Source organism: Methylobacterium sp. W2 (genome assembly GCF_020662345.1).
Classification (GTDB): Bacteria; Pseudomonadota; Alphaproteobacteria; order Rhizobiales; family Beijerinckiaceae; genus Methylobacterium.
In genome coordinates, this window is the sequence record NZ_VMOA01000017.1 from 1 (window position 1) to 107,765 (window position 107,765).

General features: G+C 68.1%; 108 protein-coding genes. 60 read left to right on the forward strand and 48 right to left on the reverse strand.

From position 1 onward, the window contains the following. Positions 1 to 224 precede the first annotated feature (224 nt). From FPV16_RS11505 to FPV16_RS11525, 5 genes are all read right to left on the reverse strand, one after another. The gene (locus FPV16_RS11505; protein ID WP_027173711.1) at positions 225 to 509 is read right to left on the reverse strand and encodes an exodeoxyribonuclease VII small subunit; all 285 of its coding nucleotides are present in this window, start codon (positions 507 to 509) and stop codon (positions 225 to 227) included. A gap of 161 nt (positions 510 to 670) precedes the next feature. Next, positions 671 to 1,183 carry a tyrosine phosphatase family protein gene (locus FPV16_RS11510; RefSeq protein WP_227438328.1) on the reverse strand — a complete coding sequence of 171 codons (513 nt, stop codon included), beginning with the start codon at positions 1,181 to 1,183 and terminating at the stop codon, positions 671 to 673. Then, positions 1,183 to 1,746, reverse strand: a complete 564-nt coding sequence (locus FPV16_RS11515; RefSeq protein WP_227438412.1) for an HD family hydrolase — start codon at positions 1,744 to 1,746, stop codon at positions 1,183 to 1,185. The genes FPV16_RS11510 and FPV16_RS11515 overlap by 1 nt, the downstream gene beginning before the upstream one ends. Positions 1,747 to 1,775: 29 nt before the next feature. After that, complete coding sequence (locus FPV16_RS11520; RefSeq protein WP_227438329.1) at positions 1,776 to 2,396, reverse strand: DNA-3-methyladenine glycosylase I; 621 nt, start codon at positions 2,394 to 2,396, stop codon at positions 1,776 to 1,778. A gap of 319 nt (positions 2,397 to 2,715) precedes the next feature. Beyond that, positions 2,716 to 3,567 carry a YgfZ/GcvT domain-containing protein gene (locus FPV16_RS11525; RefSeq protein ID WP_227438330.1) on the reverse strand — a complete coding sequence of 284 codons (852 nt, stop codon included), beginning with the start codon at positions 3,565 to 3,567 and terminating at the stop codon, positions 2,716 to 2,718. A gap of 154 nt (positions 3,568 to 3,721) precedes the next feature. On the opposite strand from FPV16_RS11525, the gene FPV16_RS11530 reads away from it, so the two are divergent. Next, positions 3,722 to 5,056: a dihydroorotase gene (locus FPV16_RS11530; protein WP_227438331.1), complete on the forward strand. Its 1,335-nt coding sequence runs from the start codon at positions 3,722 to 3,724 to the stop codon at positions 5,054 to 5,056. A gap of 120 nt (positions 5,057 to 5,176) precedes the next feature. Here the strand turns inward: FPV16_RS11530 and FPV16_RS11535 are convergent, their stop codons facing one another. The 6 genes from FPV16_RS11535 to FPV16_RS11560 all read right to left on the reverse strand — a co-directional run bounded on the left by FPV16_RS11535 (position 5,177) and on the right by FPV16_RS11560 (position 9,939). Beyond that, positions 5,177 to 5,431, reverse strand: a complete 255-nt coding sequence (locus tag FPV16_RS11535; RefSeq protein ID WP_019903771.1) for a hypothetical protein — start codon at positions 5,429 to 5,431, stop codon at positions 5,177 to 5,179. Between the two features lie 167 nt (positions 5,432 to 5,598). Beyond that, positions 5,599 to 6,009 carry a TIGR02301 family protein gene (locus FPV16_RS11540; RefSeq protein ID WP_227438413.1) on the reverse strand — a complete coding sequence of 137 codons (411 nt, stop codon included), beginning with the start codon at positions 6,007 to 6,009 and terminating at the stop codon, positions 5,599 to 5,601. 137 nt (positions 6,010 to 6,146) lie between these two features. Further along, entirely contained in the window at positions 6,147 to 6,632 is a 486-nt protein-coding gene (locus FPV16_RS11545) for an NUDIX hydrolase (RefSeq protein WP_227438332.1), read from the reverse strand. A 19-nt stretch (positions 6,633 to 6,651) separates the two neighbouring features. After that, a complete protein-coding gene (locus FPV16_RS11550) occupies positions 6,652 to 7,875 on the reverse strand; it encodes a hypothetical protein (RefSeq protein WP_227438333.1) in 1,224 nt (407 codons plus the stop codon). After that, entirely contained in the window at positions 7,868 to 8,590 is a 723-nt protein-coding gene (locus tag FPV16_RS11555) for an SDR family NAD(P)-dependent oxidoreductase (RefSeq protein ID WP_056149277.1), read from the reverse strand. Before FPV16_RS11555 ends, FPV16_RS11550 begins: the two co-directional genes overlap by 8 nt. Before the next feature lie 431 nt (positions 8,591 to 9,021). After that, entirely contained in the window at positions 9,022 to 9,939 is a 918-nt protein-coding gene (locus tag FPV16_RS11560) for a LysR family transcriptional regulator (protein WP_227438334.1), read from the reverse strand. Between the two features lie 96 nt (positions 9,940 to 10,035). On the opposite strand from FPV16_RS11560, the gene FPV16_RS11565 reads away from it, so the two are divergent. Next, the gene (locus FPV16_RS11565; RefSeq protein WP_227438335.1) at positions 10,036 to 11,157 is read left to right on the forward strand and encodes an aldo/keto reductase; all 1,122 of its coding nucleotides are present in this window, start codon (positions 10,036 to 10,038) and stop codon (positions 11,155 to 11,157) included. A 100-nt stretch (positions 11,158 to 11,257) separates the two neighbouring features. On the opposite strand, the gene pdxH is transcribed toward FPV16_RS11565, so the two are convergent. Further along, a complete protein-coding gene (gene pdxH / locus FPV16_RS11570) occupies positions 11,258 to 11,923 on the reverse strand; it encodes a pyridoxamine 5'-phosphate oxidase (protein ID WP_413629270.1) in 666 nt (221 codons plus the stop codon). Between the two features lie 90 nt (positions 11,924 to 12,013). On the opposite strand from pdxH, the gene FPV16_RS11575 reads away from it, so the two are divergent. The 4 genes from FPV16_RS11575 (at position 12,014) to FPV16_RS11590 (ending at position 15,717) form a co-directional block, all read left to right on the forward strand. Continuing rightward, complete coding sequence (locus tag FPV16_RS11575) at positions 12,014 to 12,541, forward strand: RT0821/Lpp0805 family surface protein (protein ID WP_227438336.1); 528 nt, start codon at positions 12,014 to 12,016, stop codon at positions 12,539 to 12,541. Between the two features lie 181 nt (positions 12,542 to 12,722). Continuing rightward, positions 12,723 to 13,670, forward strand: a complete 948-nt coding sequence (locus FPV16_RS11580) for a DnaJ C-terminal domain-containing protein (protein ID WP_227438337.1) — start codon at positions 12,723 to 12,725, stop codon at positions 13,668 to 13,670. Positions 13,671 to 13,784: 114 nt separating this feature from the next. Then, the gene (fabI, locus tag FPV16_RS11585; protein ID WP_018043432.1) at positions 13,785 to 14,630 is read left to right on the forward strand and encodes an enoyl-ACP reductase FabI; all 846 of its coding nucleotides are present in this window, start codon (positions 13,785 to 13,787) and stop codon (positions 14,628 to 14,630) included. A 46-nt stretch (positions 14,631 to 14,676) separates the two neighbouring features. Further along, positions 14,677 to 15,717: a hypothetical protein gene (locus tag FPV16_RS11590; RefSeq protein ID WP_227438338.1), complete on the forward strand. Its 1,041-nt coding sequence runs from the start codon at positions 14,677 to 14,679 to the stop codon at positions 15,715 to 15,717. 23 nt (positions 15,718 to 15,740) lie between these two features. On the opposite strand, the gene FPV16_RS11595 is transcribed toward FPV16_RS11590, so the two are convergent. Both FPV16_RS11595 and FPV16_RS11600 read right to left on the reverse strand, forming a co-directional pair. Continuing rightward, a complete protein-coding gene (locus FPV16_RS11595; RefSeq protein ID WP_227438415.1) occupies positions 15,741 to 16,895 on the reverse strand; it encodes an AAA family ATPase in 1,155 nt (384 codons plus the stop codon). Positions 16,896 to 16,967: 72 nt separating this feature from the next. Beyond that, the gene (locus FPV16_RS11600; RefSeq protein ID WP_227438339.1) at positions 16,968 to 17,666 is read right to left on the reverse strand and encodes an MOSC domain-containing protein; all 699 of its coding nucleotides are present in this window, start codon (positions 17,664 to 17,666) and stop codon (positions 16,968 to 16,970) included. Between the two features lie 137 nt (positions 17,667 to 17,803). Between FPV16_RS11600 and FPV16_RS11605 the strand changes: the two genes are divergently transcribed. Beyond that, positions 17,804 to 18,334 carry a helix-turn-helix domain-containing protein gene (locus FPV16_RS11605; RefSeq protein ID WP_227438340.1) on the forward strand — a complete coding sequence of 177 codons (531 nt, stop codon included), beginning with the start codon at positions 17,804 to 17,806 and terminating at the stop codon, positions 18,332 to 18,334. Positions 18,335 to 18,358: 24 nt separating this feature from the next. Here FPV16_RS11605 and FPV16_RS11610 read toward each other — a convergent pair whose 3' ends face one another. After that, positions 18,359 to 19,348 (reverse strand): polyphosphate kinase 2 family protein, encoded by a 990-nt coding sequence (locus tag FPV16_RS11610; RefSeq protein WP_227438341.1) that lies wholly within the window; start codon positions 19,346 to 19,348, stop codon positions 18,359 to 18,361. A 182-nt stretch (positions 19,349 to 19,530) separates the two neighbouring features. Between FPV16_RS11610 and FPV16_RS11615 the strand changes: the two genes are divergently transcribed. The 4 genes from FPV16_RS11615 to FPV16_RS11630 all read left to right on the forward strand — a co-directional run bounded on the left by FPV16_RS11615 (position 19,531) and on the right by FPV16_RS11630 (position 25,103). After that, entirely contained in the window at positions 19,531 to 20,115 is a 585-nt protein-coding gene (locus FPV16_RS11615) for a histidine phosphatase family protein (RefSeq protein ID WP_227438342.1), read from the forward strand. 256 nt (positions 20,116 to 20,371) lie between these two features. Continuing rightward, the gene (locus FPV16_RS11620) at positions 20,372 to 24,481 is read left to right on the forward strand and encodes a Pls/PosA family non-ribosomal peptide synthetase (protein WP_227438343.1); all 4,110 of its coding nucleotides are present in this window, start codon (positions 20,372 to 20,374) and stop codon (positions 24,479 to 24,481) included. Between the two features lie 77 nt (positions 24,482 to 24,558). After that, positions 24,559 to 24,780: an antitoxin MazE-like protein gene (locus FPV16_RS11625; RefSeq protein WP_227438344.1), complete on the forward strand. Its 222-nt coding sequence runs from the start codon at positions 24,559 to 24,561 to the stop codon at positions 24,778 to 24,780. Next, positions 24,777 to 25,103 carry a type II toxin-antitoxin system PemK/MazF family toxin gene (locus FPV16_RS11630; RefSeq protein WP_227438345.1) on the forward strand — a complete coding sequence of 109 codons (327 nt, stop codon included), beginning with the start codon at positions 24,777 to 24,779 and terminating at the stop codon, positions 25,101 to 25,103. The genes FPV16_RS11625 and FPV16_RS11630 overlap by 4 nt, the downstream gene beginning before the upstream one ends. A 51-nt stretch (positions 25,104 to 25,154) precedes the next feature. Here the strand turns inward: FPV16_RS11630 and FPV16_RS11635 are convergent, their stop codons facing one another. After that, positions 25,155 to 25,811, reverse strand: coding sequence for an alpha/beta hydrolase (locus FPV16_RS11635; protein WP_018043440.1), 657 nt, complete (start codon positions 25,809 to 25,811; stop codon positions 25,155 to 25,157). Positions 25,812 to 26,077: 266 nt separating this feature from the next. Here FPV16_RS11635 and FPV16_RS11640 point away from each other — a divergent pair, with 266 nt between their 5' ends. The 8 genes from FPV16_RS11640 (at position 26,078) to FPV16_RS11675 (ending at position 33,553) form a co-directional block, all read left to right on the forward strand. Then, positions 26,078 to 27,238 carry a cysteine desulfurase family protein gene (locus FPV16_RS11640; RefSeq protein WP_227438346.1) on the forward strand — a complete coding sequence of 387 codons (1,161 nt, stop codon included), beginning with the start codon at positions 26,078 to 26,080 and terminating at the stop codon, positions 27,236 to 27,238. A 74-nt stretch (positions 27,239 to 27,312) separates the two neighbouring features. After that, entirely contained in the window at positions 27,313 to 28,782 is a 1,470-nt protein-coding gene (sufB, locus tag FPV16_RS11645) for a Fe-S cluster assembly protein SufB (protein ID WP_227438347.1), read from the forward strand. A gap of 9 nt (positions 28,783 to 28,791) precedes the next feature. After that, positions 28,792 to 29,082, forward strand: coding sequence for a CCDC90 family protein (locus tag FPV16_RS11650; RefSeq protein WP_227438348.1), 291 nt, complete (start codon positions 28,792 to 28,794; stop codon positions 29,080 to 29,082). A 56-nt stretch (positions 29,083 to 29,138) separates the two neighbouring features. Further along, positions 29,139 to 29,891 (forward strand): Fe-S cluster assembly ATPase SufC, encoded by a 753-nt coding sequence (gene sufC, locus FPV16_RS11655; protein WP_027173688.1) that lies wholly within the window; start codon positions 29,139 to 29,141, stop codon positions 29,889 to 29,891. A 1-nt stretch (position 29,892) separates the two neighbouring features. Continuing rightward, a complete protein-coding gene (sufD, locus tag FPV16_RS11660; RefSeq protein WP_227438349.1) occupies positions 29,893 to 31,215 on the forward strand; it encodes a Fe-S cluster assembly protein SufD in 1,323 nt (440 codons plus the stop codon). A gap of 172 nt (positions 31,216 to 31,387) precedes the next feature. Then, positions 31,388 to 31,915: a hypothetical protein gene (locus tag FPV16_RS11665; protein WP_227438350.1), complete on the forward strand. Its 528-nt coding sequence runs from the start codon at positions 31,388 to 31,390 to the stop codon at positions 31,913 to 31,915. A gap of 7 nt (positions 31,916 to 31,922) precedes the next feature. Further along, on the forward strand, positions 31,923 to 33,161 hold the full coding sequence (locus tag FPV16_RS11670; RefSeq protein ID WP_227438351.1) for a cysteine desulfurase: 1,239 nt from the start codon (positions 31,923 to 31,925) through the stop codon (positions 33,159 to 33,161). Between the two features lie 11 nt (positions 33,162 to 33,172). Then, complete coding sequence (locus FPV16_RS11675; RefSeq protein WP_227438352.1) at positions 33,173 to 33,553, forward strand: SUF system Fe-S cluster assembly protein; 381 nt, start codon at positions 33,173 to 33,175, stop codon at positions 33,551 to 33,553. A 6-nt stretch (positions 33,554 to 33,559) separates the two neighbouring features. Here FPV16_RS11675 and FPV16_RS11680 read toward each other — a convergent pair whose 3' ends face one another. Further along, positions 33,560 to 34,153: a Uma2 family endonuclease gene (locus FPV16_RS11680; protein ID WP_227438353.1), complete on the reverse strand. Its 594-nt coding sequence runs from the start codon at positions 34,151 to 34,153 to the stop codon at positions 33,560 to 33,562. 158 nt (positions 34,154 to 34,311) lie between these two features. Here FPV16_RS11680 and FPV16_RS11685 point away from each other — a divergent pair, with 158 nt between their 5' ends. Then, a complete protein-coding gene (locus FPV16_RS11685; protein ID WP_018043450.1) occupies positions 34,312 to 34,689 on the forward strand; it encodes a HesB/IscA family protein in 378 nt (125 codons plus the stop codon). Positions 34,690 to 34,721: 32 nt separating this feature from the next. Here the strand turns inward: FPV16_RS11685 and FPV16_RS11690 are convergent, their stop codons facing one another. Next, on the reverse strand, positions 34,722 to 35,789 hold the full coding sequence (locus FPV16_RS11690) for a GGDEF domain-containing protein (RefSeq protein ID WP_227438354.1): 1,068 nt from the start codon (positions 35,787 to 35,789) through the stop codon (positions 34,722 to 34,724). A gap of 108 nt (positions 35,790 to 35,897) precedes the next feature. Further along, positions 35,898 to 37,493, reverse strand: coding sequence for a DEAD/DEAH box helicase (locus FPV16_RS11695; RefSeq protein WP_227438355.1), 1,596 nt, complete (start codon positions 37,491 to 37,493; stop codon positions 35,898 to 35,900). 307 nt (positions 37,494 to 37,800) lie between these two features. Here FPV16_RS11695 and FPV16_RS11700 point away from each other — a divergent pair, with 307 nt between their 5' ends. The 6 genes from FPV16_RS11700 (at position 37,801) to bchE (ending at position 43,438) form a co-directional block, all read left to right on the forward strand. Continuing rightward, entirely contained in the window at positions 37,801 to 39,303 is a 1,503-nt protein-coding gene (locus tag FPV16_RS11700; protein WP_227438356.1) for an NCS1 family nucleobase:cation symporter-1, read from the forward strand. Between the two features lie 17 nt (positions 39,304 to 39,320). Then, the gene (locus FPV16_RS11705) at positions 39,321 to 40,049 is read left to right on the forward strand and encodes an aspartate/glutamate racemase family protein (protein WP_227438357.1); all 729 of its coding nucleotides are present in this window, start codon (positions 39,321 to 39,323) and stop codon (positions 40,047 to 40,049) included. 99 nt (positions 40,050 to 40,148) lie between these two features. Further along, positions 40,149 to 40,760, forward strand: a complete 612-nt coding sequence (locus tag FPV16_RS11710) for a hypothetical protein (protein ID WP_227438358.1) — start codon at positions 40,149 to 40,151, stop codon at positions 40,758 to 40,760. Beyond that, complete coding sequence (locus FPV16_RS11715) at positions 40,753 to 41,121, forward strand: transcriptional regulator (protein WP_227438359.1); 369 nt, start codon at positions 40,753 to 40,755, stop codon at positions 41,119 to 41,121. The genes FPV16_RS11710 and FPV16_RS11715 overlap by 8 nt, the downstream gene beginning before the upstream one ends. A gap of 38 nt (positions 41,122 to 41,159) precedes the next feature. Continuing rightward, on the forward strand, positions 41,160 to 41,870 hold the full coding sequence (locus FPV16_RS11720; RefSeq protein WP_227438360.1) for a di-trans,poly-cis-decaprenylcistransferase: 711 nt from the start codon (positions 41,160 to 41,162) through the stop codon (positions 41,868 to 41,870). Between the two features lie 29 nt (positions 41,871 to 41,899). Beyond that, positions 41,900 to 43,438: a magnesium-protoporphyrin IX monomethyl ester anaerobic oxidative cyclase gene (gene bchE, locus FPV16_RS11725; RefSeq protein WP_227438361.1), complete on the forward strand. Its 1,539-nt coding sequence runs from the start codon at positions 41,900 to 41,902 to the stop codon at positions 43,436 to 43,438. Between the two features lie 9 nt (positions 43,439 to 43,447). Here bchE and FPV16_RS11730 read toward each other — a convergent pair whose 3' ends face one another. After that, positions 43,448 to 43,645, reverse strand: coding sequence for a hypothetical protein (locus FPV16_RS11730; RefSeq protein WP_227438362.1), 198 nt, complete (start codon positions 43,643 to 43,645; stop codon positions 43,448 to 43,450). Positions 43,646 to 43,777: 132 nt separating this feature from the next. On the opposite strand from FPV16_RS11730, the gene FPV16_RS11735 reads away from it, so the two are divergent. After that, positions 43,778 to 45,766: a PhoX family protein gene (locus FPV16_RS11735; RefSeq protein WP_227438363.1), complete on the forward strand. Its 1,989-nt coding sequence runs from the start codon at positions 43,778 to 43,780 to the stop codon at positions 45,764 to 45,766. Positions 45,767 to 46,225: 459 nt separating this feature from the next. Continuing rightward, positions 46,226 to 48,316: a DNA topoisomerase IV subunit B gene (gene parE / locus FPV16_RS11740; RefSeq protein WP_227438364.1), complete on the forward strand. Its 2,091-nt coding sequence runs from the start codon at positions 46,226 to 46,228 to the stop codon at positions 48,314 to 48,316. A gap of 309 nt (positions 48,317 to 48,625) precedes the next feature. Here the strand turns inward: parE and FPV16_RS11745 are convergent, their stop codons facing one another. The 5 genes from FPV16_RS11745 to FPV16_RS11765 form a co-directional block, all read right to left on the reverse strand. Further along, positions 48,626 to 49,453: an outer membrane protein gene (locus FPV16_RS11745; RefSeq protein WP_227438365.1), complete on the reverse strand. Its 828-nt coding sequence runs from the start codon at positions 49,451 to 49,453 to the stop codon at positions 48,626 to 48,628. Between the two features lie 777 nt (positions 49,454 to 50,230). After that, positions 50,231 to 51,031: a formylmethanofuran dehydrogenase subunit C gene (locus FPV16_RS11750; protein ID WP_227438366.1), complete on the reverse strand. Its 801-nt coding sequence runs from the start codon at positions 51,029 to 51,031 to the stop codon at positions 50,231 to 50,233. Further along, positions 51,028 to 51,984: a formylmethanofuran--tetrahydromethanopterin N-formyltransferase gene (fhcD, locus tag FPV16_RS11755; protein WP_056256764.1), complete on the reverse strand. Its 957-nt coding sequence runs from the start codon at positions 51,982 to 51,984 to the stop codon at positions 51,028 to 51,030. Before fhcD ends, FPV16_RS11750 begins: the two co-directional genes overlap by 4 nt. A gap of 51 nt (positions 51,985 to 52,035) precedes the next feature. Next, on the reverse strand, positions 52,036 to 53,679 hold the full coding sequence (locus FPV16_RS11760) for a formylmethanofuran dehydrogenase subunit A (protein ID WP_227438367.1): 1,644 nt from the start codon (positions 53,677 to 53,679) through the stop codon (positions 52,036 to 52,038). Further along, entirely contained in the window at positions 53,673 to 54,752 is a 1,080-nt protein-coding gene (locus FPV16_RS11765; protein ID WP_227438368.1) for a formyltransferase, read from the reverse strand. Before FPV16_RS11765 ends, FPV16_RS11760 begins: the two co-directional genes overlap by 7 nt. Positions 54,753 to 55,116: 364 nt before the next feature. On the opposite strand from FPV16_RS11765, the gene FPV16_RS11770 reads away from it, so the two are divergent. The 7 genes from FPV16_RS11770 (at position 55,117) to fae (ending at position 62,145) form a co-directional block, all read left to right on the forward strand. After that, positions 55,117 to 56,100, forward strand: a complete 984-nt coding sequence (locus FPV16_RS11770; protein ID WP_413629278.1) for a beta-ribofuranosylaminobenzene 5'-phosphate synthase family protein — start codon at positions 55,117 to 55,119, stop codon at positions 56,098 to 56,100. Between the two features lie 112 nt (positions 56,101 to 56,212). Beyond that, positions 56,213 to 57,106, forward strand: coding sequence for an NAD(P)-dependent methylenetetrahydromethanopterin dehydrogenase (locus FPV16_RS11775; protein WP_227438370.1), 894 nt, complete (start codon positions 56,213 to 56,215; stop codon positions 57,104 to 57,106). 194 nt (positions 57,107 to 57,300) lie between these two features. Continuing rightward, a complete protein-coding gene (locus FPV16_RS11780; protein WP_227438371.1) occupies positions 57,301 to 58,470 on the forward strand; it encodes an ATP-grasp domain-containing protein in 1,170 nt (389 codons plus the stop codon). Beyond that, positions 58,467 to 59,453 (forward strand): methenyltetrahydromethanopterin cyclohydrolase, encoded by a 987-nt coding sequence (gene mch / locus FPV16_RS11785; protein WP_227438372.1) that lies wholly within the window; start codon positions 58,467 to 58,469, stop codon positions 59,451 to 59,453. The genes FPV16_RS11780 and mch overlap by 4 nt, the downstream gene beginning before the upstream one ends. 163 nt (positions 59,454 to 59,616) lie before the next feature. Continuing rightward, positions 59,617 to 60,531, forward strand: coding sequence for an ATP-grasp domain-containing protein (locus tag FPV16_RS11790; protein ID WP_227438373.1), 915 nt, complete (start codon positions 59,617 to 59,619; stop codon positions 60,529 to 60,531). Then, positions 60,528 to 61,364: a triphosphoribosyl-dephospho-CoA synthase gene (locus FPV16_RS11795; RefSeq protein ID WP_227438374.1), complete on the forward strand. Its 837-nt coding sequence runs from the start codon at positions 60,528 to 60,530 to the stop codon at positions 61,362 to 61,364. The genes FPV16_RS11790 and FPV16_RS11795 overlap by 4 nt, the downstream gene beginning before the upstream one ends. 268 nt (positions 61,365 to 61,632) lie before the next feature. Further along, on the forward strand, positions 61,633 to 62,145 hold the full coding sequence (fae, locus tag FPV16_RS11800; RefSeq protein ID WP_027173662.1) for a formaldehyde-activating enzyme: 513 nt from the start codon (positions 61,633 to 61,635) through the stop codon (positions 62,143 to 62,145). Positions 62,146 to 62,284: 139 nt separating this feature from the next. Here the strand turns inward: fae and FPV16_RS11805 are convergent, their stop codons facing one another. Next, complete coding sequence (locus FPV16_RS11805) at positions 62,285 to 62,968, reverse strand: HisA/HisF-related TIM barrel protein (protein WP_227438375.1); 684 nt, start codon at positions 62,966 to 62,968, stop codon at positions 62,285 to 62,287. A 27-nt stretch (positions 62,969 to 62,995) separates the two neighbouring features. Here FPV16_RS11805 and FPV16_RS11810 point away from each other — a divergent pair, with 27 nt between their 5' ends. Together FPV16_RS11810 and FPV16_RS11815 are read left to right on the forward strand one after the other, a co-directional pair. After that, a complete protein-coding gene (locus FPV16_RS11810; RefSeq protein WP_227438376.1) occupies positions 62,996 to 64,057 on the forward strand; it encodes a hydantoinase/oxoprolinase family protein in 1,062 nt (353 codons plus the stop codon). A 20-nt stretch (positions 64,058 to 64,077) separates the two neighbouring features. Continuing rightward, complete coding sequence (locus FPV16_RS11815; RefSeq protein ID WP_227438377.1) at positions 64,078 to 64,278, forward strand: hypothetical protein; 201 nt, start codon at positions 64,078 to 64,080, stop codon at positions 64,276 to 64,278. Between the two features lie 13 nt (positions 64,279 to 64,291). On the opposite strand, the gene ruvX is transcribed toward FPV16_RS11815, so the two are convergent. Together ruvX and FPV16_RS11825 are read right to left on the reverse strand one after the other, a co-directional pair. Beyond that, positions 64,292 to 64,792, reverse strand: a complete 501-nt coding sequence (gene ruvX, locus FPV16_RS11820; protein WP_227438378.1) for a Holliday junction resolvase RuvX — start codon at positions 64,790 to 64,792, stop codon at positions 64,292 to 64,294. Continuing rightward, positions 64,789 to 65,328, reverse strand: a complete 540-nt coding sequence (locus FPV16_RS11825; RefSeq protein WP_227438379.1) for an SMI1/KNR4 family protein — start codon at positions 65,326 to 65,328, stop codon at positions 64,789 to 64,791. Before FPV16_RS11825 ends, ruvX begins: the two co-directional genes overlap by 4 nt. Positions 65,329 to 65,436: 108 nt before the next feature. Between FPV16_RS11825 and FPV16_RS11830 the strand changes: the two genes are divergently transcribed. The 6 genes from FPV16_RS11830 (at position 65,437) to FPV16_RS11855 (ending at position 70,077) form a co-directional block, all read left to right on the forward strand. Continuing rightward, positions 65,437 to 65,667 (forward strand): hypothetical protein, encoded by a 231-nt coding sequence (locus FPV16_RS11830; RefSeq protein ID WP_227438380.1) that lies wholly within the window; start codon positions 65,437 to 65,439, stop codon positions 65,665 to 65,667. Between the two features lie 104 nt (positions 65,668 to 65,771). Next, positions 65,772 to 66,059 (forward strand): Asp-tRNA(Asn)/Glu-tRNA(Gln) amidotransferase subunit GatC, encoded by a 288-nt coding sequence (gatC, locus tag FPV16_RS11835; protein ID WP_018043480.1) that lies wholly within the window; start codon positions 65,772 to 65,774, stop codon positions 66,057 to 66,059. A 92-nt stretch (positions 66,060 to 66,151) separates the two neighbouring features. Next, positions 66,152 to 67,633 carry an Asp-tRNA(Asn)/Glu-tRNA(Gln) amidotransferase subunit GatA gene (gene gatA / locus FPV16_RS11840; protein WP_227438381.1) on the forward strand — a complete coding sequence of 494 codons (1,482 nt, stop codon included), beginning with the start codon at positions 66,152 to 66,154 and terminating at the stop codon, positions 67,631 to 67,633. Between the two features lie 10 nt (positions 67,634 to 67,643). Beyond that, positions 67,644 to 67,943 carry a hypothetical protein gene (locus FPV16_RS11845; RefSeq protein WP_027173654.1) on the forward strand — a complete coding sequence of 100 codons (300 nt, stop codon included), beginning with the start codon at positions 67,644 to 67,646 and terminating at the stop codon, positions 67,941 to 67,943. A 68-nt stretch (positions 67,944 to 68,011) separates the two neighbouring features. Beyond that, a complete protein-coding gene (gatB, locus tag FPV16_RS11850) occupies positions 68,012 to 69,484 on the forward strand; it encodes an Asp-tRNA(Asn)/Glu-tRNA(Gln) amidotransferase subunit GatB (protein WP_227438382.1) in 1,473 nt (490 codons plus the stop codon). Between the two features lie 194 nt (positions 69,485 to 69,678). After that, positions 69,679 to 70,077: an ABC transporter ATP-binding protein gene (locus FPV16_RS11855; RefSeq protein ID WP_227438383.1), complete on the forward strand. Its 399-nt coding sequence runs from the start codon at positions 69,679 to 69,681 to the stop codon at positions 70,075 to 70,077. 504 nt (positions 70,078 to 70,581) lie between these two features. On the opposite strand, the gene FPV16_RS11860 is transcribed toward FPV16_RS11855, so the two are convergent. The 6 genes from FPV16_RS11860 to FPV16_RS11885 form a co-directional block, all read right to left on the reverse strand. Continuing rightward, positions 70,582 to 71,193: a hypothetical protein gene (locus FPV16_RS11860; protein WP_227438384.1), complete on the reverse strand. Its 612-nt coding sequence runs from the start codon at positions 71,191 to 71,193 to the stop codon at positions 70,582 to 70,584. 197 nt (positions 71,194 to 71,390) lie between these two features. Continuing rightward, the gene (locus FPV16_RS11865) at positions 71,391 to 72,413 is read right to left on the reverse strand and encodes an HlyD family secretion protein (protein WP_227438385.1); all 1,023 of its coding nucleotides are present in this window, start codon (positions 72,411 to 72,413) and stop codon (positions 71,391 to 71,393) included. A gap of 35 nt (positions 72,414 to 72,448) precedes the next feature. Then, positions 72,449 to 72,643 (reverse strand): DUF1656 domain-containing protein, encoded by a 195-nt coding sequence (locus tag FPV16_RS11870; RefSeq protein WP_227438386.1) that lies wholly within the window; start codon positions 72,641 to 72,643, stop codon positions 72,449 to 72,451. Between the two features lie 12 nt (positions 72,644 to 72,655). Next, complete coding sequence (locus FPV16_RS11875) at positions 72,656 to 74,695, reverse strand: FUSC family protein (RefSeq protein WP_227438416.1); 2,040 nt, start codon at positions 74,693 to 74,695, stop codon at positions 72,656 to 72,658. A 70-nt stretch (positions 74,696 to 74,765) separates the two neighbouring features. After that, positions 74,766 to 75,182, reverse strand: coding sequence for a DUF4345 domain-containing protein (locus tag FPV16_RS11880; protein ID WP_227438387.1), 417 nt, complete (start codon positions 75,180 to 75,182; stop codon positions 74,766 to 74,768). Positions 75,183 to 75,248: 66 nt separating this feature from the next. Continuing rightward, entirely contained in the window at positions 75,249 to 75,518 is a 270-nt protein-coding gene (locus tag FPV16_RS11885; RefSeq protein ID WP_227438388.1) for a hypothetical protein, read from the reverse strand. Positions 75,519 to 75,729: 211 nt separating this feature from the next. Between FPV16_RS11885 and FPV16_RS11890 the strand changes: the two genes are divergently transcribed. Continuing rightward, entirely contained in the window at positions 75,730 to 76,365 is a 636-nt protein-coding gene (locus FPV16_RS11890) for a glutathione S-transferase N-terminal domain-containing protein (protein ID WP_227438389.1), read from the forward strand. Between the two features lie 4 nt (positions 76,366 to 76,369). On the opposite strand, the gene FPV16_RS11895 is transcribed toward FPV16_RS11890, so the two are convergent. Next, positions 76,370 to 76,909, reverse strand: coding sequence for a DUF2147 domain-containing protein (locus FPV16_RS11895; protein ID WP_227438390.1), 540 nt, complete (start codon positions 76,907 to 76,909; stop codon positions 76,370 to 76,372). Between the two features lie 268 nt (positions 76,910 to 77,177). On the opposite strand from FPV16_RS11895, the gene ndk reads away from it, so the two are divergent. Both ndk and FPV16_RS11905 read left to right on the forward strand, forming a co-directional pair. Continuing rightward, entirely contained in the window at positions 77,178 to 77,600 is a 423-nt protein-coding gene (gene ndk / locus FPV16_RS11900; RefSeq protein ID WP_018043493.1) for a nucleoside-diphosphate kinase, read from the forward strand. Positions 77,601 to 77,804: 204 nt separating this feature from the next. Then, entirely contained in the window at positions 77,805 to 78,182 is a 378-nt protein-coding gene (locus FPV16_RS11905; RefSeq protein WP_227438391.1) for a hypothetical protein, read from the forward strand. 52 nt (positions 78,183 to 78,234) lie between these two features. Here the strand turns inward: FPV16_RS11905 and FPV16_RS26285 are convergent, their stop codons facing one another. The 4 genes from FPV16_RS26285 to purM all read right to left on the reverse strand — a co-directional run bounded on the left by FPV16_RS26285 (position 78,235) and on the right by purM (position 80,757). Beyond that, the gene (locus FPV16_RS26285) at positions 78,235 to 78,645 is read right to left on the reverse strand and encodes a transcriptional regulator (RefSeq protein WP_319802235.1); all 411 of its coding nucleotides are present in this window, start codon (positions 78,643 to 78,645) and stop codon (positions 78,235 to 78,237) included. A gap of 2 nt (positions 78,646 to 78,647) precedes the next feature. After that, entirely contained in the window at positions 78,648 to 78,935 is a 288-nt protein-coding gene (locus tag FPV16_RS11915; protein WP_227438392.1) for a type II toxin-antitoxin system HigB family toxin, read from the reverse strand. 71 nt (positions 78,936 to 79,006) lie between these two features. Then, a complete protein-coding gene (gene purN, locus FPV16_RS11920) occupies positions 79,007 to 79,678 on the reverse strand; it encodes a phosphoribosylglycinamide formyltransferase (RefSeq protein ID WP_227438393.1) in 672 nt (223 codons plus the stop codon). Next, entirely contained in the window at positions 79,675 to 80,757 is a 1,083-nt protein-coding gene (gene purM / locus FPV16_RS11925; protein WP_227438394.1) for a phosphoribosylformylglycinamidine cyclo-ligase, read from the reverse strand. Before purM ends, purN begins: the two co-directional genes overlap by 4 nt. 245 nt (positions 80,758 to 81,002) lie before the next feature. On the opposite strand from purM, the gene FPV16_RS11930 reads away from it, so the two are divergent. The 5 genes from FPV16_RS11930 (at position 81,003) to FPV16_RS11950 (ending at position 87,404) form a co-directional block, all read left to right on the forward strand. Beyond that, the gene (locus tag FPV16_RS11930) at positions 81,003 to 82,094 is read left to right on the forward strand and encodes an AI-2E family transporter (protein ID WP_227438417.1); all 1,092 of its coding nucleotides are present in this window, start codon (positions 81,003 to 81,005) and stop codon (positions 82,092 to 82,094) included. Positions 82,095 to 82,102: 8 nt separating this feature from the next. Continuing rightward, positions 82,103 to 82,825, forward strand: coding sequence for a DnaA ATPase domain-containing protein (locus FPV16_RS11935; protein ID WP_227438395.1), 723 nt, complete (start codon positions 82,103 to 82,105; stop codon positions 82,823 to 82,825). Between the two features lie 97 nt (positions 82,826 to 82,922). Next, a complete protein-coding gene (locus FPV16_RS11940; RefSeq protein WP_413629275.1) occupies positions 82,923 to 85,460 on the forward strand; it encodes an RNA degradosome polyphosphate kinase in 2,538 nt (845 codons plus the stop codon). 26 nt (positions 85,461 to 85,486) lie between these two features. Further along, positions 85,487 to 87,037, forward strand: coding sequence for an exopolyphosphatase (gene ppx / locus FPV16_RS11945; protein ID WP_227438396.1), 1,551 nt, complete (start codon positions 85,487 to 85,489; stop codon positions 87,035 to 87,037). A 49-nt stretch (positions 87,038 to 87,086) separates the two neighbouring features. Then, on the forward strand, positions 87,087 to 87,404 hold the full coding sequence (locus tag FPV16_RS11950) for a DUF1648 domain-containing protein (RefSeq protein ID WP_227438397.1): 318 nt from the start codon (positions 87,087 to 87,089) through the stop codon (positions 87,402 to 87,404). A gap of 16 nt (positions 87,405 to 87,420) precedes the next feature. Here FPV16_RS11950 and FPV16_RS11955 read toward each other — a convergent pair whose 3' ends face one another. Then, the gene (locus FPV16_RS11955) at positions 87,421 to 88,863 is read right to left on the reverse strand and encodes an acetamidase/formamidase family protein (RefSeq protein ID WP_227438398.1); all 1,443 of its coding nucleotides are present in this window, start codon (positions 88,861 to 88,863) and stop codon (positions 87,421 to 87,423) included. Between the two features lie 342 nt (positions 88,864 to 89,205). Between FPV16_RS11955 and FPV16_RS11960 the strand changes: the two genes are divergently transcribed. Continuing rightward, positions 89,206 to 90,120 (forward strand): PhnA-like protein, encoded by a 915-nt coding sequence (locus tag FPV16_RS11960; protein WP_413629277.1) that lies wholly within the window; start codon positions 89,206 to 89,208, stop codon positions 90,118 to 90,120. Positions 90,121 to 90,222: 102 nt separating this feature from the next. Here FPV16_RS11960 and FPV16_RS11965 read toward each other — a convergent pair whose 3' ends face one another. After that, positions 90,223 to 92,556: an NADP-dependent malic enzyme gene (locus FPV16_RS11965; protein WP_319802236.1), complete on the reverse strand. Its 2,334-nt coding sequence runs from the start codon at positions 92,554 to 92,556 to the stop codon at positions 90,223 to 90,225. Positions 92,557 to 92,640: 84 nt separating this feature from the next. Between FPV16_RS11965 and FPV16_RS11970 the strand changes: the two genes are divergently transcribed. Together FPV16_RS11970 and FPV16_RS11975 are read left to right on the forward strand one after the other, a co-directional pair. Next, positions 92,641 to 93,264 carry a CatB-related O-acetyltransferase gene (locus tag FPV16_RS11970; protein ID WP_319802237.1) on the forward strand — a complete coding sequence of 208 codons (624 nt, stop codon included), beginning with the start codon at positions 92,641 to 92,643 and terminating at the stop codon, positions 93,262 to 93,264. Between the two features lie 76 nt (positions 93,265 to 93,340). After that, positions 93,341 to 93,592, forward strand: coding sequence for a DUF3297 family protein (locus FPV16_RS11975; RefSeq protein WP_027173633.1), 252 nt, complete (start codon positions 93,341 to 93,343; stop codon positions 93,590 to 93,592). Between the two features lie 6 nt (positions 93,593 to 93,598). Here FPV16_RS11975 and FPV16_RS11980 read toward each other — a convergent pair whose 3' ends face one another. From FPV16_RS11980 to aspS, 5 genes are all read right to left on the reverse strand, one after another. Further along, positions 93,599 to 94,294 (reverse strand): hypothetical protein, encoded by a 696-nt coding sequence (locus FPV16_RS11980; RefSeq protein WP_227438400.1) that lies wholly within the window; start codon positions 94,292 to 94,294, stop codon positions 93,599 to 93,601. Continuing rightward, the gene (locus FPV16_RS11985) at positions 94,291 to 95,145 is read right to left on the reverse strand and encodes a hypothetical protein (RefSeq protein ID WP_227438401.1); all 855 of its coding nucleotides are present in this window, start codon (positions 95,143 to 95,145) and stop codon (positions 94,291 to 94,293) included. Before FPV16_RS11985 ends, FPV16_RS11980 begins: the two co-directional genes overlap by 4 nt. A gap of 367 nt (positions 95,146 to 95,512) precedes the next feature. After that, positions 95,513 to 95,809 carry a hypothetical protein gene (locus FPV16_RS11990; RefSeq protein ID WP_227438402.1) on the reverse strand — a complete coding sequence of 99 codons (297 nt, stop codon included), beginning with the start codon at positions 95,807 to 95,809 and terminating at the stop codon, positions 95,513 to 95,515. Continuing rightward, on the reverse strand, positions 95,806 to 96,675 hold the full coding sequence (locus tag FPV16_RS11995) for a glycosyltransferase (protein WP_227438403.1): 870 nt from the start codon (positions 96,673 to 96,675) through the stop codon (positions 95,806 to 95,808). The genes FPV16_RS11990 and FPV16_RS11995 overlap by 4 nt, the downstream gene beginning before the upstream one ends. Before the next feature lie 78 nt (positions 96,676 to 96,753). After that, entirely contained in the window at positions 96,754 to 98,568 is a 1,815-nt protein-coding gene (gene aspS, locus FPV16_RS12000; RefSeq protein ID WP_227438404.1) for an aspartate--tRNA ligase, read from the reverse strand. A 176-nt stretch (positions 98,569 to 98,744) separates the two neighbouring features. On the opposite strand from aspS, the gene FPV16_RS12005 reads away from it, so the two are divergent. Beyond that, on the forward strand, positions 98,745 to 99,164 hold the full coding sequence (locus FPV16_RS12005) for a hypothetical protein (protein ID WP_264483815.1): 420 nt from the start codon (positions 98,745 to 98,747) through the stop codon (positions 99,162 to 99,164). A gap of 106 nt (positions 99,165 to 99,270) precedes the next feature. Continuing rightward, positions 99,271 to 100,422 (forward strand): ribonuclease D, encoded by a 1,152-nt coding sequence (rnd, locus tag FPV16_RS12010; RefSeq protein WP_227438406.1) that lies wholly within the window; start codon positions 99,271 to 99,273, stop codon positions 100,420 to 100,422. 64 nt (positions 100,423 to 100,486) lie between these two features. On the opposite strand, the gene FPV16_RS12015 is transcribed toward rnd, so the two are convergent. Next, a complete protein-coding gene (locus FPV16_RS12015; RefSeq protein ID WP_227438407.1) occupies positions 100,487 to 102,328 on the reverse strand; it encodes a hypothetical protein in 1,842 nt (613 codons plus the stop codon). Positions 102,329 to 102,459: 131 nt separating this feature from the next. Then, positions 102,460 to 102,786 carry a HesB/IscA family protein gene (locus tag FPV16_RS12020; RefSeq protein WP_018043514.1) on the reverse strand — a complete coding sequence of 109 codons (327 nt, stop codon included), beginning with the start codon at positions 102,784 to 102,786 and terminating at the stop codon, positions 102,460 to 102,462. 98 nt (positions 102,787 to 102,884) lie between these two features. Between FPV16_RS12020 and FPV16_RS12025 the strand changes: the two genes are divergently transcribed. The 4 genes from FPV16_RS12025 to FPV16_RS12040 form a co-directional block, all read left to right on the forward strand. Next, entirely contained in the window at positions 102,885 to 104,153 is a 1,269-nt protein-coding gene (locus tag FPV16_RS12025) for a deoxyguanosinetriphosphate triphosphohydrolase (protein WP_227438408.1), read from the forward strand. A 23-nt stretch (positions 104,154 to 104,176) separates the two neighbouring features. Beyond that, positions 104,177 to 104,764: a GDSL-type esterase/lipase family protein gene (locus tag FPV16_RS12030; protein ID WP_227438409.1), complete on the forward strand. Its 588-nt coding sequence runs from the start codon at positions 104,177 to 104,179 to the stop codon at positions 104,762 to 104,764. Positions 104,765 to 104,899: 135 nt separating this feature from the next. Continuing rightward, the gene (argS, locus tag FPV16_RS12035) at positions 104,900 to 106,645 is read left to right on the forward strand and encodes an arginine--tRNA ligase (RefSeq protein WP_227438410.1); all 1,746 of its coding nucleotides are present in this window, start codon (positions 104,900 to 104,902) and stop codon (positions 106,643 to 106,645) included. 30 nt (positions 106,646 to 106,675) lie between these two features. Next, positions 106,676 to 107,765 (forward strand): SPOR domain-containing protein (locus tag FPV16_RS12040; protein ID WP_227438411.1); only part of this gene is annotated, 1,090 nt, incomplete at its 3' end.

The window sequence follows — 107,765 nt, forward strand, 5'->3', positions numbered from 1 at the left end:
ACCGACACCGCGTCGATCATCTCCTGACGCACCGCGTCCGCCACAGCCTGAAGCTGGCTCTCGGGAAGCGCGCGCAGAGCCGACGTCTCGTCAAGCCCGTCGAGGATCGAGGTTTCTATCCGTGACACCGAATCAACCTCACGCCCGGAGGGAAGACATGCGCGCAACCTGTTGCGGCAGATGAATAACTTTTAGAAGACCACAGATCATCACGACCTCGTGGCCTAGCCGACATCGAGGGGAGCGACGCCCGCCGCGCGCCCATCGGGCCCCAGCGTGATCGTCTGGATCCGTGCCTCGGCCTTGCGCAGCAGGCCTTCGCAATGCCGCTTCAAGATCTCGCCGCGCTCGTAGATCGCCACCGATTCGTCGAGGGGCACGTCCCCCTTCTCCAGGCGCCGCACGATCTCTTCGAGCTGCTCGAGGGCCTTCTCGAACGGCAGGTCGAGTCCCTCGTCGGACGCCTTCGAATCGGTTGTCGCCGCCACGGCGGATCGCGCTGTGGTCATCCCAGGGTACCCCTCATTGTGCCGGTCTAAGCCTGTGCCTGCCTGCCCGACAAGCCCAGGGGGGCGTTGGCTGCTCCATCGGCGAGCACTTCGTCAAGGGTGGCGTCGTTTCGGCCACACTCAATTCATCATAATGCCAAGCTGGACCGGGGCCTCGGCTATCAACCCAGCGTAAGCGCGAAGGGATTCCCCTCGAACGCGTCGGCGCCACGCCCGAGTTCGGCGATGGCGGCGGACATCCGTCCCCCGCGTCCCAACAGGCGGTCTGCGATCTCCACGAACAGGGCATTGGGCGTCGCCGACGGCGATGCGGCGCGCAAGGCGCGGGCGATCCCGGCTTCGTCCCGCTCGGGATCGAGGGCGCAGGCGGCAATATAGGCCGCCGCCGTGGAGCGGCTGATCCCGGCATAGCAATGGATCAGGAGCGGCCGGTCCCGGTCCCAGACGGCCGCGAAATCGAGGATGCGGAGCACATGATCCTCGCCCGGAAGGACATGCCCGTCGAGGGGAGCGACGATGTCGCTGACTTCGACCACGCAATGGCGCCCGTCGGCGATGCTGTCGGGGCGGGCGATAGCGGTGCCGACCTTCATCAGCGTCATCAGGTGGCTCGCACCGGTGCGCTCGAGGGTCCGGGACAATTGCGACAGGGGGCAGACGTGAATATCCGACATCAGGAAGCGCTCGTAAGAACCTGAAAACGAGAGAGGAACCTCGATTGAGCCTCGGCGGTCGGCCAGGGCTCGATCAGCCCCAGTGTCGCCGGGGCCGCCGGGTGGAGAGGCCCGAAGACCGCACTGGCCTCGTCCTCCGAAAAGCCGGCGAGGCACGTGGCTTCGAGATGCGCCGCCACCGCGTCGGCACGCTTGACCAGGCGAGCCTCGTCCTCGTCGGGCTCCGGCAGGCCGAAGCGCTGTCGGATCGCCGCCATCAGGCGCAGTTCCACGCTTTTGTAGGACGGCCCGATCGCGGCTTTGAAGGGCGAGATGATGTCGCCGATCACGTATTCCGGCGCATCGTGCAGCAGGAGTTCGAGGCGCTGCATCCGGGTCCGGCCGGGGGCCAGATCCGTGCCGAGAGCCTCCACCAGGAGCGCGTGCTGGGCCACGGAGAAGACGTGCGGCCCGGCGGTCTGGCCGTTCCATCGGGCGACGCGGGCGAGACCGTGGGCGATGTCGGCGATCTCGACGTCGTGCGGCGAGGGATCGAGGAGATCGAGACGCCGGCCCGACAACATCCGCTGCCAGGCGCGGGGGGCGGCGGCGCTCACCGGCCCGTGCCCATGGCGGCGCAGGGGGCATGCCGATGACACCCGGCGAGGTGGTCGTTCACCATGCCCACCGCCTGCATGAAGGCATGGACGATGGTGGGGCCGCAGAAGCTGAACCCTTCCGTCTTGAGGGCGCGCGAGATGGCCCGCGAGACCTCCGTCTCGGTGGCGATGCCGGCCCGGTCCGTCGCCCGGCCCTGGATCGGCCGGCCCTCGACGAAGTCCCACAGGAAGCGCGAGAAGCCAGGGCCGCGCTCCTCGATGGCGAGGAAGGCGCGGGCGCCCGCGATGGTCCCGACGATCTTGGCGCGGTTCCGGATGATGCCGGTATCCTGCATCAGCCGCTCGACATCGGCCTGCGTGAACCGTGCGATGGCCTCCGGGTCGAACCCGGCGAACGCCCGGCGGAAGCCCTCGCGCCGCCGCAGGATGGTGATCCAGGACAGGCCAGCTTGGAACCCATCGAGGATCAGTTTTTCGTACAAGGCCCGGCCGTCACGCTCGGGCACGCCCCATTCGGTGTCGTGATAGGCGACGTAGACCGGGTCGAGCCCGGCCCACCAGCAGCGCGGGCAGCCGTCGGGATGATGGATCAGGCCTGTGGAATCGTCGGACATGGGATCGAGAATAATCGGAACGGATCAAGAACACCAGATGGGCCGAGAACGCCGGGAGGCCGGGTCGTCGCCAGGAGCGATCAGGCGCGCATCCCCTCTCCCCGCACGCGGGGAGAGGGCCGCGACGACACCGTCGTCGGCGCGGCAAGGCGGCAGCCGACGGTGAGGGGGCTCGTGCGAAGGCGTCTCGTCCGAAACCGCCCCCTCACCGTCGCTCCGGCTTCGCCTCCACTCACCGAAGGCACGAGGAGGTGCCTTCGGTCCTCTCCCCGCGAGCGGGCAGAGGCGGGCGCTCCCCGAGCGTCCGGGTCACCCCCGATCACCCGGCCGGCGCCACCTCCGGGAAGGCGAAGGTGGCGAAGGAAGGCTTCTCGACGCCGAGGATCGTCGCTCCGGTCCGGACCGGCTCGCCGGCGGCGACCGCATCGGCGAGGCGGTCGAGGCGGAGCATGGCGAGACCGCGCGCGCCCGACACGCTGCCGACCGTGCCGAGCCCGCGCGGTCCGGCGGTCACCTCCGCGCCGGAGATCACGGCCTCGCCGTCGCGGGCGATCACCGGGACGATGCGGGTGCGCGCAGTGCCGCGATGCTGCATGCGCGACACCACTTCCTGACCGACGTAGCAGCCCTTCCTGAAATCGACGCCGGCGAGCTGGTCCATCAGCGCCTCGTGCGGGAAGGCATCGCCATAGGCGAAGTCGCGTCCGCCCTCGGGGATGCCGAGGGCGATGCGGTGGGCGTGGTAATCCGCCTCCGTGGCATCGGCCGAGAACGCCCCCTCGGCGAAGACGAGGCGCTCGCCCAACGCCGGGAGGCGCCCGTCGCGCAGGCGTTCGGTCTCGGCGGCGGCCTCCGCCCCGTCCCAGGCGGCGGCGAGCCCCAGGGTCGGGTCGACGGCGATCGTCACCTTGGCGCGCAGGCGGTAGAGCGTGAGGCGCTTGGCCAGAGCCGGGGCCTGCTCGGCCGGGCAATCCAGGCGGTAGCCCTCGCCGGAGCGCCAGATCAGGAAATCGAACAGGATCTTGCCCTGCGGGGTCAGCAGGGCACCGAGCCGCGCCTCCCCCGGTTCGAGGGTCTCGATATTGCAGGTCACCACGCCCTGGAGAAAACTCGCGGCCTCCTCGCCCGCGATGACGATGACGGCGCGGTCCGGCAACAGGGCGATCGGCATGGTAACTCCTCGAAGGTCATCCTGCAAAGCCCCTCCGGCGCGCATCGTGGCGATGCGCCGGCGGGCCTGTCGGCAGGGCACGGCGTTGCACGCCGCGCGAGGCTGACATAAGCCGCCGCCACCCGCGTCTCAACGCCGTTCAGGAGCGACCCCGATGGACCAGCCCTTCGACCTCATCCTCACCGGCGGCAGGATCGTCAATCACGACGGCGAGCACAGCGCCGATCTGGGCATCCGGAACGGGCGCATCGCCGCCATCGGCGATCTCTCCCGGGCCGAGGGCGAGCGCCAGGATTGCACCGGTCTGCACCTGCTGCCGGGGGTCATCGACACCCAGGTCCATTTCCGCGAGCCGGGCCTCGACCACAAGGAAGACCTTGAATCCGGCTCCCGCGCGGCGGTGATGGGCGGCGTGACCGCCGTGTTCGAGATGCCCAACACCAACCCGCTGACCACCAGCGCCGAGACCCTGGCCGACAAGGTGGCGCGCGGGCACCACCGCATGCATTGCGATTTCGCCTTCTGGGTCGGCGGCACCCACGAGAACGCCCATGAGGTCGCCACCCTCGAGCGCCTGCCGGGAGCGGCGGGGATCAAGGTGTTCGTCGGCTCCTCCACCGGCGCGCTCCTGGTCGAGGACGATGCCGGCGTCACCGAGATCCTGAAGCGCACCCGGCGCCGGGCCGCCTTCCATGCCGAGGACGAGCCCATGCTGCGCGAGCGCAAGGGCCTGCGGGTTCCGGGCGATCCGTCCTCGCACCCGGTCTGGCGCTCGCCCGAGGCCGCGCTGAAGGCGACGCAACGCCTCGTGCGGATCGCGCAGGAGACGGGTGCCCGCATCCACATCCTGCATATCTCCACGGCGGAGGAGATGGTGTATCTCGCCGATCACAAGGACGTGGCCAGCGTCGAGGTGACGCCGCACCACCTCACCCTCGACGGGACCGAGGCCTATGCCCGCCTCGGCACCCTGGTGCAGATGAACCCGCCGGTGCGCGACGCCGCCCATCGCGACGGGATCTGGCACGGACTGACGCAGGGCGTCGCCGACATCCTCGGCTCAGACCACGCGCCGCACCTGCTGGAGGAGAAGGCCAAGCCCTATCCGGATTCCCCCTCCGGCATGACCGGCGTGCAGACGCTGGTGCCGATCATGCTCGATCATGTGGCCAACGGACGGCTGTCGCTGGCCCGCTTCGTCGACATGACCAGCGCCGGGCCCAAGCGCCTGTTCGGCATCAGCCGCAAGGGCCGGCTCTCGGTGGGCTACGACGCCGACGTGACCGTGGTGGACCTGACGCGCCGCGAGACCATCCGCAACGCATGGATCGCGTCGAAATGCGGCTGGACCCCCTATGACGGCGTCACCGTCACCGGCTGGCCGGTGGGCACCATCGTGCGCGGCAACCGCGTGATGTGGCAGGGCGACCTCGTCGGCCCGTCCTGCGGTGAGGCGGTGGTGTTCGACGAGGCGCTGCCCCCGGGTTGAGGCTCCGCCCGCCGGGGCGATCACGGCCCCGAAACGCATCGAGCCGCCCGGTCCTGTCCGGGCGGCTCGATCGATCATACGCTCATCGTCGACGGGTCGGGTGCGGCGCGGTCCTACGCCTCAATGCTGGGGGGCGGTGGTGAAGGCGCCCCCGCGGATGCGGTCGGGAAAGCCCTCGGCGTAGCGCGCGGTGGCGTCCTCGCCATAGGTCATCACCAGTTCCTGGAAGGCGGCGAACAGGGCGGCCTGGGCCATGCAATCGCCGTCGAGCCCGTCGAGACAGCCTTCCGCGAACGCTTCCGACACGTAGCCGAGGGCGGCACGCTTGTCGTCGAGATCGGCCTCGAAGGGGGCGGGGGCGGTGTCGATCTGCATGGCGATAACATCGGTTGCGCCGAAGAATGGCTCGGCGGATGACCGAAACATATGCCGAGGCCCGCGCCTCGGGAAGCCAAGAATTGCGAAGCGGTTAACGCCGACGGTCGAATACGACGAATTTCCTTCAGCCTTGTGCCCTGTCTCCCGAAAGACACATCGCCGCCTCAGCCCCCGAAACGGCTGGCCAGGGCATGGGACAGCCGCTCTCCCTCCGCGACATAGCGGGACGCGGCCTCCGTCGCCGACGGCGTGCAGGCCCGGTAGGTGAGGGAGTATCCGCGATAGCCGCGGTTATACGCCCCGGCGAGACGGTCCCGCCGCCCCGGCGTCACCCCCTCGGCCTCCATCAACGCCTTCATCCGGGTCGGCCATTCGGCGGCGTCCGGCGCCGCGCACAGGCTGCGCAGGAAGGAGAGGGAGCCGATGATCTCGGACAGCCGCATCAGGTCCCGGTCATAGGGAGCGGGCGGTGGCTCGGCGGGGGCAGGGGGCTCCTTGTCCTTCTCCGGGGCCTTCTGCGCCGGCCGCGCCGGGTTGGCGCGCTGCTGAGCCGACGCGAGATCGGGCATGCCCATCGCAAGGGCGGCGAGCAGCAGCACGGGCGACAGGCGATATCTCACCCTCGACACAGCCACGCTCCGTCCTCCACCGCCGCGAACCTCATCCGTCAGGTTTACACCGTTCCCCGGCCGGGGCGAGGCGCGCGTGGGTCTCATCGGGATCCCGTATCGCCACTCAGGCCCGCGACCTGCGCGAAGGCCTCCTCCACCGTGGCCTGCAATCCCGGCGTGGTGGCGAGATCGGCGAGGTCCTCCGGACGCGCCCAGCGCACGTCCAGGGCCTCGGGGCCGGGGGCCGGCTCGCCGGAGGTCCAGAGGGCGGCGTGGGGATGGACGACGTAATGATGGCGCACGCGGCCATCCTCGGCGCGCAGGATGATCTCCGTCGGGGTCAGGGAGCGGACGACCACGGCGGAAACCCCGACCTCCTCGCCGAGCTCGCGCAGGGCCGCCTGCGCCAGGGTCTCGCCGGCCTCCACCAGCCCGCCGGGGAGCGTCCAGACCCCGCGCAGGGGCTCGTTGGCCCTGGCGGCCAGCAGCACCCGCCCGTCGCGGATGACGGCGATGGACGCGCCGAGGAAGGGGCGCGCCGGGAAGAGCCGGACGTCGGAGCCGTCCTCGCTCGCTGCTTCGCTCATGGAAATCGACGTTTCTCGGTTACGGAGAGATGAGCGCCACCCGCCCGTCGGCGAGGCCGACGAGAAGGCGCGTGCGAGGGCCGTGGCCGATGGCGGCGACGCCGAAGGCGGCAAGGCCGGGCAAGGGGATGCGCGTCACCTCGCGGATGCCGTCCTTCAGGGACAGGATGGCCAGTGCGCTCCGGTCCGCCACCGGCACGGCGAGTTCCGACACGCCGTCCCCGTCGGCATCGAGGACGGCCGACAGGTCGGCCCCGCCCTCGCCCGGGGACAGGGTGGTGTAGCCGGTGGCCTCGCCGACCAGTCGCAGGGTTCCCGTCTCGTAGGCCCAGAGCTGGAGGATGCCGGCCCCGTCAGGCGCCGCGACCGCGACGATCCGGGGCTGTCCGGCTTTCGAGACATCGCCGATCGCCGCGAGTGTCAGCGACTGCCCACCCGGTCCCGCCGCCTGGACCGGGCTCCGGGCGAGAATGGCCCATGCCTTGTCCGGCTCCGCCGAGGATTTCGTGGGCTCCGCCGAGGGCTTGCCTAACTCTGCCGAGGGCTTGTCCAACTCTGCCGAGGGCTTGCCTAACAACTCTGCCGAGGGCTTGCCGACCACGACCAGGGCCGATCCGCCCTCCTGCGCCGTCACCGCGACGATGACCGGCCGGCCGTCGATGAGGATCGCGATGGGGCGGCGCAGGGCGAAGGCGGCGCCGGGACCGGCGGAGACGGCGGTGGTCACGATGGGGACGGGCTTCGGATCGGCGCTCATCCCCACCGGCTGGCGTTCGCGGAGGGTGAGCGTCCCGGCGCGCTCGAACTCGCTGGCATTGGGGCGGATGGGGTCGGACAGGTGGGCGCTGAGCGGCCCGAGGGTCGCACGCCGGGTACCGGGAACGGCGCCGCGCGGAGTCTCGGAGACCGCGAGCCCGTCGATGGCCTCGACGCCGAGGAGGGTGGTGGCGACCTTGCCGTCGGCGAGGGTCAGGGCGGCGCCGCCCTCGTCGCCCCACAGGACGGCCAGGGGCTCATCCTCCACCACCTCGCCCTTCAATCCCTTGGGACGGGCGAGCGGAAGCAGGCCGGAGGTCGCCACCGCCAGGGACACCTCGCTGCCGGGACCGCGCATGGCGCGCGCCCTGAACGGCAGGTCGAGGATCGTCACGACCGGATCGGCCCGGACGGGCTGCGCGCCGAGAAGCGAGGCGACGAGGACGGAGACCGCGAGGAGCGCCGAGAGCGCACCTCGTTCAGACATGCTGGCCGCCGTTGATGTGGAGCTCGGCGCCGTTCACGTAGGAGGAGGCCTCGGTGCAGAGGAAGTAGATCGCCTTGGCCACCTCGTCGGGCGTGCCGAGGCGCCGCTGCGGGATACCGGCCACGATCTTGTCGGTGCCGGGCGAGAGGATCGCCGTATCGATCTCGCCCGGCGAGATCGCATTCACCCGCACCCCGAGGGGGCCGAAATCGCTGGCCATCTCGCGGGTGAGGCCGGCGAGCGCGGCCTTCGACGTGCCGTAGGCCGCGCCCGCGAAAGGATGCACGCGGGAGCCCGCGATCGAGGTGACGTTGACGATGGAGCCCTTGGCGCGGGTGAGTTCCTCGCACAGGCCGCGCGCCAGGAGCAGGGGCGCGAAGACGTTGACCTGGAACACCTTGCGCCAATCGCCGAATTCCGTGGCGATGGCGCCGAGGCGCTCGCCGTTGGAGCCCTTGGGCGAGATGCCGGCATTGTTGACCAGCGCATGGAGCAGGCCGCCCTCGTCGGCGAGACGGCCGGCGACTTCCGCCACGCCGCGCATCGTATCCTCCGGGTCCGAGAGATCGACCTGAAGGTGGTCCTCCGGACCCATCTCCCAGGGGCAGTTCTCGGGAAAGGCATGGCGGGAACAGGTGATCACCCGCCACCCGGCCGCGGAGAAGCGCTTGACCGTGGCGTGGCCGATTCCGCGGCTTGCGCCCGTCAGCAGCATGACGCGGCGGCGTTCATTGCTCGATATGGCCAAGGCCGTTCCTTCAGGGTCCGGGGGCGGTGGACAGCCCAGGTCTAAGCCGCGCCGGCCGGGAAATCCAGGGTCGATCCCGCGTCGCAGCAAGGCCGGATCTGCGATCGTCGAGAGGGGTCCCGCGATAAGAATGACCGGACGCGCATGCCGGGGCTCGCTGCCCTCACCATGCCGATCGCCGTCGCTCATCTCGCGGACCGTCACCCGTCGTCGATCGAGGACAAAGACGTCGGGGTCGTGGCTCAGTTCGAGATTTCAGCCCGATCGAGTGCCTGATCCCCACCCAGCTCGTCGTTCCACCCATCTTCTCAGGCGCCGGAAAGCAGTCGGATGGCTCTACGGGGCGAACCGACACCAAACCGGTCGTAGAAGTATCGCCCGCGTCAGATCGAAACGGGTCAGGCCTCGACCCAACGCACGGCGTCGATCAGGGCACGAAGCGCCGGTGTCGCCTGGTGACTCGGATGGTAGAGGTGGTAGCCTGGAAAGGGCGTGCACCAGTCCGTGAGAACCTGTACGAGGTCGCCCGCCGCGATGTCGTTGGCCACATCGTCCTCGAGCATGTAGCCGAGTCCAGCACCGGCCCGCACGGCCGCCCCCGCGAGGACCCCATCGTTGACGGTGAGCTGGCCGCCTACGCGCATCCGCACTTCCTGGCTCATTTGCTGGCCCATGTCCCGGCCCTTGTGCGTGAACTCCCACGGCAGCAATCCACCCCCGCCGACCAGCCGGTAGTTGACGCAATTGTGCGCCTCCAGGTCGGCCGGTGTCTCTGGCCGCGGATGGCGCGCGAAGTAGGCGGGAGTGCCGACCACGACCGTGCGCAGGTCCGGCCCCAGGCGCACTGCTACCATGTCACGCTCCACCGTCTCGCCGAAGCGGATGCCGGCGTCGAACCGTGCCGCGACGATGTCAGTCAGGCGATCGTCGATGACGACCTCGACCGAGACGGCTGGATGATCGAGGAGGAAGCGCGGCAAGGCCGGGTCGAGCACCCGCCGCGCGGCCGATGAGAAGGTCGTCAGTCGTAGGGCACCGGACGGCGCCCCGCGCCAGTCGGCGAGCGCCGCAAGCCCGCACTCTATTTCCGCCAGCGCCGGAGCCAGTGAACGCACGAGCCGCTCGCCCGCCGGCGTCGGAGCGACGCTGCGCGTCGTGCGCGCAAGCAGCCGAACCCCGAGCCGTTCCTCCAGCCCCCGTACGGCGTGGCTCAGCGCCGAAGGCGACAAGCCGAGTTCAGCCGCCGCACGCGTGAAGCTGCAGGTGCGCGCGACCGCAGCGAAGGCCGCGAGATCATCGAGTGTGCCCCGTCGCATTCCTGAGCTCCGCTCATAAACCCCTTCCGATGATTCAGGCTAATCCCCTGCGGACGGCGCCGCTATCCTGTCTGGTATCAGCAAGGATATGCAACAATGGATCTCACGCATTACAGCACGCTCGGGCGCTCCGGCCTTGCGGTCAGTCCGCTCGCGCTCGGCACCATGACCTTCGGCACGGCGCGCTGGGGGCTGGACGAGACCGGCAGCAGCGCCGTGTTCGACGCCTATCTGGATCGTGGCGGCAACTTCGTGGACACGGCCGACGTGTACGCGGGTGGCGAGGGCGAGGCGATGCTCGGGCGCTTCATCAGCGAGCGTGGCCTGCGCGACCGGATCGTCCTCTCGACCAAGTCGGGGTTCGCCACGGGCAAGGGGCCGCACGCGGGCGGCAACGGTGCCAAGCACGTCCACGCGGCGCTCGAAGGCTCGCTGCGCCGCCTGCGGACCGACTACGTCGATCTCTACTGGGTGCACGTGTGGGACGGGATCACGCCGGCCGAGGAGATGCTGGAGACCATGGCCGGTCTCGTGCGGGCTGGGAAGATTCGCTATTGGGGCATGTCAAACACCCCTGCTTGGTACGTCGCCAAGGTCGCGACGCTGGCGGCAATGCGTGGCCTGCCAGGGCCGATCGCGCTGCAATACTTCTATGCGCTCGTACACCGCGAGTTGGAGGACGAGCACATCCCGCTCGCCACCGAGTTCGGCTTAGGCCTGGTGCCGTGGTCGCCGCTTGCCTACGGGCTGCTGAGCGGCAAGTACGACCGCGAGACGGTGGAGGCGGCGGGTCCGCGTGCGGGCGGCCTGCCGAAGGATGCGGCGCAGTCGGGCGAGACGCGTCCCGCCGACGACAAGCGGCTCGACGGGGCCAATCCGTTCGGCGACAGCCTGTTCACACCGCGCAACTGGGACATCGTCGAAGGGTTGCGCCGGGTCGCGGAGGCTATCGACCAACCGCCCGCGCGCGTCGCGCTCGCTTGGGTCGTGGGTCGACCGGGCGTAGCCTCGACCCTGATGGGCGTCAGCCGGGCGGCGCAAGTCACCGACAACATCGCTTCGCTTGACCTCGTGCTCTCCCCTGAGCATCGCGCTGCGCTCGATGCGGTCAGCGCACCGGCGGAGCCGCGTCTGATCTATGGTCTGTCGCGACCGCCGTTGCGGCAAGCCGTCGTGTTCGGCGGCGCGCAGGTTCGGACAGCGGGCGAAATGCCCTGAGGAAGGCCATGGCCCGCTCACTCGGTCCGGGGCCTCCATAGCCGCCAATGCCCCGCCCGGCGGAGGTCCACCTCCTGCCCGGGGGGACCGGCCCATCCCGTCACGGATAGAGTCTCGCCCCGCTCCAGCCGCCGCCATCCCGCGTGAAGCGGACGCGGTCGTGGAGCCGGAACGGCCCGTCCTGCCAGAACTCGATCGAGACCGGGGCGATGCGGAACCCCGTCCAGTTCTCCGGGCGCGGCACCGGCTGGTCCTCGTAGCGGGCCGACAGGGCGGCGACCTCCGCTTCCAGGGTGGCGCGGTCGGCCAGCGGCCGCGACTGGCGGCTGGCATGGGCACCGATCCGGCTCTCGCGGCGGCGGCTCGCGAAATAGGCATCCGCCTCCTCGATCGACACGTGGCTCACGGGTCCGCGCGCGCGGACCTGCCGGCGCAGGCTCTTCCAATGCAGGACGAGGGCGGCCTGGGGGTTCTGCGCCAGTTCCTCGCCCTTGGCGGACTCGACATTGGTGTAGAAGACAAAACCGCGCTCATCGGCGCCCTTCAGCAGCACCATGCGCACGTCGGGCAGGCCGTCGGAGCCGGCCGTGGCCAGCGCCATGGCGTTGGGATCCTCGGGCTCCGCGCGCTCGGCCTCGCCCATCCAGGCGGAAAACAAACCCCAGGGATCTGTGGACAGCGTGAAGTCTCCACCGGTCCCGAGGGGGGAGGCGGCGGGTGAGACACTGCCGGACGGGGCCGGCTCATCGATCCTTAACCGATCCAAGGCGTAATCCTGTGAGTGAGATCCGGGTCGGGGGCACCGACGTGGGACACGATTTGTCGTCGTTCGAGTCACGTCGTGAGAACAGGTGTAATGCGTCGGAGCGAGAGTAAAGCCCAACCCGCCTTCACCCGTGCCGTCGTCGCACCCCGTCTCGCCCGCGCCCGGTGCGCGGCGGTGCTGACGTCGGGCGGCGTGGCCCTGGCCCTGTCGCTCGCCGGCTGCGGGATTCCGATCCTCACCTTCCAGAGCGAAGGCAAGGCGGAACCGGACGTGACGGTCCCGGAGCCTTTGGTCACGGGCAGCATCGACAAGCGCCCCAAGAGCTTCGGCAACGAGATGTCCGACGAGGATTGGCGCCGGGCGCACGCGGCCCTGGCGGTGGCCCTCGACCCGCAGGGCAACGGCCGTCCGGTGAAATGGGACAACCCGGATTCGACGCTACGCGGATCGATCAGCCCGACGGGCCTGCCCTATGTCGCCAACGACCTGATCTGCCGGGACTTCCTCGCCTCGGTCATCGCGCCATCGCGCAGTCGTTTCGTGCGCGGCACCGGCTGCAAGCCTTCGGGGGGCGAATGGGAATTGACCCGTATCCGCATGGCCAAAGCGAAGGCCTGACGCCAAGATCGTGCTGCCTGTGGGATCGTCCGGCGGAGCGGCGGGTTGACGCGTGGATCGAACCGTCGAATCCTGGCGGACGACCGTTGCAGAGAAGCAACAGCCATTCCACATAGCGGAAGACTTCGACAGGGGCGGGCATGAGTCCGTCCCCGTGCGGCACCGAGACCGATAACAGACGATGCGCAATCCCTACGACGTGCTGGGTGTGGCCAAAGGCGCCAGCGAGGCCGACATCAAGAAGGCCTATCGCAAGCTCGCCAAGGCCTACCACCCCGACACCAACAAGAACGACGCCAAGGCCAAGGACCGTTTCTCGGAGGCCAACAGCGCCTATGAGATCCTTGGCGATGCGGGCAAGCGCGCCCAGTTCGACCGTGGCGAGATCGATGCCGACGGCAAGCCCCGCGCGCCGTCCGGTTTCGATGGGTTCGGCGGCTTCGGCGGCGGTCCGGGCGGCGCTCGCTCGGCGGGCTTCGACTTCGAGGGCGCGGCGCGCAACCGGGCGGGTGGCGGCGGGATCGGCGAGGACATCTTCTCGCACCTGTTCGGCGACACGTTCCGGGGGGGTGCCGGCGCCGGTGCCGGTCCGGGCGCCAGGGGGCCGATGAAGGGCGAGGATCTCGCGGCCGAACTCTCCGTGACCCTCGAGCAGGTAGCGAGCGAAGAAAAGCTGCGGATCTCGCTCGGCTCCCGCGATGTGGACGTGGTGATCCCCAAGGGCGTGGTGGACGGGCAGACCATCCGCCTGCGCGGCCTGGGGAATCCCGGCGGCCCGCGCTCCTCGCCGGGCGACGCCCTCCTGACCATCCGCATCCTGCCGCATCCACGCTTCACCCTGGACGGGGCGGACCTGCGCACCCCCGTGGACCTTCCCCTCGAGGATGCCATCCTCGGCGGGCCGATCCGGGTGCCGACGCTCACCGGCCCGGTGGAGATGCGCGTTCCGGCCATGACGAGTTCGGGCCGGACCTTCCGCCTCAAGGGCAAGGGCCTGCCGAAGAAGGACGGCACCCGCGGCGACCTGTTCGCCACCACGGCGATTTCCCTGCCCGCCAGCGAGGACGAGGCCCTGCTGGCTTATGCCAACGGGCGCCGGGCGGCGCGCGCCGCCTCTGGACAGGCATAGGCGCGGACTTCCGTCCCCGGCACACCTCCGCTAAGGATGCCTCGGCGCGAGCGCTTCCCCCCAGGTCCGGACGGGTCCGCTCCGGCGCGCGACGGCCTCTGGCTCAGGTGACTCATGGCGGATACGAACCCGGTACACGATCACGTCGGCGGCTTGCTCGCCGGGAAATGCGGTCTGGTGCTCGGTGTCGCCAACAACCGGTCCATCGCCTGGGGCATCGCCAAGAGCGCCCATGCCCACGGCGCCAAGCTCGCCTTCAGCTACCAGGGTGACGCCCTGAAGAAGCGGGTCGAGCCCCTGGCGCGCGAGCTCGACGCCCATGTGGTGGGCCATTGCGACGTCACCGACGGCGCCTCCATCGATGCCGTCTTCGCGGAGGCCGGCCGGGTGTTCCCGCAGGGGATCGACTTCGTCGTCCATTGCATCGCCTTCTCCGACAAGGACGAGCTCACCGGGCGCTACGTCGAGACCTCGGAGGCGAACTTCACCAAGTCGCTGATGATCTCGTGCTACTCGTTCACGGCGGTGGCCCAGCGCGCCGAGAAGCTGATGCCCAATGGCGGCTCGCTCCTCACCCTCACCTATTACGGCGCCGAGAAATGGATGCCGCATTACAACGTCATGGGCGTCGCCAAGGCCGCGCTGGAAGCCTCAGTGCGCTACCTCGCCGCCGATCTCGGCCCCTCGAAGATCCGCGTCAACGCGATCTCGGCCGGCCCGATCAAGACGCTGGCCGCCTCCGGCATCGGCGATTTCCGCTACATCCTCAAGTGGAACGAGTACAACGCGCCCCTGCGGCGCACGGTGACGATCGAGGAGGTCGGCGAGACCGCCTCCTACCTCATCTCGGACATGTCGCGCGGCATGACCGGCGAGATCCTCCACGTGGATGCCGGCTACCACGTGGTCGGCATGAAGAACCCGGACGCGCCGGATCTGAGGCTCGACAGCAAGGAGTGAGGCGGGCCGCGTGCGGGAGCGCTCCGCGCCGGCGGGCCCCGTCCCCATGAAGACCCGCCCCGCCTTCGATGACGCGGCCTCCGCCGGGATCATCACCGCCGAACAGGCACGCGCGCTGTCCGCCTTCTATGCCGCGCAGTCGGGGCGGGGCGCGGCTTTCGATCTCACCCACGTGCTCTGGTATGCCGGCGCCCTGGTGGTCATCGGCGCCATGGGCCTGTTCTCGACCCTCGCCTTCGGGATGATGGGCGGACCGGCCCTGACCGCCACCGCCCTGATCTACGCGGCGGCCTTCGTCGCCGCCGGGCGGCACCTTCGCATCGCGCACGACCTGCCGGTCCCCGGCGGTCTGCTCATCGCCTGCGCCGTGGCCATGACGCCGCTCGCCGTCTACGGCCTGCAGGAGAGCTGGGGCTGGGGCGAGCAAGGCCGGCCGGGCGCCTATCGCGACGTCTTCACCTGGATCAAGGGCGGCTGGGTGCCCATGGAAGCGGCGACCCTCCTGGCCTCGGCCATCGCCCTGCGCGCCACGCGCTTCGGCTTCATCACCCTGATCGCGGCGGTGGCCCTGTGGTTCCTGTCCATGGATATCGGCGTCTGGGCCACGGGCCCGGATCTCGACTGGGAGACCCGCCGGACGATCTCGCTCTGGTTCGGCCTCGGCCTCATCGCCTTCGCCTGGGCGGTGGATCTGCGCCAGAGGCGGACGGATTACGCGTTCTGGCTCCATCTCGCCGGCCTCCTCACCTTCTGGGGCGCCCTGACGTGGCAATCCTCCGACAGCGAGATGGCGAAAGCGCTCTATGCCCTGATCAACGTCGCGCTCATCGGCCTCGGCATCTTCCTGTCTCGGCGGATCTACGCGGTGTTCGGCGCCATCGGCGTAGCACTCTATCTCGGCGATCTGGCGAACCGGGTCTTCAGAGACTCGCTGCTCTTCCCCTTCGCCCTGTCGCTCATCGGTCTCGGCCTGATCGGCCTCGGCATCCTCTACCAGCGCCATGCCGACGGGATCGGCGGGGCGATGATGCGGTCGCTGCCGGGATCTCTCCGGCGCTGGCGGCCCGACCACGCCGACAGGGCATGAGCGCCCCGGCTTGAGAGCCCCCGTCAAGCGTCGTCGGCCTCCGCGAACTCTCCCGACAGCTTGAGCCCGTCGATCCAGGTCGCCCCGTCCCGCTTGACCACCCGGCGGGGCGATACGCCGCCGTGATCCGCAATCGCGTCGGCCAACCGCTCCGAATGGGTCACCAGCCAGACCTGGCTTCGTCGCGAAGCCTTGACGATCATCCGCGCCAGGGGATCGAGCAGGTCCGGGTGGAGGCTCGTCTCCGGCTCGTTGAGGGCGATGAAGGGCGGAAGCCGGTAGGCGAGGAGGGCTCCGGCGAGGGCGAGATAGCGCAGTGTCCCGTCCGACAGTTCGGCGGCCTCGAACACGCGCTTGGGATAGTCGGGAAAGATCATCCCGAAGCTCGCCTCGCGGCCGGGCGACGGGATGACGAGGCGCGCGCCGGGAAAGGCATCGGCCACCGCCGCGTCGAGATCGACGGTGTCCTGGCGGATGTGCCGGAGGGTGGCGAACACGGCGGCGAGATCCGATCCGTCCGACGACAGGGTCGGGGTGGTGACGGCCAGGCAGGGCCGGCGGAGAGCCGAGGCCGCGTCGGTGCGGAAATCGTGATGGAAGCGCCAATCCAGCAGCGCGCGCCGGACGAGATGCAGTTCCGGAAACGCCACCGCGTCCTGAAGTGCCGCGAGGGCGGTTTCGGTGGCGAGCAGGCTCATGCCGAAGGCGCGCTTGCGGCCGTCGTCGCCGCGCACGAACCCGGAAGGCCCGTCGCGCTCGAGCATGATCGCCGGCCGCCGGCCCGACAGGACGGTGAGCCGTTCCTGCTTGATCTGCGGCTCAAGCAGGAAGGCGGCCCCACTGGGGCCCAGCTCAGACCGGGGGACCAGGCCGACCTCGATCTCGTATCCGTAGGCGACGGAAGCGGCCTCGCCGCCGAGTTCGACCGACCATCCCACCCGCACCGGCCCCTTGCCGCTGCGTGGTCCGGCCCAGATCACCGAGTCCATCCCGCCTTCCGCCGCGAGATCACGCACCAGCGTGCCGGCGGCGGCCGCCTGCAGGCGTTCGAGCGCCCGGTAGAGGTTGGTCTTGCCGACGCCGTTGCCGCCGATGAATACGGAGAGAGCATCCACCGGGAAGCCGATACGCCTGAGGGAGCGATACCCGGTGGAGGAGATGTTACGGACGGTGAGCATGGGGCCGCCTTCGCCGAAGATGCGGAGCCAGTCGAAACGCATGCGGCCATCGCGAGCAAGCGCTCAGGACGGTCAGGCGGGGCTCGCGTCCCCCTGCAGCCGGGGTTTCCAATCCTCCACCTGCCCCTTCTCGAGGCGTCGTGCGGCCAGGGTTCGCCAGGACGTCGACAGGGACGGCAGGGCGGCGATCTCCGCCAGCGCCGCCCGATCGAGCCGGTCGACATAGAAGACCCGCAGCAGCCGCGACAGCGGCCAGTCCGGGTGCGCCCGTTCCACCAGCGCGAGATCGTCTCCCGCCCCGACCGTGCCGGTCTCGATGATGCGGTAATACCAGCCGGTCCGCCCGGTCTTCTGTACGCGCACGGCCATGTCGGACACGCCGAACCGGGCGTTCAACTTCCAGCACGGCTGACGGGCCTGGCTCACCTGGAGCAGGGCGGTACCGGCGCGCCAGAGATCACCGACGCAGATGTCGGCCTCGGTGAGGCCGCAGGTCGAGAGGTTCTCGCCGAAAGCACCCGGCCGCTCCACCAGTGCCGGCGCTCCGGGAAGGTCGGCTCGCCAGGCCGGAGCGTGATCGAGCGGATAATGATGGACGGCCTTCTCCGGCCCGCCATGGTGACGACGGTCCGCCTGCTCGTCGCCGTCCAGCCCCTCGAACCCGATCCGCACAGGGCCGGACGAGGCCGACTTATCGATGCCGCTGGGCTTGCCGGTCGGCCCGAGGGGCGCGACCCGCCCCATCAATACGGCATCGATCGTCACACGCATGGTCGGCCCCCACCGTCTTCACCAACGACAAACCATCAGACAACTTGTTGTCTGATGGTTTATCGTTGTCCCGTGGTCTTCGATTTGTCAACGGCGCATCGCGTTGCCGACCCGGTGAAAGCCGGTCATGTGGGGGCATGTCCGTCGCACAACGCATCCGGGCGCTTCGACGCCGCAGCCATCTCACCCTCGATGCCCTCGCCGCCCGCGTCGGGGTCCATAAGGGCCACCTGTCGCGCATCGAGCGCGGCCAGAAGACTCCCTCGCTGGCCACGCTGGAAGCCATCGCGACGGGGCTCGGGGCGAGCATGTCCGAACTGTTCGGGGAGAAGGCCGCCGCCGCCGACGTGATCGTCGCGCGCGCGGGCGCCAGGGTCACGACCCGTGACGCCGATTATGCGGTCCACGCTCTGCTGCCGGCCGAGGCGGGACGGGCCGCCGCCCTGTACATGGTCGAACCGGGTGCGACGTTCCTCACCGAGGATCGTCCTACCCATGCCGGCCAGGAGATCGCCTATGTCCTGGCGGGGGAGGTCGAACTCGTCGTCGCGGACCGCAGCGTCGTCCTCGGCGTCGGCGATTGCGCCACCTACGATGGCGGCCTGCCACATCGACTGCGCCGCCTCGGCGGCGGGCCGGCATCGGTGCTCGTCATCATCACCGGATGACACGGCGCAGCGGCGTCGTCCCCCTCAATCCGGCACCGTCAGCTTGGCGATGCCCGGCTGAGCGTCCGGATAGCGCGGGTCCATCGCCTCCAGGGTGTTGGCGATGGTGCGGGCGACGAGGAGGTTGCGGTACCATTTGCGGTTGGCCGGCACCACGTGCCAGGGCGCGTGCGAGGTGGAGCAGCGGCTCAGGGCATCGGTGAAGGCGCCCTGATAGGCATCCCAGGACTGGCGCTCGACGAGATCGGCCGCATCGAACTTCCAGTGCTTCTCGGGATCGGCGATCCGCGCCTCCAGGCGCTCCTTCTGCTCGTCCTTCGAGATGTGCAGGAAGAACTTCAGCACGGTGACGCCCGACAGGGTCAGCATCCGTTCGAAATCGTTGATCAGGTCGTAGCGCGGCCGCCACACCCCCTCCGGCTCCAGAGATTTCACCCGCACCACCAGCACGTCCTCGTAATGGCTGCGGTTGAACACGCCGATCATGCCGCGCCCCGGCACTTTGGCGTGGTAGCGCCAGAGGAAGTCGTGGTCGCGCTCCTCCGCACTCGGGACCTTGAACGACCAGACCCGGCACCCCTGCGGGTTCACCCCCTCGAAGACCGAGCGGATGGTGCCGTCCTTGCCGCCGGTATCGATGGCCTGAAGCACCACGAGGAGGCTGCGCCGATGCTCGGCATAGAGCCGCTCCTGCAGTGCCTGGATGCGGCCATGCTCCACGAGGAGCGCCTGTTTGGACGCCTCCTTGTCGAGCCCGCCGTCTGAACCGGCGTCGATCGCGGCCAGATCCAACGCCTCGCCCGGCTGCACGGTGACGATGCCCGGCGCAGCACAGGAGGCGAGGGCGGCCGTGTCGACCGGGCTGTCGCGTTTGGCATGGCGCATCGCCGAACGGGCCCAGGCGGCGGAGGAGGGCGGCTTGTCCGAGTCCGGGCGTGAGACGACTGGTTTGGGCTTGCGCGTCCTCACGTCGTTCGATTGGCCCGAATGCCGCTTGCCGCGCTTCTTCGCCATGATCACATTTCGCCTTATACGATATTCAATCGATGCCGCGGGCACCGCACCAGCGCACCGCCTCTCCGGGAAAGCGGTGTGCCGATGCCTGTAACGCCTGGAGCCACCTTGAGCGCGACAACGATCCGCGGCCTTGGCCGTTCCGGAAAAGCGCGGCGCCCCGCCATGAACGGCCGGCGCGCATGACGGTGTATTTCATCCGGCACGGCCAGACCGACTGGAACGCGGAGGGCCGCCTCCAGGGCCAGCGCGACGTGCCCCTCAATGCCACGGGGCTGGGCCAGGCCGAAAGCGTCGCCGAACGGCTGAAGGCCGTGGCGGGGGCCAGCCTCACCGAGGCCGCGTTCGTCGCGAGCCCGCTCACGCGCACGCGCCAGACGATGGAAGTGCTCCGGGCCAGCCTCGATCTCGCGCCCCAGGCCTATGCCGTCGACGCGCGCCTGATGGAGATCAATTTCGGCACCTGGGAAGGCTCGACCTGGGCCGAGATCCGCCGGCGCGACAGCCGTAGCGCCCTGGCGCGCGACCGCGACCGCTGGGGCTACCGTCCGCCCGGCGAGCATGGCGAGAGCTACGCCATGCTGGTGGACCGGGTCAGGCCGGCGATGGCGGACCTGCAGCGGCCGGCGGTCATCGTCGCCCATGGCGGGGTCGCCCGCGCCATCCTGGTGATCCTCGGCTATGCCAGCATCCGCGAGGCCCCCCGGATGGGCATCCGCCAGGGCAGCGTCCTCGTCCTCGACCAGTCCCGCTGGCGCTGGGCCTGAGGCGCTTTCTCCGCGAAGACCAGTTCTAGGCGGCTCGGCAAACGTGCTAAGCGGGCTCGCCTTGGCAAGCCTGCGCTTCCCTTCGCTTGGGGTTTGGAGTGTCGCAGGGTTTCGGACGCGAAACCGGTGACCACTTTCGCGAAACCTGCTTAGACGGCGCGACCATAGCGGGGCGCCGCGATTTCGGCACGATCCGGGCGCCTAACCCGGCCAAAAGGACGGTCTCGCAGCGGCGGGGCCGGCAGCGGAGCATCGGATGAGCAGTCTCGCCGAGACGACCCGGCCTCGGGCGGAGTCGCGTGTGGACAAGGCCGAACAGGACGAGACCGTGTTCGGCGCCGCAGCGCCAGAGCGGAAGGCCGTGCTGCGCGGAGAGAGCCGGCCGGACCTCATCCGGGACGAGGTTCTGGGAGAGATCTTCTCCGACAGCGCTCGCCTGCGCCCCGACCATCCGGCCATCATCGACGGTGCGAGCCGGGACGCGGCGGGCCGTCATCCGAAATTCTCCTATGCGGAGGTCGAGGCCCGCGCGCTCGCCATCGCCCGTGGCCTCGTCCATCGCGGCATCGGCCCCGCCGACGTCGTCGGCCTCTGGATGGCGCGCGGCCCCGACCTCCTGATCGCCCAGATCGGCATCACGATGTCGGGAGCGGCGTGGCTTCCCTTCGACGCCGAGGCTCCCGCCGACCGCGTGGCGGTGTGCCTCGACGATGCGCAAGCCAAGCTCCTCCTGGTCTCGCCCGCCCTCGCGCCCCAGGCGCCGACGGGAACCCCGGCCCTGACGACGGAGGCGCTTCTCGCCGAGGTGCCGGCGGATGCGCCGCGCCCCGATCCGCGCGGCGCCGGCCTCACGTCTGCGCATCCGGCCTATCTGATCTACACCTCGGGCTCCACGGGATTGCCCAAGGGCATCGTCATCAGCCACGCCAACATCTGCCACTTCCTGCGCTCGGGGAACGCCCTCTACGGCATGCGGCCCGACGACGTGGTGTTCCAGGGGGCCTCGGTGGCGTTCGATCTCTCCATGGAGGAGATCTGGGTTCCCTACCTCGTCGGAGCGACGCTGTTCGTGGCGAGCCCGGCGATGATGGGCGATGTCGAAGCGCTGCCCGACATCCTGACGCAGAACCGCGTCACCGTCCTCGACACGGTGCCGACGCTGCTCGCCATGCTGTCTCAGACCCTGCCGAGCGTCCGCCTCGTGCTCCTGGGCGGCGAGGCCCTGCCGGAGCCCCTGGTGGCCCGCTGGGCCACGGCCTCGCGACAGTTGTTCAACACCTACGGGCCGACCGAGGCCACGGTGGTGGCCACCGCCGCCGAGATGCGGCCGGGCGAGCCCGTCACGATCGGCGGGCCGATCCCGAACTATTCCGTCTACGTCGCCAGCGAGGGCCTGGAGCTGCTCGGGCCCGGTCAGCAGGGGGAGCTCCTCATCGGCGGCCCGGGCGTCGCCAAGGGCTATCTCCAGCGCCCGGAACTGAGCGCGGAAAAGTTCGTCGCCAACCCGTTCGCCTCCGACGGGACCGACCCGGTTCTCTACCGCTCGGGCGACGCGGTCTCCCTCGATGCGCAGGGGCGGATCGTTTTCCACGGGCGCATCGACGATCAGGTCAAGATCCGTGGCTTCCGGGTGGAACTCGGCGAGATCGAATCCCGCATCCAGGCGCAATCCGGCATCAACCAGGCGGCGGTGGTCCTGCGCCAGGACGACGGCGTCGACCGGCTCGTCGCCTTCCTGATCCCGGAGCGGGGAACGGAGTTCGACAAGGCCGCCCTGCGCCATACCCTCGCCGAGCAGATGCCGCCCTACATGGTGCCGGGGCATTTCGAGGTGGTGGAGGTGCTGCCCCGCCTGACCTCCGGCAAGGTCGACCGCAAGGCCCTGCGCATCGCGACCCTCACGGTCGCCGACCTGTCGGGCGAGCAGGAACTGCCCGACAACGAGACCGAGGCGGCGATGCTGGCCGCGGCGAAGCAGGTGTTCGGCAACCAGCCGATTCCGTTCGAGGCCGACTTCTTCACCGATCTCGGCGGCCACTCGTTGCTGGCCGCCCGTTTCGTCGGCGCAGTCCGCGAGGCTCCCGCCCTCGCGGCCATTACCCTGCAGGACGTCTACGGACGGCGAACCCTGCGGGCGATGGCGCACGAACTCATCGCGCGTACCGGTGGAATCGGCACGCAGATGGCGGTGCGCGACCTCGGATTCGCGGCCCCGCCGCTCCTGCGCCGGATCCTATGCGGCGCGGCCCAGGCGGCGGCCCTGCCGTTCGTGATCGCGCTCGCCACCTCGCAATGGCTCGGCATCTTCGTCACCTACCTGCTGCTCACCGGAGGTTCGCTCGGCTTCTTCGGCGAGCTCGCAGTGCTGCTCCTCGTCTATATCGGCATCAACGCCGTCACCGCCTGCATCGCGATCACCGCCAAATGGTTGATCCTCGGGCGCACCAAGCCCGGCCGCTACCCGCTCTGGGGCGTGTACTACTACCGCTGGTGGCTGACGCAGCGGCTGACACCACTGGTCCACGTGAAATGGCTCCAGGGCTCGCCCGCCATCGCCATCTACCTGCGCCTGCTGGGCGCGAAGATCGGCGAGGACGCGCTCATTTCCGACATCGAGGTCGGCGCACCCGACCTCCTCAGCATCGGGGCGGGAGCCTCGCTCGGCGGCCGTCTCGTCATCGCCAATGCCGAGGTTGTGGGCAACGAACTCGTCATCGGCTCCGTCAGCATCGGCGCGGACGTCGCCATCGGCACCTCCTGCGTCATCGGCCCCGAGACCACGATCGGCGATTTCGCCGAGATCGCGGATCTGACCACCATCCCCACCGGCACGGTGGTGGAACGCGCCGAGCAATGGGACGGCTCGCCCGGACGCAAGGTCGGCATGGCCGACCCCGCCGACCTGCCCGAGGCCGCCCAGGCCTCGCCCCGCCGGCGCGCGGGGTTCCTCGCCGTCTACGCCTTCCTGCTCGCGGCGATCCCGGCCGTCGGCCTGCTGCCGATCTTCCCGGCCTTCTACATCTTCGACCAGCTCAGCGATTCGCTCAGCGACATCACCGACATCGACTACCACTGGTACCTGCCGCTGCTGACCTGGCCCACCGCCATGCTGATGACGGCGGGCACGGTGCTCCTCATCGCCGGCATCCGCTGGCTCGTCCTGCCGCGGGTCTCGTCCGGCACCTACTCGATCCATAGCGGTTTCTATCTCCGCAAATGGGCGGTGGCGCTTGCCGCAGAAGTGACCCTGGAGACGCTCTCCTCGCTCTTCGCCACCGTCTACATGCGGGCCTGGTACCGGCTCATGGGCGCGCGGATGGGGCAGGGCGCCGAGATCTCCACCAACCTTGCCGGGCGCTACGATCTGGCGGATGTCGGCGCACGCAACTTCATCGCCGACGAGGTCGTGTTCGGCGAGGAGGAGATTCGCCGGGGCTGGATGCACATGCATCCCGTGAGCACCGGGGCCCGGGTCTTCGTCGGCAACGACGCCGTGGTGCCGCCGGGCGCCGTGATCCCCGACGACATGCTGGTCGGCATCAAGTCGAAGCCCCCCGCCAACGACAAGATGGCGCCGGGCGATACCTGGTTCGGCTCGCCGCCGATCAAGCTGCCCTCGCGCCAGAAAGTCGATCTCGGCTCGGACGCGCAGACCTACGAGCCGGGCATTGGGCCGAAGCTGCGGCGCGGCATCTTTGAGGCGTTCTCGACCTCGTTCTCGCCGATGCTGTTCATCACGCTGGCTATCTCGGCCATCGATTTCTACTTCTACCCCGCCATCCTCGCCCAGGACTGGACCGGCCTCGCCGTCAGCTTCGTCGTCGTCAGCGTCGCCATCGCCTTCATCCAGTCCTTCACCGTAATCGGGGTGAAATGGCTGCTGATGGGCGTGTATCAGCCCGGTATGCGGCCGATGTGGTCGTGGTGGGCCATGCGCACTGAGGCCGTGGCCGTGCTGTACTGGGGCCTCGCCGGCAAGGTGCTGCTGGAGCATCTGGTCGGCACGCCGTTCCTGCCCTGGATGCTGCGCCTCCTCGGGGTCAAGGTCGGCCGTGGCGTCTGCATGCTCACCACGGACATCACCGAATTCGACTGCGTCACCATCGGCGACTATTCGGTGATCAACCGGACCTCGGCGCTCCAGACCCATCTCTACGAGGACCGCATCATGAAAGTCGGCCGCGTGGTCGTGGGCGAGGGCGTGTCGGTGGGGGCCTTCTCGACGGTCCTCTACGACACCAAGGTCGGCGACTATGCGCGGCTTCGCCCGCTCACCATCGTGATGAAAGGCGAGACGATCCCGAGCCATTCGGAATGGGAGGGGGCGCCGGCGGTGCCGGTGATTCACAAGGCGGCAGAGGTCTGACGCGGCGACTGCTCTTCCTTCCGCCTGGGTAGCGCGCTACCTATGTGCCTCATCGGTTGCGCTATCTCGGAGAAGCCATGGCCCGCGCGGATCCCCGGGACGAATCGAGCAAGTTCAAGCGCTACCGCGAGGCGCAGGCCCGCCGGGGAATGAAGCTTCTGCGTGTCTGGGTGCCGGATCCCCGCTCCCCGGATTTTCAGGCGGCGGCTGCAAGCCAGGCGGCCTTGTTGCGCGAGGCTCCGGAAGAAGCGGAGGCCCTCGGTTTCATCGCCGCCGCGTCCGACTGGCCCGAGGCGTGAAGAGAGGCGACATCGTCACCGTTTCGGCCCCCGGGGCCTACGGCAAGCCGCGCCCCGCGATCGTCGTTCAATCCGACTGGCTGACCGAGACGGAGAGCGTGCTCGCGGCCCTGCTCACCAGCACGTTACGGGAGGCACCGATCTTCCGCCTGACCGTTCAGCCTTCCGTCGGGAACGGCCTCAAGCTTCCGTCTCAGGTCATGGTCGACAAGATCATGGCCCTGCCGCGAGACAAATGCGGGGCCATTGTCGGCCGCTTGGATACCGGTTCGCTGGTCACCCTGAACCAGATGCTGTCGGTGGTTCTGGGTCTCGCCGATTGAGAGGTCGCCCGCGAGAAGCCGAGGGCGACCAATCAATTCCCCTCGCCGGTCTCAGCCCACCTGATCCTTCGGGCCGAGCCGCTTGTCGAGATAGGTGTCGACCGTCTGGGTCAGCTCGTCGACCTTGCCGTCGAAGAAGTGGTTGGCGCCTTCCACCACCTGATGCTCGATGATGACGCCCTTCTGCACCTTCACCTTCTCGATCACAGGCATCACCTCGCGGGCCGGGGCGACCCGGTCCTCGGAGCCGTGCACGAACAGGCCGGAAGACGGGCAGGGGGCCAGGAAGGTGAAATCGTAGCGGTTGGCCATGGCCGCGATGGAGATGAAGCCCTCGATCTCGGGGCGGCGCATCAGCAGCTGCATGCCGATCCACGAGCCGAACGAGACGCCGGCGATCCAGCAGGCCCGCGCTTCGGGGTTGACCGACTGCACCCAATCGAGCGCCGAAGCCGCATCGGACAATTCGCCGGTGCCATGGTCGAAATTGCCCTGGCTGCGGCCGACGCCACGGAAATTGAAGCGGAGCGCCGCGAAGCCGCGATTGGCGAAGGTGTAGAAAAGATTGTACACGATCTGATTGTTCATCGTGCCCCCGAACTGGGGGTGCGGATGCAGCACGATCGCGATCGGCGCGCCCTTCTTCTTGGGCGCCTGATAGCGCCCTTCGAGACGGCCGGCGGGACCGGTGAAGATGACTTCGGGCATGGTCTTTCCAAAACTCCTGGCGCCGCAGTGCGAGGGCAACCCATCCTTGTCGGCCAACGCGCCTTGACTCGCTGCGCCGCACTCTTAAAAACGCTCTTAGAATAATTCTAGGTTATTAGAATCATTCTAAACTAGATCGCTTCGAGAGATCTCGGATCGGTCGCCTCCCGAAGCTCGGCGCTTGGCGAAGACGTGTCGTTCCGGCGCCTTAGCATGATGACGGGGGGCAAAAGCAAGGAAATGTCGGTTCGGACCTTGACCAACGCATGAGTGTTTCGCGCGCCTATCTCGACCACAACGCGACATCGCCGGTTCGTCCGGAGGTGGCGGCGGCGGTCGCGCGGGCGCTCGAACTGCCGGGCAACCCCTCGTCGATCCATCGCGAGGGCCGCGCGGCCAAGGCCGCGCTGGAAGCGGCACGCGAGCATGTCGCCGCCCTGGTCGGCGCCGGCCGTGGCCGCGTCGTCTTCACCAGCGGCGGCACCGAGGCGGCCAATGCGGTCCTGTCGGGTGCGCTGACCAAGACCGGATGTCCCGCGCCGACGCGCCTCCTTGTGGGTGCCACCGAGCATCCCTGCGTCGCGGTAGGACACCGCTTCGCGCCCGGATCAGTGGCGATCGTGCCGGTTTTGCCGTCCGGCCTGATCGACCTCGCCGCTCTGGAGCGGGGCCTGGAGCGGGCGGGGGACGAGGCAGTGCTGATCTCGGTTCACGCCGCCAACAACGAGACCGGCGTGGTCCAGCCCCTCGCCGAGATCGTCGCCTTGGCCAAAACGCATGGCCGCGCCCTCGTCCATAGCGACGCGGTGCAGGCGGTGGGGAAAGTCCCTGTCGATGTCGCGGGCCTCGGCCTCGATGCCCTCACCCTGTCCGGCCACAAATTCGCCGCGCCGAAGGGCACGGGTGCCATCGTGCTGGCCGAAGGCGTCACCCTCGAACAGGCTTTCGTGCGCGGCGGCGGCCAGGAATCGCGCCAGCGCTGCGGCACGGAGAACCTGCCCGGCCTCGTCGGGTTGGGCGAGGCGGCGCGGATCGCCCGGGCGGGTCTCTCGGCGATCGATGCCGACCTTCGGGATTCCGTGGAAGCCGCCCTGCTTCGGATCGCCCCGGATGCCGTCATTTTCGGGAGCGGCGCGCCGCGCCTTCCCAACACCCTGTGCTTTTCCGTGCCGGGCCTCGATGCGGCAACCGCGCTGATGGCGCTGGATCTCGCCGGCATCGCGGTCTCGTCCGGATCGGCCTGCTCGTCGGGCAAGGTTGGCCGCTCGACCGTTCTGGCCGCCATGGGCGTCAGCCCCGCGCTGGCTGCGGGGGCGCTCCGCGTCAGTTTCGGCTGGAACAGCACGGAAAGCGACGGCTCACGCTTCCTCACGGCCTTCGAACGGCATGTGGGGACCCTATATCAACGGCGAGGGCAGGCGGCCTGAAGCGCCGTCCACCCAAGCCATCCTCTCGCGAAAACCCCCGGCCCTTGACGCCGGTGTAGGTCAGGAGACGTGCAATGCCTGCAGTGCAGGAAACCATCGACCGGGTCCGCTCTATCGACCTCGACCAGTACAAGTACGGGTTCGAGACCACGATCGAGATGGAGAAGTCTGCAAAGGGCATCTCCGAGGATGTGGTGCGCTTCATCTCGGCCAAGAAGGACGAGCCCGAATGGATGCTGGCCTGGCGCCTCGACGCCTACAAGCGCTGGCAGACCATGAAGGAGCCCGAATGGGCGCGTGTCGAGTACGACAAGGTCGATTACAGCGACATCTACTATTACGCGGCCCCGAAGCGTCCGGCCGCGATGTCGCTGGACGAGATCGATCCGGAGATCCTGAAGACCTACGAGAAGCTGGGCATTCCCCTGCGCGAGGTCGAGGTGCTGGAAGGCATCGCCCCCGAGCGCCGGGTCGCCGTGGACGCGGTGTTCGATTCGGTCTCGGTGGCCACCACTTTCAAGGCGGAACTGTCGAAGGCCGGTGTGATCTTCATGCCGATCTCCGAGGCGATCCGTGAGTACCCGGAGCTGGTGCGCAAGTACCTCGGCTCGGTCGTGCCCGTGACCGACAACTTCTTCGCGACCCTGAACTCGGCTGTCTTTTCCGACGGCTCGTTCGTCTACATCCCGCCGGGCGTGCGCTGCCCGATGGAACTCTCGACCTATTTCCGCATCAACGAGCGCGATACCGGTCAGTTCGAGCGCACGCTGATCATCGCCGACAAGGGCTCTTACGTCTCGTATCTCGAGGGCTGCACCGCCCCGAAGCGCGACGACAACCAGCTCCACGCCGCCGTGGTCGAACTCGTCGCGCTGGACGACGCCGAGATCAAGTACTCGACGGTCCAGAACTGGTACCCCGGCGACAACGAGGGCAAGGGCGGCATCTACAATTTCGTCACCAAGCGCGGCGATTGCCGCGGCGCGAACTCGAAGATCTCGTGGACGCAGGTCGAGACCGGCTCGGCGATCACCTGGAAGTACCCGTCCTGCATCCTGCGCGGCGACAATTCCCGTGGCGAGTTCTACTCGATCGCGGTGTCGAACGGCATGCAGCAGGTCGATTCCGGCACCAAGATGATCCATCTCGGCAAGAACACGACGAGCCGGATCATCTCGAAGGGTATTTCGGCCGGGCGTTCGCAGAACACCTACCGGGGTCTCGTCTCGGCGCACCGGAAGGCCACGGGCGCGCGCAACTTCACCAACTGCGATTCTCTCCTCATCGGCGACCAGTGCGGCGCGCATACCGTGCCGTACATCGAGTCGAAGAATTCCTCCGCTCAGTTCGAGCACGAGGCCACCACCTCGAAGATCTCGGAAGACCAGATGTTCTACTGCCAGCAGCGCGGTCTCTCCAACGAGGAGGCAACCGCGCTCATCGTCAACGGCTTCGTCCGCGACGTGCTGCAGCAACTGCCGATGGAGTTCGCCGTGGAAGCCCAGAAGTTGATCTCGATCAGCCTCGAAGGCTCGGTGGGCTAAGAGGACGACATGGCTTTCGCGTTCGATACTCTCAAGTTCACCCAACGCCTCGAACAGGTGGGCGTCGGACGCGAACAGGCCATTGCCCACGCCGAACTGGCTCGGGACATGATCATCGCCGATTCTGCGACCAGAGCGGATTTGGCCGATCTGGAAAAGGTCCTTCGATCGGACCTCAAATCTTTCAAATCCGAGATCGATAGCTCGCTCCGCGAACTCGAACTCCGCATGACCGTGAGGCTCGGGGCGATCATCGGCGCTGCCGTCGCCGTCATCGCCGCACTTCAGAAATTCCTCTGACGCCCCGGCCCATCCCGGGGATTAACGTCAGGCATCGAAACCAGGACTACACTCAGATGATCGAAATCAAGAACCTGACCGTCGCCATCGAGGACAAGCAGATCCTCAACGGCCTCAACCTCACGGTGAACGACGGCGAAGTTGCAGCCATTATGGGTCCGAACGGCTCGGGCAAATCGACCCTGTCCTACGTCATCGCCGGCAAGGAGGATTACGAGGTCACCGACGGCGAGATCCTCCTCGACGGCGTGAACATCCTCGAAATGAGCCCCGACGAGCGCGCGGCCTCCGGCGTGTTCCTGGCCTTCCAGTATCCGTTGGAGATCCCCGGGGTCGGCACCATGACCTTCCTCAAGGCGACGCTGAACGCCCAGCGCCGGGCGCGCGGCGAAGGCGAGCTCTCCACTCCCGACTTCATCCGCAAGGTGAACGGCGCGGCCGAGAAGCTCGAGATCAACAAGGAGATGCTCAAGCGCGCCCTCAATGTCGGGTTCTCCGGCGGCGAGAAGAAGCGCATGGAGATCCTGCAGATGGCGCTGCTGGAGCCAAAATTCTGCGTCCTCGACGAAACCGATTCCGGCCTCGACATCGATGCCCTCCGCATCGTTTCAGGGGGCGTGAACGCCCTGCGCGCGCAGGGCCGCTCGTTCCTCGTCATCACCCACTACCAGCGCCTGCTCGACTACATCGTGCCAGACGTGGTCCACGTGATGTCGCAAGGGCGCATCGTGAAGTCGGGCGACAAGGATCTGGCTAAGGCGCTCGAAGCGTCCGGCTATGCCGAGTACCGCACGAACGAGGCCGCCTGATATGGCCGACATCACCCCCTTGCGCACGGCGGCCGAGACCGCCCTGTCGAAGCTCTTCGAAGCCACGAAGATGAAGTACCCCACGGGCGTGTCCATCGCCCGCGAGGAGGCGTTCCGCTATTTCGAGGCGGTCGGCCTGCCCACCCGCCGCGTCGAGGCGTTCAAGTACACAGACCTGCGCTCGGCCTTTCGCGACGCCGCCCATCCGGCAGAGATGCCCTCGGCCGAGACCGCGAAGGCGGCATCCGCCGAGGCCAAGGGCTTTGCCGGGATCGAGGCCGTACGCCTGACCTTCGTCAACGGCCACTTCATCGCCGAGGAATCCGATCTCGGCCGCATCCCGGCCGGCATTACCGTGACGCCGCTGACCCAGGCTCTCACCGAGGGCAACGCGCTCCTCGAGCGGTTGACGCCCGTGCGTCAGGCCTCCGAGAACGCGATCTATCAGCTTAACACCGCGTTCCTGGCCGATGGCGCCCTGATCGCGGTAGAGGCCGGCGCCAAGGTCGAGACGCCGCTTCACCTGCGCTTCATCGGCACCGGCACGGAGGCCTATTCCACGGCCACCCGCGTGCTCGTCACGCTTGGGGAGGGCGCGGACGCGTTCGTGCTCGAAAGCCACGAGGGAGCAGACGGCATCGCCTACCAGCCCAACGACGCGGTGGACGTGGTGGTGGGCGACGACGCCATCTTCCGCCATGCGCGCCTGAACGCGGAAGGCCGCGAGGCCGTGGCGCTGTCGACCCTTTCGGTCAAGCTCGGCGCCAGATCCGCGGTGGAGACCGTCAATGTGGTCGTCGGCGGCGTGCTCTCGCGCCATCAGGTCTACCTGAACTTCGCGGGCGCCGACGGCAACGCCATCGTCAACGGTGCCGCGATGCTCAACGGCAAGCAGCTCGCCGACACGACATTCTTGGCCGACCATGCTGGCACGGGCGGCGTCAGCCGCGAGCTGTTCAAGACCGTCGTCGACGGACAGGCCACCGGCGTGTTCCAGGGCAAGATCATCGTCCAACAGGCGGCCCAGCAGACCGACGGCAAGATGATGTCGGCCTGTCTCATCCTCTCCGACGAGGGGCAGATGATGAACAAGCCGGAGCTGGAGATCTTCGCCGACGACGTCGCCTGCGGCCATGGCGCCACCTGCGGCGCGCTGGACGATGACCTGCTGTTCTACCTGATGCAGCGCGGCCTGCCGAAGCCGGAAGCCGAGAGCCTGCTGGTCCAGGCCTTCCTGGGTGCCGCCATCGAGTCGGTGAGCCACGAGGGCGCGCGCAAGGCGCTGATCGGCACGATCGAGGCGTGGCTGAAGGCGCGGGGGTAAACGACACTTCGCCATGACAAGCACTGCGCCCGCCGGACACGGCTACTCGCTTGGAATGGCTGTTCGGCACCTGCTGACCGGCCCTTTTAGACCTCGCGCAGCCCTGCGCGAGGGATTGGCCTCCGGACTCGGTGAGCGGGGTCGGATCGTTCTCTTCGCGGGGGCCACCACGTTGTACGGTCTGGCCGATCCATCGGCGCGTGCGGCGGGCGAGAACTACGTCGAGACGGTCCGGCAATCCACCGGTCCGTACGTTTGGGCGCTCGGCCTGGCCCTCGTGGTTGCGCTGCTCGGCATACTCGTCATCGTGCTCTACCTAGGCCAGAGCGTGGTTCTGCATGCCGTGTTCCGGCTCGGTGCCCGCTCGAAACCGACATTCGCAGTGACCCGTTCGGTTCTGGCCTTGGCCGACTGGATCACAGTCGGCCTCGGCTGCGTGCTCCTGCTGGCGACACGGAGCCTCCTGCCGCAGGTGTCGATAGATGCACAGAGCGTCGAGTCAGCGCTTCTCCTGGCGGCGATCGCCCCCTACCTCGTGCTCCTCATCTCCGAGGCAACCGGATCGTCACGCGTCAGGTCCGCCATACTGCTGCTGCTCGTCTTTGTCGGAGACGCCGCCATCTCATTCGGCATCGACGCCGGTCTCGAACATCTGAACGCTTTTTTACGCAGCGTCAGTCCCGAACATGAGCCAGTCTGAGGTTTCGATGCCCACGATCGATACTCCCTACGACGTCGAGGCGATCCGGGCCGAGTTCCCGATCCTGGCCCAAAAGGTCTACGGTCGGCCGCTGGTCTATCTCGACAACGCCGCTTCGTCGCAGAAGCCGCGGGCGGTGATCGATGCGATGGTGAACTGCATGGAGACCGGCTACGCCAACGTCCATCGCGGCCTGCACTTCATGGCCAACGCCGCGACCGAGGGGTTCGAGGGCGCGCGCGAGACCACGCGGCAGTTCCTCAACGCCGAGTCCACCGACGAGATCATCTTCACCCGCAACGCCACGGAGGCCTACAACCTCGTGGCCTCGTCCATGGGGCTGATGGGTCAGATCGGGGAGGGGGACGAGATCATCCTCTCGATCATGGAGCACCATTCCAACATCGTGCCCTGGCACTTTTTGCGCGAGCGGAGAGGAGCCGTCATCAAGTGGGCGCCGGTGGACGACGCTGGCAACTTCCTCGTCGACGAGTACGAGAAACTGTTCACACCGCGCACGAAGATGGTGGCGATTACCCACATGTCGAATGTGCTCGGCACGGTGACACCGGCCGCCGAGATCGTCCGCATCGCCCACGCCCACGGCGTGCCGGTGCTCCTCGACGGGGCGCAGAGCGCCGTCCATGGGCCCATCGACGTGAAGGCGCTCGATTGCGACTTCTTCGTTTTCACCGGCCACAAGGTCTACGGACCCACCGGCATCGGCGTGCTCTACGGCAAGAAGGACTGGCTGGAGCGCTTGCCCCCCTACCAGGGCGGCGGCGAGATGATCCGTACCGTCTCTCAGGACACGATCACCTACAACGACCCGCCCCACCGCTTCGAGGCCGGTACCCCGGCCATCATCGAGGCCGTGGGCCTCGGCGCAGCCCTGGAATTCATGATGACGCTCGGCCGCGAAAAGATCGCAGCGCACGAGGCGTCGCTCCTCGCCTATGCGCAGGAGCGCCTCGGGGCCATGAACTCCGTGCGGATGATCGGCACCGCCGAGGGCAAGGGCGGGGTCATCGCCTTCGAGATGAAAGGCGCCCATGCCCACGACATCGCCACCGTGATCGACCGTTACGGCGTCGCGATCCGGGCCGGCACCCATTGCGCCATGCCGCTGCTCACACGATTCGGTGCGACCTCCACCTGTCGCGCCTCGTTCGGCCTGTATAATACCCATGCGGAAGTGGACGCCCTCGCCGAGGCACTGGCCAAGGCCGAGATGATGTTCGCCTGAGGATCCACACCATGAGCGACTCGACCATCACCGGCGGAGCCAACACCCCCGCCATCGCCAGCGATTCGGCGATCCCGCCCGAAGAGCTCGACCGCCTGACGGACGCCATCGTCGCGGCGCTGAAGAGCGTCTACGATCCCGAGATCCCGGCCGACATCTACGAGCTCGGCCTGATCTACAAGGTCGACATCGCCGACGACCGCACGGTCGCCATCGACATGACGCTGACGGCGCCGGGCTGTCCCGTGGCCGGCGAGATGCCGGGCTGGGTCGAGACGGCGGTCGCCGCCGTGCCGGGCATCCAGTCCTGCACCGTGACGATGGTGTTCGATCCGCCGTGGGACCAGAGCCGGATGTCCGACGAGGCCCGCGTCGCCCTCGACATGTGGTAGTGCGCCTCAGCCGGTCGGCGCCTCGCGGTGCGGGGCAAACGTCATGCCGTCATAGACGTCCGACATCGGCAGACCTGCTCCGATGATCGGAAGATCGATGGTCTCATCCATCGCCTCGAAGGCCTGCGTCACCCATGCCTCGCCATCGCGCCGATACAGTGTCGCGCTGGGCCACCGGGTCTCCACGAGGAGGATGTATGCGATCGTCGGATGGCGCTTGTACTCCTCCAGCTTCCGGAAACGATCGATGGTGCTCGTCGAGGGTGACAGTACCTCGACGACAAGCCTCGGTGTCCGGCTCTCATAGCTGTCCAAGACGAGATCGCCGCATTCCACGGTCACGTCCGGCCGGCGCAAGGTCGAGATCCCCGTGCGCAGGCCGATATCGTCCGTCGTCGGCCGACACCTGGTTCCGCGAAGCTGGCCGTGGAGGGCGGCAATGATGTTTACGGTCACGCGGTCGTGCTGCGCACTGGCACCCGTCATCATCTTCACGTGCGGGATCGGCACGCCGTCGACGAGTTCGTAGAGGAAATCCTGGCGTTGCTGCCAGTCGAAAAATTCTTCCACGCTCATCAAGCGTCGTGCCGTCTGTGCCATGAAACCCGTCCCCGGCCGATCATGATGATACCATAGTCCGAAGACCGCCGGCTGAAGCCGCATGACGACAGTGGACCGCAGCCTCCGCCATCCTTATCTTAACGCCGTACCATCATCCTCAACCGCCCGGGCCTTGAACCCGGCTGCCGGAGAGACCCATGCTCAAGAGTTTCAAGGTTCTGTCCCTGACCGACGCGGCGGCGGACCGGATCAAGGCCATCATCGCCGATGCGGAGAAGCCCATCGCCGGCCTCAGGGTCGGCGTGAAGAACGGCGGCTGCGCCGGCATGTCCTACACGATGGAATATGCCGAAGGGCGCAACCCCGGCGAGGACATGGTCGAGGATCGCGGGGTGACGGTGTTCGTCGACCCGAAGGCACTCCTGTTCCTCCTCGGCACGGAGATGGACTTCAAGACGACGAAGCTGTCGTCGCAGTTCGTCTTCAACAACCCGAACCAGACGTCGTCCTGCGGCTGCGGCGAATCCGTGGCGATCACGCCGGCCAATCCCGAAGCGCTCCGCGCGTCCGCCTGACGCCAGGAGCGGCCTTGCCCGATCGGAGGCGCTCACGCGACGGCCGTGAGCGCCTCCAACGCGACGAGGGAATCGTCCACGGTCCGGTTGCGGCCGTCACGCTTGGCCATGAACATGCACTGGTCGGCGCGCTCGAGGAGCGACACGGCGGTGTCGCCCGGGCGTGACGTGGCGACCCCAAGGGAGATCGTCACCTTGCCGAGGGATTCTCCCGTGGTCCGCTTCACCAGTTCCCGGCCCATCACGCTGGCACGGACCTTCTCGCCGATGGCGACGGCCGCGGCACGGTTGGTCTCGGGCAGGAGAATTCCGAATTCCTCCCCGCCGAAACGGGCGAGGGTGACGCGGGCCTTGAGATGCTCGCGCATGACGATGGCCACGAGCCGGAGCACCTGATCGCCCGTGAGGTGGCCGTAGACGTCGTTGAAACGCTTGAAGAAATCGACGTCGATGACGATCAGGCTGGAGGGGATCGCCTGGCTCGCGGCGCCGTCGACCATCTTGCGCAGGCTCTCATCGAAGTGCTTGCGGTTGGACAGTCCGGTGAGGGGATCGGTGAGGCTCTCCAGCCGCGTCGCTTCCAGGGTCTCGCGCAAGGTCTCGATCTCGCTGCGGCTTTCCCGCATGCGCGCTTCGAGGGTCCGGTTGCTGGCGGTGATCTCCCGGGTGGTCGAGACCAGGGTCGTGATGATCTCCCGGACGCGCGCGCGGTTCTGGTCGGACACGTCGAGGTCGTGCGACAGCGCCTGCAGGGAGGCGCCGTACTGCGCCGTCGATCCGAGGGAGAGGTCCATCACCTCCACGATGCCCTCGATCTCGGCCAGCATGTTCGCGTTCATCCGCTCGGTCGCGGCGACCAAGCGGCGGCTGTCGATGTAGGTCTCATAGAGGGAATCGATATCGGCGTCGGAAAGGCTGCCGTTCTCGGTGGTGAGCCTCTTGATCGCGTCGTTCATCAGCGGCTGCGCGCCCGACACGTAAGTGTACCAGACGGCATAGGCCTGGGGCGTCGCGGAGGAGCCGTAGTCGCGCATCAGGACGTTGGCGCGGTCGGCCAGAGCGAAGGTTCTCTCCCTGTCACCGTAGCTTCCGTGACTCATCAACCCCGTTCGCCCCCTGATCCGGCACCGATGGCCGGGGAGCGCATGTTAGCGGATGGATGGTGGAGAGGCCGTTAAAGTAGCGGGAACAGTTTGTGGATCCGCGCGTTACTTCGCCTTCTTGATCACGACCGGACGCAGCAGGAAGGCGGGTACATGCTCGCCCAGGCCCAGCGGCGTGTCCCCCTCTTCGTCGCCCCGGCGGCGGGGAGCGGGACGGCGTTCGTCGCGGCCACGGTCGGGAGCAGACTTGCGCTGCTCCGCGGCGCGATGATCCTGCGCAGGACGCGACGGCTCGCGACGGCGCGGAGCCTCCCGCGGTGTCGCTTCACGCGGTGACTCGGCCACCTCCTCGTGAGCGACGGGCTCGGCGACGACGGCCTCGGCCCGTGTGGGTTCGGAACGCCGGGCGGGCGGGCGCTCGCGGGACGACGAGCGCCGTCCCTCGGGCTTGGCCGCCTCGGAGCGGCCGCCTTCGCCACCGCGCGAGCGCCGCGCGGCATCCCCGCTGCGTCCTCGATGGCGGGTCCGGGTCTCCCCCTCTTCGACGACATCCGCCGATGGCTCGGCCAGGGTGCCGAGATCGCCTTCGGCCCAAGGGATCGGCTGGCCGATCAGGCTCTCGATGGCGGTCACCGAGCGCTCGTCGGAACGGGTCACCAGGGTGAAGGCATGGCCGGCGCGACCTGCGCGGCCGGTGCGACCGATGCGGTGGACGTAATCCTCCGGGTGATGCGGCACGTCGAAATTGAAGACGTGGCTCACCGCCGGGATGTCGAGGCCACGGGCCGCGACGTCACTGGCCACCAGCAGCGGAACTTCACCCGAGCGGAAGCCGTCGAGGGCGATCGTGCGCGCGCGCTGATCCATGTCACCATGCAGGGCCGCGACGTTGAAACCATGGCTCGCCAGCGATTTCTGCAGCAGCGCCACGTCGCGCTTGCGGTTGCAGAAGATGAGGCCGTTGTTGAGTTCGGCCTCGCCGCGGATGAGCCGGCGCAGGAGGTCGCGCTTCTCGTGGCCTTCCGAGCCCGCTGCGACCAGCTTCTGCACGATCGTCGTCGCGGTGGAGGCGGGGCGGGCCACTTCGATCCGCTGCGGGTTGTGCAGGAACACGTCGGCCAGCCGCTCGATCTCCGGCGGCATGGTGGCGGAGAAGAACAGGGTCTGGCGGGTGAAGGGTACCATCTTCACGATGCGCTCGATATCGGGGATGAAGCCCATGTCGAGCATCCGGTCGGCCTCGTCGATGACGAGGAGTTCGACGCCGGTGAGCAGGAGCTTGCCGCGCTCGAAATGGTCGAGCAGGCGGCCGGGCGTCGCGATCAGCACGTCGGCGCCCCGCATCAGCTTGGCATCTTGCTCAGCGAAGGAGACACCGCCGATGATCAGGGCCACGTTGAGCTTATGGTTCAGGCCGTAGCGGTCGAAATTCTCGACCACCTGGGCCGCGAGTTCGCGGGTTGGCTCCAGAATCAGGGTGCGCGGCATGCGGGCGCGCGCCCGGCCGTTCTCCAGCAGGGTGAGCATCGGAAGGGTGAAGGCGGCGGTCTTGCCGGTCCCGGTCTGGGCGATGCCGAGCACGTCGCGGCGTGCCAGAACGTGTGGGATGGCTTGAGCCTGGATCGGCGTCGGGTCCGTATAGCCCGCGGCCGTGACGGCCTGGAGGACCTTGTCGCTCAATCCGAGGTCGGCAAAAGACATATGCTGATGTGAACCGTTGCGCGCGGGAACTCATACCGGTCCGCGCGGAGAAGATCCGTCGTGAGCCAGGCTTCGAGGTCCGTTCGAACACTAGACCAGCCGCGCACACGCGTTGCGGGACACTTAGAGCCTTGAGGTGTCTTGTCAATCGACCACTGGCCGAGCACCCTCGCTTATCCGGTGCATACCGCACCCGACGAGATGTTAGCCGAGCGATCGGGGTACCGCCAAGCTGGCACATGCCCTGCTTGACCCGACTCTCATCGGACATGGGCTTCGGCCCTCTCGACAAAGGAGGACCGGGCCCATGTCACACAGCGCGTCGATCTCTGAGCCGGCCGCGTCCGGAGGTGCCGTCCCCACATCCCATGCCGACGTGGTGATCAAGCCCGGCTACGACGACCGCCTCACCAACGAGGATCTGGCCCCCCTCAGGAAGCAGACCTGGGGCACCTACAATTTCTTCGCCTTCTGGATGTCGGACGTCCACAGCGTCGGCGGCTACATCACGGCGGGCAGCCTGTTCTCCCTCGGCCTCGTGAGCTGGCAGGTGCTGGTCTCGCTGCTCGTCGGCATCCTCATCGTGCAATTCTTCTGCAACCTCGTCGCCAAACCGAGCCAGGTCACGGGCACGCCCTATCCGGTGATCTGCCGGGCCTCCTTCGGCGTGAAGGGCGCCAACATCCCCGCCATCATCCGGGGCCTCATCGCTGTCGCCTGGTACGGCATCCAGACCTACCTCGCCTCCAGCGCCTTCATGATCGTGGCCCTGCGCTTCTATCCGGAGCTGAAACCCTATGCCGACGTGACCCAGTTCGGCTTCGCCGGCCTGTCGAGCCTCGGCTGGGCGGCCTTCATGGCCCTGTGGGTGATCCAGGCCCTGGTGTTCTGGCGCGGCATGGAGGCCATCCGCAAGTTCATCGATTGGGCCGGCCCCGCCGTCTACGTGGTGATGATCGCGCTCGCGATCTACCTCGTGGCCAAGGCCGGCGTCTCGAATGTCGGCCTCACCCTCGGCGAGGTGAAATACCAGGGCTGGGACGCCCTGCCGGTGATGATCAACGCGGTCGCCCTGGTCGTCTCGTACTTCTCCGGTCCGATGCTGAATTTCGGTGACTTCTCACGCTACGGAAAGTCGTTTCCCGCGGTGAAGGCCGGCAATTTCTGGGGCCTGCCGGTGAACTTCATCGGCTTCTCGCTGCTCACCGTCATCACCACCTCGTCGACGCTCCCGGTCTTCGGCCACCTCATCATCGATCCGGTGGAGACGGTGAGCAAAATCGACAACACCTACGCGGTGGTGCTTGGCGCCTTCACCTTTATGACGGCGACGATCGGCATCAACATCGTGGCGAACTTCGTCTCGCCGGCCTTCGACTTCTCGAACGTGGCGCCGCAGCACATCAGCTGGCGCATGGGCGGCATGATCGCGGCCGTGGCCTCGATCTTCATCACCCCGTGGAACCTCTACAACAACCCAGCCGTGATCCATTACACGCTCGACATCCTCGGCGCGTTCATCGGCCCGCTCTTCGGCATCCTGATCGCCGACTTCTTCGTGGTGCGGAAGCAGCACGTCGTCGTGGACGACCTCTACACGATGAGCCCCACGGGCACGTATTGGTATGATGGCGGCTATAACCGCGCCGCCATCTTCAGCGTCATTCCCTCCGCCCTGGTGCCGGTGCTCTGCGCCGTCATCCCGGCCCTGGGAAGTCTGGCGAATTTCAGCTGGTTCATCGGCGTGGCCCTGGGCTTCTCGATCTATCTCGTCCTGATGCGTAAGACGGCGGTCGCGGCCAAGGCCTGACCGGAGATCGATCCCCGTTGCGCATCCTGCTGATCAACCCCAACACGACCGAATCCGTCACCGACCTCGTCGCCGGGCACGCACGGCGGGTGGCGGGCGACGCCGCCGAGTTCGTGCCAGTTACCGGGCGCTTTGGCGCCCGGTACATCGCCAGCCGTGCAGCCTCCGTGATCGCGGCCCATGCCGCCCTCGATGCGCTGGCCGAGCATGCGGAGGGCTGCGACGCGGTCTATCTCGCCTGTTTCGGCGATCCGGGGCTCGGGGCACTCCGCGAGATCTCCCCCCTTCCGGTGGTGGGGATGGCGGAAGCCTCGTGCCTTGCCGCCACGGCGCGGGGAGGGCGCTTTGCCATCGTCACCGGGGGCGCCCTGTGGGGGCCGATGCTGGAGGAATTCGTGGCGGGGATCGGCCTATCCGACAAACTCGCCGCCATCCGCACCATCGCCCCCACGGGAGACCGCATCGCCCGGGACCCCGAGGCGGCCCTGGCGGATCTGGCCGCCGCCTGCACCACCTGCGCCCTCCGCGACGGGGCGGATGTGGTGATCCTCGGCGGAGCGGCGCTCGCCGGCCTCGCCGAACGCATCCAGCCGCAGGTGCCGGTGCCCGTCCTGTGCTCGGTGGAAGTGGGCACCCGCGCGGTCCTTGCCGCCGCGATCTGCGGCTTGCCGCCGGGCCAGCCGGCGCCGTCCATCGAGAGCATCGGCCTGTCGCCAGCCCTGACCGAGCGGCTGGCGCAGGACTGAAGGCGACCCGCAGCCGGTGCCCCTGCGTGCCGGAAGGCACTTGCGGGCGGCCACCGGATCAGCTTACTTTGCGATACAAAGTTAAACTGGGAACATCGGATGTCCGATCTCGACAAGGCCCTGGCCGATATCGTGGCGATCCGCGCGCAGCTCGCCCGCGGCGACGCCTTCTGCGGGCTCGGACCCTCCGCCATCGCCGCCACGGGCATCCTCGCCCTCGGCACCGCCCTGGCGCAGCATGTCTGGCTCGACGACCCGACCGGGCAGCCGCTGCTGTTCCTCGGCGGCTGGATCGCCGCCGCCCTGGCCTCCGCCGGTCTCATCGGTGCCGAGATGCGAGCCCGTTCGCGGCGCGACCATGCAGGGCTCACCGACACGGCGATCGTGAACGCGGTGGAGCAGTTCCTGCCCGCGGGCGCGGCGGGCGCCCTTCTCGCCCTGGTCCTAGTGCGGGTCTCGCCGGACAACCTCTGGATGCTGCCCGGCCTGTGGCAGGTGCTCGTCAGCCTCGGGCTCTTCGCCTCGGTGCGGTCCCTGCCGAAGGGCGTCGCACTGCCCGGCGCCTGGTACATGGTGGCGGGCCTCGCCGTGCTCATGCTGGCGAGCACCGACCGCGTCCTCTCGCCCTGGACCATGGGCCTGCCCTTCGCCATCGGCCAGTTCCTCATGGCGGCGATCCTCTACCGTGCCCGGGAGGAGACCGATGCCTGAGGCCCCCTTCGCTTATGACGGCCTCGACCGGGTCATCCACGAGAAGGCCCGGCTCGGCCTCCTCACCTCGCTGATGGCGGCACCGAAGGGCCTCGCCTTCGGCGACCTGAAGCAACTCTGCGGCCTCACCGACGGCAATCTCAGCCGCCACCTCCAGGTGCTGCAGGAGGCCGGCCTCGTGGAAATCCGCAAAGGTCATGGCACGGGCCAGGGCGGCACGCGGCCGCTCACCACCTGCCACCTGACGCAGGCCGGGCGCACGCGCTTCCTCGATTACCTCGCCGTCCTCGAACAGGTGGTCCGGGACGCCGCCAAGGCCGCCGAAACCGCGAGCCTCCCTCTCGTCGCCCGACCGGCCTGACGCCCGAAATCCGTCTTTTTTTGCCAAGGAACTTTGTGATGCAAAGTGAACAGACACCCGGCCTGCATGTCGGGATCATCATGGACGGCAACGGGCGCTGGGCCTCGGCGCGCGGCCTGCCCCGCGCGCTCGGCCACAAGGAAGGTGTCGAGACGATCCGCCGGATCGTCGAGGCAGCGCCGAAGCAGGGGATCGGCACCCTCACCCTATACGCCTTCTCCTGCGATAACTGGCGTCGGCCGGAAGCAGAGGTCTCCGCCCTGATGGGTCTGCTCCGGCTCTATCTCCGCAACGAGGTCTCCCGATTGATGGAGAACGGCGTGCGGCTCAGCGTGATCGGCCGGCGCGACCGTCTGCCGGAAGGCCTCGCCACCGCCATCGGCCGCGCGGAGGCCGCGACCCTCGCGGGCAAGGCCCTGCATCTGCGGATCGCCGTCGATTACTCGGCCCGCGACGCCATCCTCGCCGCCGCCCTCGCCGGCGCCGGCGATCCCGGCATGACCCGCGCCGCCTTCTCGACCCTGGTGACGGGCGATGCCTGCGTTCCCGAGGTGGATCTCGTGATCCGTACCAGCGGCGAGCAGCGCCTCTCCGATTTCCTGCTCTGGGAGAGCGCCTACGCCGAACTCCACTTCACGCGCCGCCACTGGCCCGATTTCGACGCCACCGACCTCGAAGAGGCGCTCGCCGCCTACCGGTGCCGCGACCGCCGATTCGGCGGATTGGATGCCGCGTCCGCCGCCGCCTGAGAGAATCGAGACAGGAGAGAGGGGAAGCCATGCGCATCGTCCTCGTCAACGTGCCCCACCCGGCCATCGGCAGCCGCATTCCCGACGACCATCTCCCACCCCTGGGGCTTCTCGCCATCGGCGGCCCGCTCATCGACGATCGGCACGAGGTACGCCTGATCGACGGCGAGTTCGGCCCGATGGACCCGGACGCCATCGTCGCGGAGGCTCTGGCCTTCCGTTCCGATGCCGTCCTGTTCGGGCATTCCGGCTCGACCTCGGGCCATCCGGTGATCGCCGACATCGCATCTCGACTGGCGCGCTGCCGCCGGGATCTCACCATCGTCTATGGCGGGGTGTTTCCGACCTACCACTGGCGCGAGATCCTGAAGGACGAGCCCTACGTCACCGCCATCGTGCGCGGGGAGGGCGAGGAGACGGCACGACGCCTGATGGCTGCGCTCTCAGCGGGAGCGCCCCTCGCCTCCGTGCCGGGCATCGCCTTTCGCAGTGGCGACGGTCCCCATGCCACGCAGGCCGTGCCGGTGATTCGCGACCTCGACGCCTACCGCGTCGGGTGGGACCTGATAGACCATGCCCGCTACAGCTACTGGGGCGGCCTGCGAGCCGTCGTCGTGCAGTTCTCACGCGGCTGTCCGCATCTCTGCAATTATTGCGGTCAGCGCGGCTTCTGGACCCGCTGGCGTCACCGCGACCCGGTCAAGTTCGCGCGGGAACTCGCTCGGCTCCATCGCGACCACGGGGTACGGGTCATCAACTTTGCCGACGAGAACCCCACCGTCTCTAAGAAAGCGTGGCGGGTCTTCCTCGAAACGCTGATCGCGGAGGATGTCGACCTCATCCTGGTGGGCTCGACCCGCGCCGACGACATCGTGCGCGACGCCGACATCCTGCATCTCTATAAGCGCGCCGGCTGGACGCGCTTCCTCCTCGGGCTTGAAAGCACCGACGAGGCGACGCTCGCGCGCATCAGGAAGGGCGGCGCCACTACCACGGACCGCAAGGCGATCCGCCTTCTTCGCCGCCATGGCATCCTCTCCATGGCGACCTGGGTCGTCGGGTTCGAAGAAGAGACGGATCGGGATTACTGGCGCGGCCTGCGCCAGCTCCTGTCCTACGATCCAGACCAGATCCAGATGCTCTACGTGACGCCCCATCGCTGGACACCGTATTTCGGCATCGCCGCGAATCGGCGGGTGATCCAGACCGATCGTCGCCGCTGGGACTACAAGCATCAGGTGCTGGCGACTCGGCATATGGCGCCGTGGCGGGTGCTGCTGTGGTTCAAGATGATCGAGTTGGTGGTTCAGGCTCGCCCACGTGCGCTCGCGCGGGTGCTGCTCCATCGCGATGCGGGGCTGCGCCATGCCATGCGCTGGTACACGCGGATGGGGCGTCGTGTATGGCCCTATGAGATCAGGAACTTCCTGCGCGACCCGTTGGTGAAGAACGGGCCGAGTGTCGCCGAGTTCTGGGGCGATCCGCAGGAGAGCGAGGAGGAAGCCATGGTGGCGGCCCACACGGAACGTCGCCCCGGACTCGCGAGCCGCCGCTCCGATACGGCGTAACGAAAGCCTTCAAACGCAAAAGAAGAAGATTCCGAAACTCGCGAGGAATCCCGCCAGAGACACCGCCGAGAGGGCGAGGAATTTTGAGGATGCGGCCGCTCTGTCGTCGGGGCCGTCCTCAATGGGCGAGAAGGCACGGCCGGCGGCCTGAGATGCGCGGATGAGATCGTCGTGGCGGACCATGCTCAAGGCTGCGGACGGCGCCATGTCGCTCTCCCATCGCTTCGTTCTATGTGCGGAAACGCACAACCCGTGAGGTGGTTCCCGAACCCGCTCGTCATCCCCCCGCCATGTCCGGCTCTTACGATTTCCCGACCTAAGTCACAGGACGCGTTCACCATGACCGAGCCACTGCGCACCCGCTCGCAGGCCGCTGAAGACGGCGAGGATGCCGGCTCGAATCCGAGCCGAAACGCCACCTTCGGCGATGTGGTCGCCGCCCGGTTCGACCGGCGCGACCTGTTGCGCGGCCTCCTCGGGGTTGGCGCCATCGCGGCGGTGGTGACGCCCCGCGCGCTCGCCGCCGGCCCGGCCGCGCCAGCGCAGGGACAGGCGACGCCGTTCCCATTCACGGAGATCGAGGCGGGATCAGACGTGCACCATCACGTGGCCGAGGGGCACGATGCCGACATCCTGATCCGCTGGGGCGATCCGGTCCTGCCCGGCGCGCCGGCGTTCGATCCGCTGAACCAGAGTGCCGCGGCGCAGGCCCGGCAATTCGGCTACAACAACGACTTCGTCGGTTTTTTCCCGATGCCCGGCGCCGCCGACCCGGCCGCGCACGGCCTTCTCGTGGTCAACCACGAATACACCAACGAAGAGCTGATGTTCCCCGGCCTCGGCCGCCAGGACATCAAGACTGTCGCCTTCAAGGGCATGAACCGCGACCTCGTCGATATCGAGATGGCTGCCCATGGCGGCTCGGTGATCGAGGTGAAGCGCACGGACGGCAAATGGGCCGTGGTGCCGGATTCGCGATATGCCCGCCGCATCACCGTCGAGACGCCGATGGCCCTCTCCGGCCCGGCGGCCGGCTCCGACCGGCTGAAGACCACCGACGACCCGTCCGGCCGTGCGGTGAAGGGCATGATCAACAATTGCGCCGGTGGCACCACGCCCTGGGGGACGTGGCTCACCTGCGAGGAGAACATCAACTACTACTTCTCCGGCGCCCTCGCCGAGGGGTCGACCGAGGCGACCAACCACAAGCGTCTCGGCCTGCCCGGCAACGCCTATGCCTGGGGCCGCTTCCACGAGCGGTTCGACCTCGCCAAGGAACCGAACGAGCCCAACCGCTTCGGCTGGGTGGTGGAGATCGACCCGTTCGATCCCGCCTCCGTCCCGACGAAGCGCACGGCCATGGGCCGATTCAAACACGAGGGCGCCGCCGGCATCGTTGCGAAGGGAGGAGCTTACGTCGTCTACCAGGGCGACGACGAGCGCTTCGACTACGTGTACAAATTCGTCACCAAGGCGGCGGTGAACCTCGCGGACCGGCGGGCCAACCGCGACATCCTCGATTCCGGCACGCTGCACGTCGCCCGATTCGATGCCGACGGGCGCGGTGCCTGGATGCCCCTGGTGTTCGGGCAGGGAAAGCTGACCCCCGAATACGGGTTCGCGTCCCAGGCCGACGTGCTCGTCGAGGCCCGGCGTGCCGGCGACCTCCTCGGAGCCACCAAGATGGACCGTCCGGAGGATGTCGAGGCCAACCCGAAGACCGGCAAGGTCTACGTGATGCTCACCAACAACGGGAAGCGCAAACCCGGCGATGAGAACGCCGCCAACCCGCGGCCCGACAACCGCTTCGGGCATATCGTCGAACTGACCCCGGACGACGGCGACCACGCGGCCTCGGGCTTCGCCTGGGAGATCCTCGTCAAATGCGGAGATCCCTCCATCGCGGCGGTCGGCGCCACCTTCTCCTCGGCGACGACGAAGGACGGCTGGTTCGGCATGCCGGACAATTGCTCGGTGGACGGGCAGGGCCGGCTCTGGGTCGCCACGGACGGGAACTCGCCGTCGAAGACGGGGCGCAACGACGGCATCTGGGCGATGGAGACGGACGGACAGGGACGGGGCACGGGCAAGCACTTCTTCAGGGTGCCGAACGGCGCCGAGATGTGCGGCCCCTATTTCACCCCTGACGACACCACCTTCTTCGTCGCCGTGCAGCACCCCGGCGAGGCCGACGAGGAGGATCCGAAGGCCCTGCCCGCCACCTTCGAGGCGCCCTCCACCCGCTGGCCGGATTTCATCGACGGAATGCCGCCCCGCCCCGCCATCGTCGCGATCACCAAGCGCGGGGGCGGCCGGGTCGGGAGCTGACTTCACCACCGTTTCGCGGACGCTTCGCGACTCCTCCGGCTGGCCCCCGGATCACCCTTCGTTCCCGCTCCGGGCGTCCTGGGAAGGGGGCTGAACGGCAACAGGAGGAACCGACGAGCGCTGCCACCCATTCCGCCGCCCCTTTCCCGGACGCCTTGAAGTGAAGCGAAAGGCGATCCGGGAACCCGCACGGAAAGGGCCGCGTCAGCGGCTCTTGTGAGATGGCACAGGAGAGGCGGATGTGTCGCGACTTCCTTCGCCGAGCCCCGGATCGGGTTCCGCCACACTCCGCCCGTCCGAAAAGGAGGGCGGAGCGTAACGAAGGCGGCATCTCCTCCGGTACCCCGGCGACACAGCCTTAACGGAATCGGCGCAAGCTGCGCAGGAACACTGGGAGAGCGGCCGCCGGCGAGGGCGGCATCGCTTCACGTTTCCGTTTCGTTCCTGTATGGTTGGACCATGACTCAGCGCGAGACCTCACGTCAGGCCGTCCCGGCCCCCGCCGGCGGCCGGCCGAGCGACCTGTTCGCGGGTGGTCAGGCGCCCGTGCGCGGCGCGAAGGCCGCTTCGGCCGCGCGTGCTCCTCTCGACAGGGCGCCAGTCGATGCAGCGGAGGCCGGCTACGACGCGTCGTCGATCGAGGTGCTGGAAGGCCTGGAGCCGGTTCGGCGCCGGCCGGGCATGTATATCGGCGGCACCGACGAGCGGGCCCTGCATCACCTCTTCGCCGAGGTGATCGACAATTCCATGGACGAGGCGGTGGCGGGCCATGCCAGCTACATCGAGGTGGAACTGGAAGAGACCGGCCACCTCGTCATCACCGACAACGGCCGCGGCATCCCGGTGGACCCGCACCCGAAATTTCCCGGCAAATCCGCCCTCGAAGTGATCATGACCACGCTGCATGCGGGCGGCAAGTTCGACTCGAAGGTCTACGAGACCTCGGGCGGCCTGCACGGTGTCGGCATCTCCGTGGTCAACGCCCTGTCCGACATCCTCGAAGTCGAGGTGGCCCGCAGCCAGGTTCTCTATCGCCAAACCTTTTCGCGGGGCCATGTCCAGGGGCCCCTGGAGACGGTGGGCCGGGTGCAGAACCGGCGCGGCACGCGGGTGCGCTTTCACCCCGATGCGCAGATCTTCGGGGCGCTGAAATTCGATCCGCGCCGGCTGTTCAAGATGGCGCGCTCCAAGGCCTACCTGTTCGGCGGCGTCGAGATCCGCTGGCGCTGCGCGCCCGCGCTGCTGGAAGGCATCGCCGACGTGCCGGCCGAAACCGTGCACCGCTTCCCCGGCGGCCTGCGCGACTATCTCGCCCGCGACCTCGACGGCAAGGAGCTCGTCACCGATGCGGTCTTCGCCGGCAAGGTGACGAAGCCCGGCGGCCACGGCTCCCTCGAATGGGCCGTCGCCTGGATGGTGGTGGAAGACGGAGTCTCGCACTCCTACTGCAACACGATTCCCACCGCCGAGGGCGGCACCCACGAGAGCGGCCTGCGCGTCGCCCTGCTGCGGGCCCTGCGCGAGCATGCCGAGCGCGTCGGCCAGGCCAAGCGGATGACCTCGGTCACTACCGACGACGTGATGGCGACCTGCGCCTCGATGCTCTCGGTCTTCATCCGCGAGCCCGAGTTTCAGGGCCAGACCAAGGACAAGCTCGCCACGGTGGAGGCCTCGCGCATCGTCGAGACGGCGATCCGTGATGCGTTCGACCACTGGCTCGCCGCCTCCCCGGCTCAGGCCAACAAGCTCCTCGATTGGGTGATCGACCGGGCCGAGGAGCGCCTGCGCCGGCGCCAGGAGAAAGAGGTCGCGCGCAAATCCGCCACCCGCAAGCTGCGCCTGCCGGGCAAGCTCGCCGATTGCTCGAAGGCGGGTACGGCCGGCTCGGAGATCTTCATCGTCGAGGGCGATTCCGCCGGCGGTTCGGCCAAGCAGGCGCGCGACCGTGCCAGCCAGGCAATCCTGCCCCTGCGTGGTAAGATCCTCAACGTGGCCTCGGCCAGCCGCGACAAGATGGGCGCCAACCAGCTCATCTCCGACCTGACCCAGGCGCTCGGCTGCGGCACCGGCAACGGCTACAGGGGCGAGGACCTTCGCTATGAGAAGGTCATCATCATGACCGACGCGGATGTCGACGGCGCGCATATCGCCTCGCTGCTGATCACCTTCTTCTACCGGCAGATGCCCAAGCTCATCGACAAGGGCCATCTCTACCTCGCGATCCCGCCGCTCTATCGGCTCACCCACGGCGCCAAGACGGTCTATGCCCGTGACGACGCCGACAAGGAGCGGGTGATCAAGACCGTCTTCAAGGGCGGCAAGGTGGAGATCAGCCGCTTCAAGGGCCTCGGCGAGATGATGCCGGCGCAGTTGAAGGAGACCACGATGGATCCGAAGAAGCGCACGCTCCTGCGCGTCGCGGTCCTCGACGAGGCACGGGATTCCACCGGCGATGCCGTGGAGCGCCTGATGGGCAACAAACCGGAAGCTCGCTTCGCCTTCATCTCCGAGCGTGCCGCCTTCGCCGACGAGGCGACACTCGACATCTAAGCACGGGGGCGGGGCGCGAGTTCGGACGATCCGAGCCTAGCCCCCTTCCCGGAGGGATGCGCGCCAACGGAACGCGAGGCGAAAAGTAGCGCCGCGTCTGCTCAGGAGCCGCAGACGCGGCACATCGTGCGACAAGTTCCGGATCACCTTCCGCTGAGAACCGGCTTGATCGGATGTCTCAGCGGATGCTCCTGTCAAAGTGGATCATCCCAAACGTGAAAAACCCGGCCGTGAGGCCGGGTATTTCACGTTCACGATCCTGATGCCGCGCGATCCTCGATGAGGACCGCGCGGCGATCATGGATGATCCTAGTAGGTGCCGAACTTGTAGTTCAGGCCGGCGCGGACGACGGCGAACTCGTCGTCGCGACGACCGGTGCTGATCGAGCGCACAACCGAGTTGTCGGTGGTGTCGATGATGAAGGCGCCCTGGTTGCGGGTGCCGCGATCGAGGTTCACGTACAGGCCTTCGACCTTCAGCGTCACAGCGGAAGCGCGGAAGAAGTTGAAGAACGACTCGGTGGGGAGAGCGTATTCGATACCACCGCCGACAGCGTAACCGGTGCGGAAGTCGTCGTTGCCCTTGAAGCCGCCGAAGCTACGCTCGGTGCTGCCAGCGCCGTAGGCGAAACCACCGGTGCCGTACACGAGGGTGCGGTCGAAGGCGTAGCCGAGGCGACCGCGGACGGTGCCGAAGAAGTCGAGGCTGGAGAGACCGCGCGGGTCGTTGATGGCGAAGCCCGGAGCGGCGACGACACCCGAGTCACGACGCTTGGCGCCGAAATCGAGGTACTGGGCATCGGCTTCGATACCGACAACCACACCCGAACCCGGGGTGAACTGGTAGTTGTAGCCGATCTGCGCGCCGCCGGAGAAGCCGTCCTGGCTATCCTTGCTGAAGGTGGCGATCTGCGGGGTACCAGCAGCGGTGAAGCGGCTCGGCACGGCGAAGGAGTTCGGGCCTTCCTTGCCGGTGTCGAAAGCGTAACCGGCGTTGATACCGGCGTAGAAGCCCGTCCACGTGAAGACCGGGACCGGAACGAAGACCGGCGGAGCGGCGCGACGGGGAAGGTCGGCGGCCGAAGCGACAGCGGTCAGGCCGGCGAGAACGGTCGTAGCGAGAAGCAGTCTTTTCATTGTGTGTCTGGTCCTGATGGGCATTAAGCCTAGGTGCTTGTAGGCTCGGACGGGCGTGAGGTCTGTCGCATTCCTGCAACAACATCCACCGAATACAGCGCTAGCCGTCAACGAAGGGTAAAGGTTAGGCGCAGGTGAGGAATGAGAGGCCAGTGACGTGCTCTGGCGCACTTCCGGCGCCGTCCCAACCCACCTCGATGGTGATCCAGATCACGCCACCGTGACGACCAGTTTCCACTTCCCGCAAGCATTCATTAAGCGGAACAATTCTGCATCATGCGAGTTAGGAACAACTTTTTGTCCTGGCTCGCGATGCGAAGATTGCCCGCATGAAGGGCGATGGGAAGGCGTCGGCCCATCGTCACGGTCAGGCAATCAAATGCAGGCAACAGGACGTTAAGTGCGCCCCGTGATCCCGTGGTCGCGTATCCAAAGCCGGGATTCAGCCCGCTGCGGCATTCGCCGGCCCCGTCGCGGCTGACTCAATTCTGGTGACCCGGCCGCTTGCTCAAGACGAACCCGAGCCATTCGGCGAGCAGCGCATCATCGCAGGACGGCCGCTCTGCCATGGGCGATTGCGAGCTTCCTCGTCGTGACGGTGACCGCACGGTCGGCGGGAGCGCCCGTGGAGCCGATGGCGACGGGCTTTCATCGCTGGAGGCGGCAGGTCTTCCGCCGATGCCCGGCGGGCATCCTCGATCGAAGCCATGACCCTGAAGGCTTCGCTGATCGCCGCGCCGACGGCGCGATGCGCCGCCGGGGAGGGACCGATAGGCTCTATCGCCCGGCCGTGACCCAGAGTTCACCCTTGCCGAGGGTGGCGAGATCGCCGGAATAGCGCGTGAGCGCACCGGCGGCGAGGTCGGCATGGGCGGGGCTGAGGGCCCGCAGGGACCGGGCGAGCAGACGCAGGAACACGAGATCGTGCGTTCCCGTCTCGACGAAGCTCGGGCTCAGGGCTCCGTGTCCGCCGGCGAGGATCGTCCCGCGCCGCATGCCGTAGCCGGGATGGTCGCCCACCGAGAGGGCCGCGATCGTGCCCGCGATCATCCGCGATCCGGCATGGGCGCCGGCAGCGCCGACCAGGATCAACCCGCGCCGCATACGGTCGCCGAGGTAATCGCCGGCCGATCCGCGGATCACCAGCGTGGCGCCGTCGAGCCCGGCCTTGGCGGCGTAAACCGCGCCGCCGGCATGATCGCCGGCATCACCCTCGATGGTGATCGTCCCGCCCTTGGCACCGGATCCGGCATAAGGCCCGGCCGATCCCGTAACCGTCACCGATCCCGACGCCATGCCGGCGCCGAGGCGCTGACCGACATCGCCGACGACGCGGATCGAGCCGCCGCTGAGCGAGGCACCGACACTGTCGAAGCGGGACGAGCCGCCTTCGATGGTCAGGCTGTCGGAGCCGTCGAGGCTGATGGCGAAGATGTCGCCCAACGTCAGGCCGCGTCGGCTGGTGCCGATGGGAAGCCTGGCCGCTTCGGCCTCGGAGAGGCCGCTCAGGGAAAGCGGATTCACGTGGAGGAAATCGAGCCGCTCCGGCGGCTCCTGGCGCAGGGTGAGGGTGCTCATGCCGCTCCAGCCTCGCTCGCCGGCTCCTTCGAGAGCAGGTCCTTCAGGTGATAATGGTGGCGGCCGAGATTGCCGCCGTAATTGCCCGCCGTCACCGCCACGAGCCCGTGCGCGGCACCGGCTTCGGTGGAGGCGTGGAGCGCCGCGCGCATGGATTCGGCCACCGAGCGCGAGGTGAGCCCGTCGATGACGATCTCGAGCACCACGCCGACCTCGGCCGCGAGTTCCGAGCCGGCCCGGCCCTTGAGGGTCGGGCAATAAGCGTCGTTGGTGGAGGCCATCATGCCCTTGGTGCGCGCGCCGACCTTCGAGCCGGAACGGACGATGCCGCCGGGGAAGGGCAGGATCACATCCGCCACCGAGCGGGCGGCATCCACCGCGATCTCGGCGACCTTGAGGGTCTCGGCATGATTGCGGCCGAGGAACAGCAGGTTGCCGCCGCCCACCGCGCCGTCCACCGCGCGGACGAAATCCTCGCACAGGAACTCGCCGTCCATCACCGGCACGCGCCAATAGCGCCGCGCCTTGCCGGAGACGGGATCGGTCAGGCGCTTGGCCACCGCGAACCCGTCACCGAAATAGCGGATCGCGCCACCGAGCTTGATCTTGTGCGGCCCGTCGACGCCCGCATAGCAGGCCGTGCCGGGGCAGGTGAGGATGCACTGGCCGACGCGCTTCAGAAGCTGGTCCTTGAGGCCGTTCGGCTCGAAGCCGAACAGCAGCACCCGCACGCCGGGGCGGCCGTCCGGAGTCTCCTCGGGGGAGAGCTCGCAATCGATGCCGGCCTCGGCGCCGCAGCCGATCACCGAGGTGGCGAACCCGGTCATGGTCACGGCGGCGATCATCGCCCATTTGGCGGTGTCGTTGGTGATGATCAGCGCCGTGCCGGCGACGTCGAACGCCTCGGCGAAGGTGTCGATCACCGGGATACCGTTGAGGGTGAGGTCAGTCATGCTCGGTCACCGTACCCACGCGAGGCGTCGTCATCAGGCCCGGCATCATTCTCAAGCTCGACATGCCACGTCCTCGAACACATCGCTCACGGGGAAGGCTTCGTCCGGCACGGTGAAGCTGTCGAGGCCGGCACCGAAGCGGGCGTCGAGATAGGCGTCGGTGCGCGTCTCCATCGCCTTGTCGGATTCCACCGTCAGTTCCAGGGTATGGCCGGCGCGCCAATCGACGATCTCGCCGTCCTCGACGATGACGTGGCCGTCCTTGAGCACCAGCCTGGCGCGGGCGAACATTGCGGTCCGGTTCTTGTCGTCGCGGTAGATCGCGACGTCGGCGCGAGCGCCCTCGCGCAAATGGCCGCGATCGGCGAGGCCGAGGAGCTTGGCCGGGCCGGAACGGGTCAGCTGAGCGATCTCGGAGAAGGTATATTCCCGCTCGATGCCGCACAGGCCGGAGCGCTCGGCGATGACCTTGTGCAGGCCAGCGATCTCGCGGTCGCGCTCCTCCTTGTCCATCAGCAGATGGATGATCCGCGGATATTCAGTGAAGGGACCGCCATTGGGGTGGTCGGTGGTGAGGATGGTGCGCTCGGGGTCGCCCGAGAGCAGCATCAGCTCGAGGCCGATCGCCCATTGCAGGGAGCTGACGGGGCCGCGCGGCTTGTAGAGGAACGGCACGATGCCGCCGCCTTCCGCGTCGCCCGCCGTGATGATCCACTTCTTCGGGTTCGCGCCCTTGCGGCCGGCGAACTGGCGGATGACGTCGAGCGAGATCGTCACCGTCTGTCCGAAGGCGACCTGACCCACGTCGAAGGTGGCGTTGGGGTGTTTCTCCATCGCCTCCGTGATGCGCTCGGCCGCCGAACGGAAACCACCGGTGCCGGGATTGGCCGGATCGACCGCGCCGTAGGCATAGAACTGCGCATGGGCGAAGTGGATGCGCCGGCCTTCCGCCGCCTCCATCGTCGCCACGAAGGAATCGTCGGCGCCAGGAATGCCGAGGTTGTTGGCATGGACGTGCAGCGGATGCGGCACGCCGATCTCCTCCACCGCGTCGAGGAGGGCGTTCATGATCTTGCGGGTGGAGAGACCGTAGACCGGGATCTCCTCGTCGAGGCTGAGATTCAGCATCCCATCCTTGAAGGCCGAGGCGCCGCCCGCGTTGATGCACTTGACGCCGAGACCGCGCGAGGTCGCCACCGAGAGGGCAACGAGGTCCCGCACCGCCGCCTTGCCCTCGCGCTGGCGCAGCAAGTCGAGGAGTTGGTCGTCATTGCCCATCACGGTGAGCGCACCGCGGTCGAGGAGGGGGATGTCGGCGAGTTCGAGCTGGGTCGCCAGCGCATTGGTCGGCGGCATCGCCGGCTCGACGGCGATGGTGTAGCCCATCCGCGCATAGTTCGCGCCGATCCACGCGGCCGAGCCGCCGGCATGGGCGAAGGGATGGCCCTCGGGCGCCGCCTCGCTGACGTAGAGGTCGGGCAGGAGCAAGCGGCTCATCACCACGTTGCCGCCGGCGATGTGCGAATGCACCTCGACGCCGCCCGCCATCACGATGCAGCCGGACGCGTCGATGGTCCGGTCGGGCTTGCGTTCGGAGGCGGCGACGACATGGCCGTCCTCGATCCAGACATCGCCGACGCCGTCGCGGCCGGCGGTGGGATCGACGACCCGGCCGCCCTGGATCAGGATCAGCATGAGGCGCCCTTCTTCTGCGTGAGGCGATTCTGGATGGCGGCGAGTACGGCGGCCGCCGTCAGGTCGGCCGGCGGGCCGGCGGGAGGCGCGTAGGTGATCGCCGCGCGACGCTCGTTCCACAGGGCGCCGCCGGCCGTCTCGCCGGGTACGCCCACCGCGATGACGATCTCGGCGACGTCCCCCGTGGCGTCGGCACTGCCTTCGCCGACGATGGCGATGGTGGGCAGGCTGCCGAGCCAGTCCGGGCGCGGGGCGGGGAGGGAGGCGAGCCACAGGGCGGCATCGACTTCACCGGCCGCCACCTGCCGGGCGCTGTCGAAACGCCAGGGATCGTGTTCGGGCAGGTCGCGGCCAAAGCCCACCCGAGGGGGCTGCCCAGTGGTCCAGGACGCAAGCTGGGTCACGGCGCGGCCCTGGAACCCGTCCGAGACGGAGAGCGCGAAGAAGCGTGTCAGATCATTGAGATCGCGCACCAGCCCCTGCAGCATCTCGACACCGAGATCGCCGAGTTCGGCGGCATCGTAGAGGACGACGCCGTACTGGGCCGTCGTCAGGCGCCGGCCGAGATCGGCATAGGCCGCTTCACCGGAGAGGTTGCCCTTCACGTAGGCGCGCAGATGCGCCACCGAGACGGCGAGACCGCCGGCGGCGGCCGGATAGGAGACATGCCGGGTGGCGCCGTCGCCGGGACCGCCGAGGGAGAGCAGCGTGCGTTCGGAACCGGCGGCGCGGCCGCGCACCGGCGCCGAGGCGGCGATCTCCTGCACGATCGGCCGGTCCCACGGGCGCAGGCCGACGATCAGGACCGCGTCGGCCCGGCCGATCGCCTCGGCCGGCGTGGTGTTGAGATTGCCGAACTGGCTGAGGGGGCCGAGCTCCGCATAGAGGCCGTCACCGCCGACGGGATCGACGGAGGCACCGATGAGTCCGGCCAGATGATAGGCCGCCCGCACCGCGCTCGTATCCGCACTCAATCCCGTGACGATCGGAGTCTTCGCTGCGGCGAGGAGCGTGGCTGCGGCCTCCACCGCTGCGCTCACGTCCGCCGCACCACCCTTTACCCAGGCAGCCATGCCTACACCTTGGAGAACGAGGGCCCGGCACGCGCTGTGTTCAGCGTCGCACACGGCGGGACTGCGCCAGTCCATTCCTAGTGGGCCGGCACGTTTGCATTGCGGAGGCGCCGCAAGCAACCCCCCAACGACCGCCGCCGCCTCCCTTCTGCCGTGCCTCCCCGGCGTACGCCGGAGCCCCGCCCTGCGGAAGCCCGACGATTGATGGTATGGCGACGCTTGCGACCGATCCGCCCTCCGTGGGAGAAGCCCGCGCCGGCGAGCGTCATGCCGTCGCCATTCCGGTCAGGCCTCACCGGGGGCGGACGGGCGCGTGGCCCGCGCGGCGCAGGGATGAAGGCGTATTGCGATGAAAGGGGTCGACGTGGACCAGATCCCGGATCAACGGCCGGCCGAGACGGCGGGACAGGCCCGTGCGGTGCGGGTGCACGCGCCGGCGCGGCTTCACTTCGGCTTCCTCGATCTGCACGGGGGGCTCGGCCGGCGCTTCGGCAGCATCGGGCTCGCCGTCGACGCCCCCTCCATCGACCTCACCGCATGGGCAGCCCCCGCCCTCGACGTGGTCGGGCCGGAAGCGGCCCGCGCCCGCAGCTATGCCGAGGCCGCGTCACGCCATCTCGGCCTTCGGGGAGCGGCCTCCATCCGGGTGGACGAGGCGATCCCGGCCCATGCCGGATTCGGCTCGGGCACGCAGCTCGCCCTCAGCGTGGCGGCGGCGCTCGCCGCCCTCGACGGCCGCCCCTTCTCGCCCGACGCCTTCGCCGACGCCCTCGATCGCGGCAACCGCTCGGGCGTGGGCCTGGCCGCCTTCACCCAGGGCGGCCTCATCGTGGATGGCGGCCGCGACGCCAGCAACGGCCCGCCGCCGCTAATCGCCCGCCTCGCCTATCCGGAGGCGTGGCGGATCGTGCTGATTCTCGACGAGAGCATGACCGGCGTGCATGGCACCCGCGAGGTCGAGGCGTTTCGCGATCTGCCGCGCTTTCCCGAGGAGCAGGCGGCCGCGATCTGCCGGATCGTACTGATGCAGGTTCTGCCGGCGGTGGCCACCGCCGAACCGGACGGTTTCGGCGCCGGCATCACCACCATCCAGCGTCTCATCGGCGATCACTTCGCACCTCACCAGGGTGGGCGCTACGCCAGCCCCGCCGTGGCCGAGGCGCTCGCCGCCATCGCCGCCCAGGGGATCACCGGCTACGGCCAGAGTTCGTGGGGGCCGACGGGCTTCGCCCTGGTGCCGTCCGAGGCGGAGGCACGCGCCCTCGTGGCGTCCCTCGACCGGCCCGGCCCCTTGCGTTTCGTGATCGCGCGCGGTCGCAATACGGGCGCCTCGGTCACGCCACTTTAAGACACCAAGCGCATCAGCGACGCTTGACGCAGCCGGCCCGTCCGGTTCCGACAATACACATGCGAGAGGCGGCGCCGCGATGGTGCCGGACACTTGCGGAGGGAGAGACACGATGGCCCGCTCGATTCTGCATATGCTGACGCCGCTCAAGCACATGAGCCCGTTCGACGTGAACATGGCAGTGGACGCGGGTTTCGAGACGATCGCGACCTATACCGACGTGACCCTGCCGGACGTGACCTCCCTGGTGCAGGATTCGATCTTCTCCCGCTCCCCGCAGGATGGCACCCGCACGACCATCTTCATCGGCGGCAAGAACGCCGAGGACGCCCTCGACATGATGGACCGGGCGAAGAAAGCCCTGGTGCCGCCGTTTGCCAACCACATCGTCGCCGACCCGGCCGGCTCCTTCACCACCGGTGCCGCCATGGTCGCCGAAGTGACCCGCGCCCTGAAGGCCAAGTTCGGCACCGACCTGAAGGGCAAGCGCATCGTCATCTTCGGCGGGGCCGGCGTCGTCGCCTACGTGGCGGCGGTGATCGGCGCGTTGGAAGGCGCCAAGTCCGTCCTCGTCGGGCATGACGGCGAGGAGCGCGTCTCGAAGATCGCCTTCACGATGAAATGGCGCTTCGGCATCGATGTCGGTGCCGTCGACGGCTCCACCGCCGACGCGCGCCGCGCCGCCATCGCCGAGGCCGACGTGATCCTCTCGGCCGGCCCGGCCGGCGTCCCGATCCTGTCGGCGACGGATCTCGAATCCGCCCCGAAGCTCCTCGTCGCCTCCGACGTGAACGCGGTGCCGCCCGCCGGCATCGCCGGGATCGACGTCAACGCCAAGGACGTGGCCCTGCCCACCGGCAAGGGCATCGGCATCGGCGCGCTGGCGGTCGGCAACGTCAAGTACCAGACCCAGTCCCGCCTGTTCCGCCAGATCCTCGCCGCCAGTGAGCCCCTCTGCCTCGACTTCCGCGACGCCTACAAGGTCGCCGTCGAGGTGGCCGGCTGACGGGCGCTCACGAGCCCGCTCGATCCCGCCCATGATCTCATCCTGAGGTGCCCGCGAAAGCGGGCCTCGAAGGAGGCCTCCAGCCCCCGCCGAGGGAACTGGAACCCTCCTTCGAGGCCTTCGCTTCGCTCGTCACCTCAGGATGAGGCAGGATGGTGGGAGCAGCGTAGGAGTGATCCGAAGCGATCGCCGCGATGGCAGCATCATCCGAACGGCTTTCGCCCCGGGGCGACGCGATCCTCATCGCCGCCCAGTCCGGGCGCGCCCTGGCGCAGGCCGCGCGCCGGGCAGGCCTGCGCCCCTACGTCCTCGACCTCTTCGGCGATGCCGACACCCTCGCCCTCGCCGAAGGCTATCGCCCCGCCGAGGGCCGCTTCGGCGACGGGCTGGCGGGGGAGGGCGTGCTCGCGGGGCTCGATGCCCTGGCCGCCATGGCGGACAGGCCACCGATCGGCATCGTGCTCGGCAGCGGCTTCGAGAATGCGCCCGACCTGATGGCGAGGATCGGCCGGCGCCATCGGCTCCTCGGCGCCACGGCGGAATCGGTCCGGGTACTGAAGGATCCGCTCGCCTTCGCCGCCCTCTGCGCCCGCCTCGCGATCCCGCATCCGGCGGTGACGCGGGAGGCCGTGACGGATCGGTCGGACTGGCTCCTCAAGCGCTCCGGCGGGTCCGGCGGCAGCCATATCCGTCCCGCCGGCGCGGGGAGGGCACCGCCGGGCGCCTATTTTCAGGGGCGGGTCGACGGCAGGGCCGGCGCGGTCGCTTTTCTCGCCGATGGGCGCGGGGCGGTAATCCTCGGAGTGACCGAGCAGTGGAGCGCGCCGTCTCCCTTACGCCCCTTCCGCTATGCCGGGGCGCTGGAACGCGCGGCCCACGAGGCGCCGATCCTGTCGGCCGCGACCTTCTCCCAGGTGAAGGCCGCCATCGCCGGGCTCGTCGCGGAAACCGGGCTCGTCGGGCTCGCCAGCGCCGATCTCCTCGTCTCGGGCGAGGGATGGTGGCTCACTGAAATCAACCCGCGCCCGGGGGCCACCCTCGACGTCCTCGACCGCCGCGACACGCCGCTCCTGGCCGCGCATATCGACGCGAGCCTCGGCGTTTTGCCGCGAATCGAACCCGCACCAGTGGATGCGGCGGCCACGGAAATCTGTTACGCGGCAGCCGGCTACGCGCCGATGCCGCCCCTCGACTGGCCGGATTTCGTTCGCGACCGCCCACAATCCGGCACCTGCGTGCCACGCGATGCTCCCCTCTGCACCGTGTTCGCCGCAGGCCCGGACTCGGCCGCCACCCGAGACCTATTGCGCGTCCGGGCCGCCACCCTGCGGACCCTGCTCGCCACGACGGAGGAAGCCCGATGACCACCCATCCCCCCGCCACGCTCCGGACCACGCCGAGCCTGAACGCCCTCGGCAATCCCCTCGTGGAGAAGCTGGTGGCCGATGCCGAGGCCCTGCGCCTTGCCGTCACCACGGAGAACGGCGCGCGCATGGTCGATGCCGGCGCCACCGTGCGCGGCTCCATCGAGGCCGGACGGCGCATCGCCGAGATCTGCCTCGGCGGCCTCGGCACCGTGTCGATCGTCCCCACCGGGCCGATCGCGGCCTGGCCCTATTCCGTGGTGGTGCATTCCGCCGACCCGGTGCTCGCCTGCCTCGGCAGCCAGTATGCCGGCTGGTCGCTGGCCGACGAGACCGGCGATTCCGGCTTCTTCGCCCTCGGTTCCGGCCCCGGCCGCGCCATCTCGGTGGTGGAAGACCTCTACACCGAGCTCGGCTACCGCGATTCTGCCAGCCGGACCGCCCTGGTGCTCGAAGCCGCGGGCGGACCGCCTGCCTCCGTCATCGCCAAGGTCGCCGAGGCCTGCGGCCTGTCGGCAGACGCGCTGACCTTCATCTACGCGCCGACACAGTCGCTGGCCGGCTCGACCCAGGTCGTCGCCCGCGTGCTGGAAGTCGCCCTGCACAAGGCCCACACCGTGGGCTTCGACCTGCACAAGATCGTGGACGGCATCGGCTCGGCCCCGCTCTCGCCGCAGCATCCCGACTTCATCCAGGCCATGGGCCGCACCAACGACGCCATCATCTATGGCGGCCGGGTGCAGCTCTTCGTCGAGGCCGACGAGGCGGATGCCAAGCAGCTCGCCGAGCAGCTGCCCTCCACCACCTCCGCCGATCACGGCTCCCCCTTCGCCGACATCTTCGGCCGGGTGAACGGCGATTTCTACAAGATCGACGGTGCGCTCTTCAGCCCGGCCGAGGTCATTGTCACCTCGGTGACCACCGGCAAGAGTTTTCGCGGTGGCCGGTTGATGCCGGAACTGGTGGAAGCGTCGTTCAGCTGAGGCCCATCACGCAACCCTCCCCCCTCTGCGGGGGAGGGTGGTCGCGGAGCGACCGGGAGAGGGGAAGCCCTGTCCGGAACCGGCGCTCCCCTCTCCCGACCCGCTTCGCGGGCCACCCTCTCCCGCAAGGGGGAGAGGGATCGACGTCGAGGTTGCGAACAACATGCGCATCGGGCTCGCGGCCGATAACGGCAATTGGCACAAGGCACGTCTGAAGGCCGCCCTGGAACATCTCGGCGCCGAGCCGGTGCTGTTCTCGCTCGCCGACGTGGCGGTGGTCACCGGCGCGGGCGAGCCGCTCCGGGTACCGGGCTTCGCGGACGGCCTGCCCGATGGCGTCCTCCTGCGCACCATCGCCGGGGGCACCTTCGAGGCCACCACCATGCGGCTCGGCGTGCTCCACGCCCTCGTGGCCTCCGGGGTCACGGTGTGGAACTCGCCCGGCGCCATCGAGCGCTCGGTGGACAAGGCCATGACGAGCCTCCTCGTCGCCAGGGCCGGCCTGCCCACCCCCGACACCTTCGTCTTCTCCAGCCGCGAGGCCGCCGCCGCCTGCGTCGCCCGCGAGGCGGGACCGGGCCGGCCGCTGGTGCTCAAGCCGCTCTTCGGCTCGCAGGGCGAGGGCTTGCAGCTCATCACGCAGCCGGAAGACCTGCCCGGCGAGGACGCCGTGTCGCGGGTCTACTATCTCCAGCGCTACATCGCGCGGAACGACGGCCTCTGGCGCGATTACCGCGTCTTCGTCTGCGAGGGTCGGGCCATAGCCGCCATGATCCGCGAGGGTGACGGCTGGATCACCAACGTCCATCGCGGGGGCCGGCCCCTGCCCTGGGCGATGCCGGCGCAGGCCGCCGAACTCGCCGAGCGTGCGGCGGCCGCCATCGGCGTCGATTACACCGGCATCGACCTCGTGGAGGACGGGGAGGGCGGCTACCTTGTCCTCGAAGTCAATTCCATGCCGGCCTGGTCGGGCCTGCAGCAGGTCACCGAGGTCGACGTCGCGGCGGCCGTGGCCCGGGGCTTCCTCAACGCCGTGCGGGCGGCAAGGCCCCCTCGGCTCCTGGCGGCACTGGGATGAGCGGGCTTTCGCCGGAGGCGATCGCCGTGGCCTACCGGGCATGCTGCCTTGCCGAACTCGATGCCCTGAAACCCGGCAACGTCCATGTCTTCGGCGACGGCCACCGCATGGCGGTAGCGGATTTCGTCACGAGCGCCGAGATCTCCGCCCCCCATCTGGCGGAACCCGGCGCGCGGGTCGGCCGGCGCGTGCGTACCGCTATGGAGGCGACGCTCCACGCGGTGGGCCAGAACACCAATCTCGGCATTCTCCTCCTCTGCGCGCCCCTGGCGCTGGCCGCCGAACGCGGCGGCCCTCTGCGCACGGGGCTGAGCCACGTTCTCGATACCCTCGACGCCACCGATGCGGCCGACGTCTTCGCAGCGATTCGCGCCGCCAATCCCGGCGGCCTCGGACGGGCCGAACGCCACGACGTGACCGGAGCGGAAGCGCCGGCCAGCCTCGTCGCGGCCATGGCGGAAGCGGCCCCGCGCGACCGGATCGCCCGCGCCTACGTCACCGGTTTTGCCGACATCTTCGGCATCGGCCTGCCCGCCCTTGCGGCGGCACGCGGCAAGGGCCTCACGCCCCCCTGGAGCACGACGGCGGTGTTCCTCGGCTACCTCGCGGCCGTTCCCGACAGCCATGTGGCGCGCAAGCACGGGGCGGACAGCGCCAACGCCCTGCGCACCGAGGCGGCGGAGCTTCTCGCCCTCGATCTCGCCACCCGCCCCGTGGCCGAACTCCTGGCGCGGGACCGCGCGTGGAAGGACCGGAACCTCAATCCGGGCACCAGCGCGGATATGACGGTGGCCACCCTCTTCGTCGACCGATTACTGGCGGGCGGAGCGTAAAGCCCATGAATCCGGCGGCCCGGCCGGTGCGAGGCGCGCCATAATCTGCGCCGCGACATGTTCAACCCCCCGTTCGGCAAAGATTTTGCTCGAATCCGCCCCCCCTGCAGGGTTGTTCCGGTTGAGCCCCCAGAGTAGGGTCCGCGCCGCGATCCGGGCAAACCGGTCCGGTCCCATTGGGGCTGGACGCCGTGAACAAGGATGGCTTTCGGCCGCGCCAAACTACGGGGCGGTCATGCTTTTTCAAGACTCCTGGGAGAAACCCCACATGGCGAAGATCAACAAAGTTCTGGTCGGCGAGGCTCTCGTCGGCGATGGCAACGAGGTCGCCCACATCGATCTCATCATCGGACCGCGCGGTTCGCCGGCCGAGACGGCTTTCTGCAACGGCCTCGTGAACAACAAGCACGGCTTCACCAGCCTGCTCGCGGTCATCGCGCCGAACCTGCCCTGCAAGCCGAACACCCTGATGTTCAATAAGGTCACCATCAACGACGCCCGTCAGGCCGTCCAGATGTTCGGCCCCGCCCAGTACGGCGTTGCCAAGGCCGTGCAGGACGCCGTTGCCGAAGGCATCATCCCCGCTGACGAAGCCGACGACCTGTTCATCCTGGTCGGCGTGTTCATCCACTGGGAAGCGGCCGACGACGCCAAGATCCAGAAGTACAACTACGACGCCGTGAAGCTGTCGATCCAGCGCGCCGTCAAGGGCGAGCCCACCGCCGCTCAGGCCACCGAGCAGCGCAACTCCGCTTCGCACCCCTTCGCGTCGAACGCTTAGATCGGGGACAGTCCTGGGCAGAGCGCGCCTCCGCCCGCACCGCGGGGCCTGCTCCAGCGACTGGCTTCCATCTTCCTCGGACGATGAAACATGAAACGAGGCGGCTCCGGCCGCCTCGTTTTTTTGTGTCTCCGGCCCGCTACGTCCGTAAGGTCCCGTCGTGGATCGCGGACGCCACCAAAGCGCCCGTGACGCCGATCCGCTCCAGGGCGGCGACATCCGCCGGTCCGCGCACCCCACCCGCCGCGTAGAGCCGCGTCGCGGGGCTGATCTCTCGGATCTCGGACAGGCGGTCGAGGTCCGGCCCGGTCCCGGCACCGACCCGGCTCAGGGTCATCACGATGACCTCGGAGGGCCAGTGCGCCGGCTCGTCATGGAGTTCCGCCGGTCCCATCCGCTCCGCGCCCCGGCTGTCGAGGGAGAAGACCGCGCGGTCTCCCAACGCCCGCACCAGGGCGGCATCGTGCTGGCTCTCGCTGCCGATCACCGGGCGGCCCAAACCCTCCGCCAGGAATGCATCGACGCCGGGGCCGCCCGAGAATCCCGCATCGACCCAGAGCTGGACGCCCGGACAGGCGCGAGCGACCTGCGTGAGACTGCCGAGATCGGGGGGCCTGCCGTCGATGATCGCATCGAGATCGGCGACATAGAGGATGCGCGCCGCGATCGCGGCCACGAGCCCCTGCGCAACGTCCCCGGGCGACGATCCCTTTGCCAAGGGCGTCACGATCGGGGCATAGGAGGCGCGATCCCCGGCCCTCGCCCGCACCACCTCTCCGTGGCGCAGGTCGATCACCGGAACGATCCGAAACCCGTCCTTCATCCCGTTCCTCCCTGTACGGATCTGCCCGTGACGCCTGCCGCATCCACGCACAACCCGGTGATCGGCTGGGATCTCGGGGGGGTCCATGTCAAGGCGGCCCTGGTTCGCGGCGACCGTGTCGAGGCGGTGGTGCAGGCGCCCTGCCGCCTCTGGCGCGGCCTGCCTGCCCTCGACGAGACGTTTTCGCAGCTGCCCGACTGGGCGCGCGGAGAGGCCGACCACGTCGTCACGATGACCGGTGAACTCACTGACTGCTTCTCGGACCGCACCGACGGCGTAGCGCAGCTCTCCGCCTGGGCAAGCGCGAATCTTGCCGGTTCAGTCAGAATCTATGGCGGCCGGGCCGGGCTTCTCTCACCCGGCGAGGCGACGGGCGCCGCCCTCGACGTGGCCTCGGCCAACTGGCACGCCACGGCGGCCCTGGTCGGCCGCCACGCGGCGAACGCGCTCCTCGTGGATATCGGCTCCACCACCGCCGACCTGATCCCCATCGTGGACGGCCGCCCCGCCGCCACCGGCTACAGCGATGCCGAGCGCCTGGAGACGGGCGAACTGGTCTATTCCGGCGTGGTGCGCACGCCCGTCCTCGCCTTCACCGCATCGGCACCGTTCAAGGGCCGGCGCACCGGCCTGATGGCCGAGACCTTCGCCACCACGGCCGACGTCTACCGTCTCACCGGCGACCTGCCCGAGGGGGCCGACCAACAGCACAGCGCCGACATGAAGGGCAAATCGATCCCCGAGACCGAGATCCGCCTCGCCCGGATGATCGGCCGCGACCATGCGGAGGGAACTTCGGCCGATTGGCGCGCCCTCGCGGCGCATTTCGCCGAGTGCCAGTTGCGGCCCCTCCACGACGCGGCGGCGATCCTGCTCTCGCGCCCCGACCTCGCGGCCGATGCGCCCCTCGTCGTCTGCGGGGCAGGGCGGTTCCTGGCCGAGCGGCTGGCCCGGCGCCTGGGGCGTTCGGCGGTGGCGCTCACCGACCTCATCGCGCCCTCGCTCGCGGAGGAAGGCGCCGATTGGGCCTCCACCTGCGGCCCGGCGGTGGCCGTGGCCCTTCTGGCCGCCGATCCGACCCTGTCTTGAACCTCGAACGGGAGACCCGCATGAGCGCCACGCACACACTCGCCCGCATCCTCGCCACGCGCTCCGGCGCGGGGATCGAACTGGCTCTCGCCACCGAGAGCGGCCAGACCCTCAAGGTGCTGGCGAGCCAGGACCAGATCGACATGCTGGTGGACGAGTTGGAGGACATCCTCAATTCGCCGGTCGAGCCCGGCGACGACGAGCCGCCGGCAGCGGCGTGACGCGCCGCTCCCCTCAATACGCGTCGCGCGCCTCGCGCTCCTCGTCCCCCAGCAACCCCCGGATCTGATCGAGGCATCCCTGGAGGATATAGGCGGCCGCCAGCATGTCGACGACCTCGCCGCGCTTGGCCCGCGAGGCGTCCGCCGCAATCAGGGCCCGCGTCACCGCCGCCGTGGATAGGCGCTCGTCGCAAAAGAGCACCGGCAGGTCGAGCAGGGGCTTCATGTTGCGCACGAAGGAGCGCGTGGCCTGGACACGCGGCCCTTCGCTGCCGTCCATGTTGAGAGGCAGGCCCATGACGAGGCCGCCGACCTGATGCGTCTCGCACAGGAGGCGCAGGCGCGCGACGTCGGGGGTGAACTTCACCCGGCGGATGGTCTCGAGGGGCGAGGCGATCTGCCGGCCCACATCCGACAGGGCGAGGCCGATCGTCTTGGTGCCGAGATCGATCCCGATGAGGCGCCGGCCGCTTGCGGACGCCGCGACGAACGCCCGGACCTCATCTTCCGTCACGAGACCTGACCCAGGAAGCTGGAGGGCAGGGGCTCGGTGCCCATGCCGAGAATGCCGCGCACGGCGGGACCCTGAAGCCGGCGCAGGAGATCGGGGAGGTCGGCGCCCCCGAACCTCACCGATTCGAGATCGGCACCCATCACCCAGATCTCGTATTCCCGGCGCTCGGCCTCGTCCGTGCCGACGACCACGTCCCAGAACAGGAACTCGCCCGCCTCGGTCTCGCCGAAGAAACAGGCACGTTCGACCACGCTCGGATCGTCGCCCTCCACCTCGAAGCGATGCCCCTCCCGCGTCTCCAGCACCGAGGCGATGCTGTGCGCGATCAGTTCCGAACGGGTGACGAGGTCCGTGCTCTCGGTGGGGCTCGGGACCGCGATGCGGAGGGAGCCGCAAGCGAGGCCGATTCCGCAGTCGAGGCAGAAGCCGCGGTAGCTCTCCGGCAGCGGGAACCCCAGCTCCGTCTCCGCGCGGTCGAGATCGGCCGGAACGGCCTTCGGCCCGGCGGTGAATTCGGCGAACACCGTCTGCCACATGATGTCTATCCCCAACGCGCCCCGATCCTACGTCCGAAGGGGAATAGCCGCGCGGGGAGCGAATGCGCCATAAGCTCGTTAAGGATTTGCTAACGATACGGAGACTGCATGAATCGGCTCGGCCGCCTTTCCCCGATTTTCGGCGCGCTACGATCGGCCGGCAAAGACGGCCACGCCTGGAACGTCGACACCGCGCGCGAGATGCCGTTCCGGCACAAGCTCATGCTGGCTTTGGCGCTCGAGATCCTGGTCCTCGGTTTCCGGCAGTCGGAAACGCTCCGTCAGGATAAGGGGATCGTGGTCGAAGCCCCCTCTCATCCCGGCAACGCCATCGTCTGAGACGACGCTTCCGCCTGCCCCGGCGTTGCGGGGCCGCGAAGCCCGGTGCTATAGCCCGGCCTCTGACGCGCGTTCCGGCGCAGGTCCCGAGGTCCGAAGGCAGCATGTCGGTCGACGCAACCACAGTGAGGCGCATCGCGCATCTGGCGCGTATCGCGGTGAGCGACGAGGAGGTCGCGCCGCTTCAGGGCGAGCTCAACGCCATCCTCGCCTTCGTCGAGCAACTCTCCGAAGTCGATGTGGAGGGCGTGGAGCCGATGACCTCGGTCACGCCGATGGCGATGAAGAAGCGCACCGACGTGGTGACCGACGGGGGACATGCCCGCGACATCGTCTTCAACGCCCCCGAGACCGAGGACCATTACTTCCTCGTCCCGAAAGTGGTCGAGTAGCACCCTCGATTTCGTGATGCGTGCCCGGCTCGGACCGCGCGGCGCCTGAGAATGGCGACGGGGTCCGGCGGGCTTTGAGGACAGCAGGCGGCATGACCCATCTCAACGAACTCACCCTGGCCGAGGCCCGCGACGGGTTGAAGGCCAAGGACTTCTCGGCGACCGACCTCGCCAAGGCCCATCTCTCGGCGATCGAGGCGGCGCGCGGCCTCAATGCCTACCTGCTGGAGACGCCCGAGCGCGCCCTGCAGATGGCGGAGGTCTCCGACGCCAAGATCGCCTCCGGCGAGGCCCGCCCCCTCGAAGGCCTGCCGCTCGGCGTCAAGGATCTGTTCTGCACCCACGGTGTGATCACCACCGCCGGCTCGAAGATCCTCGAGGGCTTCCAGCCGCATTACGAATCGGCCGTGACCCACAATCTGTGGCGCGACGGCGCGGTGATGCTGGGCAAGCTCAACCTCGACGAGTTCGCCATGGGCTCTTCCAACGAGACCTCCGCCTATGGCGACGTGGTCTCGCCCTGGCGCCGTGCCGGCTCGGATACCAAGCTGGTGCCGGGCGGCTCCTCCGGCGGTTCGGCCGCTGCGGTGGCCGCGCATCTGTGTCTCGGCGCCACCGCCACCGATACCGGCGGCTCGATCCGCCAGCCCGCCGCCTTCACCGGCACGGTGGGCATCAAGCCGACCTACGGGCGCTGCTCGCGCTGGGGCACGGTGGCCTATGCCTCGTCCCTCGACCAGGCCGGCCCGATCGCCCGGACGGTGCGCGACTGCGCGATCCTGCTCGGCTCCATGTCCGGGGCGGATGCCCGCGACACCACCTGTGCCGACTTGGCCGTGCCGGATTTCGAGGCGGCCGTGGCGCGGGGCGTGAAGGGCCTCACCATCGGCATCCCGAAGGAATACCGGGTCGAGGGCATGTCCGCCGAGATCCAGGCGCTCTGGGACAAGGGCGCGGCGATGCTGAAGGATGCCGGCGCCACGATCCGCGAGATCTCGCTGCCGCATACGCGCTACGCGCTGCCGGCCTATTACATCGTCGCCCCGGCCGAGGCCTCCTCGAATCTCGCCCGCTACGACGGCGTGCGCTACGGCCTGCGCGTGCCCGGCAAGGACATCGCCGGGATGTACGAGAACACCCGCGCCGCCGGCTTCGGCCGCGAGGTAAAGCGCCGGATCATGATCGGCACCTACGTGCTCTCGGCCGGCTATTACGACGCCTATTACGTCCGGGCCCAGAAGATCCGTACCCTGATCAAGCGCGACTTCGAGGAGGCCTATGCCTCCGGCATCGACGCGATCCTCACCCCCGCCACCCCGTCGGCGGCCTTCGGCATCGGCGAGAAGGGCTCGGGCGACCCTGTCGAGATGTACCTCCAGGACGTGTTCACCATCACGGTGAACATGGCGGGCCTGCCCGGCATCTCGGTGCCGGCCGGCCTCGACGCGCAGGGGCTGCCTCTGGGCCTCCAGCTCATCGGCCGTCCCTTCGACGAGGAGACGCTGTTCGCCGCCGCCCAGGTGATCGAGACGGCGGCCGGACGGACCAGGCTGCCCACCGCGTGGTGGGCATGAAAGCGCGGTCATGACCGTTCCGGTCTATCCGTTCGACGTCTGGATCTGGGCCGCGTTCGATCCCGTCCTGATCGCCATCGCCCTGGTCATGGGCTGGAAGTCGGACCAGTTCGTGAAAGTCATCCTGGTCTCGCTGATGGCTTTCGCGATCTCGGTGCTGGTGTCCTGGGCCGTCACGGCCATCGGCATCCCCTGGCCGGCGCCGGTGAGCCACGACGGGCCGACCTTCTTCCCCATCCGCTGGATGGCGGGCTTCCTGTGGGGCACCCTCGGCTTCATGGCCCACCAGCTCTATCGCCTGCGCGCTTGACCGCGCCGGCCGGTCCTTCCACCTTTCCGGTGCGCCTTCGCGCCGCGCAACACTGAATCCGGGCCATCATGACCGCTGCCGTGAACCCCAAGAAACTCATCAAGGGCGGCCTGCACGACTGGGAGGTCGTGATCGGCATGGAGATCCATGCCCAGGTCACGAGCCGCTCGAAGCTGTTCTCCGGTGCCTCGACGGAATTCGGGGGCGAGCCCAACGACCACGTCTCCCTGGTGGACGCGGCGATGCCCGGCATGCTCCCCGTCATCAATGAGGAATGCGTGGCCCAGGCCGTCCGCACCGGCCTCGGGCTGAAGGCGCAGATCAACCACCGCTCGGTGTTCGACCGGAAGAACTACTTCTACCCGGACCTGCCGCAGGGCTACCAGATCAGCCAGTTCAAGGACCCCATCGTCGGTGAGGGCGAGGTTCTGGTGGACCTGCCCGAGGGCGAAACCATCACGGTGGGCATCGAGCGCCTGCACCTGGAGCAGGATGCCGGCAAGTCCCTGCACGACCAGAACCCGACCCAGAGCTTCGTCGATCTCAACCGTTCGGGCGTCGCCCTGATGGAGATCGTCTCGCGCCCCGACCTGCGCTCGTCGGAGGAGGCGCGTGCCTATGTCACCAAGCTGCGGACCATCCTGCGCTATCTCGGCACCTGCGACGGCGACATGGAGAAGGGAAGCTTGCGCGCCGACGTCAACGTCTCGGTGAGGAAGCCCGGCGACCCGCTCGGCACCCGCTGCGAGATCAAGAACGTCAACTCGATCCGCTTCATCGGGCAGGCGATCGAGGTCGAGGCGCGGCGCCAGATCGCGATCATCGAGGATGGCGGCACCATCTCCCAGGAGACCCGCCTGTTCGATCCGGGCAAGGGCGAGACCCGCTCCATGCGCTCGAAGGAAGAGGCGCACGATTACCGCTACTTCCCCGACCCGGACCTGCTGCCGCTGGAATTCGACCAGGCCTACGTCGATGCCCTGGCCGAAGGTCTGCCGGAACTGCCGGACGCCAAGAAGGCCCGCTTCATCGAATCCTACGGCCTCTCCCCCTACGATGCCGGCGTGCTCATCGCCGAGCGCGCCTCGGCCGATTATTTCGAGGCGGTGGCCAAGGGACGCGACGGCAAGGCCGCGGCGAACTGGGTGATCAACGAGCTGTTCGGCCGCCTCAACAAGGAAGGCCACAGCATCGAGACGAGCCCGGTCTCCGCAGACCAGCTCGGCGCCATCGTCGATCTCATCGGTGAGGGCGTGATCTCGGGCAAGATCGCCAAGGACCTTTTCGAAGTTGTCTGGTCCGAGGGTGGCGACCCGCGCGAGATCGTCGAATCGCGCGGCATGAAGCAGGTGACGGATACCGGCGCCATCGAGGCGGCGGTGGACGAGATCATCGCCAAGAACCCCGACAAGGTTCAGCAGGCCCGCGAGAAGCCGACCCTGCTCGGCTGGTTCGTCGGCCAGACCATGAAGGCCACCGGCGGCAAGGCCAACCCGGCGGCGGTCAACGCGCTGCTGAAGGCGAAGCTCGGGATCGAGTGACCCGCGCCGCCCCGTCTCGGCATGCGCCGGTGGGCACAGGGGTGCTGAGCAACGAGATTTGGTTGGAGCATGAGTGGCCGGCCCCGTGATGTGCCCCGGGACCGGTGGCGGGGCGGGTGCCCGTCGGCCACATGTCTCCCACGTCGATTGGAGGCGTGTCGGTCAGGGGCGAGAACCGCACAGGAGAATCCTGGATGTCCCTCCGGCTCGATCACTCCTCCGTCGAGGAACTCAACCTGGCCCTGCGCCTGTATCGGCGCCTTCTCGTTCGCCTGCCCCTGATCCTCATCTTGGGCTTTGCCGGGGTGATCGGCCTGTCCCGTCTGAGCACGGACCTGTCGCCGCCCTACGGCGTTTATCTCCTCGGGCAAGGCCTGGAGACCTGGGGATTGCTCGGCCTCCTCGCCCTGCTCTTCGCGGAATTCTGGTGGGAGGGCCGCCAGATCGGCAAGGCCCTGAACCATCCGGCCCTGCTGGATGCACCGATTGCGGGGCTGCTGGGCGGCCTCGGCGTGATCGGGGAGCGCGCCGCCGCGATCGGGATGGAGCCCGGATTCTTCCACGGCCCGCTGCGGCCGATCCGCCAGCGCTGACAAGATCTCGGCGCTCGGCGCGCCAGTCTCTCGGGGGCGACTCAACTCCGCGGCTGATCGCGAGAGCATCCAACACTGCGATGATCCGGCGCTATGAAGCCGCTGGTTTCGTGCCGTACGGCACGGGAACTGCCCGTGCTCAAAGTCGACGATCAGTCTGATGCGAAACTCTTGATGGTCTTAAGCCTCAGCCACGTCAGGTGAGGATGATCGATCGGAGGCGGAAGCGGTCGAGTTGGGGCATTTTGCGCATTCGAAGTCGTGCCGCATCGGCCGCTTCTGCGCCCCGGAGACCGCTTCCGTCCCGTGATTCGCGTTTGTGCTGCTCAACGTCCGGGCCGAATTAGTCCCGGATGATCGTCGCAGCATCCTGCTGGGGTGGAGTCATTCCCCTCTCCTGCCTCTAAGTTGGTCGCGATCGACAACCGATCTACGCCTCCTCGTTGCTTGAGCTGTGCTTTGCTCGAGAGCACATGATCAAGGTGCGGCTGGATCGTCCCGACGTCAAGCCCCTATCTCATCTTTCCGGCGACTGTATTCTTTCCCATCCCGTGGCTTCCAAGAAAGCGCTGCCCTTTCAGGTGGTTGGCCAAGCGGTCGGCAAAGGATCGTCCGCGCTCCGGGGCCGGGTTCAGGCAACGCTCCGAAGCGCCACGCCGCCATGAGCAGGCGGCCGGCGCTCGGATGGTCGGCCATGGCGGCGTAGGACCAGGGCGCGGGCGCGATGTTGCCGCGCACGATCTCGATGCGGCCGCGCCACGGGCTGTCGGCGCCGGTGCAGGCCCAGTGCATGATCGGCGCGTCCACGGCGAAGGCATCGACCACGCCCTCGGCCGGAGCGTCGTGAATGCGGCCCTGGTCGGGGATCGGCACGAGGCTGCCAAGGGTCGCCGCCAGGGAATGGTCGACGCCGGGCGATTGGCGACGGATCTCGCGGGTGAAGCTGGCGGCCTGCGCATTGGCGCGGGAAGAGTGGCGCAGGAGCGTCGCCATGCCGGCCACCGCGTCGCTGACGCTAGCGCTTTCGGGCATCGCGGTCAGGTCGTTCTCAACGTCGTCGGTGGATTTCAGCACGTGACCTGACCCAGCCGGGAAGATGCCGACAGACTCGCTCATGGCCATTAAGCGTGGCTGAAACCTTTTCGCGATTCGTGCTCAACTTCGCGCCAATGCTGAAGAAATTTTTACCTTGTCATCGGTGGGATATGCTCCGCCGAGGCATTCGGCGTAGCGGGACGTCTTTCGGTCCATTTCGCCACACGTCAGACGGGTCGGTCTTTCGCGCGGGACGAAAGCGGGCGGGGTCGGGGCTTTCAGCGAGCCGCTGCCCCCGGATCGCGCTCCTGCCCGGAGGCGGAGGATCCGGTGAAACGGTCGCGCAAGGTCTTCCAGAGTTTGCCGCCATGGGCACCGGGCTCCCCTACGGAGACGGTGGCGTTCATGCCGGCCACCAGGGTGACGCTGTCGGGAACCCTCTCGATGCGGATGCGCACGGGGACGCGCTGGGCGAGGCGCACCCAGGTATAGACCGGGTCGACACTGGGCAGGCCCTGCGTGCTCGGCGAGGCGTTGGCGTTGCTGATGCCGAGGGTGATGCTCTCCACCCGGCCGTCGATGAGGGCCGAGTAACCGAGAAGCTCGGCCTTCGCCGCATCGCCCACATGGATATGGGCCAGCTTCGTCTCCTCGAAATAGCCGTCGATCCAGAACGAATCGGTATCGATCACCGCGACGTTGACGGTGCCGGCTTTGGCGTAGTCGCCCGCGCGCAGAAGGAGATTGGTGACGCGCCCGTTCACCGGCGAGCGCACTTCCGTGCGCCCCCGGTTGACCCGGGCCTGATGCAGCTGGGCTTTCGCGGAGGCGAGCGCCGCCTCCGCGATCTTGGCGGTGCCCGCATATTGCTGCTTCTCCTCCACCGAGGTGGAGAGGGTGGTCAGGGCCTCGCGCCGGGCCGCCTGAGTCCGCTTGACCTGAAGGTCGGCCTCGCGGTTCTCCAGCTCGGCCTGGGCGGTGGCGATGGCAATGTCGAAATCCACCGGATCGATGACGTAGAGCACGTCGCCCATGGCCACGTTCTGGTTGTCGGTGACGCGCAGTTCGGAGATTTGGCCGGAGACCTGGGGCGCTACGCTCGCCACCTGCACGCGGACGCGCCCGTCGCGGGTCCAGGGCGCGGTGACGTAGAATTGCCAGACCAGGGCGGCGGCCACGCAGGCACAGGCCAGGATCACCACAGTCGCCAGGAGCCGCACCACGCGCCAGCGCCGGCGCGTGGCGAGGGCCGGCGCGCGCTCACGGGAGGGGGGAGCGTCGGAGAGATCGTCGTCGGCCATTGTCAGGCAAGATCCATGTCGGCGGGACACATTGCTCAGAAGAGAACGATGAGAAGCGCGAGGATGCAGACGAAGATCCCCGCCTCGGCCAGCGGCGGGTTGGCGACGTAGCGGCTGAAGCGGATGCGGCTGAAGCCGAACCGCAGGAGCACCATGAGGGCCAGGGCCGCCAGCACATAGGCGACGAAGGGCGAGATCAGGACGCCGCCGAGATCAATGTCATGCCGCATGGGGCGCCTCCATCAGGCTGGTCGCAGGATGCCGAGGCGGCGCAGGAGGCGGTGCTGGCTCGCCATGACGCCGCCCGCCGTCACGAGGTCGCTGACGAGGCGGGCGATGGCGAGCCGCGTCGGGGCACTCACGGATCGACCGTGCCGGAGGAACGCGCGAACGGACCGGTCGAGCGTCGCCGCGTCCGCCGCCTCCAGTCCCTCCCGCGCCTGCCTTGACGCATCGTTCAGGGCGGGACCGTCGGGGAGGCGGCACAGCTGGGCATGGGCGCGGGCGGCGGCGGATTCGAGGCGGGCGAGGTCGAAGGCGCGGTCCAGGCTCGCCGCGCGGACGGCGCCGCTGCCCGAACTCCATTGCGAGAATTGCAGCAGCCGGTCGCTGTTGAGGCTGGTGCGGGTGGTGGCGTCGCCGCCATCGCCGGCCAGCGCGTCCAGCACCGAATCCCGGGCCGAATCGAGGGCGAAGGCGCGGCGCTGGGCGCGCGAGATCGGCAGCACGATCCGCACCGCGACGAACAGGATGCAAGCCGCCATGGTCACCAGGAACGCGTTCGCGAGGAAGGTCTGCGCGTCGTAGGTCTGCGGATTGGCCGGCGACAGGAGGACCATGAAGAACACGAGCAGGATGAAGCCGATTCCGAAGGTCGGCGGGTTCAGGCTGAGAAAGCACGCCACGAAGATCACCGGCGCGATGGCGATGGCGAGGAGCGGAAAGCCCTGCTCGCCCCCCAGCACGCCGAACAGCACGATCCCGGCGCAGAGGGCCGCGAGCGGCATGCCGATGAGGACGCCGCGGGCGAAGGCCTTCGAATCCGGCGCGATGGCCGAGAGCGAACAGGTCGCCGCCACCTGCACCAGGGCGAAGGACGTGGCGGGCCAGCCGGCGGCGATGAGGAGGAGGGCGGTGGCGCCAAAGGCGATCCCCACCCGCGCCGCGCCGCGAAGGGCCACAGGCATGTCGCGATGCGTCGGAAGGGCGACATCGCGCTTCGGTCGACAGCCGGTGGAGAGGGCGTTCAGACCGTCCTCGGCGAAGGAGACCGCGCGGGCGAAATCGAGGCCGCGCTGGAGCGCCAGGATCTCCAGGGGCTCGATCTCCCAAGGCTCGATCTCCCAAGGCTCGATCTCCCAAGGCTCGATCTCCCAAGGCTCGATATCCCGGGCCTCGCTCGTCCCGCCCCGGATCGCCTCATCCACCAGGGCGCCGAGGCGGTCCGAGGCCGCGTCGGCATCGGAACCTGCCTCAGTCAGGCCGAGGCAGATCCGGCGGGCTTCGGCGACGGCCGCGCTGTCGCGGCCCAGCATCCTGCCGGCGGCGGTGAAGGCGCGGCTCGCCGCCGCCATGGCGTAGAGCGCGGCGATGGCGCTGCGCGCCCCGGCGGCCCGGCGGGCACCGTCATCGAGCTCGCCGCCGATGGCGCTGGCATCGGCACGCATCACCGCGATCTGCCGGATCAGGGCCGCCGCCCGCTCCGAACCGGGATCCGCCTGGGACAGGGTCTCGCGGGCGAAGGCCCGGGTGGCCGAGAGGGCCTCCGAGAGCGGCTTGCGCAGGGTGCGCCACGTGCTCGGCGAGGCCAGTGCATCGTTGATGAAGGTGATGGCGACGATGCCGATGGTGATCGCGGCGACGCGGTCGATGGCGGCCTCGAACACCGCCTGCGGCGTGTCGATATGGGCGACGGCGACGATGGCGACGGTATAGCCCGCGAGCATGGCGCCATAGGCCCGCGTGTCCTGCAGGAAATGGGCGACGAAGACGCAGAGGCCGAGCCAGGTCGCCACGGAGACCAGGAGGAGAACCCGGTCCTGTCCGAACGCACCGATCAGCAGGATCGATATCGCGCCCCCCGCCAGGGTGCCGAGAAAACGGTACAACGCCTTCGACAAGGCCTGGCCGCGTTTGGGCTGGGCCAGGATCGCCACGCAGACGGCGGCCGACGAGGCGCCGGAGAGCTGGAGCCAGAAGGCGGCATAGAGGGCCAGCACCATGGCGAGCCAGATCCGCAGGGCGAAAGCCCAGGCGGAGGGCGCGGGGACGATGCGCTCCATGAGCGAGAGCGCGCGGTCGGCCGGGGAGGGACGTGTTCCGGCGGAAATCCCGCTCACGGACAAGCCCCGCTCACGGAGAGGGCCCGGCCGCCGCCGCATCCGCGGCCTTGGCCGCAACCCGCATCTGCCAAAGGCAGAGGAGGGGCGTCACCACCAGCTCCATCGCCAGGGCACCCAGCATCACCGCCGAGGGCAGGCCGGTGAGGTAGAGGCCCAGCAACCGCGCCAAGCCACCGAGCACGACGACGAGGGTCAGGAAGCGGAACAGGCGCGATTTCGCCTCGATGGCGGGTACGCAGGTCCAGAACAGGATGCCGATGCCCATCAGCAGGCCCGACAGGTAGCGGAAATGGCTGTCGGCGGAGATCTGGGACAGGCTGTCGCCGCCGATTCCTCCAAGCCCGAACAGAATTCCGAAGAGCCCCGACGCCACCGGTATGATCGCGGCCACCGCCACGACCCGCTGCAGCGCCTCGCGCTCCCGCATCGGTCCGTTCCCCTGTGAGCGCCCGGCGGATTCCGCTCCCGCGAGCCGATGTCCAGCGGAATTAGATCAGGCCTTGATCTCCTTCAAGCGCTTGACGCATTTACTGAAATATTGCGGCCATTTCGGCCCCTGCGCTGCCTTGTCGGCCACCGAGAGGGCGCGCCATTCGACACCGCACTTCTTCTGCCGCTCCCGAGCAGCACTCTGCCCGACAGTCAGTTCCTTCGCCGCGGGCTCCGGAGCGGCGGCCACGGGGTCCTTGGCGGACGCAGTCGTCGCGAAACCCAGCACCATCGACGCCGCGACCAACGCGGCTGGAAGAAAACGAAACCGCATGATCGCAACCCCAGGTCTTTGCCCTGCGCTCACGGTGAGGCGCCGGAACCGGCCTCATCACAGCCAGAAGTCGCGTAAAGGGCAAGATCCTTGGCCGTGCCACGGCGCACCGTCCACCGTTCGATGGCGGCGTAGATCCTGCAACCATCCGCCCATCGCCCGGTTTGATCCAGCGATATGAAGCGACCCTGATAGGAGCGGAACGTTTCCCATGGCCGCCGCCACCCAGAAGCCCATCGACCTCTATACCTGGGGCACGCCCAACGGGTGGAAGATCCCCATCATGCTGGAGGAGTGCGGCCTGCCCTACCGGGTGGTGCCGGTGAACATCGGCAAGGGCGACCAGATGGCGCCGGATTTCCTGGCGATCTCACCCAACAACAAGATCCCGGCCATCGTCGACCCGGAAGGTCCGGGGGCCAGTCCGATCACGGTCTTCGAATCGGGGGCGATCCTGCAATATCTCGGACGCAAGACCGGCTGCCTCTACCCCGTCGACGAACGATCCCGAGTGGCGGTGGACGAGTGGCTGTTCTGGCAGGTGGGGGGTTTCGGGCCGATGCTCGGCCAGATGCACCATTTCCGCATCTATGCGGAGGAAAAAATCCCCTACGCTATCGAGCGGTTCTCGGCGGAATCGCACCGCCTCTACGGCGTGCTCGACCGGCGCCTCGCGGACCGCGACTACATCGCCGATGCGTATTCCATCGCTGACATCGCGGTCCTGACCTGGGCAAAGCATCACGAAAAGCAGGGGATCGATCTGACGACCCTGCCGAATGTGCGGCGCTGGCTCGACACCGTCCTGGCGAGGCCCGCCGTGAAACGGGGCCTCGCCGCGATCTGAAGCGTTACTTCTTGGCTTCGACCTGAGGCGCTGCCGCCTTGGCCGTGGGCTTGAGCGCCGGCTTTTGTGCCACCTCGGCAGCCGGAGCGACGGCGGCCTGCTGGTTCACGTCCGGCACCCGGGTCCAGGTCTCCGAGCCGCACAGAACCTTGAGAAGGCATCCGGACACGCTGAGCTCGGAGCCGGATTCCCGCTCCAGGCTGACCTGATAGATCTTGCCCTCGTCGATATTGTAGATGTCGCCCGAGAACTTCTCCTCGTCGGGGGCGAGCCCCTCGATGAGCTGCAGGCCGATGACCGGGCGCAGGCGCTTTTTCGGGTCGGGGTTCTTGGCGTCGGTGCGCGGGGCGCCCGTCTCGGTGGTCGGGGTCTTGAGCCAGACGACCTTGCCGCAGATGTTCGCACTGTTCGCGCCGCAATGATCGATGCGGATCTTGGCGCGACCGTCCTTCGTGAGCCAGGTGCCGGAGGGATCCTTCGACGGGGCCGCGGAGGCGGCGACGAGTCCGGAGAGCAGGAAGGCGGAGGTCAGGGCAATGCGCATGGCTTTTGGTCTCCTGGTGCCTGTGAAGGGCGGCGGCGCATCGGCGGGAGCGTCGCGAAGGGTCGTGAGCCTTGGTGTCGAATTCGTCTGGAGCGACAACACCCCCGCAATCAGGCGATTTTCCGGCAGTGTTGCGCCGGAGCCATGGCCAAACGAATTCCGCTGTGGATGCGCGCCTTTCGTGCTTCGGGTTGAGGCAACGGGGCGTGCCCGCTATAAGCCGCCCGCCGAAGCCGTTTTCGGCCGAGCGAAACCAACCGGACTGATCATGGCCACCGAGCGCACTTTCTCCATCCTGAAGCCCGACGCGACCAAGCGGAACCTCACCGGAGCGGTGAATGCCGTGATCGAGAAGGCGGGCCTGCGCATCGTCGGCCAGCGTCGCATCCAGATGACCCAGGCCCAGGCCGAAAAGTTCTACGAGATCCACAAGGAGCGCCCGTTCTTCGGCGAGCTCGTCTCCTTCATGACCTCGGGCCCCGTGGTCGTGCAGGTGCTCGAGGGCGAGAACGCCGTCGCCGCCTACCGCACCGTGATGGGCGCCACCAACCCGGCCAATGCTGACGAGGGCACCATCCGCAAGACTTTCTCCGAGTCGGTCGGCGAGAACACCGTACACGGTTCGGACAGCGCCGAGAACGCCAAGATCGAGATCGCGCAGTTCTTCCAGGATTCCGACATCGTCGGCTGAGCCCGTTCGGGTTTACGCTTCCGGGCGGGTTTTCGTGGCATCCGCCACGAGAGGCCGCCCGATCTCGTTTGATGGGGCATCGTCTCGGTCGGGAGCCGCGCCACGGAACGATGCCGGGTGTGGCGCGAACGCCCTTGCGCGCGTGTCCTGCCGGGCGTGAAAGGAATTCCCTTAACCGAATCCCTTTCACGGACCCCACATTCCATGCGCTTCATCGTTCCGCGCACCGGCCGGATTCTGCTCGCCGCCGGCCTCATCTCCCTGCTCGCCGCGTGTAACGCGAACAAGGGGACGCCTACGGCCTCCCTCGAAGGCTACACGCCCGATCCGGCGCTGAAGACGGCCTCCGCCGGCAACCTCACCGGTCGTGTGCGCCACGCCTGCACCGTGACACAGTCGCGCCTGCAGAGCGTCCCCGAGGCATCGCTCGTGCGCCCGTGCGGCTGCTACGCCAAGCAGACACTGGCGAGCCTCAACCCGGCCGAGCTCGAATCCTATCGCACCACCGGCTACTTCAACGATTCCGCCCGCGCCAAGGCGCTCTCGGCCCTCGACAGCTGCCAGCTGCCGCGCCCGGCGTAAGCCGTCCGACGAGAGACCTCGGCGGAGCGCCGTCTGCGCCGAGGTCTCGAGACTACAGAAACGTTGCCGGTTCTATCCCGAACCGCGTCGCCAGGCGCTTGATCTGACCGAGGTTGAGATCGCGCTTGCCGCTCAGAATTTCCGACACGACGCCCTGGCTCCCGATCTCAGGCAGGTCACTCTGCTTCACGCCGTTCTGCTCCATGAGCAGCCGCAAGATCTCGGCGGGCGGCACATCCGGCAGTCCGTGATGCGCGCTGTCATAGTCGGCGATGAAACCGCCGAGGAGGCCGAGCACCCCCGCGAGGGGATGATGGTCCTCACCGGCGCCCGCATCGAGAAGGCCGTTCATCACGTCCACCGCAGTCTCGTACTCGGCGTCAGTCCGGATCACGCGAAGCGGCACATGGTCCGAGATGGCCCGAAAATGACCCGCGATCGTATCGACGTCAGCACGGCTCAAGCTCACAGTTTCCATGCATCGTACTCCTTGTGCGTGAAGACGTACCAAACAAATAATTTTTGCGTATCAAAATGGATTGCAGCAATAAGCCGATATTTATTTCCTCCCATGTCAAAGACGTAATAGCCGCGCACTTTATCTACTGTGTTGAACGTCTTCTTGAGCTCAGAAAAATTTGCGAACCCATTCGTCTCTACGATCTTACGCCATGCCTGCAGAGGCGTAGCCGAAGCTGCATGGGAGGCTGCGAATGCGACGAGAGACTTATTCGAAATAACCCGCATGACCATTCGTATCTCAAAATGAGATTCGGCACAACGACTTCATCTCATTTTGAGATACCAGACTGGTCGGCTCGATCTCACCCTGCCGACGGAAGACTGATCAGCGCTCCGTCCGCCGCCGCGATGTCCCGGGCGAAGACCACGCGCCCGTCCTCAAGCCTTGCCCGTCCGCCGGCGATCAGCGCCAGGGCGCGCGGATAGAGCAGATGCTCCTGGACGAGGATGCGCGCCGCGAGGCTGTCGGCATCGTCGCCCGGCAGGACCGGGACGGCGGCCTGGGCCACGATCGGCCCGGCATCGAGTTCGGGCACCACGTAATGCACCGTGCAGCCGTGCAGGCGCACGCCCGCCGCTAGGGCCTGCTCATGGGTGTGGACGCCGCGGAACAGCGGCAGCAGCGAAGGATGGATGTTGATCATCCGTCCGGCCCAGGATTCGACGAAGCCGGCGGAGAAGATCCGCATGAACCCGGCGAGAACCACGAGTTCGATCCCGGCCGCTTCGAGTTCCGCGTTCAGGGCGGCATCGAAGCCTGCCCTGTCGGGATAGGCGCGGTGATCGAGGGCCTTCGTGGCGATCCCGGCGCTCGCGGCATGGGTGAGACCGCCCGCCTCAGGCCGGTTGGAGGCGACGAGAACGATCTCGGCGGGATAATCCGGCGCCTTCGCGGCCTCGATCAGCGAGATCATGTTCGAGCCGCGTCCCGAGATGAGGATTGCGGCCCGCGTCCTGGCGCGCGGGGCCGTCACAGGGCGAGCCGGCCCTGGAACGTCACCGCTTCCGGTCCGCGCTCGGTGATGAGACCGAGGCGGATCGGCGAGGCTCCGGCGGTATCGAGCGCCCGGGTCACCGCCGACACACTCTCCGGCGAGACCACCGCCACCATGCCGATACCGCAATTGAAGGTGCGCAGCATTTCGGATTCGGCGACCTCGCCGACCTTCGAGATCCATCCGAAGACGGGCGGCGGAATGATCGCGTCGAGGTCGATGCTGATGCCGACGCCGTCGGGCAGGACGCGGGGCAGGTTATCAGGAAAGCCGCCGCCGGTGATGTGGGCGAGGGCCTTGATCCCGTCGGTGGCCTTCAGCGCGGCGAGGAGCGGCTTCACATAGATCCGGGTCGGCTCCAGCAGGGCGTCACCGAGCGAGCGCGACGGCTCGAACGGGGCCGGGTCGTCGTAGGAGAGGCCGCTCGCCTCGACGATCCGGCGCACCAGCGAGAACCCGTTGGAATGCACACCCGAGGACGGCAGGCCGAGGACGACGTCGCCGGGGGCGATGCCGGGGCGGGGCAGGAGCTTTCCACGCTCGGCGGCGCCGACGCTGAACCCGGCGAGGTCGTAGTCCGACCCGTCGTAGAGGCCGGGCATCTCGGCGGTCTCGCCACCGATGAGCGCGCAGCCCGCGATGCGGCAGCCCGCCGCGATCCCGCGCACGATGTCGGTGCCGACCCCCGGCACCAGCTTGCCCGTGGCGTAATAGTCGAGGAAGAACAGCGGCTCGGCGCCCTGGACGATGATGTCGTTCACGCACATCGCCACGAGATCGACGCCGATCGTATCGTGACGACCGGTCTCGATGGCGATCTTCACCTTGGTGCCGACGCCGTCATTGGCCGCCACCAGGATCGGGTCGGAGAAGCCGGCGGCCTTGAGGTCGAACAGCCCGCCGAACCCGCCGATCTCGGCATCCGCCCCGGGCCGGCGGGTGGAGCGCACCAGCGGCTTGATCGTCTCGACCATGGCGTTGCCCGCATCGATGTCGACGCCCGCATCCGCGTAGGTCATTCCGTTCCGGCTCTCGCCGTTCTTGCTCTCGGCCGTCATCGGCGCCCCGTCTCGCAATCCACGTCCTGCATGGCCGGCATCGGAATGTCGGCCAAAGTCCTTTGGCTCCTCTAGCCGCTTGCGCCAATCTCGGCGAGTCGTCATCGGGAAATTCGGGATTCGCGCAGTTCCGGCCCTGGAGGGAGCCTAGCATGCGGGACATGAGCGACGAGCGCCATGCCTTGACCGTAGGCACTCCCGTTCCCACTCTCCCGGGCGGCGGACATGACGTGGGGGGACGGCCGATGCGCGGCAGGGCGGTGATCGGACTGGTGGGCCTCGGCGTCGTCGCGCTGCTGCTCTACCTGCTCTCGGGCGTGATGCTGCCCTTCGTGGCGGGTCTGGCGCTCGCCTACCTTCTCGATCCCATGGCCGACAGGCTGCAGCGCTTCGGCCTCGGTCGCCTCTCCGCCTCGCTCCTGATCCTGGCCATGTTCGTCGTCGGGCTCGTGGTGCTGCTGCTGATCGTCGTGCCGCTGGCCGCCAACCAGATTTCGGCGCTCGTGACGACCCTACCCGGCATGATCTCGCGGCTGCAGGGCATCATCGTCGAGCGGGTCGGGCCGCTCATGACGCGGGTCGGCGGCGCGGACGTCCTCAACGATCTGCAATCCTCCGTCGGAACCCTGGTGGGGCAGGGCGGGACCTGGTTCCTGGCCTTCCTCAAGTCGCTGTGGTCCGGCAGCCAGGCGCTGGTCTCCATCGCCTCGCTCCTCGTCGTCACCCCGGTCGTGGCCTTCTACCTCCTCGTCGACTGGGACCGGATGGTCGCCACCGTCGACGGCTGGACGCCGCCGCGCCACCGCACCACGGTGCGGCGCCTGGCCGGCGAGATCGACCGCGCGATCATCGGCTTCGTGCGCGGGCAGACCCTGGTCTGCCTCATCCTGGGGACGTTCTATGCCGTCGGCCTGTTCTTCGTCGGCGTGAATTTCGGCGTGCTGATCGGGATGATCGCGGGCTTTCTCACCTTCATTCCTTATGTCGGCACCCTCGTCGGGTTCCTGCTTTCCGTGGGCGTCGCCCTGGTCCAGTTCTGGCCGACCTCCGATTGGCTCCATATCGGGCTGACCGTCGCCGTATTCGTGGTCGGCCAGTTCTTCGAAGGCAACGTCATCTCGCCCAAGCTCGTGGGCGATTCGGTCGGTCTGCATCCGGTCTGGCTGATGTTCGCGCTCCTGGCCTTCGGCTCGCTGTTCGGCTTCCTCGGCCTGTTGCTCGCCGTCCCCGTCGCGGCCTCCATCGGCGTCATCGTCCGCTTCGCGATTGCGCGTTATCTCCAAAGTCCGCTCTACTATGCCGAAGAACCGATCCTGATTCAGAAGCGCGAGGGATGAGATCGCCGATGCGCGAGGCCGCGCCCCCGAAGCAGCTCGCCTTCGACCTGCCCCTCGATCCGCGCTACGGCCGCGAGGACTTCCTGGTGGGACCGGCCAACGAGGCGGCCTACGGGCTGATCGAAGCCTGGCCGCGCTGGCCCGATACGGTCTGCCTCATCACCGGGCCGTCGGGCAGCGGGAAGAGCCATCTCGCCTCGATCTGGGCGACGCGCTCCCATGCCTGGACCGTCCCGGCCTCAGAGATCACCGCCGATTCGGTCACGCATCTCGTCTCCAACGGCGCCCTGGTGATCGAGGATATCGACCGCCCCGAGGGCCGCGAGGAGGCGGCCTTGTTCCACCTCCTCAACCTCGCCCGCGAGAACGGCAGCCCCGTCCTCATCACGGCGGCGGCGCCGGTGGAGGCGCTCGGCCTCGCCACCGCCGATCTGCGCTCGCGCCTGAGGCTGGCGCCGGGCGCCACGATCCTGCCCCCCGACGACGCACTGATGCGGGCAGTGCTGGTCAAGCTCTTCGTCGACCGCCAGCTCGTGGTCGATCTCAGCGTCGTCGAGGCCATCGCCCTGAGGATCGACCGCTCCCTCGCCAGGGCCAGGGCCGTGGTGGCCGAACTCGACCGCGATGCCCTGAGGCGTGGCCGCCGCATCACCAAGCCGCTGGCCATGTCGGTGCTTGCGGAACTCGGTGTGTCGGACGACGAGGCCGGCGACGACGACGCGCCAGCCTGATCGCCCGCCCATCCCGATTGTCATGGAATTGTCAGACGCGACGGCCCGGCAGCATGCTACGAGGCCACTCGTTCCAGCAGAGTGAGGAGAAGACCTGTTGCCGGAAATGGATTCGGACGCGATCGCCAAGGGGTCGGACGTCGAGGACACGAATGTCGAGGAGCGGAAGATCGCTCCAGCGGCAGACGACGCGTCGGACGCGCCCCGCTCCGGTGACGACGGCCGCGGCTCCGCGGCACCCGAATCCCTGACGCCCAAGCGCCCCGCTGCCCGGCGCCGGCCGGCGGAGGCCGGTCCGGTTCGCTCCGCGACCGTCCGGACACGGACGACGAAGCCCAGCCCCGGAGCGACTCTCCCGGCAGAATCGGCCTCGCTCGACGAGACTCACGAGGCAGAGACGGAATCAGGCTCGATTCTGGCGGAGACGATCATGGCCGACACGGCGACAGAACGAGCGACAGCTGAACCCGTGGCGCGGGAGACCGTGCTCGCCGCCGGCCGCGCCCTGCGCCATTCGCCCGAGCGCTTCGTGAACCGGGAATTGTCCTGGCTGCAGTTCAACCGCCGGGTGCTGGAGGAAGCCTCCAACACCAGCCATCCGTTGCTGGAGCAGCTGCGCTTCCTCTCGATCTCGGCCAACAACCTCGACGAGTTCTTCATGGTCCGCGTGGCGGGGCTGCACGACCAGGTCCGTGCCGGCCTGATCCAGCCGTCGCAGGACGGGCTGAGCCCGGCCGAACAGCTCAGCCGCATCGGTTCCGAAGTCTCCCGCCTCGCCCTCGACCAGCAGCGCCGCTGGCGCGAGTTGCGTGACGACCTGCACGGTGTCGGCGTCGATCTCGTCGAGCCCGGCGACCTCACCCCCGATCACAAGGCCTGGCTGGAGGAGTACTTCCTCAGCCACGTCTTCCCGGTGCTGACGCCGCTCGCCATCGACCCGGCCCATCCGTTCCCGTTCCTGTCGAACCTCGGCTCCAGCATCGCCCTGATGATGGTGCGCCCCCGCGATGGGCGGACCCTGCGCGCCCTGATCCGCCTGCCCGCCGTCCTCGACCGCTTCGTGCGCCTGCCGGAGGTCACGGGGGAATCCACCGCCCGCTTCATCGCCATTGAGCAGGTCATCGTCCTGTTCACCGGCCGCCTGTTCCCGGGCTACTTCGTCAAGGGGCAGGGGGCGTTCCGGGTGATCCGCGATTCCGACCTCGAGATCGAGGAGGAGGCCGAGGATCTCGTCCTGCATTTCGAGAGCGCCCTGAAGCAGCGCCGCCGCGGCGTCGTCATCAGGCTCGAAGTCGAGGCCGGGATGCCGGAGGATCTGCGCGCCTTCGTCGCCGACGAGCTCGAGATCAGCTACGACGCGATCTTCGTGGTCGAGGGCATGCTGGCCCTCAACGAATTGTCACAGATCGTCGGGATCGACCGGCCGGACCTGAAGTTCAAGTCGTACAACCCGCGCTTCCCCGAGCGCATCCGCGAAAGCGGCGGCGACGTCTTCGCCGCCATCCGGCAGAAGGACTTCATCGTCCACCACCCCTACGAATCCTTCGACGCGGTGGTGCAGTTCCTGGCCCAGGCCGCCCGTGACCCCAACGTGGTGGCGATCAAGCAGACGCTCTACCGCACCTCCTCGAACTCGCCGATCGTCGCGGCGCTGGCGGAGGCCGCCGAACTCGGCAAGTCCGTGACCGCGCTGGTGGAGCTGAAGGCGCGCTTCGACGAGGAGGCCAACATCCGCTGGGCCCGCGACCTGGAGAAGGCCGGCGCGCAGGTGGTGTTCGGCTTCATCGAGCTGAAGACCCATGCCAAGCTGTCTATGGTGGTGCGGCGCGAGGGCGACAAGCTCGTGAGCTACTGCCATGTCGGCACCGGCAACTATCACCCGATCACGGCGCGGGTGTACACCGACCTATCGTTCTTCACCGCCGACCCGGCGGTGGCCCGCGACGTCAGCCGCATGTTCAACTACATCACCGGCTATGCCGAACCGGCCGAACTCGAGCGCATGGCGGTCTCGCCGCTGACCCTCAAGCCCCGGCTCCTGGAGAACATCGCGGCTGAAGTGGCCCATGCCAAGGCCGGGCGGCCGGCGGCGATCTGGATCAAGTGCAACTCCCTGGTGGACGGGCAGATCATCGACGCGCTCTACGACGCGTCCCAGGCCGGGGTGCAGATCGACTGCATCGTGCGCGGCATCTGCTGCCTCCGTCCGGGCATTCCCGGTCTGTCGGACACGATCCGGGTGAAATCCATCGTCGGGCGCTTCCTCGAGCACGAGCGGATCTACGCCTTCGGCAACGGGTTCGGCCTACCGCACCCGAAGGCGACGGTATCGATCTCGTCGGCCGACCTGATGACCCGCAATCTTGAACGGCGCGTCGAGGCGCTGTTGCCGATCACTAACCAAACGGTGCATCAGCAGGTGCTGGACCAGATCATGCTCGCCAATCTCCTCGACAACCAGCAGAGCTGGCGTGTACTGGCGTCAGGCGCGAGTGAGCGTGTTCAGCCCTCCGAGGGCGAGGAGCCGTTCAACGCGCATAAGTACTTCATGACGAACCCGAGCCTGTCCGGCCGGGGCAAGTCCTCGAAGAAGTCGAGTCCGCGTGCGCTGAGCCGCAGAGCCCAGCGCTCCTGAGCGGACGACCCCACTAGGAGCCGGTCATGGGCCTCCCTCGTACCAGTCTTGCGCAGAGCGGCCTCGCGCTTCAGGGAGACCGCCGCGTGCAGGATTGCGTGGAGCCGGTGGCGATCATCGACATCGGCTCGAACTCCGTGCGTCTCGTGGCCTATGACGGCCTGAACCGCGCGCCGACGCCGCTCTACAACGAGAAGGTCCTGTGCGGGCTCGGCCGCAACGTGTTCAGCACGGGTCGGCTCAACGAGGAGGCGGTTCGGCGCGCCCTCAGCGCGCTGGGGCGCTTCCGCATCCTCTGCGAGACCATGCGCGTCGGCCGCGTCTTCGTGCTGGCCACGGCCGCCGCGCGCGACGCGCAGAACGGCCCGGAATTCCTCGCTGCGGCGGAGGCCGCCTGCGGCCACCGGATCGAGCTCCTGTCGGGGCGGCGGGAGGCGGAGCTTTCGGCCCTCGGCGTGATCTCAGGTTTCCATACGCCGGACGGAGTCGTCGGCGATCTCGGCGGCGGCTCCCTCGAACTGGTGGACGTGCGCGGCGCCACGGTGGGGCAGGGGGTGACGATGCCGCTCGGCGGTCTCGCTCTCCAGGATCTCTCCGGCGGGTCGGTGAAGAAGGCCCTCAGGATCGCCCGCGAGAACCTCGCGAAGGCAGCCCCCCAGCTGGAGACCCTGCGCGGGCGCAGCTTCTACGCGGTGGGCGGCACCTGGCGCGCTCTGGCCCGCCTGCATCAGGCCGCGCGGGGCTACCCACTCCACGTCATGCACGGCTACAGCATCGAGCCGTCCGACGAACTCAGCTTCCTCGAAGTGGTGGAGCGCACCGACGCCGCCCTGCTTCAGGACGTGGAGGCCGTCTCGGAGGCGCGCCGGCCCCTCCTCGCCTACGGCGCCGTGGTGCTGGAGGAGATCATCCGCGTCGGCCGTCCTCGCGAACTCGCCATCTCGGCCTCCGGCGTGCGCGAGGGACTGCTCTACGAACAACTCGACCGCGACACCCGCCTCACCGACCCGCTCCTCGCGGCGGCGGCGGAACTGAACCGGCTCCGCGCCCGGTCTCCGGGCCACGGCAGCGACCTCATCGCCTGGACAGACCGGTTCGTCGCCACCCTCGACGGGCCGGAGACGGCCGACGAGCGCCGCCTGCGCCACGCCGCCTGCCTCCTCTCGGATATCGGCTGGCGTGCGCATCCCGATTACCGGGGCGAACAGAGCATCAACGTCATCACTCATGCCGCCTTCGTCGGGATCGACCATCCCGGACGGGCCTATCTCGCCCTGGCGGTCTATTTCCGCCACGAGGGCGTCTCGGCGGACAAGGCGAGCCCGATGATGCGTAGCCTCGCCGGTCCGCGCCTGTTCGAGCGAGCCCGCCTCCTCGGCGCCCTCCTGCGTGTCGCTTTCCCGATCTCTGCGGGAATGGAGGGAGCGCTGTCCCGCATGCCCCTGCTTCTGGAGGATCAGCGGGTGACCCTCACGCTGCCGACGGAACTGGCCGCGCTCCCCGGGGACCGCCTGCTCAACCGAGTCCGCGGCCTCGGTCGGGTGCTGGGGCTGGAGGGGCGGATCGTTACCGCCTGATACGGTCGCGGGTTCCTAGCCTCGGCCGTTCGGAGGATTGTCGAGGCCGATGGTCTACGTCTTCGCCGTCCTGACCCTTGCCATCCTTTCATGCCTGTCGGCCCTTGCGGGCTTTCGGGTGGGAGATCTCGACCGGCTTCCGATGCAATGGGACCTGAACGGGCAGCCGACATGGTACGCGCCCACATGGATCGCGCTGGGATTCATCCCGCTGATCGGCGTGATCGTCATGGCGATAGTGGCCGTGAGCCATGGTCCCGGCGGCGACGGGTTCGGTGTCGCCCGACCCATGGTGACGGTCGGAGCCATCCTGATCGCCGCCGAGATCGTCTATCTCTTCATGCTGCGAAGGCACCTCAGCGCCTGATCGACGACGCGGCGCGTCACGCCGGTCTGTCCGCGAAGATCGCTTTCTTGACGATGGCGTGGACGCCCCAATTGCCGTCCACCACCTGGGTGATGCCGAAATCGACGGCGATGGACATGAGCGAGATCGCCTCGTCCTCCGTCAGCCCCTTTGCCTGCATCAGGAAGGACCGCATCTTGCGGAAGGCGTCGCGCATGGCGAGGTCGATGGAGGATTTGGAGAAGATCTCGCTCTGCGCGTCGGGGCCGAGATCGGCGAGGTAGTTCGGATAGCTGAAGCCCGAGAGCACCCAATCCTCAGACGTCTCGATCATCGGGAAATCGAGGGTCTCCAGGGCCGTGCCGGCAAGATCCGCCTTCTTGTGCAGGACGAACTGGAAGGTCCCCGTGAGCGAGCACTCGATGGCGGTGCCGCAGAGTTCGGAATCGCCCTGGCTCGCATGCGGATCGCCCACCGAGAACAGGGCGCCCGGCACCGCGACGGGGTAGTACATCGTCGCGCCCTTGCCGATGCGCCAGTTGTCGATGTTGCCGCCGGTATAGCTCGGGGGAATCGAGTTCACCATGTCGGCCTCCTTGGGCGCGAGGCCCATCGTGCCGAAATGCGGGCGGATCGGCACGCGCACGCCCTTCAGGACGTCGAAATTGCGGCTCGTCTTCGTGTGGTCCACGGGAATGCCCGGATAATCGATGGTGGGATGCGCCACGCCGAACGGATCGGTGACTCCCGGCCAGCGGAAATTATACACCGCCTTCGCCCAGTCGCGGGCGCCGCTCGCATCGACTTCGTAGATGGTGATGACCTCACGCGCCCGGTCGCCGGTGATCATGTCCTTGTAGTGATAGCCCCACCAGGCGGCGGCGTTGCTGCCGAAGCTGCGGCCCTTGAAGGCGGGGTTGGCGCAGGGGCGCGGTGCCACGTCGAGGATGCGCACCTCCAGCACGTCGCCGGGCTCCGCGCCGCGGATCGCCACCGGGCCGGTACAGATGTGGACGCCGAGCCCCCCGCCCGGTCCGAGGGGGCCGGTCTCCGGTCCGGCGCCGCGGCGGGCGACGCCCTTCTTCTCCTTGGTCCAGAGGAACACGCTTTCGGCGCCGGGATCGCCCGTCACCATGCGCTCGGCATCGTCGTTGGCGTGGTGAGTCAGGGTCTCGATGGTGACGTAGTCGCCGGACGCGATCTCGACCTGGGGCTTCAGCAGCTTCGAGAAGTAGCCCCAATGGACGGTCTCGGCGGTGGCCGGCAGGTGGTAATGCGCCGTCTGCCGGATGCCCTTGGCACTCGTCTGCGCCAGTGCGGGGCCGACGAGGGACAGGCCGCCGGCCGCCATCGCCGCCGCGCCCCCGGTGGCGACGAAGCCGCTCTTGAGGAAGGCCCGCCGCTCGGGCGCGAGGTCGCCGAGGAAACGGCGGCGATGCTCGGCGAAATGCGTGCAGTTCGGATCGTCACCACGGCACATTGGAATCTCCCGACCGGCCCTTGATCGGAATCCTGTATGCAATCCGGTGGCCAATTTTCCACGCGCCGGGTCTCAAGGGAAAGTCCCGCCGGGATCCGATGGCCGGCGGGCGAGGATAGACGGGAGAATGGATGGATTTCCGCCAAATCGAGCGAACATTCCCCGACGACGCACGTTGACGGGCGCTGATTTCCAAAATCCCCGAGCGTGTCAGGGAAGCTGGAACGCGTCCTTGGATATCGGAGACACGAACGGCTTCACGCTCCCGGCAGGATTCCGCCGGGGCGATGTTGTCCGTGCGCGTGATCCTCATCCTTCACATCTGTTCTCAGGAGTTCCTCCTTGGCTCAATCCCCTACTCTGAAGCCTGTCGTCGCAACGCCACCGGCCCTCGACGCCCGCCCGGCCCTGTACAATCAGGTCTCCTGGGGCGCGATCTTCGCCGGCGCCGTAGCGGCCCTCGTGGCGCAGATGATCCTCAACATGATCGGCCTCGGCATCGGCCTGTCGACCCTGGATCCCGCCGGCAACGACACCCCGACCGCCGCCAGCCTATCCACCGGCGCCGGCCTATGGTGGGTCGTCTCCGGCATCGTCGCCTCGCTCGCCGGCGGCTTCCTCGCCGGGCGCCTCTCGGGCAAGCCGCTGGCCAGCACCAGCGGTTACCATGGCCTCGTCTCCTGGGCCGTCACCACCCTGGTCATCGTCTACCTGCTCACCTCGGCGGCCGGCGGCCTCATCGGCGGCGCGTTCGGCGGCATTTCGAGCGTGATCGGTGGCGCGGGTTCGGCCATCGGCGGCGCCACCCAGACGGCGGCACAGGCTGCGGCGCCCTCGCTCACCAAGCTGACCAACCCCCTCGACGGCATTGAGAACCAGGTCCGCCAGTCTAGCGGAGGCCAGGATCCCGCAGCCCTGCGTGATGCCGCCTCCCAGGCCGTGCGCGCCTACCTGACGGGCGATGCCGCCCAGCAGGCCCAGGCCGAGACCAAGGCCGCCGATGCCCTGGCCAAGGCGCAGGGGATCTCGCCGGATCAGGCCAAGACCCAGATCCAAGAGTACCGCAAGCAGTACGAGCAGACGGTGGCCGACGCCAAGCAGAAGGCCAAGGTCGCCGCCGAAGCGACCCGCAGCGCCGCTGCGCAGGGCGCCCTCTACGCCGCCCTCGCCCTGATCCTCGGAGGCCTGGCCGCCTTCCTCGGTGGCCGTTTCGGCGCCGTGACCCCGGCCGCCGCCTACGGCGACCGCCGCGTCTGATCCCACCGCTTCTGGGCACATGAACGAAAAAGGCCCCCGAGGAATCGGGGGCCTTTTTCATGGCATCAGCCGTGGAGGACGAGCGACGTCCCGGCTGTCTTTCTATTCGGAGAGGGGCGTCAGACCCGGCTCCACCGATGCGATCGTCGGCTCGACGGCGCTCGCCTGCGCCTCCACCACCGCCGCGGCGGTGACGTTGACGATGCCGCGCGCCGTCACCGACGGCGACAGGATGTGGGCGGGCCGGGCCGGGCCGATCAGCAGCGGCCCCACCGGCAGGGCGTCAGCCAGTACCTTGGAGAACTGGAAGGCGATGTTGGCCGCGTCGAGATTGGGGAAGATCAGGACGTTGGCGGAGCCCTTGAGGGGCGAGCCCGGCAGCACCCGGTCGCGGATCAGGCCGGACAGAGCGGTATCGGCCTGCATCTCGCCATCCACCTGAAGGTCCGGCCGGCGGCCCTGGATCAGACCCAGCGCCGCGCGCATCTTCTGGGCCGAGCGGGAATCGGACTGGCCGAAATCCGAATGGCTGAGGAGGGCGATCTTCGGGGTGAGGCCGAAGCGCGCGACGTGGCCGGCACAGGCCACCGCCACGTCGGCGATCTCCTCGGCGCTGGGATCGGGCCGGACATGAGTGTCGGCGAGGAAGTAGGCGCCTTCCTTGGTGACGATGAGGCTCATGGCGGCGAAATCGAGCACGCCCGGCGCGAGGCCGATCACGTCGCGGATCACCCGCAGGCGCGTCTCGAAGCGGCCCTCCAGGCCGCAAATCAGTGCGTCCGCCTCGCCCCGGCGCACGGCGATGGCGCCGATCACCGTGTTGTTGGTGCGCACCAGGGTGCGCGCGGCATCCGGCGTGATGCCGCGACGGCCGGCGACTTCGAGATAGGTCGCGACATAGTCGCGGTAGCGCGGATCGTCCTCGGGATCGATCAGATCGAAATCGGTGCCCTGCCGGATCGACAGGCCGAAGCGCTTGATCCGGGTCTCGATCACCCGCGGGCGTCCCACCAGGATGGGCCGGGCCACATGATCCTCGACGATGGCCTGGGCGGCGCGCAGCACGCGCTCGTCCTCACCCTCCGCGTAGAGGACGCGCTTGGGGTTCTCCTTCGCCTTGGTGAAGATCGGCTTCATGATAAAACCGGAGCGGTGGACGAAGCGATCGAGACTGTCGGCGTAGGCTTGGATGTTCTCCAGCGGCCGGCCGGCGACGCCCGAATCCATTGCGGCTTGCGCTACGGCGGGGGCGATCCGCAGGATCAGGCGCGGATCGAACGGGCTCGGGATCAGCGAATGCGGGCCGAAGGGCCGGGCTTCGCCGCCATAGGCGCGGGCGACCACGTCGGACGGAGTCTCGCGGGCCAGCGCGGCGATCGCCTTCACGGCAGCCTTCTTCATGTCCTCGTTGATCGAGGTGGCGCCGACATCCAGCGCCCCGCGGAAGATGTAGGGGAAGCACAGGACGTTGTTGACTTGGTTCGGGAAATCCGAGCGCCCGGTACAGATCATCGCGTCGGGACGCTTCGCCTGCGCCAGATCCGGCATGATCTCCGGATAGGGGTTGGCGAGCGCCATGATCAGCGGCTTCTCGGCCATCTTCTCCAGGTATTCCGGCTTCAGGACGCCGCCGGCCGAGAGGCCGATGAACACGTCGGCGCCCGGAATGACCTCGGCCAGCGTCCGGGCCTCGGTCTCCTTGGCGTAGACGTCCTTCCAGCGGTCCATCAGTTCGGCGCGGCCCTTATAGACCACGCCCTTGATGTCGGTGACGGTGATATTCTCGACCCGCGCGCCGAGCGACACCAGCAGGTTGAGGCAGGCGAGCGCCGCAGCGCCCGCGCCCGAGGTGACGATGCGGACGTCGGAGAGCTGCTTGCCGGCGAATTCAAGGGCGTTGAGGACCGCCGCCGCCACGATGATCGCGGTGCCGTGCTGGTCGTCGTGGAAGACCGGGATGTTCATCCGTGCCCGGCACTGCTCCTCGACCTCGAAGCACTCGGGTGCCTTGATGTCCTCGAGATTGATGCCGCCGAAAGTCGGCTCCAGGGAGCAGACCACGTCCACGAGCTTGCCGACGTCGTTCTGGTCCACCTCGATGTCGAACACGTCGATCCCGGCGAACTTCTTGAACAGGACCGCCTTGCCCTCCATCACCGGCTTCGAGGCGAGGGGGCCGATATTGCCGAGGCCGAGCACGGCGGTGCCGTTGGTGAGCACGGCCACGAGGTTCTGGCGGATGGTGAGGGTGGCGGCCTCCTGGGGGTCGTCGTAGATCGCCATGCAGGCCGCGGCGACGCCGGGGGAATAGGCGAGCGCCAGATCGCGCTGGTTGCCCAGCGGCTTCGTCGCCTGGATCTCGAGCTTTCCGGGCCGGGGTAGGCGGTGGTAGACGAGGGCTCCGGATTTGAGATCGTCGGACATGTTGTCGCCCATGAGCCTCACTCCCTTCATCGCGGGCTCTGACGGAGCCGCGGAGCTTTCCCGCCGGTCTTCGGGATGCATTGATTGAAAACTCTGTTGCACCGCTTGCGGAGTGGGCGCAACCCGCACAACGAAACCCGCCTGCACCTCGCCAAAATGGTGAAAACCCATGGTTTCTCCATCGGCTCGTACTCCTATGGCCGTCCGAAAGTGCGGTTCCCGGAAGCTGGGCGGCACCTTACGATCGGCCGGTATTGTTCCATCGCCGACAGGGTCGAGATCCTCCTCGGCGGCGGACACCGCCTCGACTGGGTGACCACCTATCCCTTCGCAGCCATGGCGGGACTCTGGCCGGGGGTGGAGGCGCCGGCCGGTCATCATGCCTCGCGCGGCGACGTGACCATCGGCAGCGACGTCTGGCTCGGCTCCGGCTGCATGATCCTGTCCGGCGTCACCATCGGGCACGGCGCCGTGGTGGGAGCCCATGCCGTCGTCAGCCGGGATGTGCCGCCCTACGCGATCGTCGCCGGCAACCCCGCGCGGGTGATCCGCCACCGCTTCGCTCCGGAGCATGTGTCGGGCCTGCTGGAGACCGCGTGGTGGGACCTGCCCCCCGAGGCGGTGCGCGCTCTGGTGCCCCTGCTCCAGAGCGACCGCATCGGCGATCTCATCGCGGCGGCGCGGGCGGCCAGGACCGGCGGCGTTGCGGGCGGGGCGTGAATCGCTTACCCGAACCCTTCGTCCCGACGCGTCAACGATCACTCGACTCCGATCATCGATTCCCAAGGCAACGCCGATGTCCGACACGCCTCCCGACCGCCTCGCGGTGAACCCGACCAGCCCGTTCTACAACGAGGCGATCCTGGAACGCGGCATCGGCATCCGCTTCAAGGGCGTCGAGAAGACCAATGTCGAGGAATACTGCGTCAGCGAAGGCTGGGTCCGCCTGTCGGCCGGCAAGACCCTCGACCGCGCCGGCAACCCGATGACGGTGAAGCTGAAGGGCCCGGTCGAGCCGTATTTTCGCGACGATTCCAGCGAAGGCTGAGACCGCTCAGCCCGACGCCGTCTCCAGCGGAAACGGCGTCGGCTCCCAGTAGGGCTCGATCTTCGTGCCGCGAATGTTGGCGGCTTCCCAGCCGTGAAGGATTGTTGCGAGGGCGGCCCGGTCTCCCGCGAGGAGCGGGTCGGCAACGGCGAGGATCTTGTTGCGGGTCTGCTGGTATGACGCCGAACTCGCGCATCCGTCCTCCCGGTAATGAGGGAGGAGGTCCTGCAGGATATCTTGAGCACTCGCGAGATGGCCGAGGGCTATGTCGATGATCAGCCGGTCCTCCGGTGCTCCGACCCGGGCGATCTCGAAGTTCTCTCGATAGAACGCGACGAACGCCTTCAGGGTGTCCATTGAGCGCAGGAGCGGCAAAGCCTCGGTCTCGATCACGGATATCATATCAGTGATCGTAGAGGGATCGGACCAGCGCCAGACCGCGTATTGCGATCCGCCCGGTGGGCCAAGCTGCCCGGCACACCAGCCGATGATGCCGAGCATGCCGTCGAGCGGACTGAAGATGTCGAGCATCGACCATTTCAGGTAAAACGCATCGGGATCGGATGTATCATCCACCATGATACGCAGGGCGACGTGATGCACGGGCCTGATCCAGAGATCGCGACTGCCGACATGGACGATGTCGGCATGACGATCCAGCAACGGACGATAAACGGCTTTGACTTGGCGCGTGCGTGTCACCGACGAGGCCTCATTTCCATGACAATGAAACGCTTTGCGGTAGGAAAATTCTTGCGTGCAAGCGTTGCAAGATCAACAGCTCTTGTAGGATCCAGTCCCGCATCGCCCGTCTTGTGGTCATAGATGCAGACCGTATCTGTGGGGGGGTTTTCAAGTATGTCGAGACGAATAGAATTTCGCTCACCATATCGGGTGGGAAGATGGCTGATCTTCTTATAGGATATTTCTGCAATAAAATTTGGATCTCTGAGAGATTTTACCTGTTCTGACATAAGAAAATGAACTTCATTCCCCAGGGCTTGAGGGCTGCTGTAGAGCCCGGAAGATCGTACGTGGGCGGTAGTCGTATCGAGCATCTCTTGGACCTCGCTGTAGCGCGGGCAAGCCTGATCTAGGCTGCTTTGATCGACCCTTCCGACCCAGAATACTGGAAAATTGGGATCGTCGCTCAGTCCATATTCGCTCGCGGGCGCCACGAAGATCGCTGTAGTGTTGGAGCCGTTCCGCTGCGAGAGTGCCGACAGCAGCGTTACGGCCGCTTCGACCGCTATGCCGATCCTCAAAGGCCTGCGCGTTGGAGCCCGAGCGTCCTGAACGAACGCTTCCGGCTCCGTCCGATCGCCGTTCAACGTGCTGCGGGACAGGATCTCGCCGGTCTCGCCATCGCGGATCGTCTGAGTGCGGCCCGACATTTCGAAGACGGTCCGCGTGCCGTCCGGCGCTGTGACGGTGTGCTGCTCGTCCCAGTCCTGGGAGGGATGGCTCCGGATGCGGAGCGAGAGAACGCGCGATCCGTCCTCGGCGACGACCTCTTCGGTGGCCGGCGAATCGTGTGAACCAAGGGAGCCCATCGTTGCCGGACCGGCCGATCCGTCATGTCCCGATGCCCAACGTCCGCCACCGGGCTGGCCGGCCGGCTCGCGGGGCTGATCGGGGCTATACTTGCGGGCGAGGACGCGCTCGACGCGGATCAGTTCGACCTCGACGGCAAGCTCAGCCAGATCGCAGCGAGACGCTGTGTGTGGGTGTCAAGTCGCGACATCGGTGACGTTCCCAGCGCATGTGGCAAGGCCCATTGTTTAGTACACAAATCCCTTTATAGCAATAAAAACCTATGTTGAGAGTGCGCAATGGCCGTCCTATAAGGCCGCCCTGGCAAGTTCGGTATGAGGTGCGGGCTAGCGAGGATTCAGGGCGCGGGGTCGAAACCGTGCGGCTTCAACCCTCCCGCTTGCGGCACTCGCCCGCGTAGTTGCGGAGGGCCTCCGCCACCAGGGCGTCCACCTGGGCCGCCGTCTTCGGCTGCCGGATGACGAGGCTCGTCACCGAATTCGGGTGGTTCGCCCGCTGCTTCGGGGTTCGCGCATGGTTCGAGACGCGCAGGGCGAAGACGCTCCCCTCCGGCTTGAGATAGACGCTGTCGCCGCGTGTGTTGCGAGCGACGACGATGAAGCCCTGCCTCGTGACACCGGCGACGGCGCGGGCCAGGGCGGCCGTCGGATTGAGCAGGCTCATGCGAGCCCTTCCCAAGCGAGTGCGGTGCGCCCACGGATGGCGGCGAGGGCGCCGGCCGCCGAGCCGGCATAGCGCTCGATCAGCGGCCGGCGGAAGCTCAGGGATGCCAGGGCCGCCTTCGGGGCGTTCACCGCGAACATCCTGCGACTCGGGTCGGGCAGACCATATTTGCGCGAGACATAGGCCCGCGACCAGGCCTGATGCCAGCGGGTGCGGAAGACCCGGCCGGGCTCCGGCGCCGACGAGCGCCCGCGCCCATGCAGGGCGACCGCACCGTGGACATGAACAAGGGAGCGGCCGGTATCGGCGACCCGGCGGCACAAGTCGTCATCCTCGTAGAACAAGAAGATGTTCGGATCGAATCCGCCGAGGGCAAGGAATAGGTCGCGCCGGATCATCAGGCAGGCGCCCGAGAGGAACGGCGCGCAGGCATCGCCCTCTGGCAGGGTGCGGTTGCCGGGGGGGTTGGTGAGGTAGGGCGCGAGCAGCGAGCGCGGTTGGTAGAAGAACCGCCCATCCGCCTCCATCAGGCGGGGCGCCAGCAGGCCGGCCTCGGGATAGGCGGCGGCGGCCCGCAGCAGCGCATCGACCGCCCCCGCCTGCAGGACGATGTCCGGGTTGAGGATGAGAACGCGCTCGGCCCGCTCGGCGGCGCGGATTCCGAGGGTGTTGGCGCGGCCGTAGCCCTCGTTGCGGGCATTGCGCACCACCCTGGCGCCGGCCGCCTCGGCCACCGCCGCCGACTCGTCACGGCTCGCATTGTCCACGACGATGGCCGGCACGTGCTCGGCGGCGAGCGCCGTGAGACAGGCCGGCAGCGCATGGGCGCTGTCATGGCTGACGACGACGGCGACGAGGGAGGGCATGTCGGCCCTGTCAATGTTGGAGGGATCGGGCTCCGCAGGCACCCTCCCCCGCAGAGGGGGGAGGGGGTGTGTCGCGGCTCAGCCCTGCTTCTCGGGCAGGTTCAACCGGATGTGCAACTCGCGCAGCTGCTTCGGGGTCGCCTCGGCAGGGGCTCCCATCATCAGGTCTTCGGCGCGCTGGTTCATCGGGAACAGCACCACCTCGCGCAGGTTCTGCTCGCCGCAGAGCAGCATGACGATACGGTCGATTCCCGGCGCGATGCCGCCGTGCGGCGGGGCGCCGAGCTTCAGCGCGTTGAGCATGCCGCCGAACTTTTCTTCAAGCACGTCCTGCCCGTAGCCGGCCAAGCCGAACGCCTTCTCCATCACCTCGGGGCGATGGTTGCGGATCGCGCCGGAGGACAGTTCCGTGCCGTTGCAGACGATGTCGTACTGGAACGCCTTGATGCCGAGGATCGTCTCGGACTCGCTCGGATCGAGGGCCAGGAACTCCTCGCGGTCGAAATTCGGCATTGAGAACGGGTTGTGGGAGAAGTCGATCCGCTTCTCGTCCTCGTTCCACTCGTACATCGGGAAGTCGGTGATCCAGCAGAACGCGAACTGGTCCTTATCGGACAGGTTCAGCTCGTCGCCGATGCGGATGCGGGCCTTGCCGGCCAGAGCCGCGGCCTTCGCCTCGGTGCCGGCGGAGAAGAACACGGCGTCGCCGGCCTTCGTGCCGGTCTTCTCGCGGATGAGGGCCTGGATCTCCGAAGGGATGAACTTGGCGATCGGGCCCTTGCCGGTGACCGTGCCGTTGTCGTCCTCGAAGATGATGTAGCCGAGGCCCGGCGCGCCCTCGGCGCGGGCAAAATCGTTGAGCTTGTCGAAGAACGAGCGCGGTTGCGTCGCCGCCCCCGTGGCGGGGATCGCACGGACCACGCCGCCGGATTTGATCACGCCCTTGAACGCCTTGAACTCGACCTCGTCGCGGGCGAACTCGTCGGTCACGTCGGCGATGATGAGCGGGTTGCGCAGGTCCGGCTTGTCGACGCCGTATTTCAGCATCGCCTCGGCGTAGGGGATGCGCGGGAAGGTCCCGGTGACGCGCTTGCCGTCGGCGAATTCCTCGAAGACGCTGCGCAGGACCGGCTCCACCGACTGGAACACGTCCTCCTGGGTGACGAAGCTCATCTCGATGTCGAGCTGGTAGAACTCGCCCGGCGAGCGGTCGGCACGGGCATCCTCGTCACGAAAACACGGCGCGATCTGGAAGTAGCGGTCGAAGCCGGCGATCATCGTCAGCTGCTTGAACTGCTGGGGCGCCTGCGGCAGCGCGTAGAACTTGCCGGGGTGCACGCGGGAGGGCACCAGATAGTCGCGCGCGCCTTCCGGGCTCGAGGCGGTGAGGATCGGTGTCTGGAACTCGAAGAACCCGCCCTCGCGCATGCGGCGACGGAGCGAATCGATGATCGCGCCGCGCTTCATGATGTTGGCGTGGAGCTTGTCGCGGCGCAGGTCGAGGAAGCGGTACTTGAGCCGCGTCTCCTCCGGGTAGTCCTGGTCGCCGAAGACCGGAACCGGCAATTCGCCGGCGGGGCCGAGAACCTCGATGTCGTCGATATAGACCTCCACCGTGCCGGTGGGCAGGTCGGCATTCTCGGTGCCGGCGGGGCGGGTGCGCACGCGCCCGTCGATGCGGATCACCCATTCCGAGCGGGCGAGGTTCGCCGTCTTGAACGCCTTCGAATCGGAATCGACCACGCACTGGGTGCGGCCGTAATGGTCGCGCAGGTCGATGAAGAGCACGCCGCCATGGTCGCGGATGCGGTGGCACCAGCCGGAAAGGCGAACGGTCTCGCCGACGTCGGACGGGCGGAGGCCCCCGCAGGTATGGGTACGATAACGGTGCATGACGGGCTCTTCAGATTGAGCGGCGCACCATTCACGCGAGGACGGGCAAGTCAAGGCGAAGGCGATCTCGCCAGATCGCGATGTCGCTTCGACTGGGCAACCGAGCATGCGCCGGAGAGGTAGCCGCAGGCACCCTAGACCTTACGAAACCGAGGGTGAATCCCCATATCAAGCCCATGAATGCGAACGCGTTTTTCGACATTTTGCACGAGGCCGCAGCAGCTCCTTCCACACGCCGGAAGGGCGCGGAAGGGGGCGAGGACAAGCCCGGCGTGTGGCAGGGCCTGCCGCTCGAAGGCCGGTTCGAGATCGTCTACGAGGATTCCCGTGGTCTCTGGAGCACGCGTGCCCTCGACGCGCGCGAGTTGAGGCTCGGACCCGGCCGGACGCTGCTCGGCGGCATCGATCGCGCACGCGGCGGTTATCGCGGCTTCCGGGTGGATCGCATCCGGCGCCTGACCGAGGAGGGCGGGCCTCGGATGAATACCAGCATCCTCGATTGGCTTCTTGCCCGTGCTGAAGCGCAGAAGCGCGAGCGTGCCGAACTGGTGCGCAGCCTCGCCCGCCGGGACCGGTCCCGCAAACACGCCGCCTGAGGAGGGATCCGGGGCAAAGGATTGGGGCAGGGATGTCGGGGATAGCCGCGCGCGGCGCGAGATACGATCTCGCCTCGCGCGTCAACCTCCGATATAGCCGGCTCTCATGGATCTCATCGCCACCACGCCGGCCCTCGCCGAGGCCTGCAGCCGTTTCGCCGGACAGCCGTTCGTCACCGTCGACACGGAGTTCATGCGGGAGACGACCTACTACCCCAAGCTCTGCCTGATCCAGATGGCGGGGCCGGACGGGTCGGGCGTACTCGTCGACCCGTTGTCCCCCGACATCGACCTCGCGCCGTTCTTCGCGCTGATGGCCGACGAGGGCGTGGTCAAGGTGTTCCACTCGGCGCGCCAGGATCTCGAGATCATCTGGCTGCTCGGCGGGCTGCTGCCGCAGCCGTTCTTCGATACGCAGGTCGCCGCCATGGTCTGCGGCTACGGCGATTCGGTCTCCTACGAGCAACTCGTCAACGACGTGGCCAAGGCCAAGATCGACAAATCCTCCCGCTTCACCGACTGGTCGCGCCGCCCGCTCTCCGACGCCCAGTCGAGCTACGCCCTGTCCGACGTGACCCACCTGGTGAAGGTCTACGAGGTGCTGGCGGGGCAGCTTCTCTCCACCGATCGCGGCGAGTGGCTCGACGAGGAGATGAGTGTCCTTACCTCGCCGGATACCTACAAGGCCGACCCGGCCCAGGCCTGGCGCCGGCTCGCCGGCCGCATGCGCAAGCCGCGCGAGATCGCGGTGCTGGCCGAGGTCGCCGCCTGGCGCGAGCGCGAGGCGCAGACCCGCAACGTCCCACGCGGGCGCATCCTGAAGGACGAGGCGGTGATCGACATCGCCACCTCCGCTCCGCGCAACGTCGAGGCGCTGGGACGCCTCCGCTCGATCCCGGCGGGCTTCGAGCGTTCGCGGACCGGAGCCGACATCCTCGCCGCCGTAGAGCGCGGCTTCCAGCGCGACCTGTCCGACATCGTCCTGCCCGAACGCAGCCGGGGTCGAGGCGGCAACGGCGCCGTAGTGGAATTGCTGAAGGTGCTGCTCAAGGCGGTCTGCGAGGCCGAGGACGTGGCGCCCAAGATCGTCGCCACGATGGATGACCTCGAAGCCATCGCCGAAGACGACGAGGCCGACATCGCCGTCCTGCACGGCTGGCGCCGGACACTGTTCGGCGAGAAGGCGCTTGCCCTCAAGGCCGGCCGCCTCGCCCTCTCGGCCGAGGGTGGGCGGATCGTGGTGCGCACGCTGGATTGATCCGGATTCAGGCGCTTCTCCACCCCGCAACGGGGGAGTGAAGACGTAGGCGTTCCTCCCCGTCTCAGTTCGCTTTCGCGCTCACGTCCAGCCTGTCGAGCACGGCGCCCGGTGTCGGGGCTGCGCTGAATTCGAGCATGCCGATGCCGCCGGCATTCTTCGCCTTGGCGCTGAGGAGAAACGTGCCCGGCTTTGTCACGAACTGGCCCAGGGCCGCGCCGATGGCCTTGGCTCCGGCCGAGTTGCCGAGGATCGCCGGCACGCCGAAGGTGGTGGCGGTGACGTATTCCTGGGTCAGTTCCTCGGGCTTGAGGCTCAGGCTCTTCGATTGCGAGGCGATGAAGCGCTCGAACAGGCCGGTATTCTCGATCCGCAGATCGAGAGTCTTTGCAGTCGCGCCCAGCATGGCGAAGGTCGAGACGCTCGGATCGGGATCGAACACCGCCGGGCCGATGCCGCCGAGGGTGCCGTTGATCTTCACGCGGCCCATGTCCTTGCCCGACACCGACACCTCGCCGAACGAAAGCTCCTTCGCGGCCTCGTTCCAGGCCGTGTCGGCCACAACGTCGAGGTCGAGGTCGCGGTAGCCATAGGCGCCGAGGGAGCCGAGCCCCGGGATTCCGGCCACCGCCGAGGCGGGGAGGGTGAGGCCCGAGAGGTTGGCCCGACCGGTGGTGGGCAGGCCGTCGCGCAACGGGCCAAAGGCGAGGGCGCCGTCGCGCAGGCCGATATGCGTAGGCGCCGTCGCGGCCGGGGGGAGCGCGGGCGACACCGCGCCGGGGGGCTTCGCGGGGGGCTTGGGCGAAGCGGGCACCTCGTCAGGCGGCAGGTCGAGGCTGAGATCCTTGAATGCCAGGGTGCCGAGCACCGGCGTCATCTGCCGTAAATCCGCTTCGGTGGGCTCCCCGGCCTGTGTCGAAAGCTTGCGCATGGCCACCACGGTCGGGGCGAAGGAGAAGCCCGCGAAGGACAGGCGCGAGAGCTTGCCGCTGGCCTCGCCCACCGTGAAGCCGAGATCCTCGAAGGTCAGGGTTCCCGAGGTGAAGGCCATGCGTCCCATGGTCATCGCCACGCGCTCGCCGTCATGGGCCTGATTGATCGTGAGCCCGCTGGCCTGGAACGAGCCGACAGAGAACCCGTCGAGGAGATCGGCCGCGGTTCCCAGGATCCGTGCCTTGTCGGCGGAGGCGGGCTGGGTGGGGTCTACGCGGGCCATCGCGTCCAGCGCGCCGGTCCATGTCCCGGGGATCTGGCGGCCGCTGACATCGCTGCCCTCGAGACGGGCGATCTTCACCACCGTGCCCTCGGCCTCCATCAAAATGTCGGCTGCCGAGAAGCCGCCATAGATCCGTAGCATCGGGCTCTTGGCGTCGCCCGCCTCGCCGTAGAGCCGCGCCATCGCGGCGAGATCGACGTCCTTCATCTCGATGCGACCGTAGCTGGCGCTGTGTTTCGCCACACCCCCGGCCTCCGCGGCCGTCAATCCGACCGCAGCTGCCTGGGCGATGCGGCCGCCGCGCACATCCTTGGCCGTCACGTCGCGATAGGTCGCGGTCTGGGCCTTGGTGCCGATCCGGGTCTCGGAGCGAAGCTCCGGGATCACGACGCTCGCGGCATCGAACTTCGCGAGACGCGCGGCCAGGGGGTCGGGGCCGGATTTGAGCAGGGCGAGGAGGTCATCCTTCGTCAGGCGCGTCCCGCTGACGATGACCTGCGGCGCGGTGAGGACCGTGCTGCCGAAGGTCATCGTTACGTTCTGGAGCGTGACGTCCTGCACGGCGGACGCCGCTTCCTGAGCCGAGGCCGGCAAGGGGCCGATCGGGCCGCCGCCGCCGAAAATGAGGAGGGCGCAGACCGAAAGGCCAGCCGTCCGCATGAAGAAGGGACGACCTTGTGGGACGATCATGAGCGGATCCGGGGCGCTGCGAAAAAAGGCGCTTCGTGCAACGGTGCCGCGCCGAACCGCATCCGTGCCGCTTTTTCCACGGCGAGGCAATCGCGCTGCCGCACGCCGTGCTGTGACGGAATGACGATGGCTCAGAGGGAGAAAGAGGTGCCGCAGCCGCAGGAGGAGGTGACCTGCGGATTCTCGATCTTGAAGGCCTGACCGATCAGATCGTTGGCGAAATCAATGGTCGATCCGCTCATGTATTCGAGGGAGACGGGGTCGACGAGGACGGTGGCGCCGTCCCGCTCGATCACCACGTCGTCCTCGGCCCGCGCCCGCTCGATGTCGAAGGCGTAGGAGAAGCCCGAACAGCCGCCGCCGTTCACGCTGATCCGCAGGGACGCGCCGGGAGGCTCGGCCCCCATGATCTCGTTGATGCGCTTGGCCGCGCGGGGGGTCAGGGTGATGTCGGCCATCGTGATGCTCTTGGGTTTCGTCGATTGCCAGAAGCGCTAGCCCACACAAGATATGCGCCGTAGAGACGCGCTGCAACGCGGGATAGCCGTTGCGCGCGATGGCGCATTCAGGAGGTGACGTGCGGCACAGGGGCGAACGCTGGCGGGCGCGCTACGCCACCGATCCGGCGGCCACGCGCGGGCGGCTGATTCCGGAGGCGATCTCGCCCACGCGCAGCGACTTCCAGCGCGACCGCGACCGGATCATCCATTCGGCCGCCTTCCGCCGCCTGAAGCACAAGACCCAGGTCTTCGTCCACCACGAGGGCGACCATTACCGGACCCGCCTGACCCATACCCTGGAAGTCAGCCAGATCGCCCGCGCGCTGGCCCGGGCGCTCGGCCTCGACGAGGATCTCGCGGAGGCGCTGGCGCTCTCCCACGACCTCGGCCACACCTGTTTCGGCCATACCGGCGAGGACGCGCTCGACGCCCTCATGGCCGCTCACGGCGGGTTCGACCACAATGCCCAGGCCCTGCGGATCGTGACCCGGCTCGAGCGGCGCTATGCCGGGTTCGACGGGCTCAACCTCGCCTGGGAGACCCTGGAAGGCCTCGTCAAGCACAACGGTCCTCTCCTCACGAAGGATGGCGCCCCGACCCCGCGCTGGGCAGGGCGTGGCATTCCCGCCGCCATCCTCGAATACAACGCACAGAACGATCTCGATCTCGCCCGTTTCGCCGGGCCGGAGGCGCAGGCGGCGGCTTTGGCCGACGATATCGCCTATGACAGCCACGACCTCGACGACGGCCTGCGGGCAGGCCTGTTCGAACTGTCGGATCTCGATGGCGTCCCCTTCCTCCGGGACATCCTCGACGAGATCGACGCGCTGCACCCGAATCTCGAGGAATCGCGAAAGATTCACGAGTTGGCGCGGCGCGTGATCACCCGCTTCGTCGAGGACGTGATCGCCGAGAGCACCCGACGGATCGAGGCCTTGGCACCGAATTCCGTCGCCGATATCCGCACGGCCGACGAGGCGGTCATCTCCTTCTCGCCGGCCCTGGAGGAGGCGGATGCCACGATCAAGCGCTTCCTCTACGCGCGGATGTACCGCCACCCGAGCGTGCTGGCGGTGCGGGCGCAGGCGGACATCATCGTAGCGGACCTGTTCGATGTCTTCAGCACCAACCCTGCCTCCATGCCGGAGGAATGGCAGGCCGGGCTCGAGGGGGCAGGGGAGGGGCGAATCGCGCGGCGGGTGGCCGACTACATCGCCGGCATGACCGACACCTACGCGGTGCTCGCCCACAAGCGCCTGTTCGCCACCACGCCGGACCTGCACTGGAGCCCCGAAAGCCGGGGCCTGCCGCTGGCGGAGGGGTAGGGGCCGAGACTTCAGGACGATCCATGCGCATCTGCTTCATCGGCGACAGTTTCGTGAACGGGGTCGGTGACGACACCTGTCTCGGATGGACGGGCCGTCTCTGTGCCGAGGCCCGCCGCGCGGGCTGGGACGTCACGCATTACAATCTGGGCATTCGCCGCGACACCAGCCTCGACATCCACGAACGCTGGCGACGCGAGGCCGAAGCCCGCCTGCCCGAGGGGCTGGACGGCCGGCTCGTTTTCGCCTTCGGCGCAAACGATTGCACCTTCATGGATGGCCGAACCCGCGTCCCTCATGACCGCTGCCTCGACACGGTCCGGGCGATTCTCGCAGACGCCGCCGGTTGGCGAAAAACCCTGATGATCGGCCCGCTTCCCGTCTGCGACGATCCCTCGACGGATGCGCGAATTTTGGCTCTGTCAAATGACATGGCTCCCATCTGCGCCCGTCTCGGCGTTCCGTTCCTTCCGGTCTTCGACGTGGCCAGGGGATCCGATGCATGGGCCAGGGAGGCCGCGGCGGGGGACGGAACCCACCCCAATGCCGGCGGCTACGCGGCCTTGGCCAGCGTCGTTGCCGAGTGGGAGGCTTGGCGCGCCTGGTTCTGAAGCGCCGGCCTGATGGAGGAGACAAAGGACGATGGGCGGTCTCCCGTGACACCTGCCCCCCGCATTGGTATGCCGCCGCATTGAGGCGCAGGCCGTCGTGACGATGCGGCTTGGCGCGAGCGGAACAGATATCCCATGAACATCTTCGCCACCTTCGAGGCGCGTGTGCGCGAGGCGCTCGAGAGCCTGATCCGGTCCGGGACGCTGCCCGAGGGGCTCGATCTCTCCCGCGTGGTGGTCGAGCCGCCGCGCGATGCCACTCACGGCGATCTCGCCACGAACGCCGCCCTGGTCCTCGCCAAGGAGGCCCGGACCAATCCGAAAGCGCTCGGCGAGGCGCTGGCGGCGGAGCTTCGGCAGGATCCCCGCGTGGTCGAGGCGAGCGTGGCCGGACCCGGCTTCATCAATCTGCGCCTGACGCCCGAGACCTATCACGAGGTCGTGCGTGCGGCGCTCGGCGAGGGCGCCGCCTATGGCCGCGCCCGCATGCCCGGTGGCAAGGTCAACATCGAGTACGTCTCGGCCAACCCCACCGGGCCGATGCATGTGGGCCATGGCCGCGGGGCGGTGTTCGGCGACGCGCTGGCCAACCTGCTCGTGGCGGCCGGCCGCGACGTGACGCGCGAGTACTACATCAACGATGCCGGCGCGCAGGTGGACGTGCTCGCCCGCTCTGCGTTCCTGCGCTACCGCGAGGCGCTAGGCGACACGGTCGGCCCCGTGCCCGAAGGCCTCTATCCCGGCGACTATCTCGTGCCGGTGGGCAAGGCGCTCGCCGAGAAGCACGGCCGCGCGCTCCTCGACGCGCCGGAATCCGAGTGGCTGCCGCAGGTGCGGGCGGACGCCATCGCCGCGATGATGGAGCTGATCCGGGGCGACCTCGCCCGGCTCGGCATCCATCACGACGTCTTCTTCTCGGAAGCCACCCTGAAGGAGGCGGTGCCCGTCCTCCTGGCGGAGCTTCGCGAAAAGGGCCTTGTCTACGAGGGCCGGCTGCCGCCGCCGAAGGGCCAGCTGCCGGAGGATTGGGAGGACCGTGAGCAAACCCTGTTCCGAACCGTGGAGTTCGGCGACGACGTCGACCGGCCGCTGTTGAAGTCGGACGGCTCGTTCACCTACTTCGCCTTCGACATCGCCTATCATCGCGACAAGATCAGGCGCGGCGCCACCGACCTCATCGACGTTCTCGGGGCGGATCACGGCGGCTACGTCAAGCGCATGCAGGCGGCGGTGAAGGCGGTGAGTGACGGGAACGCCACCCTCGACGTGAAGCTGTGCCAGTTGGTGCGCCTCCTTCGGGCCGGCGAGCCGGTGAAGATGTCCAAGCGCGCGGGCGAGTTCATCACCCTCGCCGAGGTGGTCGACGAGGTCGGCCGCGACGCGATCCGCTTCATGATGCTCTACCGCAAGAACGACGCGACTCTGGATTTCGACCTCGCCAAGGTGGTGGAGCAATCCAAGGACAACCCGGTCTTCTACGTGCAGTACGCCCATGCCCGCTGCGCCTCGGTGTTCCGGCAGGCGCGCGAAGCCATGCCCGGCGAGAACTTTTCCGTCGCCGGCCTCGCGGATGCGGATCTGACGCGGCTCGCCGATTCCGCGGAGGTCGAGATCATGCGGCTCATCGCCCAATACCCACGGGTGATCGAAGCGGCGGCGGCGGCACACGAGCCACACCGTGTGGCATTCTACCTCTACGAGCTGGCAAGTTCCCTGCATGGTTTCTGGAACAAAGGCAAAGACTTGCCGCAATTACGGTTTATTAATCTAAACGACCGAAACTCGACACGGGCAAGACTGGCCCTCGTGGAGGCTTTGAGAGGCGTCGTCGCCTCCGGCCTCGCGGTCTTGGGTGTCACCGCGCCGGATGAAATGCGGTGAGGTGATCTCGGCGTGAAGAGGAATGCTGCCATGACGACGAACGCTTCGCGAGCGCCTGTCGATTTCGACGCCTTCGCGCGTGACTTGCAGCCCACGACACCGCCCCAGCCGCAGGCCCAGCCTGCGGCAAAGCCCGACCCGTTGGCGGAACTCGCCCGCATCGTCGGCCAGGACGACCCCTTCCGCGCCCTGCTCGAAGCCCGCGATTCCCGCACCGCGCCCCAGCCGCAGGGCCAGGGCGGGCGGAGGGAACCGACCTTCCACGACGAGGCACCGGCAGCCGCTCATTCCGCCCATGCCGGGGCGCCGGCGGCCTATGCAACTGCGCCTGCGGCCTACGCTCAGCATCCCCAGTACCAGACGGCGCCCGAATCGGAGGCCACGCTCTCGGCTCATCCGGCCGATGCCTTCGACCAGTATCTCGCCTCCGTCGATCACAGCGCCTATGCCGACGGGGTCCATGATCCCCGCGGATCGGAGGCCTATGCGCCGGAGCAGGACGACCGCCTCAACCGCGCGGCCGAACGCCCCCGCCAGCGCAGCCGCCTCGTCTCCGTGGGGGCCGGCCTCGGCGTGCTGGTGGTCTGCGTCACCGGCGCGCTCACCTGGCGCGGCCTGCATTCGAGCCAGGGCGACGGCACCGTGCCCACGATCCTGGCCGACAAGGCTCCGCTGAAGATCGCTCCGCAGAAGGCGGACGGCGTCGAGATCCCCGACCAGAACAAGCAGATCTACGACCGCAACGCCAAGGACGGCCAGATCCGCATCGTCAACCGCGAAGAACAGCCGGTCGACGTCGCGCAGGCCGCCCGGTCCGCCCAGCGCGCCGGGGAGGGTGGAGCCACGCCGTCCACCGGGCAGGGCGGCAATACCGGCCCCCTCACCGAAACTCTCGGCGAGCCCCGCCGGGTGCGGACCGTGTCGGTCAAGCCGGATACGCCTCCGCCGCCGCCCCAGCGCGAGGCGTCCGCCGCCCAATCCGTGATCCCCACGATGACCCTTCCGGGCGATAACAGCGGCTCGACCAACGGGTCGATGCATCCGCGCGTCGGAAAGCTGCCGACGGCGACGCCCGCCCCGGCCGACGAAGCTGCGGCACCCGAGCAGGCCGCCCCCGCTC

Bases quoted from the DNA above. Each gene is read 5' to 3' on its own strand.
- FPV16_RS11610 (WP_227438341.1), bottom strand. From the start codon at position 19,348: ATGGCGAAGAAGCGCGGCAAGCGGCATTCGGGCCAATCGAACGACGTG.
- FPV16_RS11935 (WP_227438395.1), top strand. From the start codon at position 82,103: ATGCGCGAGGCCGCGCCCCCGAAGCAGCTCGCCTTCGACCTGCCCCTC.
- FPV16_RS11535 (WP_019903771.1), bottom strand. From the start codon at position 5,431: ATGCAGATCGACACCGCCCCCGCCCCCTTCGAGGCCGATCTCGACGAC.
- FPV16_RS11505 (WP_027173711.1), bottom strand. From the start codon at position 509: ATGACCACAGCGCGATCCGCCGTGGCGGCGACAACCGATTCGAAGGCG.
- FPV16_RS11750 (WP_227438366.1), bottom strand. From the start codon at position 51,031: ATGAGCACCCTCACCCTGCGCCAGGAGCCGCCGGAGCGGCTCGATTTC.
- FPV16_RS11975 (WP_027173633.1), top strand. From the start codon at position 93,341: ATGTCCGACACGCCTCCCGACCGCCTCGCGGTGAACCCGACCAGCCCG.
- FPV16_RS11775 (WP_227438370.1), top strand. From the start codon at position 56,213: ATGGCCCGCTCGATTCTGCATATGCTGACGCCGCTCAAGCACATGAGC.
- FPV16_RS11950 (WP_227438397.1), top strand. From the start codon at position 87,087: ATGGTCTACGTCTTCGCCGTCCTGACCCTTGCCATCCTTTCATGCCTG.
- FPV16_RS11985 (WP_227438401.1), bottom strand. From the start codon at position 95,145: ATGGGCTCCCTTGGTTCACACGATTCGCCGGCCACCGAAGAGGTCGTC.
- ppx (WP_227438396.1), top strand. From the start codon at position 85,487: ATGGGCCTCCCTCGTACCAGTCTTGCGCAGAGCGGCCTCGCGCTTCAG.
- FPV16_RS11830 (WP_227438380.1), top strand. From the start codon at position 65,437: ATGAATCGGCTCGGCCGCCTTTCCCCGATTTTCGGCGCGCTACGATCG.
- FPV16_RS11815 (WP_227438377.1), top strand. From the start codon at position 64,078: ATGAGCGCCACGCACACACTCGCCCGCATCCTCGCCACGCGCTCCGGC.
- FPV16_RS11515 (WP_227438412.1), bottom strand. From the start codon at position 1,746: ATGTTGTCGGGCCGGCGTCTCGATCTCCTCGATCCCTCGCCGCACGAC.
- FPV16_RS11605 (WP_227438340.1), top strand. From the start codon at position 17,804: ATGTCCGTCGCACAACGCATCCGGGCGCTTCGACGCCGCAGCCATCTC.
- ndk (WP_018043493.1), top strand. From the start codon at position 77,178: ATGGCCACCGAGCGCACTTTCTCCATCCTGAAGCCCGACGCGACCAAG.
- FPV16_RS11580 (WP_227438337.1), top strand. From the start codon at position 12,723: ATGCGCAATCCCTACGACGTGCTGGGTGTGGCCAAAGGCGCCAGCGAG.
- FPV16_RS11865 (WP_227438385.1), bottom strand. From the start codon at position 72,413: ATGGCCGACGACGATCTCTCCGACGCTCCCCCCTCCCGTGAGCGCGCG.
- FPV16_RS11625 (WP_227438344.1), top strand. From the start codon at position 24,559: ATGGCCCGCGCGGATCCCCGGGACGAATCGAGCAAGTTCAAGCGCTAC.
- FPV16_RS11620 (WP_227438343.1), top strand. From the start codon at position 20,372: ATGAGCAGTCTCGCCGAGACGACCCGGCCTCGGGCGGAGTCGCGTGTG.
- FPV16_RS11955 (WP_227438398.1), bottom strand. From the start codon at position 88,863: ATGTGCCGTGGTGACGATCCGAACTGCACGCATTTCGCCGAGCATCGC.
- FPV16_RS11885 (WP_227438388.1), bottom strand. From the start codon at position 75,518: ATGCGGTTTCGTTTTCTTCCAGCCGCGTTGGTCGCGGCGTCGATGGTG.
- FPV16_RS11700 (WP_227438356.1), top strand. From the start codon at position 37,801: ATGTCACACAGCGCGTCGATCTCTGAGCCGGCCGCGTCCGGAGGTGCC.
- gatB (WP_227438382.1), top strand. From the start codon at position 68,012: ATGACCGCTGCCGTGAACCCCAAGAAACTCATCAAGGGCGGCCTGCAC.
- FPV16_RS11560 (WP_227438334.1), bottom strand. From the start codon at position 9,939: ATGCGACGGGGCACACTCGATGATCTCGCGGCCTTCGCTGCGGTCGCG.
- FPV16_RS11735 (WP_227438363.1), top strand. From the start codon at position 43,778: ATGACCGAGCCACTGCGCACCCGCTCGCAGGCCGCTGAAGACGGCGAG.
- FPV16_RS11635 (WP_018043440.1), bottom strand. From the start codon at position 25,811: ATGCCCGAAGTCATCTTCACCGGTCCCGCCGGCCGTCTCGAAGGGCGC.
- sufC (WP_027173688.1), top strand. From the start codon at position 29,139: ATGATCGAAATCAAGAACCTGACCGTCGCCATCGAGGACAAGCAGATC.
- FPV16_RS11695 (WP_227438355.1), bottom strand. From the start codon at position 37,493: ATGTCTTTTGCCGACCTCGGATTGAGCGACAAGGTCCTCCAGGCCGTC.
- FPV16_RS11710 (WP_227438358.1), top strand. From the start codon at position 40,149: ATGTCCGATCTCGACAAGGCCCTGGCCGATATCGTGGCGATCCGCGCG.
- FPV16_RS11890 (WP_227438389.1), top strand. From the start codon at position 75,730: ATGGCCGCCGCCACCCAGAAGCCCATCGACCTCTATACCTGGGGCACG.
- FPV16_RS11780 (WP_227438371.1), top strand. From the start codon at position 57,301: ATGGCAGCATCATCCGAACGGCTTTCGCCCCGGGGCGACGCGATCCTC.
- FPV16_RS11600 (WP_227438339.1), bottom strand. From the start codon at position 17,666: ATGCGTGTGACGATCGATGCCGTATTGATGGGGCGGGTCGCGCCCCTC.
- FPV16_RS11640 (WP_227438346.1), top strand. From the start codon at position 26,078: ATGAGTGTTTCGCGCGCCTATCTCGACCACAACGCGACATCGCCGGTT.
- gatA (WP_227438381.1), top strand. From the start codon at position 66,152: ATGACCCATCTCAACGAACTCACCCTGGCCGAGGCCCGCGACGGGTTG.
- sufD (WP_227438349.1), top strand. From the start codon at position 29,893: ATGGCCGACATCACCCCCTTGCGCACGGCGGCCGAGACCGCCCTGTCG.
- FPV16_RS11615 (WP_227438342.1), top strand. From the start codon at position 19,531: ATGACGGTGTATTTCATCCGGCACGGCCAGACCGACTGGAACGCGGAG.
- fhcD (WP_056256764.1), bottom strand. From the start codon at position 51,984: ATGACTGACCTCACCCTCAACGGTATCCCGGTGATCGACACCTTCGCC.
- FPV16_RS11995 (WP_227438403.1), bottom strand. From the start codon at position 96,675: ATGCCCTCCCTCGTCGCCGTCGTCGTCAGCCATGACAGCGCCCATGCG.
- FPV16_RS12030 (WP_227438409.1), top strand. From the start codon at position 104,177: ATGCGCATCTGCTTCATCGGCGACAGTTTCGTGAACGGGGTCGGTGAC.
- FPV16_RS11675 (WP_227438352.1), top strand. From the start codon at position 33,173: ATGAGCGACTCGACCATCACCGGCGGAGCCAACACCCCCGCCATCGCC.
- FPV16_RS12020 (WP_018043514.1), bottom strand. From the start codon at position 102,786: ATGGCCGACATCACCCTGACCCCCCGCGCGGCCAAGCGCATCAACGAG.
- FPV16_RS11875 (WP_227438416.1), bottom strand. From the start codon at position 74,695: ATGGAGCGCATCGTCCCCGCGCCCTCCGCCTGGGCTTTCGCCCTGCGG.
- FPV16_RS11745 (WP_227438365.1), bottom strand. From the start codon at position 49,453: ATGAAAAGACTGCTTCTCGCTACGACCGTTCTCGCCGGCCTGACCGCT.
- fabI (WP_018043432.1), top strand. From the start codon at position 13,785: ATGGCGGATACGAACCCGGTACACGATCACGTCGGCGGCTTGCTCGCC.
- FPV16_RS11550 (WP_227438333.1), bottom strand. From the start codon at position 7,875: ATGTCTGAACGAGGTGCGCTCTCGGCGCTCCTCGCGGTCTCCGTCCTC.
- FPV16_RS11545 (WP_227438332.1), bottom strand. From the start codon at position 6,632: ATGAGCGAAGCAGCGAGCGAGGACGGCTCCGACGTCCGGCTCTTCCCG.
- parE (WP_227438364.1), top strand. From the start codon at position 46,226: ATGACTCAGCGCGAGACCTCACGTCAGGCCGTCCCGGCCCCCGCCGGC.
- FPV16_RS11555 (WP_056149277.1), bottom strand. From the start codon at position 8,590: ATGCTGCTGACGGGCGCAAGCCGCGGAATCGGCCACGCCACGGTCAAG.
- argS (WP_227438410.1), top strand. From the start codon at position 104,900: ATGAACATCTTCGCCACCTTCGAGGCGCGTGTGCGCGAGGCGCTCGAG.
- FPV16_RS11530 (WP_227438331.1), top strand. From the start codon at position 3,722: ATGGACCAGCCCTTCGACCTCATCCTCACCGGCGGCAGGATCGTCAAT.
- gatC (WP_018043480.1), top strand. From the start codon at position 65,772: ATGTCGGTCGACGCAACCACAGTGAGGCGCATCGCGCATCTGGCGCGT.
- FPV16_RS11825 (WP_227438379.1), bottom strand. From the start codon at position 65,328: ATGTGGCAGACGGTGTTCGCCGAATTCACCGCCGGGCCGAAGGCCGTT.
- aspS (WP_227438404.1), bottom strand. From the start codon at position 98,568: ATGCACCGTTATCGTACCCATACCTGCGGGGGCCTCCGCCCGTCCGAC.
- FPV16_RS12015 (WP_227438407.1), bottom strand. From the start codon at position 102,328: ATGATCGTCCCACAAGGTCGTCCCTTCTTCATGCGGACGGCTGGCCTT.
- FPV16_RS11595 (WP_227438415.1), bottom strand. From the start codon at position 16,895: ATGCTCACCGTCCGTAACATCTCCTCCACCGGGTATCGCTCCCTCAGG.
- FPV16_RS11855 (WP_227438383.1), top strand. From the start codon at position 69,679: ATGTCCCTCCGGCTCGATCACTCCTCCGTCGAGGAACTCAACCTGGCC.
- FPV16_RS11870 (WP_227438386.1), bottom strand. From the start codon at position 72,643: ATGCGGCATGACATTGATCTCGGCGGCGTCCTGATCTCGCCCTTCGTC.
- FPV16_RS12025 (WP_227438408.1), top strand. From the start codon at position 102,885: ATGGCGCATTCAGGAGGTGACGTGCGGCACAGGGGCGAACGCTGGCGG.
- FPV16_RS11930 (WP_227438417.1), top strand. From the start codon at position 81,003: ATGCGCGGCAGGGCGGTGATCGGACTGGTGGGCCTCGGCGTCGTCGCG.
- bchE (WP_227438361.1), top strand. From the start codon at position 41,900: ATGCGCATCGTCCTCGTCAACGTGCCCCACCCGGCCATCGGCAGCCGC.
- FPV16_RS11845 (WP_027173654.1), top strand. From the start codon at position 67,644: ATGACCGTTCCGGTCTATCCGTTCGACGTCTGGATCTGGGCCGCGTTC.
- FPV16_RS11880 (WP_227438387.1), bottom strand. From the start codon at position 75,182: ATGCGGGAGCGCGAGGCGCTGCAGCGGGTCGTGGCGGTGGCCGCGATC.
- FPV16_RS11760 (WP_227438367.1), bottom strand. From the start codon at position 53,679: ATGCTGATCCTGATCCAGGGCGGCCGGGTCGTCGATCCCACCGCCGGC.
- FPV16_RS11520 (WP_227438329.1), bottom strand. From the start codon at position 2,396: ATGTCCGACGATTCCACAGGCCTGATCCATCATCCCGACGGCTGCCCG.
- FPV16_RS11680 (WP_227438353.1), bottom strand. From the start codon at position 34,153: ATGGCACAGACGGCACGACGCTTGATGAGCGTGGAAGAATTTTTCGAC.
- FPV16_RS11565 (WP_227438335.1), top strand. From the start codon at position 10,036: ATGGATCTCACGCATTACAGCACGCTCGGGCGCTCCGGCCTTGCGGTC.
- sufB (WP_227438347.1), top strand. From the start codon at position 27,313: ATGCCTGCAGTGCAGGAAACCATCGACCGGGTCCGCTCTATCGACCTC.
- FPV16_RS11990 (WP_227438402.1), bottom strand. From the start codon at position 95,809: ATGAGCCTGCTCAATCCGACGGCCGCCCTGGCCCGCGCCGTCGCCGGT.
- FPV16_RS11860 (WP_227438384.1), bottom strand. From the start codon at position 71,193: ATGAGCGAGTCTGTCGGCATCTTCCCGGCTGGGTCAGGTCACGTGCTG.
- FPV16_RS11690 (WP_227438354.1), bottom strand. From the start codon at position 35,789: ATGAGTCACGGAAGCTACGGTGACAGGGAGAGAACCTTCGCTCTGGCC.
- FPV16_RS11905 (WP_227438391.1), top strand. From the start codon at position 77,805: ATGCGCTTCATCGTTCCGCGCACCGGCCGGATTCTGCTCGCCGCCGGC.
- rnd (WP_227438406.1), top strand. From the start codon at position 99,271: ATGGATCTCATCGCCACCACGCCGGCCCTCGCCGAGGCCTGCAGCCGT.
- FPV16_RS11685 (WP_018043450.1), top strand. From the start codon at position 34,312: ATGCTCAAGAGTTTCAAGGTTCTGTCCCTGACCGACGCGGCGGCGGAC.
- mch (WP_227438372.1), top strand. From the start codon at position 58,467: ATGACCACCCATCCCCCCGCCACGCTCCGGACCACGCCGAGCCTGAAC.
- fae (WP_027173662.1), top strand. From the start codon at position 61,633: ATGGCGAAGATCAACAAAGTTCTGGTCGGCGAGGCTCTCGTCGGCGAT.
- FPV16_RS11590 (WP_227438338.1), top strand. From the start codon at position 14,677: ATGAAGACCCGCCCCGCCTTCGATGACGCGGCCTCCGCCGGGATCATC.
- FPV16_RS11795 (WP_227438374.1), top strand. From the start codon at position 60,528: ATGAGCGGGCTTTCGCCGGAGGCGATCGCCGTGGCCTACCGGGCATGC.
- FPV16_RS11525 (WP_227438330.1), bottom strand. From the start codon at position 3,567: ATGCCGATCGCCCTGTTGCCGGACCGCGCCGTCATCGTCATCGCGGGC.
- FPV16_RS11915 (WP_227438392.1), bottom strand. From the start codon at position 78,935: ATGGTCATGCGGGTTATTTCGAATAAGTCTCTCGTCGCATTCGCAGCC.
- FPV16_RS11965 (WP_319802236.1), bottom strand. From the start codon at position 92,556: ATGGGCGACAACATGTCCGACGATCTCAAATCCGGAGCCCTCGTCTAC.
- FPV16_RS12005 (WP_264483815.1), top strand. From the start codon at position 98,745: ATGAATGCGAACGCGTTTTTCGACATTTTGCACGAGGCCGCAGCAGCT.
- FPV16_RS11895 (WP_227438390.1), bottom strand. From the start codon at position 76,909: ATGCGCATTGCCCTGACCTCCGCCTTCCTGCTCTCCGGACTCGTCGCC.
- FPV16_RS11510 (WP_227438328.1), bottom strand. From the start codon at position 1,183: ATGTCGGATATTCACGTCTGCCCCCTGTCGCAATTGTCCCGGACCCTC.
- FPV16_RS11765 (WP_227438368.1), bottom strand. From the start codon at position 54,752: ATGGCTGCCTGGGTAAAGGGTGGTGCGGCGGACGTGAGCGCAGCGGTG.
- FPV16_RS11670 (WP_227438351.1), top strand. From the start codon at position 31,923: ATGCCCACGATCGATACTCCCTACGACGTCGAGGCGATCCGGGCCGAG.
- FPV16_RS11720 (WP_227438360.1), top strand. From the start codon at position 41,160: ATGCAAAGTGAACAGACACCCGGCCTGCATGTCGGGATCATCATGGAC.
- FPV16_RS11540 (WP_227438413.1), bottom strand. From the start codon at position 6,009: ATGGGCATGCCCGATCTCGCGTCGGCTCAGCAGCGCGCCAACCCGGCG.
- FPV16_RS11790 (WP_227438373.1), top strand. From the start codon at position 59,617: ATGCGCATCGGGCTCGCGGCCGATAACGGCAATTGGCACAAGGCACGT.
- FPV16_RS11730 (WP_227438362.1), bottom strand. From the start codon at position 43,645: ATGGCGCCGTCCGCAGCCTTGAGCATGGTCCGCCACGACGATCTCATC.
- FPV16_RS11650 (WP_227438348.1), top strand. From the start codon at position 28,792: ATGGCTTTCGCGTTCGATACTCTCAAGTTCACCCAACGCCTCGAACAG.
- FPV16_RS11575 (WP_227438336.1), top strand. From the start codon at position 12,014: ATGCGTCGGAGCGAGAGTAAAGCCCAACCCGCCTTCACCCGTGCCGTC.
- FPV16_RS11715 (WP_227438359.1), top strand. From the start codon at position 40,753: ATGCCTGAGGCCCCCTTCGCTTATGACGGCCTCGACCGGGTCATCCAC.
- purM (WP_227438394.1), bottom strand. From the start codon at position 80,757: ATGACGGCCGAGAGCAAGAACGGCGAGAGCCGGAACGGAATGACCTAC.
- FPV16_RS11805 (WP_227438375.1), bottom strand. From the start codon at position 62,968: ATGAAGGACGGGTTTCGGATCGTTCCGGTGATCGACCTGCGCCACGGA.